71 protein-coding genes, 1 tRNA gene and 2 rRNA genes (1 of these 74 running past the window's edge) are annotated in these 88419 nt (G+C 60.3%); 32 read left to right on the top strand and 42 right to left on the bottom strand.

Annotated features, from left to right (window positions below; translation table 11 throughout):
* The 3 genes from ACP90_RS00005 (at position 1) to ACP90_RS27290 (ending at position 2934) form a co-directional block, all read left to right on the top strand.
* Positions 1–2291, top strand: a 23S ribosomal RNA gene (locus ACP90_RS00005).
* A 201-nt stretch (positions 2292–2492) separates the two neighbouring features.
* Positions 2493–2607 (top strand): 5S ribosomal RNA (gene rrf / locus ACP90_RS27295).
* 250 nt (positions 2608–2857) lie between these two features.
* Positions 2858–2934 (top strand) — tRNA-Met (locus ACP90_RS27290).
* Positions 2935–3142: 208 nt separating this feature from the next.
* Here ACP90_RS27290 and ACP90_RS27285 read toward each other — a convergent pair.
* Positions 3143–4483: an aspartate aminotransferase family protein gene (locus ACP90_RS27285; RefSeq protein WP_062491200.1), complete on the bottom strand. Its 1341-nt coding sequence runs from the start codon at positions 4481–4483 to the stop codon at positions 3143–3145.
* Positions 4484–4599: 116 nt separating this feature from the next.
* Between ACP90_RS27285 and ACP90_RS27280 the strand changes: the two genes are divergently transcribed.
* Complete coding sequence (locus ACP90_RS27280; RefSeq protein ID WP_022999333.1) at positions 4600–5175, top strand: cupin domain-containing protein; 576 nt, start codon at positions 4600–4602, stop codon at positions 5173–5175.
* Between the two features lie 7 nt (positions 5176–5182).
* Here the strand turns inward: ACP90_RS27280 and ACP90_RS27275 are convergent, their stop codons facing one another.
* Positions 5183–6052, bottom strand: coding sequence for a MurR/RpiR family transcriptional regulator (locus ACP90_RS27275; RefSeq protein WP_062491198.1), 870 nt, complete (start codon positions 6050–6052; stop codon positions 5183–5185).
* 115 nt (positions 6053–6167) lie between these two features.
* Here ACP90_RS27275 and ACP90_RS27270 point away from each other — a divergent pair, with 115 nt between their 5' ends.
* The 5 genes from ACP90_RS27270 (at position 6168) to ACP90_RS27250 (ending at position 11280) form a co-directional block, all read left to right on the top strand.
* Positions 6168–7214 (top strand): spermidine/putrescine ABC transporter substrate-binding protein, encoded by a 1047-nt coding sequence (locus tag ACP90_RS27270; RefSeq protein WP_031268765.1) that lies wholly within the window; start codon positions 6168–6170, stop codon positions 7212–7214.
* Between the two features lie 78 nt (positions 7215–7292).
* A complete protein-coding gene (gene potA, locus ACP90_RS27265; RefSeq protein ID WP_208993414.1) occupies positions 7293–8372 on the top strand; it encodes a polyamine ABC transporter ATP-binding protein in 1080 nt (359 codons plus the stop codon).
* A 36-nt stretch (positions 8373–8408) separates the two neighbouring features.
* The gene (locus ACP90_RS27260; protein ID WP_062491196.1) at positions 8409–9344 is read left to right on the top strand and encodes an ABC transporter permease; all 936 of its coding nucleotides are present in this window, start codon (positions 8409–8411) and stop codon (positions 9342–9344) included.
* Positions 9341–10171 carry an ABC transporter permease gene (locus ACP90_RS27255; RefSeq protein ID WP_062491194.1) on the top strand — a complete coding sequence of 277 codons (831 nt, stop codon included), beginning with the start codon at positions 9341–9343 and terminating at the stop codon, positions 10169–10171. Before ACP90_RS27260 ends, ACP90_RS27255 begins: the two co-directional genes overlap by 4 nt.
* Positions 10168–11280 (top strand): P1 family peptidase, encoded by a 1113-nt coding sequence (locus tag ACP90_RS27250; RefSeq protein WP_062491192.1) that lies wholly within the window; start codon positions 10168–10170, stop codon positions 11278–11280. The genes ACP90_RS27255 and ACP90_RS27250 overlap by 4 nt, the downstream gene beginning before the upstream one ends.
* A gap of 52 nt (positions 11281–11332) precedes the next feature.
* On the opposite strand, the gene ACP90_RS27245 is transcribed toward ACP90_RS27250, so the two are convergent.
* The 7 genes from ACP90_RS27245 to ACP90_RS27215 are packed head-to-tail and all read right to left on the bottom strand — an operon-like array spanning position 11333 to position 19364.
* Positions 11333–13120, bottom strand: a complete 1788-nt coding sequence (locus ACP90_RS27245; protein WP_062491190.1) for a gamma-glutamyltransferase family protein — start codon at positions 13118–13120, stop codon at positions 11333–11335.
* Positions 13121–13149: 29 nt separating this feature from the next.
* Positions 13150–14019, bottom strand: a complete 870-nt coding sequence (locus tag ACP90_RS27240; RefSeq protein ID WP_062492053.1) for an ABC transporter permease — start codon at positions 14017–14019, stop codon at positions 13150–13152.
* Between the two features lie 5 nt (positions 14020–14024).
* Positions 14025–14972 carry an ABC transporter permease gene (locus ACP90_RS27235; protein WP_062491188.1) on the bottom strand — a complete coding sequence of 316 codons (948 nt, stop codon included), beginning with the start codon at positions 14970–14972 and terminating at the stop codon, positions 14025–14027.
* A 59-nt stretch (positions 14973–15031) separates the two neighbouring features.
* On the bottom strand, positions 15032–16537 hold the full coding sequence (locus tag ACP90_RS27230) for an ABC transporter substrate-binding protein (RefSeq protein ID WP_022999323.1): 1506 nt from the start codon (positions 16535–16537) through the stop codon (positions 15032–15034).
* 28 nt (positions 16538–16565) lie between these two features.
* Positions 16566–17666, bottom strand: a complete 1101-nt coding sequence (locus tag ACP90_RS27225; RefSeq protein WP_062491186.1) for a dipeptide ABC transporter ATP-binding protein — start codon at positions 17664–17666, stop codon at positions 16566–16568.
* Positions 17663–18658, bottom strand: coding sequence for an ABC transporter ATP-binding protein (locus tag ACP90_RS27220; RefSeq protein WP_062491184.1), 996 nt, complete (start codon positions 18656–18658; stop codon positions 17663–17665). The genes ACP90_RS27225 and ACP90_RS27220 overlap by 4 nt, the downstream gene beginning before the upstream one ends.
* On the bottom strand, positions 18648–19364 hold the full coding sequence (locus ACP90_RS27215) for an FCD domain-containing protein (RefSeq protein WP_022999320.1): 717 nt from the start codon (positions 19362–19364) through the stop codon (positions 18648–18650). The genes ACP90_RS27220 and ACP90_RS27215 overlap by 11 nt, the downstream gene beginning before the upstream one ends.
* Before the next feature lie 682 nt (positions 19365–20046).
* On the opposite strand from ACP90_RS27215, the gene ACP90_RS27210 reads away from it, so the two are divergent.
* From ACP90_RS27210 to ACP90_RS27180, 7 genes are all read left to right on the top strand, one after another.
* Positions 20047–21261, top strand: a complete 1215-nt coding sequence (locus ACP90_RS27210) for a transporter substrate-binding domain-containing protein (RefSeq protein ID WP_062491182.1) — start codon at positions 20047–20049, stop codon at positions 21259–21261.
* Positions 21258–21860, top strand: a complete 603-nt coding sequence (locus ACP90_RS27205; RefSeq protein ID WP_022999317.1) for an ANTAR domain-containing protein — start codon at positions 21258–21260, stop codon at positions 21858–21860. The genes ACP90_RS27210 and ACP90_RS27205 overlap by 4 nt, the downstream gene beginning before the upstream one ends.
* A 4-nt stretch (positions 21861–21864) precedes the next feature.
* A complete protein-coding gene (locus ACP90_RS27200) occupies positions 21865–22752 on the top strand; it encodes an ABC transporter permease (RefSeq protein WP_088665254.1) in 888 nt (295 codons plus the stop codon).
* A gap of 2 nt (positions 22753–22754) precedes the next feature.
* Positions 22755–23675, top strand: a complete 921-nt coding sequence (locus tag ACP90_RS27195) for an ABC transporter permease (RefSeq protein WP_062491177.1) — start codon at positions 22755–22757, stop codon at positions 23673–23675.
* 71 nt (positions 23676–23746) lie between these two features.
* Complete coding sequence (locus tag ACP90_RS27190; RefSeq protein ID WP_022999314.1) at positions 23747–25375, top strand: ABC transporter substrate-binding protein; 1629 nt, start codon at positions 23747–23749, stop codon at positions 25373–25375.
* On the top strand, positions 25365–26315 hold the full coding sequence (locus tag ACP90_RS27185; RefSeq protein WP_022999313.1) for an acetamidase/formamidase family protein: 951 nt from the start codon (positions 25365–25367) through the stop codon (positions 26313–26315). Before ACP90_RS27190 ends, ACP90_RS27185 begins: the two co-directional genes overlap by 11 nt.
* A 66-nt stretch (positions 26316–26381) precedes the next feature.
* Positions 26382–28163, top strand: coding sequence for an ABC transporter ATP-binding protein (locus ACP90_RS27180; RefSeq protein WP_062491175.1), 1782 nt, complete (start codon positions 26382–26384; stop codon positions 28161–28163).
* 72 nt (positions 28164–28235) lie between these two features.
* Here ACP90_RS27180 and ACP90_RS27175 read toward each other — a convergent pair whose 3' ends face one another.
* The gene (locus tag ACP90_RS27175; protein ID WP_158514227.1) at positions 28236–30455 is read right to left on the bottom strand and encodes an adenylate/guanylate cyclase domain-containing protein; all 2220 of its coding nucleotides are present in this window, start codon (positions 30453–30455) and stop codon (positions 28236–28238) included.
* Between the two features lie 201 nt (positions 30456–30656).
* On the opposite strand from ACP90_RS27175, the gene ACP90_RS27170 reads away from it, so the two are divergent.
* A complete protein-coding gene (locus ACP90_RS27170) occupies positions 30657–31733 on the top strand; it encodes a FecR domain-containing protein (protein ID WP_082809878.1) in 1077 nt (358 codons plus the stop codon).
* Positions 31734–31740: 7 nt separating this feature from the next.
* Here the strand turns inward: ACP90_RS27170 and maiA are convergent, their stop codons facing one another.
* The 6 genes from maiA to xdhA form a co-directional block, all read right to left on the bottom strand.
* Entirely contained in the window at positions 31741–32385 is a 645-nt protein-coding gene (gene maiA, locus ACP90_RS27165; RefSeq protein WP_062491169.1) for a maleylacetoacetate isomerase, read from the bottom strand.
* Between the two features lie 209 nt (positions 32386–32594).
* The gene (guaD, locus tag ACP90_RS27160; protein WP_062491168.1) at positions 32595–33974 is read right to left on the bottom strand and encodes a guanine deaminase; all 1380 of its coding nucleotides are present in this window, start codon (positions 33972–33974) and stop codon (positions 32595–32597) included.
* A gap of 66 nt (positions 33975–34040) precedes the next feature.
* A complete protein-coding gene (locus tag ACP90_RS27155) occupies positions 34041–35624 on the bottom strand; it encodes a hypothetical protein (protein ID WP_062491166.1) in 1584 nt (527 codons plus the stop codon).
* Positions 35625–35692: 68 nt separating this feature from the next.
* Positions 35693–36547, bottom strand: a complete 855-nt coding sequence (gene xdhC, locus ACP90_RS27150; protein ID WP_201030439.1) for a xanthine dehydrogenase accessory protein XdhC — start codon at positions 36545–36547, stop codon at positions 35693–35695.
* Positions 36548–36550: 3 nt separating this feature from the next.
* Complete coding sequence (gene xdhB / locus ACP90_RS27145; RefSeq protein WP_062491165.1) at positions 36551–38893, bottom strand: xanthine dehydrogenase molybdopterin binding subunit; 2343 nt, start codon at positions 38891–38893, stop codon at positions 36551–36553.
* A gap of 17 nt (positions 38894–38910) precedes the next feature.
* Positions 38911–40374, bottom strand: coding sequence for a xanthine dehydrogenase small subunit (gene xdhA / locus ACP90_RS27140; protein ID WP_062491164.1), 1464 nt, complete (start codon positions 40372–40374; stop codon positions 38911–38913).
* Between the two features lie 202 nt (positions 40375–40576).
* On the opposite strand from xdhA, the gene ACP90_RS27135 reads away from it, so the two are divergent.
* Entirely contained in the window at positions 40577–41476 is a 900-nt protein-coding gene (locus ACP90_RS27135) for a LysR family transcriptional regulator (RefSeq protein ID WP_022999303.1), read from the top strand.
* A gap of 13 nt (positions 41477–41489) precedes the next feature.
* On the opposite strand, the gene ACP90_RS27130 is transcribed toward ACP90_RS27135, so the two are convergent.
* The 7 genes from ACP90_RS27130 to pobA all read right to left on the bottom strand — a co-directional run bounded on the left by ACP90_RS27130 (position 41490) and on the right by pobA (position 47605).
* Complete coding sequence (locus ACP90_RS27130) at positions 41490–42803, bottom strand: lyase family protein (RefSeq protein WP_062491163.1); 1314 nt, start codon at positions 42801–42803, stop codon at positions 41490–41492.
* Positions 42804–42857: 54 nt separating this feature from the next.
* Complete coding sequence (locus ACP90_RS27125; protein ID WP_062491161.1) at positions 42858–43694, bottom strand: 3-keto-5-aminohexanoate cleavage protein; 837 nt, start codon at positions 43692–43694, stop codon at positions 42858–42860.
* A 188-nt stretch (positions 43695–43882) separates the two neighbouring features.
* Positions 43883–44503, bottom strand: coding sequence for a protocatechuate 3,4-dioxygenase subunit alpha (gene pcaG / locus ACP90_RS27120; protein ID WP_062491160.1), 621 nt, complete (start codon positions 44501–44503; stop codon positions 43883–43885).
* A gap of 2 nt (positions 44504–44505) precedes the next feature.
* Positions 44506–45234, bottom strand: coding sequence for a protocatechuate 3,4-dioxygenase subunit beta (gene pcaH, locus ACP90_RS27115; protein ID WP_055656871.1), 729 nt, complete (start codon positions 45232–45234; stop codon positions 44506–44508).
* Between the two features lie 13 nt (positions 45235–45247).
* Positions 45248–45652: a 4-carboxymuconolactone decarboxylase gene (gene pcaC, locus ACP90_RS27110; protein WP_022999298.1), complete on the bottom strand. Its 405-nt coding sequence runs from the start codon at positions 45650–45652 to the stop codon at positions 45248–45250.
* Positions 45645–46436 carry a 3-oxoadipate enol-lactonase gene (gene pcaD / locus ACP90_RS27105; protein ID WP_062491158.1) on the bottom strand — a complete coding sequence of 264 codons (792 nt, stop codon included), beginning with the start codon at positions 46434–46436 and terminating at the stop codon, positions 45645–45647. The genes pcaC and pcaD overlap by 8 nt, the downstream gene beginning before the upstream one ends.
* A complete protein-coding gene (gene pobA / locus ACP90_RS27100) occupies positions 46436–47605 on the bottom strand; it encodes a 4-hydroxybenzoate 3-monooxygenase (RefSeq protein ID WP_062491156.1) in 1170 nt (389 codons plus the stop codon). The genes pcaD and pobA overlap by 1 nt, the downstream gene beginning before the upstream one ends.
* Positions 47606–47697: 92 nt before the next feature.
* Between pobA and pcaQ the strand changes: the two genes are divergently transcribed.
* On the top strand, positions 47698–48618 hold the full coding sequence (gene pcaQ / locus ACP90_RS27095; RefSeq protein ID WP_055656875.1) for a pca operon transcription factor PcaQ: 921 nt from the start codon (positions 47698–47700) through the stop codon (positions 48616–48618).
* Between the two features lie 14 nt (positions 48619–48632).
* Here pcaQ and ACP90_RS27090 read toward each other — a convergent pair whose 3' ends face one another.
* Genes ACP90_RS27090 through ACP90_RS27070 form a run of 5 tightly spaced genes read right to left on the bottom strand, consistent with a single transcriptional unit; the run spans position 48633 to position 53730 of the window.
* The gene (locus tag ACP90_RS27090; protein ID WP_062491154.1) at positions 48633–49586 is read right to left on the bottom strand and encodes an ROK family protein; all 954 of its coding nucleotides are present in this window, start codon (positions 49584–49586) and stop codon (positions 48633–48635) included.
* A complete protein-coding gene (gene ugpC / locus ACP90_RS27085) occupies positions 49583–50725 on the bottom strand; it encodes a sn-glycerol-3-phosphate ABC transporter ATP-binding protein UgpC (protein ID WP_082809877.1) in 1143 nt (380 codons plus the stop codon). The genes ACP90_RS27090 and ugpC overlap by 4 nt, the downstream gene beginning before the upstream one ends.
* 23 nt (positions 50726–50748) lie before the next feature.
* Positions 50749–51588, bottom strand: coding sequence for a carbohydrate ABC transporter permease (locus tag ACP90_RS27080; RefSeq protein ID WP_062491152.1), 840 nt, complete (start codon positions 51586–51588; stop codon positions 50749–50751).
* Positions 51585–52478 carry a sugar ABC transporter permease gene (locus ACP90_RS27075; RefSeq protein ID WP_062491149.1) on the bottom strand — a complete coding sequence of 298 codons (894 nt, stop codon included), beginning with the start codon at positions 52476–52478 and terminating at the stop codon, positions 51585–51587. The genes ACP90_RS27080 and ACP90_RS27075 overlap by 4 nt, the downstream gene beginning before the upstream one ends.
* 25 nt (positions 52479–52503) lie before the next feature.
* Positions 52504–53730, bottom strand: a complete 1227-nt coding sequence (locus ACP90_RS27070) for an extracellular solute-binding protein (protein ID WP_228148121.1) — start codon at positions 53728–53730, stop codon at positions 52504–52506.
* Positions 53731–53844: 114 nt separating this feature from the next.
* On the opposite strand from ACP90_RS27070, the gene ACP90_RS27065 reads away from it, so the two are divergent.
* Positions 53845–55059, top strand: coding sequence for an ROK family transcriptional regulator (locus ACP90_RS27065; RefSeq protein ID WP_062491145.1), 1215 nt, complete (start codon positions 53845–53847; stop codon positions 55057–55059).
* A gap of 375 nt (positions 55060–55434) precedes the next feature.
* Here the strand turns inward: ACP90_RS27065 and ACP90_RS27060 are convergent, their stop codons facing one another.
* From ACP90_RS27060 to ACP90_RS27020, 9 genes are all read right to left on the bottom strand, one after another.
* The gene (locus tag ACP90_RS27060) at positions 55435–56493 is read right to left on the bottom strand and encodes a sugar phosphate isomerase/epimerase (RefSeq protein ID WP_062491144.1); all 1059 of its coding nucleotides are present in this window, start codon (positions 56491–56493) and stop codon (positions 55435–55437) included.
* Positions 56494–56516: 23 nt separating this feature from the next.
* Positions 56517–58115 (bottom strand): glycoside hydrolase family 43 protein, encoded by a 1599-nt coding sequence (locus tag ACP90_RS27055; protein WP_062491142.1) that lies wholly within the window; start codon positions 58113–58115, stop codon positions 56517–56519.
* Positions 58112–59158 carry an L-glyceraldehyde 3-phosphate reductase gene (gene mgrA / locus ACP90_RS27050; protein WP_022999286.1) on the bottom strand — a complete coding sequence of 349 codons (1047 nt, stop codon included), beginning with the start codon at positions 59156–59158 and terminating at the stop codon, positions 58112–58114. The genes ACP90_RS27055 and mgrA overlap by 4 nt, the downstream gene beginning before the upstream one ends.
* Before the next feature lie 11 nt (positions 59159–59169).
* The gene (locus ACP90_RS27045; RefSeq protein ID WP_062491140.1) at positions 59170–60291 is read right to left on the bottom strand and encodes a Gfo/Idh/MocA family oxidoreductase; all 1122 of its coding nucleotides are present in this window, start codon (positions 60289–60291) and stop codon (positions 59170–59172) included.
* Positions 60292–60300: 9 nt separating this feature from the next.
* A complete protein-coding gene (locus ACP90_RS27040; protein ID WP_062491138.1) occupies positions 60301–61047 on the bottom strand; it encodes a sugar phosphate isomerase/epimerase in 747 nt (248 codons plus the stop codon).
* A gap of 31 nt (positions 61048–61078) precedes the next feature.
* On the bottom strand, positions 61079–62170 hold the full coding sequence (locus ACP90_RS27035; protein WP_062491135.1) for an ABC transporter ATP-binding protein: 1092 nt from the start codon (positions 62168–62170) through the stop codon (positions 61079–61081).
* An 11-nt stretch (positions 62171–62181) separates the two neighbouring features.
* Positions 62182–63066, bottom strand: a complete 885-nt coding sequence (locus ACP90_RS27030; RefSeq protein WP_031268755.1) for a carbohydrate ABC transporter permease — start codon at positions 63064–63066, stop codon at positions 62182–62184.
* Between the two features lie 110 nt (positions 63067–63176).
* Positions 63177–64067, bottom strand: coding sequence for a sugar ABC transporter permease (locus ACP90_RS27025; protein WP_055656892.1), 891 nt, complete (start codon positions 64065–64067; stop codon positions 63177–63179).
* Between the two features lie 144 nt (positions 64068–64211).
* Positions 64212–65447, bottom strand: coding sequence for an ABC transporter substrate-binding protein (locus ACP90_RS27020; RefSeq protein WP_022999280.1), 1236 nt, complete (start codon positions 65445–65447; stop codon positions 64212–64214).
* Between the two features lie 228 nt (positions 65448–65675).
* Between ACP90_RS27020 and ACP90_RS27015 the strand changes: the two genes are divergently transcribed.
* The 3 genes from ACP90_RS27015 (at position 65676) to ACP90_RS27005 (ending at position 70864) form a co-directional block, all read left to right on the top strand.
* Positions 65676–66710, top strand: coding sequence for a LacI family DNA-binding transcriptional regulator (locus ACP90_RS27015; RefSeq protein ID WP_062492048.1), 1035 nt, complete (start codon positions 65676–65678; stop codon positions 66708–66710).
* Positions 66711–67163: 453 nt separating this feature from the next.
* Positions 67164–67958, top strand: a complete 795-nt coding sequence (locus ACP90_RS27010; protein WP_062491133.1) for a substrate-binding domain-containing protein — start codon at positions 67164–67166, stop codon at positions 67956–67958.
* Positions 67959–67972: 14 nt separating this feature from the next.
* Positions 67973–70864, top strand: coding sequence for an EAL domain-containing protein (locus ACP90_RS27005; RefSeq protein WP_062491130.1), 2892 nt, complete (start codon positions 67973–67975; stop codon positions 70862–70864).
* Positions 70865–70913: 49 nt separating this feature from the next.
* Here ACP90_RS27005 and ACP90_RS27000 read toward each other — a convergent pair whose 3' ends face one another.
* On the bottom strand, positions 70914–71930 hold the full coding sequence (locus ACP90_RS27000; RefSeq protein ID WP_062491128.1) for a 2Fe-2S iron-sulfur cluster-binding protein: 1017 nt from the start codon (positions 71928–71930) through the stop codon (positions 70914–70916).
* Between the two features lie 62 nt (positions 71931–71992).
* Positions 71993–73780: an ethylbenzene dehydrogenase-related protein gene (locus ACP90_RS26995; protein WP_228866274.1), complete on the bottom strand. Its 1788-nt coding sequence runs from the start codon at positions 73778–73780 to the stop codon at positions 71993–71995.
* A gap of 675 nt (positions 73781–74455) precedes the next feature.
* Between ACP90_RS26995 and ACP90_RS26985 the strand changes: the two genes are divergently transcribed.
* From ACP90_RS26985 to ACP90_RS26955, 7 genes are read left to right on the top strand one after another with little or no spacing between them, the layout of a single operon-like run.
* Complete coding sequence (locus ACP90_RS26985; protein ID WP_062491123.1) at positions 74456–75823, top strand: V-type ATP synthase subunit B; 1368 nt, start codon at positions 74456–74458, stop codon at positions 75821–75823.
* On the top strand, positions 75823–76446 hold the full coding sequence (locus tag ACP90_RS26980) for a V-type ATP synthase subunit D (RefSeq protein ID WP_062491121.1): 624 nt from the start codon (positions 75823–75825) through the stop codon (positions 76444–76446). Before ACP90_RS26985 ends, ACP90_RS26980 begins: the two co-directional genes overlap by 1 nt.
* Positions 76443–78236, top strand: coding sequence for an ATP synthase subunit I (locus tag ACP90_RS26975; RefSeq protein ID WP_062491119.1), 1794 nt, complete (start codon positions 76443–76445; stop codon positions 78234–78236). The genes ACP90_RS26980 and ACP90_RS26975 overlap by 4 nt, the downstream gene beginning before the upstream one ends.
* Complete coding sequence (locus tag ACP90_RS26970; RefSeq protein ID WP_006939055.1) at positions 78233–78682, top strand: ATP synthase subunit C; 450 nt, start codon at positions 78233–78235, stop codon at positions 78680–78682. The genes ACP90_RS26975 and ACP90_RS26970 overlap by 4 nt, the downstream gene beginning before the upstream one ends.
* Positions 78683–78706: 24 nt before the next feature.
* Positions 78707–79408 (top strand): hypothetical protein, encoded by a 702-nt coding sequence (locus ACP90_RS26965; RefSeq protein ID WP_062491117.1) that lies wholly within the window; start codon positions 78707–78709, stop codon positions 79406–79408.
* A 1-nt stretch (position 79409) separates the two neighbouring features.
* Positions 79410–80156, top strand: a complete 747-nt coding sequence (locus ACP90_RS26960; RefSeq protein ID WP_062491114.1) for a hypothetical protein — start codon at positions 79410–79412, stop codon at positions 80154–80156.
* Entirely contained in the window at positions 80153–81988 is a 1836-nt protein-coding gene (locus ACP90_RS26955; protein ID WP_062491112.1) for a V-type ATP synthase subunit A, read from the top strand. Before ACP90_RS26960 ends, ACP90_RS26955 begins: the two co-directional genes overlap by 4 nt.
* Before the next feature lie 84 nt (positions 81989–82072).
* On the opposite strand, the gene ACP90_RS26950 is transcribed toward ACP90_RS26955, so the two are convergent.
* Positions 82073–82774, bottom strand: a complete 702-nt coding sequence (locus ACP90_RS26950) for a nitroreductase family protein (RefSeq protein WP_062491110.1) — start codon at positions 82772–82774, stop codon at positions 82073–82075.
* 414 nt (positions 82775–83188) lie between these two features.
* Between ACP90_RS26950 and ACP90_RS26945 the strand changes: the two genes are divergently transcribed.
* Both ACP90_RS26945 and ACP90_RS26940 read left to right on the top strand, forming a co-directional pair.
* Positions 83189–84184: an ABC transporter substrate-binding protein gene (locus ACP90_RS26945; RefSeq protein WP_023014426.1), complete on the top strand. Its 996-nt coding sequence runs from the start codon at positions 83189–83191 to the stop codon at positions 84182–84184.
* Between the two features lie 127 nt (positions 84185–84311).
* Positions 84312–86603, top strand: coding sequence for an EAL domain-containing protein (locus tag ACP90_RS26940; RefSeq protein WP_062491108.1), 2292 nt, complete (start codon positions 84312–84314; stop codon positions 86601–86603).
* Between the two features lie 111 nt (positions 86604–86714).
* On the opposite strand, the gene preA is transcribed toward ACP90_RS26940, so the two are convergent.
* Entirely contained in the window at positions 86715–88028 is a 1314-nt protein-coding gene (gene preA / locus ACP90_RS26935; RefSeq protein ID WP_022999265.1) for an NAD-dependent dihydropyrimidine dehydrogenase subunit PreA, read from the bottom strand.
* A gap of 90 nt (positions 88029–88118) precedes the next feature.
* Positions 88119–88419: the 3' portion of an NAD(P)-dependent oxidoreductase gene (locus tag ACP90_RS26930; RefSeq protein ID WP_055659228.1), read on the bottom strand. The gene runs 1046 nt beyond the window's last position; the window shows 301 of its 1347 coding nt (coding positions 1047–1347); its start codon lies beyond the right edge, outside the window; its stop codon occupies positions 88119–88121.

The raw sequence follows: 88419 nt of genomic DNA, 5'->3' as shown, positions 1-88419 counted from the left end.
GAGGGAAAGGTGAAAAGTACCCCGACGAGGGGAGTGAAACAGTTCCTGAAACCGGATGCCTACAAACAGTTGGAGGGCGCAAGCCTGACAGCGTACCTTTTGTATAATGGGTCAGCGACTTAATTTAACGAGCAAGCTTAAGCCGGTAGGTGTAGGCGTAGCGAAAGCGAGTCTGAATAGGGCGCCCTAGTTCGTTGGATTAGACCCGAAACCGAGTGATCTAGCCATGGCCAGGTTGAAGGTGCGGTAACACGCACTGGAGGACCGAACCCACGCCTGTTGAAAAAGTCGGGGATGAGCTGTGGCTAGGGGTGAAAGGCCAATCAAACTCGGAAATAGCTGGTTCTCCGCGAAATCTATTTAGGTAGAGCGTCGGATGAATACTCTCGGGGGTAGAGCACTGGATGGGCTATGGGGGCTTACCGCCTTACTGATCCTAACCAAACTCCGAATACCGAGAAGTACTATCCGGCAGACACACAGTGGGTGCTAACGTCCATTGTGGAGAGGGAAACAACCCTGACCGCCAGTTAAGGTCCCTAAGTTATGGCTAAGTGGGAAAGGATGTAGAACTCCCAAAACAACCAGGATGTTGGCTTAGAAGCAGCCATCATTTAAAGAAAGCGTAACAGCTCACTGGTCTAAATAAGGGGTTCCGCGCCGAAAATGTACCGGGGCTCAAGCCATACACCGAAACTGCGGGTGCATCTTATGATGCGCGGTAGCGGAGCGTTCTGTAAGTCTGCGAAGGGGGACCCGTGAGGGCTCCTGGAGATATCAGAAGTGCGAATGCTGACATGAGTAACGATAAAGCGGGTGAGAGACCCGCTCGCCGAAAGTCCAAGGGTTCCTGCGCAACGCTAATCGGCGCAGGGTTAGCCGGCCCCTAAGGCGAGGCCGAAAGGCGTAGTCGATGGGAATGCAGTTAATATTCTGCAGCTTGGTGGTAGTGACGGATGCCGTGTGTTGTATCTCCTTATTGGATTGGGGGTGCAGCGAAGGTGTTCCAGGAAATAGCTCCACCGTATAAACCGTACCCGAAACCGACACAGGTGGACTGGTAGAGAATACCAAGGCGCTTGAGAGAACTATGCTGAAGGAACTCGGCAAAATGCTCCCGTAAGTTCGCGAGAAGGGAGACCTCACGACGGGCAACCGTTGTGGGGTGGCACAGACCAGGGGGTGGCGACTGTTTATCAAAAACACAGGGCTCTGCGAAGCCGTAAGGCGACGTATAGGGTCTGACGCCTGCCCGGTGCTGGAAGGTTAAGAGGAGGTGTGCAAGCACCGAATTGAAGCCCCAGTAAACGGCGGCCGTAACTATAACGGTCCTAAGGTAGCGAAATTCCTTGTCGGGTAAGTTCCGACCTGCACGAATGGCGTAACGACTTCCCCGCTGTCTCCAGCATAGACTCAGTGAAATTGAATTCCCCGTGAAGATGCGGGGTTCCTGCGGTCAGACGGAAAGACCCCGTGCACCTTTACTACAGCTTCACACTGGTATTCGTCACGACATGTGTAGGATAGGTGGTAGACGTTGAAGCAGGAGCGCCAGCTCTTGTGGAGTCACCCTTGAAATACCACCCTTGTCGTCATGGATATCTAACCGCGGTACAACAATATCCGGGACCGTGTGTGGCGGGTAGTTTGACTGGGGCGGTCGCCTCCCAAATGGTAACGGAGGCGCGCGAAGGTGGGCTCAGAGCGGTCGGAAATCGCTCGTTGAGTGCAATGGCATAAGCCTGCCTGACTGCGAGACTGACAAGTCGAGCAGAGTCGAAAGACGGCCATAGTGATCCGGTGGTCCCTCGTGGAAGGGCCATCGCTCAACGGATAAAAGGTACGCCGGGGATAACAGGCTGATGATGCCCAAGAGTCCATATCGACGGCATTGTTTGGCACCTCGATGTCGACTCATCACATCCTGGGGCTGGAGCAGGTCCCAAGGGTTTGGCTGTTCGCCAATTAAAGTGGTACGTGAGTTGGGTTCAGAACGTCGCGAGACAGTTCGGTCCCTATCTGCCGTGGGTGTAGGAGAATTGAGAGGATCTGTCCCTAGTACGAGAGGACCGGGATGGACGTACCTCTGGTGGACCTGTTGTGGCGCCAGCCGCATTGCAGGGTAGCTATGTACGGAAGGGATAACCGCTGAAAGCATCTAAGCGGGAAACCCACCTCAAAACCAGTTCTCCCTGAAGAGCCGTGGAAGACCACCACGTCGATAGGAAGCGTGTGGAAGTGCGGCAACGCATGAAGCTTAGCTTTACTAATAGCTCGTTCGGCTTGATCCTCTCATTAGTCAATGTTCATCTTTTGGATGCGCCCCTGGCGCATCAAAAAGATCATTTTAAGTGCGCTACCGCCCTTCGGGCTGCTTGAGCGCGTTTGAAATGATCCATACGGCCAACGTCCTGGAACCTTCGTCCCAGGCGAGGCCGACCAAAACATCAAAAAAATATATAGACCAGTTCACGCAAATTGCGCTTCGCCGGCCTGGTGGCCCTAGCGGGGAGCCCCCACCCGATCCCATCCCGAACTCGGCCGTGAAACTCCCCAGCGCCAATGGTACTGCATCTTAAGGTGTGGGAGAGTAGGTCGCCGCCAGGCCTGCAAATCGCAATTTGAAACCTCTTCAACTTGTTTGTCGCTCACGCGCGCACCGCCCTAAAGGGCTGCGCTCCGCGCGGGCGGCCTGACCGGCCGGCGGCCACTCGGCCTTGCCTCCGCTGCGCTCCGGATCTCTTATCCCATATCAGCGCAGTCTTCCGGTCAAACCGAAACATAAGGGTATCCCCAACAGGGACCAAACCCAGTTTGACCAAACGCCCAGCGCGCCAAGGACAAACAAAAAAAACAACGCGGGATGGAGCAGCCCGGTAGCTCGTCAGGCTCATAACCTGAAGGTCGCAGGTTCAAATCCTGCTCCCGCAACCAACAAATAACCCGGCCGCGCGCCGGGTTTTTTGTTGGTAACCGATACAGATTTTAAACTGACCAGCGCCCCCACAAAAAGCGCTATGCCCGACGCACCGGCACAAAAACGCTCAAAGCAAACTACCGCAACCAAATAAACAAAAGGCCGCCCAAAAAGGGCGGCCTTTTTTGTTGGATCACGGCGGGGGCTGGGCGGAAGAACGGAAACCTAGGCCGTTTCGGAGAGAACCTGTCCCAGCGTTTCCACCATCTCGTCAATCATGCCTTCTTCTACAATCAATGGAGGCGAAAGGGCGATGATGTCACCAGTCACGCGGATCAGCAAGCCCGCCTCGAAGCAATTGACGAAAACCTCGTAAGCACGTTTTCCGGGCGCGTCCTCGCGGGAGTTGAGTTCAATGCCGGCAATGACGCCAACAGTGCGGATGTCCTTGACGTGTTTGGCGCTCTTGAGCGTATGGATACGGTCTTCCCAGGCGTTTGAAATCTCCGAGCCACGGGTCAGAAGCTTATATTTTTCGTAGATATCGAGCGTCGCAAGGCCGGCGGCGCAGGCCACAGGGTGACCGGAATAAGTATAGCCGTGGAAGAGTTCGATTGTTTCGGCCGGACCGCCCATGAAGGCTTCATAGATCGCGTCTTGCGCGAAGACCGCTCCCATCGGAATGACGCCGTTGGTAAGACCCTTGGCAGTGGTAAAGAGATCCGGTTTCACGCCGAAGAAATCGGATGCGAAAGGGGCGCCAAGGCGTCCGAAACCGGTGATGACCTCATCGAATATCAACAGGATACCGTGACGGTCGCAGATCGCACGCAGTCGTTCCAGATATCCCTTGGGCGGGATCAGGACACCGGTGGAACCGGCGACCGGTTCGACGATAACGGCCGCGATTGTCTCTGCACCATGTAGCGCAACGATCCGTTCCAGGTCGTCGGCAAGATGTCCGCCCCACTCCGGCTGCCCCTTGCTGAAGCTGTTGTGTTCGGGAGCATGAGTGTGCGGCAAGTGATCGACACCGGTCAGGAGCGACCCGAAATGGCGGCGGTTGTTGACGATGCCGCCAACGGAAATACCGCCGAAGCCGACACCGTGATAACCGCGTTCGCGACCGATCAACCGGGTTCGGGAAGCGTCCCCCCTGGCGCGGTGATAGGCGAGCGCCATCTTCAGGGCCGTGTCGACGGATTCAGACCCGGAACCGGTAAAGAAGACGTGGTTGAAGCCCTCCGGCGCAATCTGTTTCAGACGCTCGGCAAATTCGAACGCGATCGGATGGCCCATCTGGAAGGAGGGCGCGTAGTCCAGTTCTGAAAGCTGCCGGGCGACCGCATTGGTGATCTCTTCGTAACCGTGTCCGGCATTGCAGCACCAGAGGCCCGCAGTGCCGTCGAGAATGCTGCGGCCGTCGTCGCTGCGGTAATGCATGCCCTTGGCCGAGACCAGCATGCGTGGAGACTGCTTGAACTGCCGGTTCGCGGTAAACGGCATCCAGTAGGCGTCAAGCGGCTGGTTGGATCGAATATCTGTGTTGTTGTTGACGATGTTCATGTGCGCCTCCTCGGTCGGTCGCACTAGAAAGCACTGATTTTGACATGCCGAATAGTCTGTTTCTTGCGGACATCAAGGCATTGAAAAGACTCATTTTGAATGGGAAACTGTTTAGGATGATAAACACACTAAACACCGATGACTTCTCACGCGATGTCGGATTGCGCCTGCGGGCGATCCGGGAAGCGCATGGCTATTCACAGCGGGAATTGGCCAAACGGGCCGGTGTCACCAACGGTTTCATCTCTCAGCTGGAAGCGGCCAAGATCAACACCTCCCTTAGCGCGCTGAAACGCGTTCTGGACGGTATACCGATCGGTCTTTCGGAGTTTTTCGCCTATGAGCCGGAGCGGCAGGAGCAAGTGTTTTTCGGCGTCGATGAGCTGACCGAAATCGGCAAGGGCAACATTTCCTACAGGCAAGTCGGCAACAGCCTCTTCGGACACGAGCTGCAGATGCTTTACGAAGTTTATGAAGCGGGTGCGGATACAGGGCGGGTCATGCTCAGCCACGAGGGCGAGGAAGCCGGTATCGTCATCGAGGGACGGCTTGAAGTTACCGTCGGCGAGCAGAGAAAGGTCCTCGGACCTGGAGATGCCTACCTCTTCAAGAGTTCGATCCCGCACAGGTTCAAGGCACTGCGAAACGGCCGCTGTGTCGTTGTAAGCGCCTGTACGCCGCCGACGTTCTGACCCTACGCTAGAACAGTCCGAGCTTCTTCGAATTCGCCTTCCATTGTACCAGGCGGTGGCTCGAGGTCGTCTCGTTGGCCCTGGCTGCAATGTCGACCATCAGGCTGAGCGCGGCAACGATCCCGATTGTCGATTCCAGGAAGAGGCCCGTTCTGGAAGGCGCATAGACGGCGGCATCGGCGATCTCCCTACTCCAGTGGCAATATTCGTCCGAAACCACAATCACTGATCGGCCCTGGCTCTTTGCCAGCCGGGCGAGCTTCAACGATTCCGACGCATAGGGCACGACGTCCACCAGGATAAGGCACGTTGTGGCGGCCGTTTCCGGACCGTGATCAAGCCACTCGCCCAGCATGCCGTCATGGGCGGACAGGAAATGGACATTCTTTCGCGCGAGCGCCATCCTGCGGGCGAAATCCTCCACCGTTCCCCGGATGGACTGAAATCCCGTAGCGTAAATCGTCCCGGAAGTCGAAACCAGTCGGATGACCTCTTCCCAATTATCGCCTTGCGTCTGGTTGAAGACGTTGGTCAGTCCCTGGACCTCGGCTTCCAGCGTCTCGACGAACCGCAAAGGGATGTCCCCGTCGGTGACGAAGGAGGCCGTGGTGACCGAATAATGTTCGCGCAGCAGCTGCTTCAGCCCTTTCATGCCGTCGCATCCGAGCCGGCGCAGCAACCTTCCGACGGTGACCTCTGAAACCCCCGCCTTTTCCGCGAGAGATTTTCCGGTTTCCAGCCCGAGAGACGAAATATTCAGGCTGACAAACTGCGCAAGCCGGGCCTCCTGCTTGGGGAGTTTGGGTGTTTCATCCTGCAAGCGTTTGATGAATTCATCGAATTTCGCCTGAGGGAAGGAGGAGAAGCCGGATTCCATTTCAGCTCCCAAAATGACAGAAAAATAACATTTGACAGAAATGTCATAATTCAATCTCCTTTTGGACGCAAGCCCGTTCACCTCCCAGAAACGTGGCAGCAAACCAGAGGGTTCCATGACTAACAACACGCTGAAGAGAGTTGCCAAGGCAACACTTGGGGCAGCGGCACTGGTGGCTGTTGCCAGTGCTGCGCAGGCCGAGGAAGAACTGAATCTCTACAACTGGGGCGACTACATAAACCCGCAGGTTCTGACCAGGTTTACCGAGGAGACGGGGATCAAGGTCAACCTGGACACCTATGGCTCCAACGAGGAAATGCTTGCGAAGATCCAGGCCGGCGCCACCGGTTACGATATCGTGTTCCCGTCGGTGCATATGCACGACATCATGTTCCAGCTTGGTTTGCTGGAAAAGACCGGCATCGGCAGCGATCCGGCTTTCAAGAACATCGACCCGCAGTTCATCCGCGCGAAGACAGATCCGGACGCGGAATACTGTCTGCCGTATGCCTGGGGCACTGTCGGCATCGCCTACAACAAGCAGAAAGTGGCCGAAATGACCGGCTGGGAGGATTTCTTCGCCCTGGCTGACAAGGGCGAGAAGATCATCCTTCTCGACGATCTGCGCGAGACCATCGGCATCGGTCACATCATGAACGGCACGTCGGTCAATTCCACCGATGAAGCCGAGATCAAGGCCGCGGCAGATTACATTCTGGAGCGCAAGAAGAACGTCACCGCCTTTACCTACGACAGCATTCCGCTGGTCCAGTCCGGCGATGTGGCGGCTGCACACTGGTATGTCGGCGCGAACATTTTCGTGCAGCAGGCTCCGGATGTGCTCGCCTACGTCATCCCGGAGGAAGGCGCGACCATGTACCAGGAGGATATCTGCGTCCTTGCCAGCGCACCGAACAAGGACAACGCAAAGAAGTTCCTGCAATTCTATCTTCAGCCGGAAATTTCCGCGCTGAACGTACAGCAGCAGCTGAATGGCACTCCGAACCTGCCGGCCCGGGAGCTCCTGCCGCCGGAAATTGCCAACAACGAAAGCATCTACCCGCCTCAGGACGTGATGGAAAAGCTGCAGATCTTCGTGGACCTCGGCCGCGACCTTCAGCTTTACAACAGTGAATGGACGCGCATCAAAACGGCACAATGAGTGCGGATGCGGATGACCGTCACATTCAGACTGCGCGGCCACGGGCCGCGCATGTCGCCTGACGTTCCGAGGGGTAGAATGCAAGGAATTTTGAGGATCGAAAGCGCCTCCAAGAGCTTTCAGGCTCCGGAAGGTGGCGTCATCCGGGCACTGGACAACGTGTCCCTGACAGTGGCTCACAACGAGTTTCTGACGCTGCTTGGCCCGTCGGGCTGCGGCAAGACCACCTTGCTGAGGGCGGTCAGCGGGTTTGAGGATCTCGACGGTGGCGAGATCTACATAGACGGCCAACCGGTATCGGATCAGCCGGCACACAAACGACCGGTCAACACCGTCTTTCAAAGATATGCCCTGTTCCCGCACCTGTCGGTGCAACGGAACGTTGCCTACAGCCTCGAGGTTAGAGGCGTCGCGAAAGCGGAAATCAGACATCGTGTCGGCAGCATGCTCGAGCTTGTCGGCCTTGCCGGAATGGGCGCGCGCAAGATCGGCCAGCTTTCCGGTGGACAGCAACAGCGGGTGGCCCTTGCCCGTTCGCTTGTGGCGCGGCCAAAAATTCTTCTGCTGGATGAACCTCTGTCGGCACTCGACAAGAACCTGCGCCACAAGATGCAGCAGGAGCTGAAGACCCTGCAGCACGAACTTGGCATCTCGTTCATCTTCGTCACCCACGATCAGGAAGAAGCGCTGGTTATGTCGGACCGGATCGCGGTGCTGAACGGCGGCACCATCCAGCAACTGGATGCGCCTGAAGAGCTTTATCGCCGCCCCGGGAACGAGTTCGTCGCCCGCTTCATCGGTGAAAGCAATCTTCTGGATGCCACGGTGGTGTCTGTCGAAGGCGAAAGCTGCGACGTCGCACTGGCCGACAGCACCGTCATCCGCGATTGTCCGGTGAACGGCCTGAAGCGGGGCGATGCGGCAAAGGTGCTGATCCGGCCGGAAAACCTTTTAGCGGACCTGGGGCAAAGCGGTTCTGGCGAGCGGGCGGGACACGAAATCTCGGGCACCGTCAGCGAGAGCTTTTTTCGCCGGTACCGACTATCATCTTGTTCTGGTGTGCCAGGGGTTGCCGCCGGTCAGGGCATCGCTTCGGGCGGGACCTGGCACGTCGCATCACACCATCGGCGAACAGACCTCGCTGTTCGTGCCGCATGATGCCGTGCACCTCATTCCGGGAAATGGAGTTCCGGCATGAGCAGGGGGCACAACACACTGGAAAACAGGAGAAAGCTGACGCTGTTTGGCCTCTTGCTGCCACCGTCCATCTTTCTCGCGGTCTTCTTCCTCGGGCCGCTCACCATCATGATCGTCTATTCCTGGCTCACACCGGGTCTTTATGGCGGCGTTGAATGGAAATTCTTTCACCTGAACTACGGCCGCATCCTGGGCTGGGCCGACACCAAGTACGAGCGCTTCGATCCGGTCTATATCGAGATCTTTCTGCGGTCGGTGAAACTGGCGGCAACCACTGTTTTGCTCAGCCTCATCCTCTGTTACCCGGTCGCTTTCTGGGTGTCGCGGATGTCGGACAGGATGAAAAACCTGGTCATCTTCCTGATCACGCTGCCTTTCTTCATCAGCCTGATCGTGCGTCTGTTCGCATGGGTCCTGATCCTGAGGCCGACCGGTTTCTTCAACCAGGCGCTGATGGGCCTCGGACTGATCGATCAGCCGCTGGAAATCATCTTCACAGGCACGGCGGTGGTTATCGGCATGGTCTATGTGTTCGTGCCGTTCATGTTCCTGCCGCTCTATGCCAGCATCGAAAAGCTGGACCACAGCCTGATCGAAGCCTCGCAGGACCTGGGTGCCAACCGACTACAGACATTTTTTCGCGTGATCCTGCCAATGACCCTGCCGGGCATCGTCGGTGGCTCGATCATCGTCTTCATCCCGAGCCTCGGCAATTTCATTGTGCCGTCGCTTCTGGGCGGGGCAAAGGTAGTCATGATCGGCAATCTGATCGAGCAGCAATTCCTGTCGGCGCGCAACTGGCCCTTCGGAGCGGCGCTCGGAATGATGGTGATGGCCGCTGTCCTGGTCCTGCTTCTCTACTACATCCGCATTGTTACCCGTGAAGAGCGGCGCTCCGGCGGATCGAAGGTGGCAGAGGAGGTCGCGGCATGAGGCGCAAGATTTCCTGGCGAAACCTGTTCCTGTCGGTCTACGGATGGCTGTTTCTGGTCTTCATCTACGTGCCGATCCTGTTGATCACGGTGTTCTCGTTCAACTCCAACCCGGTCAACATGATGATCTGGCAGGGGTTTACCTTCGACTGGTACCGCACGATCTTCGGCTTCCCGACGGAGCTGAACGAGCTGACGCTTTATGTGGAATCAACCGATCAGCTCTATAACGCGGTCCTGAACAGCCTGACGGTAGCCCTTGTCACGACGACGGTGTCGACGGTGCTCGGAACGTCGGTTGCGCTGGCGGTTGCCCGCTTCAGGTTCCGCCTCAAGAATTTCTACCGGGCCCTTCTGTTCATGCCGATGATCATGCCCGACATCATCCTCGGCATCGCACTGTTGATCTTCTTCGTGTCCTTCGGCTTCGGTCTTGGCCTGCACACGATCATCATCGGTCACTGCACGTTCCTCAGCAGTTACGTGTTCATCGTGGTCAGCGCCCGCATCGCGGATATGGACGACAGCCTGGAAGAGGCATCGGCGGATCTGGGGGCCGATGGCTGGACGACATTCCGGCGGGTGACCCTGCCGTTGATCGCACCGGGCGTCATCGGCGGTGCGATGCTCGCCTTCATCATCTCGATGGATGATCTGGTGATCACCTATTTCATCTCCGGCGTCGATTCCACGACCCTGCCTGTTCACATCTACGGGATGCTGCGCAGGGGCATCAAACCGGAAATCAATGCAATTGCCACGGTCATGCTGGTGTTTTCGTTCATCATCGCATCCGTTGGCCTCTACATGCGGTCCCGCAAGAAATGACGCAGAAACATTACTCCAAACGTGCCCGCGACCTGGGACTTCCCATGCCGGGCACTCCGGGTCCGCAAAACGCGATTACCGATGTCGAAGGTGTGCTTGTTGGCTATGAAACGCTTTCCTCAAGGCTGACACCTGCGCTCGCGAGCAACGGCCTTCCCGTGCAGACCGGCGTCACGGCAGTTCTGCCCCGGGGGCGGACATCGACACCGCGTCCGGTGTGGGCGGGGCTGCATGCGCTCAACGGCAATGGTGAAATGACCGGCAGTCACTGGGTCAAGGACGCGGGTTATTTCACCGGCCCGATCCTGATCACCAATACGCACAGCGTAGGCGCTGCGCACGAGGCCGCTGTACGCTGGATGGTCGATACCTATCGCGATGCCTGGGAGAACAACCACCTTTGGGCGATGCCGGTTGTCGCGGAAACATATGACGGTGTCCTGAACGACATCAATGGCCTGCATGTGCGGCCGGAACACGCGGCAAAAGCCCTCGAAAACGCGACATCCAATCCACCTGCCGAAGGCAATGTCGGCGGTGGTGCGGGCATGATCTGTTACGAGTTCAAGGGAGGAACGGGCACCGCCTCACGGCGTATCGAAGCAGGTGGCAAGCCCCACACGGTCGGGGTTCTTGTGCAGGCGAACCACGGTCTTCGGCCATGGTTCAAGGTGCTGGGACAGTCCGTCGGGGAAAAGATGATGGAAGACCGGTTGCCTGGCTTCAAGGCGGAGCGTGGCTCGATCATCGTGATCATCGCAACGGATCTGCCGCTGCTGCCTTCCCAGCTCGACCGTCTGGCCCGCCGCGCGACCATCGGCATTGGCCGGGGCGGAACGCCGGGCGGCAACAGCTCCGGCGACATTTTCCTTGCTTTCAGCACGGCCAACGAAATGGATCTGCCGCAGCTCAGCGGGCCGTGGAAATCCATGGTGTCGCTGAACGACGATCTGCTCGATCCGGTCTACATGGCTGCGGTGGAGGCAATCGAGGAAGCTGTCCTCAACGCCATGCTGGCGGCCGAAGACACGCCAACCGCAAGGCCCGCAGGTGCGGTTTGCCGGGCGATCGACGCCGAAGCCCTCAGGGAGCTCTTCGCACGGGTTTGAAAGCCCCGCCGGCGCCGATAGGTGCAAGAGATCGGCGGGGCTGTGGTGCCGTCTATCGACCGATCGCGTAGGCCTGCATCAGGCGCGGGGTCGCCGCTGCTTTCAGGACGCCGTCAGCGCTGCGCTTGGCGGCGGTCAGCCGGCCGATGGTCCAGTTGCCGGAAACTTCCACCGAATGCCCGCGGGCTCGCAGCAGATTGATTGTCTCGGGGCTGAAATTGCCTTCCGCCATCACGTGCCCCGGCTGGCGTTGGCGCGGGTGGAACGACGTCGGGAAATGGGTCGTGTGGAACAGCGGCAGGTCGATGGCTTCCTGCAGGTTGAGGCCGTGATGCACCAGCCGCAGGAACAGGGAAAGCTGCCACTGGTCCTGCTGGTCGCCGCCTGGTGTGCCGAACACCATCGCCGGCCGCCCTTCATGGAAGGCAAGGCTCGGGGTCAGCGTGGTGCGCGGGCGTTTGCCGGGCGCCAGGCTGGTCGGCAGGCCGTCTTCCAGCCAGAACATTTGCGCGCGGGAATTCAGGCAGAAGCCGAGCGCGGGAATGATCGGAGAGGATTGCAGCCAGCCGCCGGACGGGGTCGCGGCAACCATGTTGCCCCAGCGGTCGATGATGTCTAGATGAACCGTGTCGCCCCGCCGCTCGGAAAGATGCGCCATCGTCGGCTCGTAAAGACCCGTGTTGGCAATGCCTGCGCGCTCGATCACGGCCATGTTGGCAGCGACCTGATCCTCAAAGCCGGGCAGAACGCCGGGGCGCAGGTCGAAGGACGCGGTGTCGGAAATCAGTTTGCGCCGCGCATCGTTGTAGTCGTCCGACAGCAGCGTGCTCATCGGAACGTCAACAAAAGCGGGATCGCCGTAATAGACCTCGCGGTCCGCATAGGCGAGCTTCATGGCTTCGGTCACATGGTGGACGAAGTCGGCACCAGCCGGGTCCATAGCGCCGATATCGAAGCCTTTCAGAAGCGCCAGCGCCTGCAGGAGCACAGGCCCCTGTCCCCATGGGCCGGTCTTGGCGACGGTCCAGTCGTGATAGTCGCTCAGGAGCGGATCTTCGTAAGTCGCGCTCCAGGTCGCCAGATCGTCGGCGGTCAGCACACCCTTGTGCTTGGTGCCCGAGCCGTCCATCACCTCGGCGGTTTCCAGGAAGGCCGCTATCTCCTCGGCAATGAAGCCGCGGTAGAAACAGTCCCGTGCCGCGTCGATCTGATTCTCGCGGCCGGATTGGCTTTCCGCTTCGCTCAAGAGCCGGGTCCAGGTCTGGGCCAGAACCGGGTTTTTGAACATCTCGCCGGCTTCCGGAACGTTTCCGCCAGGTACCCAGGTCTCGAAGGACGTCGGCCATTCTGTCTGGAAGAAGTCCTTCAGCCCGCCGATGGTTGCCGCTGCACCCGGCAACATGGGCTGGCCGTTTTCAGCGTAATAGATCGCAGGCTCCAGCACATCGCGCAGGCTCAACGTGCCGTGGTCGCGCAGCATCAGCATCCAGCCGTCGAAGGCACCCGGAATGACAGTCGACAGCAGGCCGTTGCCCGGAATGAGATCCAGCCCTTCCGCCTTGTAATGGTCGATGGTGGCTCCCGCCGGGGCAGGTCCCTGGCCGCAAACGACCTTGGTTTCGCCGGTTCCGGCCTTGTGGAAGATCACCGGCAAATCGCCGGCAGGGCCGTTCAGATGCGGCTCCAGAACCTGCAGCACAAGCCCGGTCGCAACGGCGGCGTCAAAGGCATTGCCGCCTTTTTCCAGGATGCTCATGCCGATGGCGCTTGCGATCCAGTGGGTGGAAGTGACGACACCGAAGGTGCCGGTGATTTCGGGGCGGGTGGTAAAAGTCGGCATGAGTTACTCTTTGGGTTTTAAAAAACGGGTCAGCTTTCGCGCGGGTCGAGAGCGTCGCGCAGGCCATCGCCAAGCAGGTTGAAACCGAGAACGACCAGGAAGATCGCCGCGCCCGGCCACCAGGCCATCCAGGGCGCCTGGGTCATGAAGTTCTTGGCAACGTTCAGCATGGAACCCCAGCTCGGTGCAGGAGGTTGCTGGCCGAGGCCGAGGAAGGAAAGACTCGCTTCGGCAATGATCGCGGTGGCGACTGTCAGGGTCGCCTGAACCAGAACCGGAGCAAACACGTTGGGCAGGATGTAGCGGGACATGATGGCGAAATGGCTGAGCCCGATGGCCCGTGCCCCTTCGACATAGTCTTCCGTCTTGACCGACAGCACCTGGCCGCGCGTCAGACGCACGAAGATCGGCATGGCCGACAGGCCGATGGCGATCATGGCGTTGCTGAGGCTCGGTCCCAGGAATGCGGCAAGCGCAATTGCCAGAATGAGAAAGGGCGTTGCCAGAAGCGCATCGGTGACCCGTGAGATCGCCTGGTCGATCCAGCCGCCGAAATAGCCTGACAGAAGACCAAAGGGCACGCCTATCAGCACGGCGATCAGCACGGACACAACGCCCGCCATCAGCGAGGCCTGCGCGCCCCAGATCATGCGCGAGAGAATGTCCCGGCCGATCTCGTCGGTGCCGAGCCAGTGGGCGGCGGAAGGCGCCTTGCGCACGGCGCTCCAGCTGGTTGCGGCCGGGTCCGCAATGGGCAGCAGCGGCGCGGCAACCGCTATGCCGATGAAAAAGGCGACGATGACGAAACCGAACAGCGCGCTCTTGTTCGCCTTCAGCTTTTTCCAGGCGCGGCTTTCGAGGCGGATGGTTTCCTCGGCCGGATCTGTGGCGGTGGTCACGGCGCTCACAGGCTGCTCCTCATGCGCGGGTTGAGAAGGAAGTAGAGAACATCGGCGATCAGGTTCATCAGTATGAAGCCGGCAGCCGTGCACATGACGATCCCCTGGACGACGGCATAATCGCGAGTGAAGACCGCATCGACGATCAACTTGCCGAAGCCCGGAATGGTGAAGATCTGTTCCGTAAGCACCGCGCCTGCCAGCAATTCGCCGAAGAGCAGGGCACTCAGGGTGACGATGGGCAGAAGCGCGTTGCGGAACGCGTGTTTCAGGATGACCACATTCTCTCGAAGACCCTTGGCACGGGCGGTGCGGACATAGTCGGCCTTCAGGACACCCAGCATGGCCGAGCGGGTGTGCCGCATCAACGTTGCCGCCAGTGCCGTGCCCAGCACGAAGGCTGGCATGATCATGGTCTGGAGTGATTTCAGCGGATCGACGAAGGGCGATTCATAGCCGGAGGCCGGCAGCCAGCCCAGGTGAACGGAGACCAGCATGATCAGCATGATGCCGAGCCAGAAATTCGGGATGGAAAGGCCGGACAGCGCCACGAAATTGGCGATGTAGTCCACGGCGGTTCCCTTGCGCACCGCGGACAGGATGCCGGCCGGAATGCCTATGGCGAAGGCGATGACCATCGCCATCACCGCGAGCTGGATCGTGACCGGCAGCTTGTCGGCGATAAGCTGCGTCACCGGCTGATTGGTCCGCAGCGAAATGCCGAGATCGCCCTGCAGCATGGCCTTCATCCAGGATAAATACTGGTAGAGGATCGGGTCGTTGAGCCGGTATTTCTCGCGGATGAACGCCAGCACTTCAGGATCGCGTTCTTCGCCGGCAAGCACGAGCGCCGGGTCGCCGGGCAGCAGTTTCTGCAGCACGAACACGAAGACCGAGACCAGAATGAGCGTCGGGATGGCGATGAGCAGCCGGCGTACGATGTAGGACAGCATTCAGGCAAAATCCGTTTGGAACGGGACCCGGCAAGAGCCGGGTCCCTTCATGCGTCTGGTTATTTGAACTTGACGTTCTCGAGGCGGATCATGCCGTCAGGATAGGCGGTGAAGCCTTCCAGCTTGCCAGACAGGGCCCAGATCCAGGTCGGGTGGTAGAGATAGACGATCGGCAATTCGTTGATCAGGATATCCCGTGCCGCGTCATACTTGGCCTTGCGCGTGGCGGTGTCATTGCTCTGCCGAGCCTCGTCCAGCAGCTTGTCGACTTCCGGAATGCAGACCTTGGAATCGTTGATCCCGCCCTTGCAGGTCATGAACTGGTGGATGTTGCCATCCGGATCGACACGACCCGACCAGCCCACCTGGCTTGCCTGGTAGTTGCCCGCGGACTGGTCCGCCAGCAGGCTGGCGAATTCCATCGACTTCAGTTTGACGTTGAAACCGGCTTCCGCCGCCATCGACTGCACAACCTGCATCATCTGCGTCTGCACGGGGTTGTTGGCCACCTGCACTTCGACGTCGAGGCTGTCATAACCGGCTTCCTTCAGTAGGGCCTTTGCCTTTTCGACATCCCGTGCCGGAACCGGATAGTCCTTGTCGTACCAGGGGCTGGTCGGCGGGAACGGCTGGTTGCCGGGTGCAAAGGCGCCTTCGAAGACAACCTGGTTGATCGCGTCACGGTCGAGCGAAAGGCTGAAGGCCTGGCGGATCTTCGGGTCGTTGCCGAACGGGTTGTCACCCTTCTCGCCGTTGTTGAGGTTCACCGTGATACCCTGGTAGCCAAGGCTGACGGCTTCCGCGAAGCCGAGGTTGGCATCGCCCTTAACCGAGGCGACGTCAGTTGCAGCAAGGCGTTCCAGCATGTCGATATCGCCGGAGCGCAGGTTGGCGAGACGTACGGTTGTATCGGGGATCGGCAGGAAAGTGACGGTGTCGAAGTTGATGGCATCCTTGTTCCAGTAGCCGTCGAACTTGGACAGAACGATGCGATCCTGCTGGACGCGTTCAACGAACTTGAACGGGCCGGAACAGACCGGGTTATTGCCGAAGTCGGCCCCGGCGGCTTCTGCGGCGGTCGGGGAAACCATCATGCCGGCGCGGTCGGCAAACTGGGCCAGCAGCGTTGCATCCGGCGAGGCGAGGCTGATCTTGACTTGCAGCGGGCCGGAAACTTCCACGCCTTCGATGGACTTGACTTCACTCTTGCGGCGGCTTTCCGGAAGGGTCTTCGAGCGCTCGATGTTGGCTTTCACCGCTTCCGCGTCAAAGGGCGTGCCGTCGTGGAAGGTCACGCCTTCGCGCAGGTCCATGGTCAGAACCTTGCCGTCGTCGGACCAGGTCCAGCCGGTGGCCAGCTGTGGGATGATTTCCAGATCCGGTGTGATGTCCACCAGCTTGTCGCACAGCGAGGTGTAGACGATACGGCCGACAAAGGTCCGGGACTGATCGGGATCCAGCACATCGGCATCGTCCTGCAGGCCGATGCGAAGATCGGCGGCTTGGGCGGCCGTGGCCAGGGTCGTTGCGCTGAGCAGCAGCGCGGCAAGGAAATCCTTACGCATGTTTGTACTCCTCTCGGAAGGGCTCGAATTATGGTCTTGCGGCCGTCGTCGGCTCTTTTTGTTGACTTCGGGTCCGGAACAGCGCGAAGCGCTTTTCCGCATTGGGGCTCCTTGGCGGTTCCTGAACCGGGGGTTGGGTATCGTCTGCAATCTTTTCCCAGTGGTGACAGGCGACGGTTCGATCACCCGCGACATTGGCTGGCACCGGTTTCTCCCGGCTGCAAAGGTCGGTCGCGTGCGGACAACGCGGATGGAAACGGCAGCCTGAAGGCGGGTCCAGCGGCGAGGGCACGTCGCCCAGGAGAGCGGCCTTCATCGACCGGCCATGGGGCGAGGCAATCGGGATCGCGCGCATCAGGGCCTGGGTGTAGGGATGCAAGGGCTTGTCGAAGAGCGCGTCGTTCGGCGCCAACTCGACGATTTCGCCCAGGTACATGACAGCCACCCGGTCGCTCATGTGGCGGATGACCGCCAGATCGTGGGCGATCAGGATCAGCGTCAGGTCGAACTCCGACTTCAGGTCTTCCAGAAGATTGATGACCTGGGCCTGCACCGAAACATCCAGTGCCGAAACGGGTTCATCACCGACGATCACCTTGGGACCGCTGGCGAGCGCCCGGGCAATGCCGATACGCTGGCGCTGACCGCCGGAAAATTCGTGCGGATAGCGGTTGGCAAAGGCTGGACGCAAACCGACCCTGTTCAGAAGCTCGGCGACCTTCTGCCGCCTTTCGGTACGGGTCAGCGCCGTGTGAACCTTCATCGGTTCCTCGATCAGCGCTCCGACGGTCATGCGTGGGTTAAGCGAGGAAAACGGGTCCTGGAACACGAACTGCAGGTCTTTCCGCAATCGGCGCATTTCCTGTTCGGACAGGGCGGAAATGTCGTTGCCGTCGTAAAGAACCGCACCGTCCGACGGTGTCAGCAGGCGGACGAGAAGACGTGCCAGCGTGGATTTCCCGCAGCCGCTTTCTCCAACGATGGAGAAGGTTTCTCCACGTTTGATGGTCAGCGATACACCGTTGACGGCACTGACCGAGGTTGCCGGTTTGAAAAGGCTCTTGCGGCCGCCGAAACGCTTGGTGACGGCGCGCGTCTCGATGATCTTGTCCCGGGTTGGCAGGCTCATCCGGCAGCCTCCGCAAATGCGCTTTCCAAGGGGGCGTAATGACAGGCGGCCCGGTGAGATGGGCCAAGTTCGACAAGTGCCGGCGTTGTTTCGCAGCCGGTTCCGGCAAAGGGGCAGCGCGGCGTGAACCGGCACCCTGACGGCATGTTGTCGATGGCAGGCACCATGCCACCAATGGTTGCCAGCCTGCCGGACCGGGGCCCGACCGACGGCACGGAGCTCATCAGGCCGATGGTGTAGGGGTGCTGCGGATCGTCGAAAATTGCGGCGACCGGGCCTTCCTCCACCGCGCGCCCCGCGTACATCACACAGACGCGGTCGGCGATTTCGGCGACGACGCCCAGATCATGCGTGATCATGATCAGCGCCGTTCCGCTCTCCTTCTGCAGGTCTTCGATCAGGTCGATGATCTGAGCCTGGATGGTTACGTCCAGCGCGGTGGTCGGCTCGTCGGCGATCAGCAGAACCGGGTCGTTGGCAAGTGCCATGGCAATCATGACGCGCTGACGCATACCGCCGGAAAGCTCATGCGGGTAATCGTCCAGCCGGCTGGACGCGGCCGGAATCTTGACCCGCTCCAGCATTTCCAGTGCCCTTGCGCGGGCCTGCAGACGGTTCACCGGGCGATGCCGCAGCACGATTTCCGATATCTGGTCGCCAATCCTGTAAGACGGATTGAGAGAGGTCATCGGCTCCTGGAAGATCATGGAAATACGGTCGCCGCGCAGGTCGGCGAGCGCGCGCTCTGGCAGGGCCAGGAGGTCCTGCCCCGCGAAAGTTGCCGTGCCGGACATGACCCTGGCAACACCTCGGGGCAGCAGGCCCATCAGCGACAAGGCGGTCACCGACTTGCCACAGCCGCTTTCTCCGACGATGCACAGGGTTTCGCCCGGACGGACGGCAAAGGACAGACCATCGACGATGTTTGCCGGGGCACCCTTGAAACGGAGCGAGAGGTCCTGAACCTCAAGAACGGGGGCCTCAGTCGGCATTTGCCGCCTCGCTTGCACTCTGGAAAAGGAGACGCTCCTGCAGCGCCAGCAGGTGGGCGCGCATGGTCTTTTCCGCGGCGATTGGGTCCCGGTTGGCAATGGCTGCGATGATGTCGACATGCTGTGCCCGGTACAGCGTCAGGGCATCGTCGGTTCTCAAGGCTTCGCGCACATGGCGCCAGGCGGTGTCCTGCCGGACCCGGTCCACAACGTCGAAAAGTGCCAGGAACAACGTGTTGCGTGCTGCCCGTGCAATGGCCCGGTGCAGGGCGCTGTCCCAGAGTTCGCGGCTGTCCATGTCCTCGGCCTTGCCGACGCGGTCCGCAAGGTCGCTCATGGCGGCAATATCGGAAGGCGCGGCGCGCAGCGCGGCCAGCCGGGCCAGCACCGGCTCGATCTGCAACCGGACCTCCATGACCTCGAGCATGTTGGAGTTTTCGTGCAGCGACAGGATCTGCTTTTCCGGCTGTGCAGGTTCGCTGCCGATGAAAGTTCCCGCTCCCTGCCTGCGCCAGATCTTGCCTTCGGTTTCAAGCACTTCCAGGGCCCGGCGTACGGCCCTGCGGCCGACACCGATGGTTTCGGACAATTCACGCTCGGTGGGAAGCTGTTCCTCGCCCTCAGCCGTGAGCTGGTCCACGATGATCCGAAGTCGTTCCAAGGCCATGCTGGAGTTGCGCTGCGAAGGTTTGTCGGTGCCGCTCATGCCATACCAATTCGAACCAATTTGAATTGGTCGCATTATTGGCGCGATATTTTTAGCTGTGCAAGTAGTGCATTTTGCCAAGATGTGCCCGATGCGGGTTTCGGACCAGGCTTGAGAGTTCAGGAATTTAAAGGCAAGGCTTCAGTCAAGAATTGTGTAAATAACTGTAAAATATAAAGAAAAACATCAATGAGGCCTGAAGGGGACACCTTTGGGAAAAGGCTTTGCGAAGTGCTTGCCTGAAATTTGTGCTGGGGAACAAATTTTAATCGGTTCCGCTATTTTCGTCAGGTTATCTCCTGAGGCGAAATTTTGTATTGCATCCCCTTCCTCATGGGGTTGATTGTTGCTTGGCTTTAGAGAAAATTTGTCATTCTTTTCAAGAAAAAGAGTGCTTTTTGATGCTCTGGCTCCCGGTTGGCGAAACTCCTGAAATTGGTTCATAGGAAGCCGTTTGTCGCCGTCGTCATTTGTGGCGAAATTTTATGCGTGGCTGATCTTTGAGCTTTGCGGCGATTGACAAGATTTTTTTCTTCGGCGATCCTGATATCGAAATAGCGGCAATCGTTCAGCCGCATGGCAATTGCGCCCCGATCTGTCGCAGGTGACCACCTGCGGGTCGGGGTTTTTTTATGTTCAGCCCCCGCGGTTTGCATCGTTCGGCTGAAGGGCAGGGTAATACATGGCCTTTGGTGAAATACCTGTTGGCGTTCTGTTTTCGAAATCCGGTTCCTATGCCGCGATCGGGCAGGAAGGCTATTGGGGTGCCCGGATCGCCATCGATGAAATCAACGCTTCCGGTCTGTTCGATTTCCGTTTCCTGCGCGTGGATGGTGACCCGAAGGGCTCTGCCGAAAACTACGCCGTGGAAGCGGACAGGATGATGCGGGAGGCCGGCTGCCGGCACATCATCGGCACCCAGACCTCCTCCTCCCGCAAGGAAGTCTTGCCGGTGATGGAGCGTGGCCGCGGGCTGCTCTGGTACACCACGCCCTATGAGGGCTTCGAAAGCCATGATCGTGTGGTCTACACAGGCGCTTGCCCGAACCAGGGCGTGGTTCCGCTTTTCCGCCACATCGTTCCGGAATCCGGCCGCCGGGCTTTCCTTCTCGGATCCAACTACATCTGGGGTTGGGAAACCAACCGCATTGCCCGCGAACTTCTGGCCGGGTGTGACGGCGAAGTTCTGGGCGAGCGTTATGTCGCCATCGGCGACGAGAACATCGACCATCTGATCGTTGAAATCCGCGAAAAACGGCCGGACTTCATCTTCAACAACCTGATAGGCGAAAGCAGCTACGCCTTCCTGCGCGCCATGAAGAGGCTTGCGAAGGAAGATCCCGCCTTTGCGCCGAACCGCTGCCCGATCCTCAGTTGCAATCTGACGGAAGCCGAGCTGCCGATCCTGGGGGCTGCCGCCGAGGGTCTTGTGTCCACCTCGACCTATTTCGAAACGCTGGACACCCCGGAAAACGAGGATTTCCTGAGCCGGCTGGAAGGCTTGCGCGGCCCGGATGCGTCGATTTCATCGATGTTCGTCGGACCCTATGAGGCCGTCTGGCTGCTCGCCCGCGCTATCGAGGCGTGTGGTTCGGATGCGCCGGATCATGTCCTTGCGGAATTGTGTCGCCGGCCGCACCGGACGCCGTTGCGAGACATCCGGATCGATCCGCAAACGCAGCACGCTTACCTGCAGCCGTTGATCGCGGTGGTGGAAACCACCGGGCCCGAGCGCATCCGCTCCCGGTTCCGCATCATCGAAAAGACGTCCGGCCCATTGGCGCCGGATCCCTATCTGGTCCACTATGACCCGCTGGAAAGCAACGCCGGTACATCTGGTGATACACCGGTACCGGACAACGGTAATACGCCGAGACTGAGGCTGGTGTCGTCATGAGCAGCCTGTTCCGCACCCCGAGTTTCCGCGGTTGGTCCGCGACTGTGCTGCACAAGCCGCATTCCGACAGGGATGCCGTCTGCCGCCAGCTCGACCGTCTCGGCATTGCGGTGTCGACCGCCTGGCCGGAACTTCCCGAGGAAGCAAGGCAAGCCGATCTGGTGATCTTCGACGCCGATGCCGGTCATGATGCCCAGTTCCCCTGGCCGGTTGAAGAACACCCAATGCCGATGATCGCGCTGATGGGCAGCGAGGCTCCCGGGCGGGTCGAATGGGCCATCCGGCGCGGTGCCATTGCCCATCTGAGCAAGCCCATCGCCTCCAGCGGTGTCTACGGCGCGCTCGTCGTTGCCACGCGAACCTTTGCCATGCGCCGCGCATCGGAGGAAAGGATCGCGAAACTGGAAGCCCGCCTTGCCTGTCGGCCTCAGGTGGCCGAAGCCATCCTGCTCCTGATGCAGCACCAGGGCAGCGACGCCGATACCGCTTACAAACTTCTTCAGGATATGGCGATGGCGAGCCGGCAAACCATGGAAGACGTTGCGCTTGATCTGCTGGCGCGTTCAGGAGGGCAGAATGCCGGCCGACGTGAAGCCTGAAGCGATGCCAGACACCGTGAAAACCGCCGCACCCGAGATACCGAAAGGCGTCTGGCGTCGCCTCCTGGAAAGGAAACTAGCCGTCTTTGCCCTGGCCCTGGTCGGTGTAATCGTCGGGGCCGCAGTCTTTGCTCCCTTTGTCGCGCCTTTCGACCCGGCGGAACAGTTCTTCGAAGGGCTGACCCTGGAGGGCGCGCCTTTGCCTCCGGGCGAAACCTTCTGGCTGGGCACGGATCTGCTCGGGCGCGATCTCCTGTCACGTCTGATCTACGGCGCGCAGACCTCGCTCATCATCGGGGTTGTCGCCAACGGGATCGCCGTTGCGGTCGGTGCCTTTGTCGGCATCCTCGCCGGTTTTTTCCGTGGCTGGGTGGAAACGGTGCTGATGCGCTTCACCGATCTGATGATGGCCTTCCCGGCGCTGCTGCTTGCCATCACGCTGGCAGCCCTGTTCAGACCATCACTCTGGATCGTTGCCATGGTGATCGCCATGGTCAACTGGGTGCAGATGGCGCGTGTCGTCTATACCGAAACCAGGTCGCTGTCGGAGCGCGAATTCATCCTGGCCGAACGGGCCATGGGCGCAGGCCTTTTCCGGATACTATTCCGCCACATCCTGCCGCATCTTCTGTCAACCATCGTCGTCTTCGGCACGCTGGGCATCTCGACGACAGTGCTGCTGGAGGCAACACTCAGCTATCTTGGCATCGGCGTACAGCCGCCGACCCCTTCCTGGGGCAACATCATCTACGAAAACCAGACCTATTTCACCTCGGCGCCCTGGCTGGTGTTCTTCCCGGGGATCGCCATCATCGCGCTGGCGCTGGGCTTCAATCTTCTGGGCGACGCCCTGCGTGAGGTGCTCGATCCGACACAGAAGGGGAGGCACTGATCATGGGTGGATATATTCTGCGCCGGGTGTTTCAGTCCGCGCTGATCCTCATCGGCATCACCTTCCTGACCTTCGTCCTGCTCTATCTGATCCCGGCCGATCCGGCCCGCCAGATCGCAGGCCGCAGCGCCACCGCGCAGACGGTCGAGAACATTCGCGAGCAGCTTGGTCTTAACCTGCCGTTCTACCAGCAGTACTTCCGCTATCTCACCGGACTGCTGCAGGGCGATCTCGGCCGCTCCTACCTGCAGAAGACGGAAGTGGGCGCGCTCATCTGGTCGCGTCTGCCGGCAACGCTCCTTCTCATGGTCGGCGCCATCGTCTGCGAACTGGCGATCGGACTTACCATGGGGCTCGTCGCAGCCCTGCGCCGGAACACGGCGACAGATACGAGCCTCATGGTCCTTTCCTTCGTCGGGGTTTCCTCGCCCCAGTTCGTGATCGGCATCCTGCTGCTCTACGTCTTTTCGGTGCAGCTCGGCTGGTTCCCCATCGGCGGTTACGGCACCTTCATGCACATGGTGCTGCCGTCGTTGACCCTCGGGTTCCTGGGCGCAGGCTGGTACTCGCGCATGATGCGCTCGTCCATGATCGACGTGCTGCGCCAGGACTTCATCCGCACGGCGCGCGCCAAAGGCCTGAAACGCTGGCAGGTCCTGTTCGGTCACGCCCTTCCCAACGCCTTGCTGCCGATCATCGCCATGATCGGGATCGATATCGGTCTTTTCATGAGCGGCATCGTGGTGGTTGAAAGCGTGTTCGGCTGGCCGGGCATCGGCCAGCTCGCCTGGCAGGCCATCCAGCGGGTCGACATTCCCATCATCATGGGCGTCACGCTCGTGTCCGCATTCGCGATCGTGCTGGGCAATTTCCTTGCCGACCTGATCGCTCCCCTGATTGATCCGAGGATCAAGCTGCGCTGACGCGCGGCAACCGCCGGAAAACCGCCTTCAGAGCGGCCCGGCACATCACCGTAAGAACCGGAGGTTGGACTATGAAGAAGACAGTATTGGCAGGGGCTGCCGCCCTTCTCGCCGCCACCGCCCTGACATCGGCATCCGCTCTGGCGGACGACATCAAGCAGGGCGGATCGATGATCGTCACCTACAAGGACGACGTCTCGACGCTTGATCCGGCAATTGGCTACGACTGGCAGAACTGGTCGATGATCAAGAGCCTGTTCGACGGCCTGATGGACTATGAACCCGGCACCACCAACCTGATGACGGATCTGGCCGAGGACTACACGATTTCCGATGACGGCACGGTCTTCACCTTCAAGCTGCGCGAAGGCGTGAAGTTCCATAACGGTCGCGAGATGACCGCGGAAGACGTCAAATATTCTCTCGACCGTGTCACCAATCCGGCTACCCAGAGCCCGGGTGCCGGTTTCTTCGGCTCCATCAAGGGCTTTGATGCCGTGGCTGCCGGCGATGCCACCAGCCTGGAAGGTGTCACCGTCGTCGATCCCTATACGGTCAAGATCGAGTTGTCCCGTCCGGATGCGACCTTCTTGCACGTGATGGCCATCAACTTCTCGTCCATCGTGCCGAAAGAGGCCGTGGAAGAATTTGGCGCCGACTTCGGCAAGCATCCGGTCGGCACCGGTGCGTTCTCGCTGGAAGAATGGACGCTCGGCCAGCGCTTGGTGTTCAAGCGCAACGAGGACTACTGGCGCGCTGGCGTTCCCAAGCTTGACGAAATCACCTTTGAAGTCGGCCAGGAGCCGGTGGTTGCGCTCCTGCGCCTGCAACGCGGCGAAGCCGATATTCCGGGCGATGGCATTCCCCCGGCGAAGTTCCTGGAAGTGACCAAGGACCCGCAATACAAGGATCTGATCATCGAAGGTGGCCAGCTGCACACCGGCTATGTCACCATGAACGTGAAGATGCCGCCCTTCGACAAGCTGGAGGTGCGCAAGGCCGTCAACATGGCGATCAACAAGGATCGCGTCGTGCGCATCATCAATGGCCGCGCAGTCCCGGCAAACCAGCCGCTGCCGCCCACCATGCCGGGTTATGACAACGAGTACACCGGATATGCCTATGACCCGGAAGCCGCAAAGGCGCTTCTGGCCGAGGCGGGTCTGGCTGACGGGTTCGAAACCGAACTCTATGTCTACAACACCGACCCGAACCCGCGCATTGCCCAGTCCATCCAGGCCGACCTTGCCGAAATCGGCATCAAGGCTGAAATCAAGGCACTGGCCCAGGCCAACGTGATCGCGGCCGGCGGCGAGCCCGACCAGGCGCCGATGATCTGGTCCGGCGGCATGGCCTGGATCGCCGACTTCCCGGATCCGTCCAACTTCTATGGCCCGATCCTGGGCTGTGCCGGCGCGGTCAAGGGCGGGTGGAACTGGTCCTGGTACTGCAACGAGGAGCTGGACAAGCAGGCCACTGCTGCCGACAGTATCACCGACCCGGCGAAGAAGGCCGAGCGTGAGGAAGCCTGGCGCAAGATCTTCATCTCGGTGATGGACGACGCGGCCTGGGCGCCGGTGTTCCACGAGCAGCGTTTCACGATGCGGTCCGAGCGGCTGGGTGGCCCCGATGCCATCTTCGTCGATCCGGTCCACATTCCTGTCAACTACGACTACGTTTGGGCGAAAGATGTGCAGTAACTGCAAGGCCGCTTACACGATCCACGCGGCACAGCACCACTTCGGTTGGGACAACTCCAATGCCCCGGCCGAAACGGTAGCACCGGGCACGGTGCTGGAATTCGAATGTCTCGACAGTTCGGCCGGGCAGCTCACGCCCGAAAGCACTGTCGCGGATGTTTCGACGCTGGATTTCGGCAAGATCAATCCGGTCAATGGCCCCATCTATGTGGATGGGGCCGAGCCGGGCGATGCGCTGGTGGTCAAGATCCACGAGTTCAAACCCTCCGGCTTCGGCTGGACCGCCAACATTCCGGGTTTCGGTTTGCTGGCGGACCAGTTCAAGGATCCGGCCCTGCATATCTGGTCCTATGACAAGGACAAGCTGGGAACCTCGGCGTTTGCCCCGTTTGGCAAGGTGCCGTTGAAGCCGTTTGCCGGTACCATCGGCGTCGCTCCGGCGGAAGCAGGTCTTCATTCCATCGTTCCGCCCCGGCGGGTCGGTGGCAATCTTGATATCCGCGACCTTGCCGCCGGAACAACGCTCTACCTGCCGGTGGAAGTTGCCGGAGCCCTGTTCTCCATCGGCGACACCCACGCGGCGCAGGGCGATGGCGAGGTCTGCGGAACCGCTATCGAAAGCCCGATGAACACGGTGGTCGAGCTGGACCTGATCAAGGGTGCCAATCTCAAGATGCCACGGTTCGAAACCCCGGGCCCGGTGACCCGCCATCTCGACGAGATGGGCTACGAGGTCACTACCGGTATCGGCAGCGATCTCTTCGAAGGCGCCCAGGCAGCCGTTTCCAACATGATCGACCTCCTGTGTGCCCGTCACGGCTACAGCGCGGTCGATGCCTACATGCTGTGTTCGGTCTGCGGCGATCTCCGGATTTCGGAAATCGTGGACATGCCCAACTGGGTGGTCTCGTTCTACTTCCCGAAAGTCGTGCTTCAGTAACGCAGCCGGGCGGCGGTCACCGCCGTCGCCCGTTTTCCAGAGTTCAAGAAAGACCAGGGCGTCCGGATGTCCAGCCAGTCAGACCATGTAGCCGTTGCCGAAGACGTCGTTCTTTCCGTAAGAGATCTGCGCACGGACGTCGCGACGCCTTCCGGCCGCAAGACCGTGGTCAAGGGCCTGTCGTTTGACCTGAAGCGCGGTGAAACCCTTTGTATCGCGGGCGAATCCGGATCCGGAAAGTCGATCACGGCTCTTTCCATCATGGGACTTCTGCCGGAGCCGATGGCCCGGGTCTCCGGTGGTGAGGTGCTGTTTCAGGGCAAGGACCTGATCAAGCTTCCCGAGGACGCCATGCGCCGCATTCGCGGCGGTGACATTGCCATGATATTCCAGGAGCCGATGACCTCGCTCAATCCCGTGCTGACGGTTGGTCGCCAGTTGCGTGAGGCGATCCTGGCGCATCAGGATGTCTCGGGTAGTGAAGCCAACAAGCGCGCACTGGCAATGCTGGAATCGGTGCGTCTGTCGGAGCCGGCACGGCGGCTGAAACAATATCCGCACGAGCTTTCCGGCGGCATGCGCCAGCGGGTGATGATCGCCATGGCGCTGGCCTGCAATCCGAAGGTGCTGATTGCCGATGAGCCGACGACGGCGCTCGACGTGACGATCCAGGCACAGATCCTGCAGCTGATCCGCGATTTGCAGCGCGATTTCGGCACGGCGGTGATCATGATCACCCACGACATGGGCGTCGTTGCCGAAATGGCCGACCGGGTGATCGTCATGAACCACGGCAACATCGTGGAAAGCGGCACGGCGTCAGACGTGTTCGAACGTCCGGCGGACAGTTACACACGGCACCTTCTGGAGGCCGTACCCAAGCTTGGCGCCATGACCGGTGTTGACAGTGCGGCCCGGAAAAAGGACCAGCCCGAAGCACCGGTCCTCGAGGTGGAAGACCTTGTCGTCCGCTTCGACCTGCATGGCGGCCTGCTCAATCGGGTGACATCCCGTGTTCATGCGGTCGAAGGCGTTTCTTTCACGCTGGCACCCGGCGAAACCCTGGGCCTCGTCGGAGAAAGCGGCTGCGGCAAGTCCACCATCGGCAAGGCGCTCATGAACCTGGTGCCCTGGGAAGGGAGCATCCGGGTCGCCGGCCAGCATGTCGGCATCGGCAGCGCACAGGAACAGCAGCGCCGCAGGCGCGACATGCAGATGATCTTTCAGGATCCCTATGCCTCCCTCGACCCACGCATGACCGTCGGCGAAATCGTCGGCGAACCGCTGGTGATCCACGGTCTGGCGCGGGGCAAGGACCTGAAGGACAAGGTGGCATCGCTGTTCGACCGGGTCGGCCTTCCGGCCGATGTGATCACCCGGCATCCCCACGAATTCTCCGGTGGACAGCGCCAGCGCATCTGTATTGCCCGCGCACTGGCGCTTTCGCCCAAGGTCATTGTCGCGGATGAAAGCGTCTCGGCGCTCGATGTTTCGGTGCAGGCCCGTGTTCTGGATCTTCTGCAGGAACTGCAGGAGGATCTCGGCCTCTCGTACCTGTTCATTTCCCACGACATGGCGGTCGTCGAGCAGGTCTCGCATCGGATCGCGGTGATGTATCTCGGCCAGATCGTGGAGATGGGAACACGCCGTCAGGTGTTCGAAAACCCGCAGCACGACTATACCAAGCGACTGTTGAAGGCCGTGCCGATCCCTGATCCCAAGCGCCGGCGCACCGTTTTCGATGTGCCGACGGGCGAAATCCCATCACCGGTACTGCCGCTTGGGCAATCGGTCGAGCGGGTGCGTTACCATGATGTCGGCGACCGGCATCTGGTGGCTGTCGCCTGAAGCCGTAGGAACCGAGCGTGGGGCTGGCGGCGCTTTACCTCGCATGCATCCTGCGAGAATGCACTGCAGGCATTACTCCCCGGCAAGTTCCTCGATGATGGGCGACGGCATGAAACTGTCGTAGAAGGCGCTCAAGTCGACCGGAGCCACCGCGAGGCAGGCGTTCACAAGGCGTTCGATTTCTGCGCGACTGGCGACGCGCGTGCGTTCTTCGATAAGTTCCTTGTGCAGCCTTTCCAATGCCTGCCACTCTTTCGTTCGGGCAAGTGTCTCGTCGCCGACAAGCGCGTAGAGAGTTGCCGGCTGAGCCTTGCCCTTGAGTGTAATCGACCCTGCTTCCAGAAGTGCCATGTCCTTGCACGCGGTGGCAGTTGTCTGCGTCAGCAAAATAGGCCAGCCGACCTGCTTGCAGGCTGTCTCGACTCTGGAAGCAACGTTGACGGCGTCACCGATGACCGAGTAGTTGAACCGCGAACTCGAGCCCATGTTGCCAACGCAACCAGGTCCGCTGTTCAGGCCGATGCCAATGCGGATGTCGCCCAATTTATGGGGTCCGGACTTGAAGCCAAAGGCATCCCGGTCGTTGAGTTCCTTGACGATTTTTATCATGTCCAGCGCAGCATGGGCAGCCTTGACCGGATGATCGGCAACGTCAAGCGGCGCGTTCCAGAACGCCATGATTGAATCGCCAATATATTTGTCGATTGCGCCTTCCCGTCTCTGGATGCATTCCGATAGTGGAGACAGCAGACGGTTCAGGAATGCGACCACCTCTTCGGGAGGCAGTTTCTCGGAAATCGGCGTAAACCCCCTCACGTCCATGAACATCATCGTCATGTCGCGGATTTCGCCTCCGAGACGCAGCGTGTGAGGCTGTTCCTCCAGCTTTCTGAGCAAGTCCGGTGCGAGATAGCGCTGGAACGCCCTTCGGACAAACCGCTTTTCCCGCTCCGCGAAGGCAAACATCAAGATTGTGGTCAGGAGAAAAATAAGCCCGGAAACCAGCATGGGGAAGACCGGATCCAGAAGGAGGCCATAGCTGGAAAAGGCAAACCAGCTTCCGCCGCTAACTGCCGCGCTCAGGACGGCGCCAACGGCAGCTGATGGGATCGCGCCTGTTGACGGCAATATGGCACCGATGATGAGCGTCACGATGAACAACGCCGCGATTTCGGCTCCTGTCGCCCAGTCGGGACGGTTGAGAAACGTATTCGACAGGATCTGATCAATGATCTGATGATGCATGAAAACACCCGGAACGCTCTCGCCGAGAGCCGTGAGCCTGATGTCTCGCAATCCGGCGGCCGACGATCCGAATAGGATGATGTGGCCCTCGATCAGGGGGACCAGCTCCTCGTCGGACAGGTTCAGAAGATCCCGCGCAGAAAGATAGAGAGACGGGTCATTGCGCGAATAATAGATCAGCAGATGGCCATTTGCCGTGACCGGAACCTGGAACTCTCCAACCTTGAATTCTGTCATGGCGAGTGTTCCTGCACTGAACTCGCCGCTCGCTTCCGAAGTTTTGAGAACAAAGGTTTTGTCGCCAAGTGCGACACGAAGCGTCTCAAGTGCCAGGGCCGGATATATTTCACCGTTCGTGCCGGCGATGAACATTGGAACCTGGCGCACCACCCCGTCGGAATCCGCCTGCCCAAGGGAAATCGTACCACTTCCCTCCGCGACAGCCTGATAGGGCGGCAGGCTCATCACGCTGCCTCTGATCGGGTCGAGGAGCGGTGTCGGATCTTCCCCGAGGACGACGTAGGCAGCCTTGGCATCGGGCAGTCCCATTGCCGATCTCGGTTCGTTGAAAAACCCGAGGATCGTTGGCAGCCCGACCATTGACTGAACGAAAACGGCATCATTGTCGGGTATTCCCGAGAGCAGTGGCTTGATCTCGTCGCGTCCGGGCCAACCGCGTTCTTCCAGCTCCCGCAAGAACCCCGCCGGTCCCGTCCGGTCGGGCTCGGAAAACACCATGTCAAAGGCGGCGCAGGCGGCTCCCAGGTTCTGGATACGCTCCAGAAGTTTGGCAATCTGCGTACGCGGCCACGGCCATTGGCCTAGCTGCGCTATCGACTTCTCGTCGATGTCGATGATCCGGATCGGTTGCCCCAAAGCCTCCCTCGGTTTGAAACGCTGATAGGTGTCGAAGGTGATCCAGCGCAGGGACGCTATGAACGGGGGATCGGACAGGCGTAATTCACGGGCGCCGAAAAGGAGGATCAGCGTCAGACCCAGGACGAAAACGTGCCTGTTGCGTAGCAAGTTGAAAAGCGTCTTTCCCACCGGCATGCCCCTGACCGACAGAGCTGTTCGGGAGCCGCGACACCGTTCCCATGTCTGGTGTCCACTCTACGTTAGAATACGCGTTTCTGAGAAAAATAGACCTTGACAAAAAGGACAATGTTTGAGCCGAGAAATCGGAAACGATTCGTCTATTGGTTAAGGATGTGGTAAGATCTCATCGGTCGGGCCGGAGTGGGAGCTATGAGGTTTGCCCCGGTTTTAATAGTTTTATCGTTATCCATCTTTTATTCGTCGGTGTCCTTGGCCGACAAGGTTGGCATAACTGTTGATGCAAGAAAGACCGTCAAAGCGACGGGGGGAGGTGATCCCCGCATCTTGGCATCAAACACATCCATTTTCAGGGACGACCGGTTGCGTGCCAATTCCAGCGGAAACGCACAGATCCGGCTGATCGACGGCACCAAGATTGTTGTCGGTCCCAATGCGGATGTGAAGATCGATGACTTCGTGATCACGGGTCAGACTGTTAGCAAGCTTACTGTTAGTGCAACGCGCGGCGCCTTCCGCTTCATCAGCGGGCGCAGCAAGTCTTCCGCCTACAGCATCCGGACGCCGAATGGCACGATCGGCGTGCGGGGCACGGCTTTCGATGTGACAATCACGCCTCAGGGAACCAATGTCGCCCTGTTGCGCGGTGCGATCAACGCATGCGACAGGAGTGGGCGCTGCCAGTTGGTCAGAAACCGGTGCGACTATGTCCTTATCGGTCGGCGCGGGGTGAAACAGGATCGGCTGAATTCGGATGCACTCAGAAATCGGTCGAAGTCACTCTTTCCGCTACTCGTAAATGAGTCGAACCTGAACAGACAGTTCAGGCAGCGCGGATCTGGATGCACCGTGAAAAATGCGAGGCTGGCACCCGATCGGGTTCCCGAGCAGCAACCCAGGAACATTTTCCGCGCCCTCTTCAGTCCGCGACAACCAACCGAGAACCTGAACAGCCCCGAGCGGAGGAGCCCGGAGCCGAACAGCCCCGAGCCGAACAGCCCAGGTTCGAATAGCTCAGAGCCGAGCAATTCCGTTTCCAGTTCGCCAGAACCGGCGACACAATCTGGCGGTGCGCCTGCGAGCGCCGGCGTTCCCAACAATCCGGGCAACGGCAATGCTGTCGGCAATGCGGGAGAAAGATTCTCCGGCGGCTCTCGCGGAAACAGTGCAAACGCACCCGGCCAGAGCAGCGATTCACCGGGCAGGAGCGGCAGCACACCGGGAGAAAACAGACAGGCTCGCAACCAGGCGGAACGCCGCAACAATTAGCCTTTTATCAGGCGGGCGGCGCGCCGATGGCATCCGGATGGGCGTCCTTGAACGCGTCGAGGGCTTCGGCGGCAGCAGCAGCACGCAGAATTTTCGGAAATCCGGAAACATCCACACCCCAGCGATTGGCGTTGTAGAGCTGAGGCATCAGGCAGCAGTCGGCCATGCTCGGCGTTTTGCCGTGGCAGAACGGACCGTTGTCATCCAGAAGGTTCTCGAAGGCGGCAAGGCCCTTGCCGATAAAGCGCTGCATCCAGGCTTTCTTGGCATCATCGCCACCGCCGGTCAGCTCCGCCACATGACCAACAATGCCGAGATTGCAGACCGGGTGGATTTCCATGGCAATAGCATAGGAGAGCTGACGCACCCGGTACTGGCCGTCGACATCGTCCGGCATCAAGGTCGAACCGGGTGTGGTCGCATGCAGATATTCGATGATGGCCAACGACTGGGTCAGCGTCTTGCGGTCAACGATCAGCGCAGGCAACAGGCCCTGAGGGTTGAGAGCGAGATAGTCATCTTCCAGATGGGCGCGGGTCAGAAGGTTCACCGGCCGGTAGTCAACATCGAGCTTCAGCAGATTGAGCGCAATGCGCACGCGATAGCTCGCCGAGGACCGCCAGTAGTCATATAAAACAATATCTTTCGCCACGAATCCCTCCCAGCAACACGGTGTGCATTGATACACTTATTTGGCCATGAATTGGCAAGTCCGTGTGCGCGGAACGGCATCAAAAGCCGATTTTTTGCTGAGCCGGTGAAGAAGCCCTTGCCGTTCTCTTTTCTCTTCTTCTGGAGGTCATCCCGGGACTCGCGATGCTCGCCCGGGGTGACTTCGAAGTTTGCGTCCAGGTTCGCAGGTCAGGACAGGACAAGGTCCTTTTCTCGGGCAGCAGGCGTTTTGCGTGTCCTTGCTGGCGCGGGCTGCGGTACCGCCGGTGCCTTGCCCTTCTGCGGTTTGCCGGCGACATAGACCTCGTCGATGGCCCGGTCGTCGCCCAGCATCTGCAGAACGAAAAGCTCTTCCGCAAGGGTCGACGCCCGCTCCATGCGCAGGGCCATCGCCTCGGTCGCACGGCTGTCCAGCACCACGATGTCCGCTTCCGTACCTTCGTCCAGGGTGCCGATCCTGTCTTCCAGGCCGAGCGCGACGGCATTGCCGCGGGTGATCCAGTGGAAGGCGCGGAAGGGATGCAGTTTCTGGTCCTGCAGCTGCAGGATCTTGTAACCCTCGTTCAGTGTCTGCAGCATGGAATAGCTGGTGCCGGCGCCGATGTCGGTGGCAATCGCGTTGACGATGCCCTTCGAGCGCAAGCCTGCATCATCGAAAAGACCGCTGCCGAGGAAGAGGTTCGACGTCGGGCAGAACACCGGCCGGGCGCCGGTTTCGGCCAGCGCATCAATCTCGCGCTGTTCCAGGTGGATCGAGTGGCCGAGCAGCATCTTGTCCGACAGGAGGCCGTAGCGCTGGTAGACATCGAGATAGTCGCGGGCTTCCGGGTAAAGCTCCAGCGTGTAGGCGATCTCGTTTTTGTTTTCCGACAGATGGGTCTGGACGTAGCAGTCCGAATGCTCGGCAACCAGCGCGCCGGCCATCTCCATCTGTTCCGGAGTTGAGGTGATCGCGAAGCGCGGCGTAATGGCGTAGCTTGCACGCCCTCGTCCATGCCATTTGGCGATCAGGTCCTTCGTGTCGTCATAGCCGGATTGCGGCGTGTCGCGCAGACCGTCCGGGGCGTTGCGGTCCATCAGCACCTTGCCGCCGATCATCCGCATGTTGCGCTGCTCGGCTTCCTCGAAATAGGCCTCCGCAGAGGCCTTGTGAACCGAACAATAGGCAACGGCCGTCGTGGTGCCATGGTCGGTCAGCAGGTCGAAAAAGCGGCAGGCCATGGCGGCAGCATGGCCTTCATCCGCAAAGCGGGTTTCTTCGGGGAACGTGTAGGTGTTCAGCCAGTCGAGAAGCTGTGCCCCCCAGGAGGCGACGATCTGCACCTGCGGAAAATGAATATGGCTGTCGATGAAGCCTGCCATCAGCAGTTTCGGCCGGTGATCGATGATTTCCGCATCACCCGCCCCGGCAACCACTTCGCAATAGCTGCCACGTCGCAGGATGAAGCCGTTTTCGATCAGAAGCGCACCATCCTCGATGTAATCGAAGGCGGAGGTGTCGTCCGGGGATTGTGGCTCGGCTGAAAAAGTCAGCAGGCGGCCACGAAGCAAGAGACGGTCGGAAGGCATCGAGAAAGGTCCCGTTTGTCGGAGTTCGGGGCGGAAGATCCGCCCCGAAGTGGTTTTAGGTCTGGTTCATTCGCCCGGGCTGACCTGGGCAGTGGCAATCGGTTCGGCTTCCGGCTCTGCCGCGTCTTCACGATGGAAGATCGGGTAGATGAACAGGAAGGCAGCGGCGATCAGGTAGCCGAGGCTGACGGTGGTAAATTCCGGCCAGTGCAGCGTTGCGGAATGGATGATCCCGACCGAGGCCATGGCAAAGGCGGCAAAGGCGAAGCCGCCGGCATTGCGGAACTTGCCGTCAATGACACTGGCAACGATGGCGCCCCAGATCAGACCCGTCAGGATGGCACCCTGGCTGAGGGCGAGGTGACCTTCGTAATGGGCGCCCTGCTGAAGCAGCGCTGCGGTCAGTTTCGGATCGCCAAGGGCCAGCATGCCTGTGGCCCCGGTCGCGCCGAGCGCGCCGATCAGCGAGCCCCACTTGATGATGAGGAAGCTGGAGACGTGCGGCATCATCGCGATGGTGACGGCGGCCATATGGTCGGTGCGCACGGCATGGGCGGTGTTGGTGATCAGGCTGAGCGCGACGAACACCAGAACGGGGGCGGCAGCGGCCACCGGGATCAGGTTGTTCAGGAAGGCAAGCAATCCGAAAAAGGCCGCCAGCGGAATGACCGCGCCGACGCCGATCACGTATCCTGCATGAGCACCCATGCGCTTGTAGGCCGGATGGCCGATATAGGCGGTCGTCGGGAAGGGCGAACCGAACAGCGCGCCGATCATGGTGCCGACACCGTCGGTGATCTGGCAGGTTGCCACCGGATAGTGGTCGCCTGCGGCTTCCGCGCTCTCCACGTTGTTCATCGTTTCGATGAAATTGTAGATCTGCACCGGCACCAGCACCAGGAACAGCTCCGGATGGTTGAAGAGATGCTGGATCCCGGCCATCAGGTCGCCAAGGTAGGGAACAGGCGGATAGAAGCCGACGCCCTCGAAGCTGATCGTCGATTGACCGGTGGCCAGCGCGACCCCGGTGCCGACCATCAGGGCCAACAGGCCGGCCGGAATGTTGAACGGCAGGCGGAACCGGCCGACGAGACCCCACAGGATGATGATCATCGAGGCGAAGCCGATGAACGGGTTCTCGAACACCGTTGCCAGCGGTACGGTGCCGATGAACACCAGGGCGATGCCGCACAAGGTGCCGAGCATGCCCGCACGCGGGGTCACCTTTTTCAGCCAGGGGCCGACAAGCGCACCAAAGGCTGCGACGATGCCGCCCATGAAGCCCGCGCCGATGCCGACCTGCCAGGCAAGAACCGGATCATTGGTCGCCCAGTAGATCGGCCCGATGACGCCGAAGAGATAGACGAACATCACCGGTGTCGAAATGCCGTAAGGCAGCGCGGTCACGTCCCGGCCATGCTGTGCAGCTGCGCGTTTGGCCAGCAGGACATAGGCGGCGACACCGGCCAGGATCGCGATGGCGGCACCCGGCACGATCTTGCCGTAGACAATGTCCGCCGGCATCTGGAATACGAACTGGCAGATGCCTGCCAGAACCATGAGGTTCACGAGGTTGTCGGTGAACAGGGCCCAGAAGGCGCTGAAATCCCCCCTCGAAAACAAAGTGTAGTCGTTCCTCCCAACCCGCATGTCGGGTCTCCTTTCAGGGTAAGACAGCCGTCCTGTTCCATCTCCCAAAGGACAGGTCAGCCGTTGTTTCACTGCGCGGCCTCCAGCAGCGCAGCCTCCTCCGTCTCGCCGGCAGCTCTTGCGCCCGAGGTCAGGGCGGTCAGGACTTCTGCGGCGACAAAAGCGGCAATGATCTCGGGGCGCTTGTCCCGGCTGGCGGTTGCGCCGATCGGGCAGGTCAGCTGGTCGATGGAAAGGCCATTGCAATGGCTGTTGCACCAGGAGCGCAGCTTGGCGCGTTTTGTGGCCGACCCGATCATGCCGACGTAGGACGCATGGCCGATCTCCAGGGCGGCCGACGTCAGCAGGAAGTCCAGGCCGTGGTCATGGGTCAGCACGATAAAGGCGCTGCCCGCAGGCGCATTGTAGATTTCGACTTCCGGAATGGCCCGCAGGCGCATGTCGACACGCGCCTGGCATTGCGCCAGCTCTTCCTTGCGCATGTCGACCAGTACGCAGTGCACCGGCGCATGCTGCAGCAGGTTGGCAATCGCCCGGCCGACATGGCCTGCGCCCATCACATAGACATGCGGCAGCGCATCGTCCTCGTTCCGCAGGCGGCTGATGACTGCCTGCCGTTCGGCTTTGCGCATGCGTGCAAGTGATACTTCCACCCGTCCGCCGCAGCATTGGCCGATTTCCGGGCCGAGCGGCAAGTCGAGCCTGGAGGAAAGCGTGCCTTCGGCCAGCATCGAACGGGCCTGGGTAATGACGATGTGCTCCAGTTGGCCGCCGCCGATGGTGCCGAAGAGGCTGTTCGGGGCAACGAACATCTCCGTGCCGGTTTCCCGGGGGGACGATCCTTGAACCCGCGTCAGCACGACACGGACGATCGGGTGGGCTGAGCCGAAGAAGCTTTCGGTCTGGCTGGAGCGCATTGTCATGATTTACTCCCGGGTTTTCAGCCGCTCGATGGCCATCAGCACCCGCTCCGGCGTTGCCGGGGCATCAAGGCGCGGGCATTCGCGGTAATCGGCGACACTGGCAACGGCCATGGAAAGCGCCTCGAAGACGGACACACCCAGCATGAAGGGCGGTTCGCCCACGGCCTTGGAGCGCTTGATGGTGCGTTCCTTGTTTTCCGACCATTCGGCAAGCTTCACGGTGAACTGGCGTGGCCGGTCGGAGGCGAGAGGGATCTTGTAGGTCGACGGCGCGTGGGTCCTGAGGCGTCCGGCCTGGTCCCACCACAGTTCTTCCGTCGTCAGCCAGCCCATGCCCTGAATGAAGGCGCCTTCCACCTGACCCTTGTCGAGGATCGGGTTCAGCGACTTGCCGACGTCATGCAGGATATCGGTCCGCTCCACCCGGTATTCACCTGTGAGCGTGTCGACGGAAACTTCCGAGCAGGATGCGCCATAGGCGAAATAGTAGAACGGGCGGCCTTTTCCGGCGGCGCGGTCCCAGTGGATCTTCGGCGTCTTGTAGAAGCCGGCGGCCGACAGGTGCACACGGGCCATGTAGGCCTGGCGGACAAGATCATTGAAGGACACCAGTTCGGACCCGATCTCGACCATATTGTTATGGAAGCGGATGGTTTCCGGTTCGGTGTTCCAGCGCTCGGCAGCAAAGGCGACCAGCCGTTCCTTCAGCTGTTCGGCTGCGTTCAAGGCAGCCATGCCGTTGAGGTCGGAGCCCGATGAGGCGGCGGTCGCCGATGTGTTCGGCACCTTTTCGGTCGTCGTCTTGGTGATCTTGATGCGCTCGAAATCCACCTGGAAGGCATCTGCCACGACCTGGGCCACCTTGGTGTTCAAGCCCTGGCCCATTTCAGTGCCGCCATGGTTCAGGTGGATCGATCCGTCATTGTAGATGTGGATCAGCGCACCGGCCTGATTGTACCAGGTGGCTGTAAAAGAAATGCCGAACTTGACCGGTGTCAGCGCAATACCCCGTTTTAATATGGAGGAACGGGCATTGTGCTGCAGGATCGCCTCACGGCGGGCCTGGTAGTCAGAGGAGCTTTCGAGTTCTCCGATCAAGCGCGGCAAGATGTTGTCCTCGACCTCCTGATGATAGGGGGTGAGGAGACGGCCGTCGTTGCGGTCGCCATAGAAATTGGCCTTGCGGATCTCCAGCGGGTCCTTGCCGAGTGCATAGGCGATCTCCTCGATCATGCGCTCGGCAGCGACCACGCCTTGCGGCCCGCCGAACCCGCGAAAGGCGGTGTTCGAGACCGTGTTGGTTTTCATCGGCCGGCTGGTGAGCCGGACATTCGGATAGAAATAGGCATTGTCCGCGTGGAACAGCGCGCGGTCGGTCACCGGCCCGGAAAGGTCGGAGGAATAACCGCAACGTGCCGCGAAGGTGCCGTCGACAGCCTCGATCCGGCCGCTGTCGTCGAAGGCAACGTCGTAGTCGACCACAAAGTCGTGCCGCTTGCCGGTGGCGGTCATGTCCTGGTCGCGGTCCGGGCGGATTTTTACCGGGCAGTTCCACTTCTTCGCGGCGATGGCAGCCACCGCGCAGAAGAGGTTCATCTGGCTTTCCTTGCCGCCGAAGCCACCGCCCATGCGGCGGACGTTGACCGTGACCGCGTTCGACGGCACGCCGAGCACATGGGCAACCATGTGCTGTGCCTCGCTCGGGTGCTGGGTCGAGCAGTGGACAGCGACGTCGTCGTCCTCACCCGGAATGGCAAAGGCGATCTGGCCTTCCAGGTACATGTGGTCCTGGCCGCCGATCGTCATCCGGCCCTGGATGCGATTCTTCGCGCTGTCGAAGGCAGGGGCGATGTCGCCGCGTTCCAGCTTCAGCGGTGCGGTGACATGCGGATAGCCGGCATCCATCGCACTGACGGGATCAAGCGCATGCGGCAGGACCTCATAGTCGATCTTTGCCAGTTCGGTGGCCCGCCGGGCAGCGTCGCGGCTTGTTGCGATGACGGCAAACAGCGGCTGACCATGGAATTCCGTCTTGTCGACCGGAAACACCGGTTCGTCGTTCTGGCCCGTGGGGCTGATGTCGTTGCAGCCCGGAACGTCCGCCGCAGTCAGCACTCCGATGACACCGGGAGCTGCCAGAACCGCCTCCAGATCCATTGACTTGATCAGGCCGTGGGCAACCGTGGACGTGCCGAGATAGGCATGAAGGGTGCCCTGCGGTTCGGCAATGTCGTCGCAATATTCTGCCCGGCCGGTGACGTGTTTTTCCGCGCTGTCGTGGCGGCGGTCGGTATGGACAGCGCCGCTGATCGACTTCTTGGCGTCCGTGATGATGTCGTGTTTCATGTGGTTCGCCTCAAAACTCAAGCAGACAGCAGATCGACCGCTTCCGAGGTCGTTTCGTCATGGGTCAGGAAGAAGCGCTGCAGCAGGTTGCGCGCGGCAGTCGCCCGGTACTCGGCCGAGGCGCGCCAGTCGGAAAGCGGTGTGAAATCGGCTTCCAGCGCCTTGCCGGCAGCCACGAACGCAGCTTCCCCCCAGGGCTGGCCGCGCAGCGCGGCTTCTGCTTTGGCGGCCCGCTTCGGCGTGCCGGCCATGCCGCCAAATGCCAGGCGGCAATCGGTGATCCGACCTTCGGAAACGGTCACGCAGAAACCGGCGGCGACAGACGAGATATCCTCGTCCCGGCGCTTGGAAATCTTGTAGGCAGCGTGAAACTGGCCGGAACGGGGCCGCGGGATCAGGATGCTCTCGACGAATTCGGTGGGCGCCCGGTCCTGTTTGCCGTATTCGATGAAGAACTGCTCCAGTGGCAGGCTGCGCTGCGTGGCTCCATTGCGCAGAACGATTTGCGCTCCGAGCGCGATCAGCACGGGCGGCGTATCGCCGATCGGCGATCCATTGGCGATGTTGCCGCCGATGGTGCCCATGTTGCGCACCTGTTGGCCGGCGATCCGGTCCCAGTAGCTTTTCAGATGCGGAAAAATCTCGCAGATGGTCGCCTGTGCTTCCGAGTAGGTGACGCCTGCACCGATCTCCAGCGCTGTGTCGCTCAAGGTGACCGATTTCAGCTCTTGAAGGTGGCTGATGAAGACGGCCGGGCCGATGGGGCGCATGAACTTGGTGACCCAGAGACCGACATCGGTGGAACCCGCAACAATGGTCGCCTGCGGAAAGTCTTCCAGAACGGCTGCGAAGTCGGCGACATCCGCCGGAAGGATCGCCTTGTTGTCGTCAGGGCCGGTGACGACACGGCGGCCGTCGGAAAGCGCTGCCAGCCGTTCGGTGATGGTTGCCCGTTCTGTTTCCAGGAAATCCTGTGCCGGCGAGCCGTAGCGGTTGGCGGCCATGGCGGCGGCAATGATGGGCTGGTAGCCGGTGCAGCGGCAGAGATTGCCCTGGATCGCGCTTTCGACTTCCGTATCTGTCGGTTCCGGATTGCCCATCCACAGCGCGTAAAGCGACATGACGAAGCCGGGGGTGCAGAAGCCGCACTGGCTGCCGTGGAAATCGACCATCGCCTGCTGGATCGGATGCAGACCACCGTTTTCTCCCCGCAGATGCTCGATGGTGACCACGTGGCATCCATCAAGCGACGCGAGAAACCGGATGCAGGCATTGACGGTCTCATATTTCAGAACGCCGCCGGCCAGCCGGCCGACCAACACCGTGCAGGCCCCGCAGTCGCCTTCCGCACAGCCTTCCTTGGAGCCCGTCAGCCGGCGTTCCAGGCGCAGGTAGTCGAGCAGGGTCTTGTCGGCAGGCGCATCCGTGACAATCACGTCGGCGCTGTTCAGCAGAAACCGGATTTCTGTGCGGTGGGTCATCGCGTCCTCGGGCAAAGTCTTCTCTCAGCCGAGGACGGTACGCTTCAGGACACTTGCAAAAAATCCGGTGATTCCGGAAATTCTTTCAACAGATCATTGAAAATGGCCGTGCGATACTGTGGCTCAGGAAATGCGACCAAAGTCGATCATGAGAACCAGCGCCCTGTAATCGCACGAGAATTCAAATCCGAGGCAAGAGGCCATGTCCTATCTGGAATCCCTGCGCGTCTTCACCCGCGTGGTCGAACTGGGCAGCATCACATCCGGCGGACGCGACTTGCGCCTGACACCGGCGGTTGCCAGCAAGCGCATAAAGGAGCTGGAAAAGCATCTCGGCGTGCGGCTCTTCAACCGCACCACAAGATCGCTCACGCCGACCGAGGTCGGCAAGGTGTTCTACGATTATGCGGTGAAGGCGCTGGAATCCATCGAAGACGCGGAAGCCGCGGTCGCCAGCTTTTCCGATACGCCGCGCGGGGTCATCCGGGTCACGGCACCGCTTGGTGCCGGCCGGCGCATCATCGCCCCGCTGGTGCCGCGTTTCGTTGAAAAATTCCCGGCAACGGAAGTGCATATGCGCCTGTCCGACCGCAAGGTCGACATCCTGTCCGACGGGCTGGACGTCGCTTTTTTCATTGGCACTCCGCAGGACTCCAATCTGAAGCTGCGCAAGATATCCGATTGCCCCCGGGTGCTCTGCGCGGCTCCGGAGTATCTAGAAAAGCACGGTACGCCCCGAACCCCGGATGATCTCCTGAGCGACGAGCACAATTGCCTGCTGCTGCGCTACCCGCGCTCGCCGGAATATTACTGGGTTCTGCAGACACCGGCCGGGCCGCGCAAGCTTCAGGTTTCCGGCAAGATGGATGCCGACCATGGCGACGTTCTCACCGACTGGGCCTTGTCAGGATACGGCATCGTCAACAAGCCGAGGTTCGACGTAGCCCAGCATCTGGAAAGCGGCCGTCTGGTGGAGATCCTGAAGGATACGCCGCCTCCCCCCACCATCTTCGGCTGCCTCTATCCGCACAGGCGCCTTCAGGACCCGAAGATCCGCCACTTCGTGGATTTCGTGATCAGCAACGCGGATGTGGCCGGGTAGGGCCCGACCCTGTTCAGCCTCTGCGGCGGGTCTGAAAGATCCGCGCCGACATCTCCCTTGCCGGTGCGACGACCTGTTGCGGATCCAGTTCCTTCTGCCAGTCAAGACTGACCGGCGAAATCCTTGCTAGGGCTTCGGCAAAGGGGGCCGGGTCCTTTGCAGCTGCCGCGACAAGATCCTTTGCCTCAGCGCGGGAAACGCCGTTCCGGGCGAGAACGAAACTGGCGGTTTCGGCCATGATTTCCGGGTTTGACGCCAGCGTTGCGGCCAGATTGGCCTCATGCGCCTGCAGGCTGGTGGCAAGCTCTTCTGCGTGCACCAGCGCAGCGCCCGCGGCCAGCAGCATTTGCGGCAGGAAATGCCATTCCAGCGGCCACGCTGTTCCGTCGCGTTCCTCCAGCGGGCTGGCGGCAGCGGCAAGCCCGGCCTGGGCGGCAATCGCAATACTGTTGAGCACCTGAATGGTCTCGGCCTGCACCGGGTTGGCCTTTTGCGGCATGGTCGAGGATCCGCCGCCGGTCCCGCTGGAAAGCTCCGCAATGTCCGTGCGCCCGGAAAGCGCCAGGTCTCCAGCCATCTTCGCAAGGGCGGAGGTGACCTGTTGCAGCCAGCCCGCAAGCGTCAGAATGGGCGTCCGGTTGACGTGCCACGACGGGCTGTCTTCAAGGCCGAGTTCCAGTGCGAGCGCCGCCGAGACTGCGGTTCCGTCCGGAGCGATTGCGCTGTTGATGCCTGAGGCGCCGCCAAACTGGACGCGCAGCACGGCGGACCTGAGCGCGGACAGGGCATTTTCCGCATCTATCAGCGGATGCGCCCATTGCGCGATCCGGTAGCCGAGGGTGATCGGTGTCGACACTTGGCTGCGCGTACGCCCCGCCATGAGCTGATCCGCATGGCGCTCGCTCTGCCGTTCCAGCGTATCGACCAGTTTTTCCAGTTGCGCACCGAGAATCTCGAGCGCCACTTTCGCCTGAAGGACCAGCGCCGTGTCGATGACGTCCTGACTGGTTGCGCCCCAGTGCAGCCAGGCCCCGGCGTCGGCGCTGAGCTGCTTGCGCAGTTCCGCCACAAGCGCTGGAACGGGCACACCGGCGGATCTTGTTCCGGCCGCAAGGTTTGCGGGCTCGATGTGAACGTCGGCGAGCTTCTCTGATATCTCCCGCGCGGCCTGCGCCGGAATGATCTCCAGGCGCCCCTGTACGATGGCAAGGGCGCGCTCGAAAGCGATCATATGCGCGACATCGCTGCCATCAGCGAGAAGCTTGGTCAGGTCACCGTCAGCAAAGAGGGAGGAATGGATCTGGCTGGAAAATAGCGAAAGAGGCATGGCTCGGCAGGGTCTCTGGGTGGGCCCTTATTGAGAGCCAAGTGGAAAGGCGGGTCAAGCCGCCTTCAGCGGCAGACCCAGGATCTCGCGCGCCTGCTGCCAGGTCGCGACGGGACGCTCATATTTCTCGCAAAGATCCGCCGCCCGTTTTACAAGCGCCGCATTGGAAGGGGCAAGCGTGTCCCGGTCGAGGCGGATGTTGTCTTCCAGGCCGGTGCGGGTATGCCCGCCTGAGGAAATGCACCACTCGTTGAGGGTGAACTGGTGTTGGCCGATCCCGGCGGCACACCATTCGGCGTCCGGTACCAGCCGTTCAACGGTCTTTATGTAATAGTCGAAGACATCCCGGTCGACCGGCATGGCATTCTTCACGCCCATGACGAACTGCACATAAAGCTTGCCGGGAATACGCCCGTCGCGGTTCATGGCAGCCGCCTGATGAATGTGGCTCAGGTCGAATGCCTCGATCTCCGGTTTCACATGATGGGTCCGCATCTCGCTGGCAAGCCAGTCGACCAGATCCGGCGGATTCTCATAGACCCGGGTCGGGAAATTGTTGGAGCCGACGGACAGCGACGCCATGTCGGGCTGAAGGGCAATCATGCCGCCGCGTTCCTTCCCGGCACCAGAACGGCCTCCGGTCGAAAACTGGATGATCATGCCCGGGCAGTGTTTTTCCAGCCCTTCCTTGAGCCGCGCGAACTTCTCCGGATCCGAGGATGGCGTCTCATCGTCGTTGCGCACATGGGCGTGGACGATGCTCGCACCGGCCTCGAAGGCAGCCTGCGTGCTTTCCACCTGCTCCGTAACGGTGATCGGCACCGCCGGATTGTTTTCCTTCTTCGGCAGCGATCCGGTAATCGCGACGCAGATGATGCAGGGCTTGGACATGTCCGTCTCTCAATATCTCGTTCTGCACCCAAAACGGGTACACCACCAGTCGCCACTTCTTCCGCCTCATCCTGAGGAAGCGCTTGAGCGCTGTCTCGAAGGATGGGCCACTTGTTCCGAGTTTGCAGCCCATCCTTCGAGACGGACCTTGCGGTCCTCCTCAGGATGAGGGGCGATCTAGGCGCGCATCAAATATCGAAGAACACCGTTTCGTCCGGGCCTTGCAGCTTGACCTCGAAACGATAGACCGTCTTGCCGTCGCGCTCGGTCTTCCGGGCGATCAGGGTCTGGCGGCGCTTTTCCCATTCGATCAGGTTGATCACCGGGTCGGCCGCGTTGGCCTCAGCCTCGTCCTCGAAGTAAAGGCGGGTCTGAAGCCCGACATTGATGCCGCGTGCGACGATCCAGAGGCTGATATGGGGCGCGGAAACCTTGCCGTCCGGAAGCTTGACCGGGCCTGGCTTGACCGTGTCGAACCCCCATTCGCCGGTGTCGAAATCGGTGATGACACGGCCCCAGCCGCGAAACCCGTCTTCCACGTCGCCGGCATGTTCAGGATGGGCGTAAATGCCATCGCTGTTGGCCTGCCAGGTTTCCAGCATCACGTCCTTGATCGGCGAGCCCATGCCATCGATGACGACACCTTCCACACGAATGCGCTCACCCTTGGCATTGGGGCCTGCGATGTCCCAGCCCAATTCCTGCCGATAGATGTCGAAACCGGCGGCGCCTGGCGCGAGGCCGATATGAACGTAAGGTCCGGCCGTCTGGGAAGGCGTTTCCTTCAGATAGTCGAGTTGCTGCGTCATGATCAGTTCCCCTCCGGCCGATTTTCAAACAGGGTCGAGCGGCGCCCGCGCAGGACGATGTCGAACTTGTAGGCGATCGTGTCGAGCGGGATGGTGGCATTGAGGTCGAGCTTGGCGACCAGTTGCTCAATGGCCGCCGGATCGGGAATGGTGTTCACGATCGGGCATTTCGGAATGAGCGGATCGCCCTCGAAGTAGCATTGGGTGATCAGGCGCTGACAGAAGGCAGTGCCGAAGATCGACATGTGGATATGGGCCGGCCGCCAGTTGTTCACCCAGTTGCGCCAGGGGTAGGCGCCCGGTTTGATCGTGCGGAAATAGTAGTAGCCGTTCTCGTCGGTCAGGGTGCGGCCGCAGCCGCCGAAATTCGGGTCGATGGGCGCAAGATAGGTGTCCTTCTTGTGCCGGTAGCGTCCGCCCGCATTGGCCTGCCAGATCTCCACCAGTGTGTTCGGGATCGGCTTCGCGTTTTCGTCCAGCACCCGGCCATGCAGGATGATCCGCTCGCCGATCGCGCTTTCACCCGCCTTCGCGTAGTTGTAGATCAGGTCCTTGTCGAGCGGGTCGATATCGTTATGGCCGAAGGTCGGCCCGGTGATCTCGCTGACGTTGTTTTCCAGGCTGATCATCGAATATTGCGGCGAGCGCGACACGCTGGTCTTGTAGTCCGGTGTATGTGCCGGCGGATGCCACTCGCGGTCCCGCTGATAGAAAGGTCCGGGTTTCAACATCGATTTTCCTCCGTTAACCGCCTGTCGCGGTCAGCTTCTGGCCGCTGCGTTCCATTTCGGCGTAAGTTTCCTTGGCGATCTTGAGCGCCTGGTTGGCACGTGGCACGCCCGCATAGACCGCCACATGCTGAAACGCCTCGAGCACGTCCTGCTTGCTGGCGCCGGTGCGGGCGGTTGCCCGGATATGCATGGCAATCTCCTCGAAATTGCCGAGTGCCGCCAGAAGGGCGAGCGTCAGCATCGAACGCTCCCGCGGACTGATGCCGTCCGATGCCCAAACCGTGCCCCAGGCACCCTCGGTGATCAGGGTCTGGAATGGTTCGTCAAGTGGCGTCTTGGCGGCTTCCGCCCGGTCGACATGTTCATCGCCAAGCACGGATCGCCTGACCTTCATGCCGGTTTCAAAACGCTCAGACATGGAGGTCCTCCTTCAGGAAAGTCATGAGATGGCCGGCAAAGACATCCGGCTTTTCGACGCAGGGCAGATGGCCCGCACCGGAAATTTCAACGTAACGACTGCCGGCGATGAGCTCAGCCGTGCCGCGCACCATGGCGGGTGGGCTGGCGAGGTCCTCGCTGCCGCCGATACCCAGCACCGGCAGGCGAAGCCCGGACGTGCTGTCCGTCAGATCCGCACCGGCTATTGCTTCGCAGCAGCCGATGTAACCCTCCGTCGGGGTGCGAACCAGCATGTGGCGCCAGGCCAGGCATTCGGCCGTCTGGCGGAAATCTTCCGAAAACCAGCGCTCCAGAATGGCGTCGGCAAGGCTCTCGATACCGCCTGCACGGATCCGGGCAATCCGGTCTTGCCACATGGCGGCTTCGCCCATTTTCGCCCCGGTGTTGGACAGCACCAGACCCTTGATGCGTTCCGGCTGCCGGTGCGACAGGTGCTGACCGATCATGCCGCCGATGGAAAGCCCGACAAAAACACAGGAGCCGATCTGAAGGTGATCGAGCAGCTGTTGCGTGTCGCTGGCGAGATCGTCCATGGAGTAGGGGCTCTCAGGGCAGGAGGACAGCCCGTGGCCGCGCTTGTCGAAGCGGATCAGCCGGAGGCCTGTTTCCGGCAGAAGGTCGATGACCTTGTCCCAGAGCCGCAATTCCGTGCCGAGCGAATTGGCGAAGACAACAGGCGTGCCGTCCGGGTCGCCATCTTCGCGCCAGTGAATGTCGGCAGAAGGCAGACGCGCGATATTCATCAGTAGGGCAGTCCCACATAGTTCTGCGCAAACCACTTCTGCGCGGTTTCATTGTGATGCAGAGACTCGATTTCCGCCCGCTGCATCTTCAGGTCGAAATCCGACTGGTCCGGGAACCGGTGCAGCATGTTGGTGGTCGCCCAGCTGAAACGCTCCGCTTTCCAGATCCGTGCCAGGGCTTTCTCCGAATAGGTATCGATGCCGTGGCTGTCCTTGTCCTGATAGTAATGCACCAGACCCTTGTAGAGGTAATGCACGTCGGAGGCAGCGGTGTTGAGGCCCTTGGCGCCGGTGGGCGGCACGATATGGGCGGCATCGCCGCACAGGAACAGACGGCCCCAGCGCATCGGCTCGCACACGAAGGATCGCAGCGGAGCGATGGACTTCTCGATAGAGGGTCCGGTCACCAGCTTGTCGGCAACCGCTTCCGGTAGCCGGCGTCTCAGTTCGTCCCAGAACCTCTCGTCGGTCCATTCGAAAATGTCGTCGCTGACATTGCACTGGACGTAGTAGCGCGACAGGTTTTCGTTGCGCATGGAACAAAGCGCGAAGCCGCGTGCCGAATTGGCATAGATGAGTTCTTCATGCACCGGCGGCGTCTCGGACAGAACGCCCAGCCAGCCGAATGGGAACACCTTCTCGTAGTCCTTGCGCACGGTGTCGGGAATGGTCTTGCGGCTGACGCCGTGGAACCCGTCGCAGCCCGCCACGAAATCGCAGTCGATGCGCCGCGCGCTGCCGTCCACGGTAAAGGTGACATAGGGCGCGTCCGTGTCCGCATCGCGGATCTCGACCCCCTCGACCTCGAAAATTGTCTGACCGCCAACTGCATCGCGGGCGTCATAAAGATCACGCGTGACTTCCGTCTGGCCGTAGACGACGACATTCTGGCCGATCAGCTTCTGGAAGTTGATGTCGAACATCTCGTTTTCGTACGAGATGCAGGTGCCGTCATGGACGAAGCATTCCTTGTCCATCCGCTCGGCCACGCCTGCCTCGCGCATCATGTTGACGAGACCCGTTTCCAGAATGCCGGCCCTGATGCGGCCAAGCACATATTCACGCGTCTTGCGCTCCAGAATGATGGTCTCGATGCCCTTCAGATGAAGAAGCTGCCCGAGCAGCAGGCCGGACGGTCCACCGCCGACAATGACAACCTGAGTTCGCATCCGATCCTCCCTTGTTGAATTGATATTGAATGATCAAAATTGGGAAGTAAAATGAGATATTCGGCTTCTTTCTTTCCAAAATGAGAAATTAAATGATCGACCGACGCATCAAGTTCCGGCACATCCAGTGTTTCGTGGAGATTGCGCAGGAACGCAGCCTGAAACTGGCTGCCGACAAGTTGAATCTCACCCAGCCGGCGATCTCCAAAACGCTCAAGGAACTGGAAGATATCATCGGCGCCAGTCTGATGACACGAAACCGGGCCGGCATCGCGCTGACCAAACAGGGCAAGGTGTTTCTGCATTTCGCGCAGATCTCGCTGGCGAGCCTGCAGCAAGGCCTGGATGGGGTCGAGAAGGAAGGCGAACACGCCCGCGCGACCTTGAAGGTGGGCGTTCTGCCGAGTGTCGCGGCCAGCTTCATGCCCCCGGTCATCAAGGAGTTTTCCGAACTGGCACCTCATGTCATGGTCCAGATCATGGACGGCCCGCACGGCTACCTGATCGAACGGCTGAAGATGGGTGAACTCGACCTGGTGATCGGCCGGCTCGGCAGGCCGGTGTCCATGGAAGGCGTTTCCTTCACCCAGCTTTATTCCGAGCGTGTCGATGTGATCGTCCGGGTCGGGCACCCGCTTCTGGAAAGGCCGGATATCAAGCGTATTGTCGAATGGCCTGTGCTCTATCCGCCGGAAGGCGCGGCGATCCGGCCTCTGGTCGAGCGCTTCATGATCGCCAATGGGGTCGGCGAGATCCCGAACAAGATCGAAACGGTCTCGGGTGCTTTCGGCAGGGTCTATACCCGCAGGACTGACGCGGTCTGGATCATTTCGTCCGGCGTGGTGCAGAACGAAACCGCCGACGGCCACCTGGTCCGCCTGCCGTTCGATACCGACATGACAAAGGGGCCGGTCGGGCTGATGACCCGTCCGGACACCCAGCCGGGAGCCGAGGAACAGGTCTTCCGGCTGGCGGTTCAGACCGTGATCGAGGAGCTGGGGCTGAGTTCCTGATCGTGTGGTGACGCTTACATCCGCGCGGCACACCCTGCCAGAGCTGCGAAATCGTCATCAAGCAGATGAACCGGAATGCCGGAAACCAGCTTTTGCTGGCGGCCCTTCGCGCAAAAGGCGTTGATGAATTCCGGTTCTGCCAGGAACCTCGCCAGGCTTCGGGTGACGCCGCCTGTCAGCACGATGCCGCCAAGGGACAGGAACACCAGCGAGAGGTCGCCAATGACCCGGCCGAGAAATGTCACCCATTGCCGGGCAGCGGAAACGCAAAGCGGATCGGACCCGGAATTGGCGCGCTCCGCAATGTCTGCAGGTGACAGGTCGCGGGGCGACAGGCCCTGCTCGAGACAGTACCACTCGTGAATTTCCTTGAGGCCGCTTCCCGACAGCGCCCGTTCGACGGAGGCGCGTCCACGGTTGAGAGCGAGGTAATTCCAGAGCCGAAGTTCGTCTTCGGTTTCGACCGGCAATGTCGAGTGGCCGCATTCACCGGTGCCGACATGAAATCCGGCAGGTGTCTGAAACAGCGCGGCGGCGTTGAAGCCGGTCCCCGCACCGACGACGAGGCGCGTGGCGTTGCTGCGCAGTTTCTGGCTCGGTTCATAGACGGGCTGAAGCCGCTCCGTTGGGACCTTGTCCAGCGAATAGGCGAGCGCCTCGAAATCGTTCAGGAAGGTAATGTTCGCTCCGCCCAGAACCTTGCCGATGCAGTCGGCACTGAAGGTCCAGGGATGGTTTGTCATGCGGATCGCGGGGCCATCGATGGGGGCTGCGATGGCGATGACGGCAGAAGCACAGGCCGGTCGCCCGGCTTCCGAAAGATAGGTGCCGATGGCCGCTTCCGGTGTTTCGAAATCCGCATTGCGGAACCGCGCGATGGTGTTTTCCAGAACGCGGCCGTTTTCGACCAGCGCCAGCCGGGTGTTGGTGCCGCCGATGTCGGCGGCAAGGCCTCGTTGAATGCTCATAGGCGATTACCCGATGCAATGTCGAAATAGGAAATCTTGGAAAGGTCGAAAGCGATCGGAACGCGCTGACCGGCAGTGACCGGCGCATCCGCCGACAACCGGGCAACGGCTTCCGTTCCGCCAAGTTGAATGACCGCATAGGTATCGGCGCCGGCCGGTTCGACCACGTCCAGAAGGCAGTCGGCGCTTTGCAGGCTGCGGCCGTCGATGCCACCGGACCGCAAGCCAAGATCCGTCATCGCCTCCGGGCGAAGGCCGATGGTGAGCTCTGCCGTACCGCCGGCGGACAGCGTTTCCGGCCCCGGACCATAGTCGAACAGTTCCAGCGGCGGTCCGTCCGGTGTCGGGATCTGCAGCCGGAGATGGTCGCCCTCGCGTGTAGCAGTGCCGGTCATCAGGTTCATGGACGGTGCGCCCATGAAGTCCGCGACAAAGGCATTCACCGGCTTGTTGTAGATCTCCTGCGGCGTGCCGATCTGCTGGACCACGCCGTCTTTCATCACAACGATCCGGCTGGCCAGCGTCATGGCTTCGATCTGGTCATGGGTGACGTAGACGATGGACGCGTTCGTTGTCTGATGGATGCGCTTGATTTCGGTGCGCATGGTCACGCGCAGCTTGGCATCGAGATTGGACAGCGGTTCGTCGAACAGGAACAGCTTCGGTTCGCGCACAAGGGCCCGGCCCATGGCGACACGCTGGCGCTGTCCGCCGGAAAGTTCCGCCGGGCGGCGGTGCAGCAGGTGTTCGATCTTCAGAAGATCCGCGACCTCGGCCACCTTCCGTTTCTTCTCGGCCTCTTCGACCTTTCGGACTTCAAGACCGAAGCCGATGTTGCGTTCCACGCTCATGTTGGGGAACAGGGCATAGGACTGGAACACCATGGCGATATCCCGGTCGGCTGGTTCGTCGTTGGTGCGGTCCTTGCCGGCAATGCGGATGGTGCCGGAGGATATGTCGGTCAGTCCGGAAATGCAGCTCAGCAGGGTCGACTTGCCGCAACCGGACGGTCCGACCAGGACAAGAAACTCGCCGGGCGCCATGGAGATATCGATGTCCTTGAGGACATTCACGTCCCCGTATCTCTTCTGCAGGCGGCTGATTTGGAGGATGGGGTCTTGCGGCATTGCGGCGTTCATTCCTTGTCGGTCTCCTGCTGTGGTCAGCCCTTGACGGATCCGGCGACCAGTCCGGAGACGATGAATTTCTGGAAGGCGATGGCGAGGATGGCTGGCGGCAATGTCGCCAGAACGCCAACCGAGGCGATGACGCCGTAGTCGGTAACGCGTCCGGCGGAGAAATCCGCGATCGCAACAGGCAGGGTCTTCGCGCTGAGATCGTTGGTGAAGATCAGGGCGTAGAAGAACTCGTCCCAGGCCACCAGGAAGGACAGCATGGCGGTGGCGGCAATGGCCGGAAGGGCCAGTGGCAGCACCACCTGCCGGATGGTGTAGGCGGTTCCGGCACCTTCCATGAAGGCAGCCTGCTCCACTTCCACCGGCAGCACGTCGATATTGGCCTTCATCAGCCAGGTGGCGAAAGGCAGCAGCATGGCCGTATAGACGATAATCAGCGTCACCGTGTGGTTCAGCATGCCGAAGCTGCTGAAGGTCGAATAGAGCGGCAGCACATAGGTGATCGGCGGCATCATGATCGTTGCGAGAAAGGCGAACAACAGGACCATCGACGCCTGTCTTCTGGAAAAGGCATAGGCAGCCGGAATGGCGAGCAGAAGCGCGATGACAGTCGCCCCGCCGGCTGTCAGGAGGGAATTCCGGAGTGCGCTCAAAAATCGCTCGCCGTTGCCGCCTTCAAGGCTGAGCAGGCTCGTGTAGCGGCTGAAGTCAAGTTCAGAGGGGATCCAGCGCAGCGGCACCTCGGTCAGGTCAGTCGGCGCGCTGATGCTCATGACGGCAAGCCAGAGCAGCGGACCTATTGTGAAGGCTGCCAGCAACAGGGCGCAGCCATAAAGCAGGATGGATTGAACGAGCGAGCGTTTCATGCCGCGCCTCCCGCCGTCTGCCGCTTGGTCGCGGAGTAATAGAACACGATCAGGACGGCACTGATGCCGGCGACCAGCACCGCATAGGAGGCCCCGCTGCCGCTTCTGAGGTAGTTGAAATATTCCTGGTAGACGTAAAAGCTCGCGGTCTTGGTGCTGTCCGCGGGGCCTCCGCCGGTCATCACGTAGATGATGTCGAAGACGCGGAAGGCCTCGATGGTTCGCAGCACCATGACGACCATTAATGGACCGGCGATCCAGGGCAGGGTGATCGAGCGGAACCGTTTCCAGGGCCCGGCGCCTTCGATGGCTGCCGCCTTGTTGAGGTCACCGGGCACTGTCTGCAGGGCGGCCAGTGCCACATAGGCAACCAGCGGAAAGTTCTTCCAGACATCTGCCAGGATGACCATGTTCATGGCGGTCGCCGGATCGCCGATCCAGCTCCGGTAATCGGAAATGAGGCCCAGCTGGAACAGCAGGGAGTTCAGCGCGCCATAATCAGGGTGATAGATCAAGCGCCAGGCAACGGCGTTGACGATGGTCGGCACCGCCCAGGGCAGGATGATCAGAGCCCGAAGCAGCGTCCGGCCGCGGAATTCCTGGTTGAGCAGTACGGCAACCGCGACACCGAGAATGCCTTCCAGACCCACCGAGACGATGGTGAAGTAAAGCGTCCTGAAGAGGGCGTCCTGAAAATCCGGGTCGGTAAGCGCGTAGACGTAGTTTTCCAGGCCGATGAAATGCACCGGCTCGGGAAGAGCGGAAATGCGCGTGTCGGTGAAGCTCAGCCACAGTGTGTTGGCAAGCGGTATCACCGTGACCAGCGCAAGCAAAGCCAGGGCCGGCGCCAGAAGGATCCATTTTTCACGTTTCTGGCGTCGGCCATGCATGGTCAGTCTCCCGTCAGTCGCAAACTTAGCGGATGCGCTTGACGCGGTCTGCGGCAGCTTCCAGCGCTTCATCCACGCTTGCCTGGCCGAGCAGGACCTGATGGATGTTCTTCTGGAGAATGTCGGAGACTTCGGTGTAGGACGGCACCAGCGGACGCGGATACATGACAGCAATGGATTCTTTTGCCGCCGCGATCAGGTCTTCCTGGCCTTCGATCACCTTCGGTTCGGAATAGGACGCCTTCCAGATCGGCAGGCTGAGCTTGGCATAGTTGTCCTGAACGTCCTTCTGGGTCAGGAAGGAGATATAGGCCCAGGCTTCATCCGCATGCGGGCTGTTGGCGGGAATGCCGAGACCCATGGAGCCGTTGACGCTGGACGCGGTTGACTTGCCTTCGACGCCTGGTGCCGGAGCTACCTTCACCTTGCCGGCGACCTTGCTTTCCTTCGGATCGTTGGCCAGGGCGTTCATGTAGGTCCAGTTGAGGGCGAACGCCGCTTCGCCGTTGGAGAACACTCGGCGGACGTCTTCTTCGAAATATTCGCGTGAAGACGGGTTGCTCAGGCCTTCGTCCAGCGTTGCCTTCATGAAGGAAACGGCATCCTTGGCACCGCCGGCGGTAAAGGCCGGCTGGCCTTCATCAAAGAAAGCGCCGTCATTGGCCGCCGTCAGCGTGGTGAAGTCGCAGATCATCGCCTCGGACTGGGACCAGCTCCAGACCAGCGGATATTCGACAATGCCCTTGTCCTTGATCTGCTTGGCCTGTTCCGCCAGCTCGGCCCAGGTCTTGGGTGGGGCGGAAATGCCAGCCTCTGCCAGCATGTCGGCATTGTAGAAGAGGTATTTCGTATCGAGGATCCAGGGCATGCCATAGCGCTTGCCGTCATATTCGACCGTCGTCCAGGCACCATCGAAAACCTTGTCGGTATAGTCGGCCGGAATGCGGTCCGTGACATCCTGCAGGAAGCCGCGCGTTGCGAATTCGGCCGGCCAGATCACGTCGAACAGGACAACGTCATACCCGTCATCGCCCGCACCTGCCGCTGCAATGATCTTGTCGTGCAGGGCTTCATAGGGAACGAATTCGAGTGCAACCGTGACGCCGGGATTTGCTTCCTCGAACTTGGCGGTCATCGACTTGATGTCGTCTTCGCTATAAGCCGCCTGGCTCATGAAAAGTGCATTCAGTGTGGTGTCGGCCAATGCCGTCGTGGTCATGGCCAGGGTCGCGAAGGCGGACCCCAAAATCATCTTTCCAAACGTGTTCATCTCGCCCTCCGGTTTTTGTGTAGGCAAAGCATCCTATGTTCGGTTTTTTTATTTTGTCAAATTGATAGAAAAAATAATTTCTGGTCTATTGGCGCCATGAACGACAGTGCTCCGATCCCCGCATCCTTCCGGACCAGCGGCACAAACCTGACCCGCGCCAAGACGCATAATCACCGTGTGGTGCTGGAAGTCATCCGCACGCGCGGTCCGATCGGTCGCACGGAAATATCTGAAATCACGTCGCTTTCCCGCCAGACGGTGCAGAACATCGTCGGCGAGCTGGAAAGCCGTGGCATTGTCGAGATGCATGCCCAGAAGGCCCGAGGCCGCGGCCATCCGGGCATGACGGTGCAGCTCAAACCCGATCATGCCTACAGTCTCGGGTTTCATGTCGATCGTCTGTCTGTGACGGCGATTGCCTGCGATCTTCTGGGCAGCATTGTCTGGCAGTCGGCCGCCCCCATGGCCGCTGCCACGCCCGAGGCAGCCAACAGCCGGATCCTGTCGATGGCAGAGGAATTCCGTGCTGCGCATCCCGGTATGGCCAAGTGTCTGTTCGGCGTCGGTCTTGCCGCTCCCGGCCCTTTCGAAACCGGATCGCAGACCTCCAGCGGCACCGATGCCACCACATTTTCGGATTTCGGCTCGCCGGAAAATCTCGCGCAGCTTCAGTCGGCGATCGGCTTGCCGGTGGTCCTTCAGAACGACGCGTCGGCCGCCGCGCTGGGCGAGCATGTTTACGGGATCGGCCGCAGCTTCAACAGCTTTGCCTTCATCCAGTTCGGCATGGGGCTTGGCGCCGGCTTTGTCCTGAACGGCGCACTCTATCCGGGTGCGACGAAAAACGCCGGTGAAATCGGGCACGTTGTGATCGACCCGACAGGCCCGGCCTGTTCCTGCGGCAACACCGGCTGCCTGGAGCGGTATCTGTCACTCAACGCGCTGTGCGAAAGGCTTGGCCTGGAGCCGACGGAACCAGGCTCCGTTGGACGGATCGAAGCCTTGTTCGCTGAAGGAGATCCGGCAGTCCTCGGCTGGATAGCCGATGTCGCGCCGCTCATGCGCCAGATGATCAACATGATCGAGATGATGCTCGACCCGGAAGCGCTGATCCTCGGCGGCATCATTCGTCCGGACTTCCTCCAGGCGCTGCTCGACAGTGCCTCCCCGCTACCCCGCCGTCTCGACGCTTCGCTTGAAGAAGACAGGATCCGCATCGGTACGTCCGGTGCAACAGCTGTCGCCCTCGGTGCGACGGCCGCCGCCGTCGATGCGCTCTACGCCCCTTCGGTTTCGCACCTGCTGCTGTGAGAGCAAGCCTCTATGGAAGCCCTCATGCTGAGAGGACCGTCAGGTCCGTCTCGAAGCATGGGCGGCATATCCCGAGCAAGCAGCCCATCCTTCGAGACAGCGCTTCGCGCTTCCTCAGGATGAGAGGAGGAAGAGGTGCCGCATTGAAGATTGTCACCCCGGACAAGCGCAGCGCAGATCCGGGGTCCACTCTCAGCGCCGCTTGTTAACGCCGTGGGGGTTTCGCAGACGCCTCAGCACCAAACCGAATCTCTGGCAACGAGTACGCCTCCGGTCTTCCTTCGGTCCTCCGGGCTGACAACCGAAATACCGGCAAAGCTGAGCCAGCCAGGACCGGTTACCTTGCCGGAATGAGGATGCGCGGTTGGTCCGCCCCTAACTCAGGCCCAGCATCTTCCGGATCTGCTGCTGGTCGGTCTCGCCGCCGGCGAAGTCGTCGAAGGCCTTGTCGGTGACTTCGATGATGTGGTGCTCGATGAAGGGTGCCCCTTCCGCAGCGCCTTGTTCTGGAGACTTCAGGCAGCATTCCCATTCCAGGACGGCCCAGCTGTCATAGCCATGTTGGGCGAGCTTGGAGAAGATGCCGGAAAAATCCACCTGGCCATCACCCAGGGACCGGAACCGGCCCGCGCGGTTGACCCAGCCCTGATAGCCGGAATAGACGCCCTGGCGGCCGTCCGGATTGAACTCGGCATCCTTCACGTGATAGGCGCAGATGCGCTCGTGATAGATGTCGATGAACGCCAGATAGTCGAGCTGCTGCAGCAGGAAGTGCGACGGATCGTAGTTGATCTGGCAGCGCGTGTGACCTCCGAGCGCCTCCAGGAACATCTCGAACGTTGCGCCGTCGAAGACGTCCTCGCCGGGATGGATTTCATAGCCGACATTGACACCGTTTTCGTCATAGACATCGAGGATCGGTTTCCAGCGCGCCGCCAGTTCCTTGAAGGCTTCCTCGATCAGCCCCGCAGGCCGTTGCGGCCAGGGGTAGAGATAGGGGAACGCCAGCGAACCGGTGAAGCTGACGGAAGCAGTGAGACCAAGCCGCTTGCTGGCAACCGCCGCCTTTTTCATCTGGTCGACCGCCCAGGCCTGCCGGGCCTTCGGATTGCCGTGCACTTGGGATGGTGCAAAGCCGTCAAAGGCCAGGTCATAGGCGGGGTGAACCGCCACGAGCTGTCCCTGCAGATGGGTCGAAAGCTCGGTAATCTCGACGCCGGCGTCCGCGCAGATGCCTTTGACCTCGTCGCAATAGGTTTCGCTTTCGGCGGCCTTGTCGAGGTCGAACAGGCGACTGTCGAAGGTCGGTATCTGAATGCCCTTGTAGCCGAGATCCGCAGCCCATTTGGCGATTGCGGGAAGTGAATTGAACGGAGCGTCGTCTCCGGCAAACTGGGCCAGGAAAATCGCGGGCCCCTTGATCAGTCCAGCCATGAATATCTCCTTAGAGTGTGAGCTCACGTGCCTTCAGGTGCGTATGAAAACCTGCTGAAATCGGCGGTCTTGCCTTGCCCGGTGATGTCGAAGGCCAGCATACCGACAAAGGCGCCGGTAAAGGAGCCGTGCTCACCGCGCCCGCCTTCATCCGAGATCACGCTGGCATCAAGATCCGGTCCGAAGGGCGTCCAGTCGCGGCCTTGCTGGCGCCAGAAGAATTGCTGGCGGGCACCATCAACCTCAACGGCAAGCTCGACCGGTCCGCCGCCAAGCGCGACCGGGTCTGCCGGAAACGACATGCGTCCATCCGGCCAGTCGCCGGGGCAGGAAAGCAGCGTCAGACAGCGGCCGAGCTGTTCCGTCCAGCTTACGGCCAGAAAATGGAACTTGTGACGGTTGTAATAGGTCGTCAGTCCGGCCGCCTGCTGGTAGGTCGTTGGCGCGAAATCGGTGAGCGTGGTTTCCACCCGGTAGCCGAGGTGCTCCTGGCGCCGGGCAACCAGCGACTGCTCGTACCAGCTGCCGATGCTTTCACGCCCGATGAGGCGCAGGGCCGTTCCCGTCAGGGTGAACAGCCGCTCCGGGTAAGGCGTGCGCAGCCACTGGAACTCCGGCGGCAGGATTTCCCCAGTGAAAACGCGCTCCACGCGTTGAGCGGGGCGAGGCTCTGTCGCCGTCAGACCCGACACCTCAACCTTCGGAACCATGCCGCCGTCTTCCAGGTAAAGCCAGCCGTCCTCCCGCCAGACGCATTTCTGGATCGCGGTCTCCCGTCCCAGAGGCGAGAACCGTCCGGGCAGGGGCCGGGAACACAGATGGGTGTGGTAGACGTCGCCATCCGGCGTTTCGACAATCTGGCCATGGCCTGCCCGTTGCAGCGGCGCGTCCGGATCGTCTTTGGCGGTGATGAGGTGGGTTTGCGGGTGAAGTTCGTACGGCCCGTCGATGGACCGTGACCGGGCCATGGTAACGGCGTGCCCGTAGCCGGTGCCGCCTTCGGCGACCGTCAGGTAGTACCAGCCGCCGCGCTTGTGAAGATGTGGACCTTCCGTCAGACCGTGCGGGCTTCCGGAAAAGATCTTGCGGATCTCGCCTTTCAGGCCTTCGGTTTCCGACCATTCCTGCAGGAGGATACCGTCGAAGGCCGGATGGCGCGGATGCCCGCCGACGGAATTTGAAATGTGGTTCCATTGCAGGACCAGGAACCATTTGCGGCCGTCGTCGTCGTGATACAGCGACGGATCGAACCCGTGTGAGCTGACGTAGATCGGGTCACTCCACGGCCCCTCGATGGAAGGGGCCGTGACGATGTAGTTATGCGCGTCCTTGAAATTCCCATCCAGCCGTTTGACGTCCGTATAGACCAGCCAGAACCGTCCGTCCGCGTAGGAAAGACACGGTGCCCAGATGCCTCCGCTGTCCGGATTGCCGCGCATGTCGAGCTGGCTTGCCCGGCTGAGGGGCCGGCAGGCCAGATCCCAGTTGACCAGGTCTTTCGACCGGTGAATCTGGACGCCCGGATACCATTCGAAGGTCGATGTGGCGATGAAATAGTCATCGCCCGCACGGCAGATCGAGGGATCCGGGTTGAACCCCGGCAGGATGGGATTTCGGATCATTTCCGGCTGGGTCCTTTCCGTTCAGCCGAGGCCGCCCACAGGTTGATATCCGCCTCGCGGGTGGTTTCCTCGATCAGCTTCAGCTCCTCGTCGGAAAACTGGAGATTGGCGACAGCTCCGACGCAGTCCTTTACCTGGCTGCCCCGGCTCGCACCGATCAGGGCCGTTGTGACCCGGCCTTTGCGCAGCACCCAGGCAAGGGCCATCTGCGCCAGCGTCTGGCCGCGCTTTTCGGCAATGTCGTTGAGCGCCCGGATGGTGGCGAGGTTGTCTTCGCTCAGGAACTGGGTCTTCAGCGATTTGCCCTGGTTCGCCCGGCTGTCTTCCGGAATGCCCTTCAGATATTTGCTGGTCAGCATGCCCTGGGCCAGCGGCGAGAAGGCAATGGAACCGATGCCAAGGTCATCGAGCGTGTCCAGAAGGCCGTCTTCCTCGACCCAGCGGTTGATCATGGAATAGCTCGGCTGATGGATCAGGCACGGTGTGCCCAGCTCCTTCAGGATGGCGGCGGCTTCCCGTGTCCGTTTGGAATTATAGGACGAGATGCCGACATAAAGCGCCCGTCCGGACCGCACGATGTGGTCGAGGGCCATCATGGTCTCTTCCAGCGGTGTGTCCGGGTCGAAGCGGTGCGAATAGAAGATATCGACATAGTCGAGCCCCATCCGCTTCAAGGACTGGTCGCAGGATGCGATCAGGTATTTGCGGCTGCCCCACTCGCCATAAGGCCCGGGCCACATCTCATAACCGGCCTTGGACGAAATGATCATCTCGTCCCGGTAAGGCGCAAAATCCGTCCGCAGCAGTTCACCGAAGGCGGTTTCCGCCGAACCCGGCTTGGGGCCGTAATTGTTGGCAAGATCGAAATGGGTGATGCCGAGATCGAAGGCGGTCCGGGCAATCTCCCGTTTCTTGTCGAGCGGCGTGTCGTCGCCGAAATTGTGCCAAAGGCCGAGCGAGATCACCGGCAGTTTCAGGCCGGATTTCCCGCATCGGCGGTATTCCATGGTGTCGTAGCGCGTTTCCGCTGCTGTCCAGGTCATAGGCTATCCCGTTATACTAAAAGGCCTTTTGCCGCCTGCGGGTCCAGGGGTTCCGGGCGCTCGCAGGTGGTTTTGATGTCAATGAAAGTCCCACTCTCGCCAGAAGCGAGAATCGACGTCATCACATCGACAACATGCAGAGCAAATTCCAAAGAGCAACGGTGCGGTCGATTTTCCAGGATGGCGAGGGCCATATCGGCCAGGCCTGCCGTGCGGTAATTGGCGTGGCCACGGTCGTTTGATTTGGAGAACGGATGGTTCCAGGCTTCCGACAGGGTCACAAAACTGCCCTTGTCCGTCATGCGCACTTCACCACCGAAGAAATTCGGATCCGGCACATGCAGCGTGCCGGAACGGCCGTAAAGCTCCATGTTGGAATGGCTGTGCTGCCACACGTCCCAGCTGGCGCAATAGGTGATCTGGGCTCCGGACTGGAACTGCATCACCGCGTGGATCGTCGTCGGTGTTTCCACCTTGATCTTTTCGCCGTTGCGCGGCTCGGAGGTGATGGTGCGATATTCAGATCCGGCGGAACTCATTGCGCAGACTCGCTTCACCGGTCCAAGTAGCTGCACCAGGTTGGAAACGTAGTAAGGCCCGAGATCGAGGATCGGGCCACCACCCGCCTGGAAGAAGAAGTCCGGGTTCGGGTGCCACATTTCCATGCCCGGGCTCTGTACGAAACAGGTGCCTGACGTCACCTTGCCGATGGCGTCACTATCGATCAGGTGCCGGGCAAGCTGGTGTGCTCCGCCCAGGAAGGTGTCGGGAGCCGACCCGACCCTGAGGCCTTTTTCCTTCGCAATCGCGGCAAGGGATTCGCCCTCTTCCAGGCTGAGCACGAACGGTTTTTCCGAATAGACATGCTTGCCGGCTTCCAGAACGCGTCTGGAGACTTCGTAGTGAACGGCCGGAACCGTCAGGTTGACGATGATGTCGATACCGCTTGCCCCCAGCAGGCCGTCGACGGTTTCAGCTCTCAGGCCGAATTCCTCGGCACGTGCTTTTGCGGCAGCTTCATTGATGTCTGCGCAGGCGCGCACCTCGATGCCCTTGAAGAGCGGAGAGAGGCGCATGTAGGCGGCCGAAATGTTTCCGCATCCGAGGATGCCGATGCCAAGTGTCTTGCTCATGGGGTTACCTCAGTAGGTGCGGAAGGCCGCAACGGAGCGGGTGGCGAAACGGTCGAAGTCGGAAGGCTTGTCGTGTTCCATGACGAAGAGATCGACCCCGACGCCGCGAAGCGCCGACATGATGCCCTTCCAGTCCATGGTGCCCTGGCCGACGTCCGCCCAGCCGTCCTCGTCGGCACATCCGCCCTCTGGCGCGATGTCCTTCACGTGGGCCGTGGTGATGCGGCTGGCGTATTTCTCGATCCAGTCGAGCGGGTCCTGATTGCCGCGCACGATCCAGGCAATATCGGCTTCCCATTCGATGGAAGGGGCGGCCTCCATCAGGATGTCCATCGGCAGGCGGCCATCGGCGCAGGCATTGAATTCGAAATCGTGGTTATGCCAACCGAACCGCAGGCCGGCATCGCGGATCTTTTGACCGATGGCTTCCAGCCGCTCGGCGATGGACTGCCACATGGCCGCATCCGGAATGCGTTGCTCGGGCGGCACGGCGGGAACGAAGATCCGTTCCATGCCAAGGGTCTGGGCAGTACTGATCACCTTGGCGAGGTCGTCTTCGAACTGCTCCATCGGAAAGAAATGGCCCGACGGCATCTTGAGGCCCTGGGCATCGAGCATGTCGCGAAAGGCCGCCGGGTTCTCGTAGTTTCCGCCGAACCCCTCGACCTGGGTATAGCCGAGGTCCGCAAGCCGCTTGAGAACGCCGTCCCATGGGGTGAATTCGCGGGCTGAATAGAGCTGGAAAGAAATATCCATCTTGATTGTCCTGAAGTGGTTAAGGACCGGCCTAGAGCCGGGATTCCGAGGTTTTGTCGAAAAGATTGGCGCGGGCGGGATCGAACCCGACCGTGATTGCGTCGCCGTGCCGGATGTTCGCCTGGCCGTCCATGCGCACCCACAGCGTCTGGTCGCCGGAGGTGAAGCGGACAAGCGTGTCCGAACCGAGCGGCTCCACCAGTTCCACCTGCCCGTCCAACCGAACGAGCGCGGTGTCTGCTTCCGCGCCGCTGACCATGTGTTCCGGACGGATGCCAAACCAGGCAGCGCCTGCTGCAGGTGGGCCGTTCTGGAAGGTGTATCCGTCAAGCGAGAAGGTCTTTCCGCCTGATGTGAACCGGTAGTTTCCGCCGGCTTCTTCCAGCTCTCCTTCAAAGAAATTCATCGTCGGCGAACCGATGAACTCGGCCACATACTTGTTGGCCGGCCGGTTGTAGATCTCGTTGGGCGAGGCTAGCTGCAGGATCTGGCCACCACGCATGATGGCAATCCGGTCGGCCAGCGTCATGGCCTCGATCTGGTCGTGGGTGACGTAGATCATGGTATTGGACAGCTTCTGGTGCAGCTGCTTGATCTCGACCCGCAGGTCCGCCCGCAGCTTGGCGTCCAGGTTCGACAGCGGTTCGTCGAACAGGAAAACGTCGGCATCGCGCACTAGAGCCCGGCCGATGGCGGCACGCTGACGCTGGCCACCGGAAAGGGCGGCCGGCTTGCGGTTGAGCAGCGGTTCGATCTGCAGGACCTTTGCGGCCCGGTTCACCCGCTCCTGGATTTCCGCCTTGGGCAGGCCCGCGTTCTTCAGGCCGAAGCTCAGATTCCCGGCAACGGTCATCTGCGGGTAGAGCGCATAGGACTGGAACACCATGCCGATCCCGCGCTGGGAAGGCTCCTCCCAGGTCACGTTGCGCCCGCCGATGAAGATCTGCCCGCCGGTCACGTCCAGCAGCCCGGCAATGCAGTTCAAAAGGGTTGATTTTCCGCAGCCCGAAGAGCCGAGCAGCACGAGAAATTCACCCTGGCCGACATCGAGGTTGAGATCCTTCAGAACATCCAGGCTTCCGAAACTCAGGGAAAGGTTATTGATGGAGATACTTGGTTCCATGGGTCGTCTCGTTAGCCTTTCACCGCACCGGCGGCGATGCCGCGCACGAAGAGTTTTCCGGAGATGAAGTAGATGGTGAGGGGAACGAGGCCGGTCAGAATGGTCGCGGCCATGTTGACGTTGTATTCCTTCACCCCTTGCGTGGAATTGACGATGTTGTTGAGCTGCACCGTCATCGGATAAAGGTCCGGCTTGGTGTAGATCACGCCGAACAGGAAGTCGTTCCAGATGCCGGTCACCTGCAGGATCATGGCGACAACGAAGATCGGCAGGCTCATCGGCACCATGATCTGGAAGTAGATCGCCCAGAACCCGGCCCCGTCCACGCGCGCCGCCTTGAACAGCTCCTGCGGCACGGAGGCGAAATAGTTGCGGAACAGCAGCGTCAGGATCGGCATGCCGAAGATTGTGTGCACGATCACCAGCCCGGTCAGGCTGCCGTAAAGGCCGATTTCCCGCAGCATTATCACGATCGGATAGATCATCACCTGGTAGGGAATGAAGGCCCCGACGATCAGGATCGTGAAGAAGGTTTCCGAGCCCTTGAAGCGCCAGTTGGCAAGCGCATATCCGTTTACCGAGGCAATCGCGATCGACAGGATTACGGACGGGATCAGGATCTTGACCGAATTGAAGAAGCCGCGTGACAGGCCGTCGCAGTTGAGGCCGGTGCAGGCTTCCGCCCAGGCCTTCACCCAGGGCTGGAAGGTGATCTCCACCGGCGGTGAGAAGATGTTGCCAAGCCGGATCTCCGGCATGCCTTTCAGCGAGGTGACGATCATCACGTAGAGCGGCAGCAGGTAATAGAGGCAGACGACGATCAGCGTGCCGTAAATCAGGATGTTCCTGCGGGACAGCGCCTTGCGCGGCTTGCGGCCAGCGGGGCCTTCGACCATCCGGCTGCCGGATGGCGTGCCGTCGCCGTGGCGGAGTGCCCGGTCGGGGCCGGCTTCGGCCGGGCCGGCATCGTATTTCATCGAGCCATTGAGGAGGTGGGGCGTCTTGGTCATTTGCGCTTGCCTCCGAATTCGAGATAGGCCCAGGGAACGACGATGATGACGACCGTCAGCAGCATCATGGTGGAGGCGGCAAAGCCCTGGCCGAGGTTCTGCGACAGGAACATGGCGTCATAGACGTATTTCGCCGGAACTTCGGAAGAGATGCCGGGCCCACCACCGGTCTGGGCAACGACCAGGTCGTAGACCTTGATGATGCCGGAGGCGATCAGCACGATTGCGGTGATGAAGATGCCGCGCATCATCGGAATGACGATGAACAGATAGGTCTTCCACATCGGGATGCCGTCGATCTTGGCGGCCTTCCAGATGTCCTCGTCGATCCCCCGAAGACCAGCCAGCATCAGGCACATGATCAGCCCGGTTCCCTGCCAAAGGCCGGCTATGAGGATGCCATAGATGACGATCTCGGGATTGTAGAGCGGGTCGAAATTGAAACTCTCCCAGCCGAGGCTGCGCACCACGTGCTGGATGCCGAAGTCGGGATTGAGAATCCACTGCCAGGCAAGACCCGTGACGATGAAGCTGAGCGCGAAGGGATAGAGCAGGATTGTTCTGAACGTGTCCTCGAACCGGATCTTCTGGTCGAGCAGGGCCGCCAGCATGAAGCCGATCAGCAGCGAGAAAATCAGCGAGAAAGCTCCGTAGATGGCCAGGTTCTCGATGGAGATCAGCCACTTGCTGCTGCTCCACAGCCGGTCGTACTGGGCAAGGCCGACGAATTTCTCACGCGGCAGGAGCTTGGAGTTGGTGAAGGAATAAAGAACCGTCCAGGCGGTTCCGCCGATGAAGACCACCACGGCGGTGATGATCATCGGAACCGCGGCCACCTTGGCGCTGATGTTCCGATGCCACCTCGCGGGGCGCGTAGCTGCGGCCATGCCGAAAACTTCCTTGTCGAGACGTCCAGGGTGATGTCGGGCGTTCCCTGCGCGCCGGCGCGCGCAGGGCTGGAGGACGCCGCCTGGCCGCTGTCCCGGTAAAGTTGGGACCGTGCGGCGCGGGCGGCGGGCCTTTTTCCGCTGTTAGTCGGCGTTGCCGACGATCGACGCGAACATCGACTGTGCGTCTTCAGCGGTCATGGACGGGTTGTTGAAGAACTCGACGAAGAGGTCGTTCACCTGGGTCAGGCTGTCGGCAGACATCAACTGGTCCGGAGACTGGATGACATTGCCTTTGGCCAGGATGTCGAGGCCCTTCTTCATGCAGTCGTTTGCAGCCGCCAGATCGACGTCGCCACGCACTGGCAGCGAGCCTTTCTTCAGGTTGAAGGCAACCTGGGCTTCCGGGGAAAGCATGACCTTTGCCAGTTCGCCCTGGGCTTCGGTGATGGCCGGGTCGTCCACTTTCGGGAAGTAGAACGCGTCGCCGCCGGTCATGATGACCTCGTTGACGCCAAGGCCGGGCAGGCAGGTGTAGTCCTCGCCGGCAACCTGGTTGGCGACCTGGAACTCACCCTGCGCCCAGTCACCCATGATCTGGCCTGCGGCCTTGCCGGTGATGACCATGGTGGTGGCATCGTTCCAGCCCTGGACGTTGGAGTCCTTGGACATGTCGCGAGCAGTCGCGGCGGCCTGGAAGACCTTTGCCATTTCCTCGCTGCCGGCAAGCTCTGCATCCTTCTCGCCGAAGATCTTCGTATAGGCTTCAGGTCCGGCGAGCGCGGTGAGAAGCACCTGGAACGCCAGTGTCGTCTGCCAGGGCTGCTGCCCCATGGCCAGCGGCACGATGCCCGCCTCCTGAAGCTTGGGTGCTGCGGCAGCGTATTCGTCCCAGTTGGTCGGAACCGCCAGGCCGTTGTCCTCGAACACCTTGTTGTTCAGCCAGAGCCACTGCTGCGAATGAATGTTGACCGGAACGCAATAGATGCGGCCATCCAGCGTGCAGCTGTCGAGCAGACTGGAGGGATGGATGACTTCTTTCCAGTTACCTTCCTCTGCAATGTCCGTGAGGTCGCGCATCAGTCCGGCTTCCACCAGTTCCTCTGCCTGGCGGCCATGGTTGAACTGTGTTGCGCCCATCGGATCGCCGCCGGTGATACGGCTGATCATGATCGGGCGGGCTGTGCCGCCGGAACCGGCAATCGCACCGTCAACCCACTTGTTGCCGGTCGCGTCAAATGCCTTTGCGAATTCGGCAACCGCAGCCGCTTCGCCGCCTGAAGTCCACCAGTGGGTAACTTCCAGGTCGGTCGCATTCGCGGCCGTTGCTGCACAAAGGGCGGTCGTTGCTGCAAAAACTGCACGTAGTGCTTTCATCATTTCCTCCCATCGAACGTGAATTGTCCGATTGTCCTCACCATGCGGCCTCCACCGCATTTTGTAATCGATTACATTTTATTGTATGCTATATGTAATCGATTACATTCATCATTCTCGGGAAACGGTCTTGTGTCAACCCGGAATGTCGGATCAGACAGTTCCGAGGACGAACCGGCCGTCGTGGCGGCAGGCGCCCAGGCTCAAAAAAGAGAAATACCGGAGAAGGCCTTGGCCCAGAAAATAGCACGAATTCAAGATGTTGCCAAAGAGGCGGGCGTATCGACCGCAACAGTCAGCCGGGCGCTGAGCAATCCTGAACTTTTGACAGAGGCAACCCGCGACATTGTCTTCGCGGCGATCCGCTCTACCGGTTACCGGGTCAACCGTGCTGCGCGTAACCTGCGCACCCAGCAGGCCGGAGCCATCCTGGTTCTGGTGCCAAACCTCGGCAATCCGTTCTTTTCCCAGATCCTGGCCGGGATAAGTGCCTCCTTCGGCAACCGTGACTATTCCGTCCTGATCGCCGATACCAAGGACCATGCCACGAGTGGTAAACACGTGGTCGACTACTTTCTGGACGCCCAGATCGACGGCATGATCTGTCTGGACGGAGCAATCTCCCACCAGGAATTGCAGCTGTTCGAAGACAACGGCGTCTCCGGCAAGATCGTCTTTGCGTGTGAATGGGCGCACGACGTCGCGTTGCCTTCCGTGCGCAGTGACAACGTTCGCGGGGCGCAACTGGCCGTCCGGCACCTGTATGACCTTGGCCATCGCAAGATTGCCCATATCACAGGTCCGCAGGAAAATGTTCTGACGCATGCCCGGCGCGAAGGCATGCTGGCCGAACGTGCAAGGCTGGAGCTGCCTGCCCGTGAGGAATGGATCATCCGGGGCGACTTTTCCCTGGAATCCGGCCGGATGGCCGGTGAGAGGATCCTGGAGATGAACGATCGGCCAACAGCGGTTTTCTGTGCGTCGGACCAGGTTGCCTTCGGGCTGATTTCGACCCTGACCGCAAACGGTGTCCGCGTTCCGGAAGATATTTCCGTCGTCGGGTTCGATGATATCGAGCTGTCGGAGTTTTATGTCCCGGCACTTACAACCATACGGCAGGACCGGCGCGCGCTTGGTGCCAGGGCAGTTTCCCTCCTGCTGGATTGTATTGACGTTGCGCACACCAAGGCAGACGTCGCGATGGAACCGGTGATGGTTGATGTAGAGCTGATAGTGAGGGCCAGCGCCGCGCCGCTGGTTTGTTGAATAGCGGCCCTGTTGCCCACCGCTGACAGGGTCGAAAATCCAATCGGCAAGTTTTGCGCAAGCATGAGGTTGTAAATTTTCTCGCTACCCGAATTCGATGTAAGCGTTGATCAGCAGTGAATCTACCCTGCAGCATAAATCATGCAACTTGATGTTTGTGCGAAAAGAAAATCTAAGGTTGTATCGAATACATCTTTCTTGGTGGTAGTCAGGTCATGTTTACCGGTCAATTTATTGGGTGAACAAATTTGCTAAGTCGGTAAATTATTCCTACTAGGAAAATATTGCCCAAATCAGATCGAATTTTAATTTCAGGATTATTTTGCTTTTATTTCATTACTTTAATTAGACTACACATTTATTGTAATTTATCGCGGGGGTTTAGCGTTTAATTAACTTGAATATGTCACTCTAGATAGTACCGTCAATTTTTGGGTGATAAAAATGCGTAGTTTGGCTTTTGCCTTGGCATTGTCCCTTTGCACTTTTTTCTTACACACTGAAGTTTCGTCGGCACAGGGCCCGCTAAAAGTAGTAGGCACGGGTGATGGCCTTGAAATGCTTCAGGAAATTGGTGCGGGCTTTGTCGAGAATCGTCCCGATATCAATCTTGAAATTCCACCGAGCATTGGCTCGGGTGGCGGTATAGCCGCCGTCAGCTCCGGCACGGAGCGCCTGGGCCGGGTCGCGCGTCCCCTGAAGGACAGTGAGGTGGAATTCGGCCTCGTTTATCTGCCGATTGCAAAAATACCCAGCGCAATCTTCACGCACCCGTCTACCGGTATCGATGCTTTGACCAGCGAAGAACTGGTCAAGCTGTATTCCGGTGAAATAGTCAATTGGTCCGAATTGGGCGGTGCCGATCTGCGTGTCCGCCTCGTCCGCCGCGAAGACGCGGACAGCACCTTGCAGGTTTTGAAATCGTCGATGCCGGGCTGGGCGGATATGGAGTTCTCGCCGCGCTCGAAAACGGCCCTTACCACCCAGGAAGCAATTTCCAGCGCGCGCGAAGTCGAAGGCGCGATTGCTTTCGGTCCTTATTCGAAGCCGCTTGAAGACGGACTGTCGGTCCTCAAGATCGATGGTCACCATCCGACTGATCCGGGCTACCCGAGTTCGGTAACCCTCGCCTTGATCTACAAGGAAGGCACGCTGGACGATGAGATGAAGGCCTTCATCGACTACGCCCAGTCGGGTCAGGCTCACACATTGATCAGTAACTACGGTGGCGTACCCGTCGGTAGATAACCCAATTGGTCCACATGATCCGTCACTCGTCCCTTCTCTGGCATTATACATACGGCGCCGTTTTCACGGCGGTGTGTGCATTTGCCGGTCTTATCGGACTGGTGGCTTTCCAGCTTGAAGACAGCATGCAGCGTCAGGAGGCCGAGCTTCTGGAGCTTTCCCGCGCGCGTCTTGTGGAAACCCTGTCCGCCGACGTGAAGCTTGCCGGGACCCGCATGGAGTTCCTGTTTCAGGACAGGCTTCGGCGCATAAATGCGTTGTCGGAGAGGGTGGATACCGCCAAGGCCGTTGAGTCACGCAATGTCGTGGCCATGTCGGAACTGCTCGGCCCGGCGGCGAAACTGGCGGATGTGGACGGCATCGTCGTTCTGGATGAGGAAGGCCATGTGATCGGCGCCTCCTCCTATTCTGCGGACCTCGTCGAACTGGGGTCCAAGATGCAGGGTCTGAGCTTCTTCAACGAGGTCGCCAAGTCGCTGAAGGACAGCTTTCCGGGAGAGAAGCTGACCTACTCCGGCGTTTTGCCGAAGTCCGAAACGGGTGTTTTTGTGCCGGGCGATCGGGACAATGAAGTGTCTCAGATCGCGTTTGTCCCGGTTTTTGATGATTTCGGCTATGTGATCGGCGGACTTGTCGCGCAACGTTGGCTGCGGCCGGAAGAGCCGCTCCTGGCGGATCTGGCAAAAATCAATTCCTTCGAAATGGCGATCGTTTTCGACGATCAGATCATTTCCACGGCGAATTTCACCGGAAACTATTCGGATCTCACCCGCTCGAAAGAAACGCCGAACATCACCCTGGACGGTGAGCATGTCATCGAATGCGGTGTTCCTGTCGTTCCCATGACTGTCTGTGCGCTGACCCCCATCGCGGCGCTGACCGAAATCCAGAACAAACTGATCCGTATCGGCACCGAAGAAGAAGCAAAGCTGCTCCGGCGGCTGTTCCTGTTCGGACTGATCGCGCTGGTGGCTTTCGCTGCTGTCGCCTTTCTCATGTCGCGGCAGATTACCCGGCCGCTGACCAAGATCACGCGCGTATTGACCGGCATTGCAGCGGGCGACTTCGAAAGCAAGGTGGTTGGAACCGAGCGGCTGGACGAAGTCGGTGACATCGCCAGATCGGTCGTTTCCTTGCAACGATCCGTCAAGGAGCGCGACGCCTTGCGCGAACGCGTGCACGAAAAGAACTCCATCCTGCGCTCTCAGGAAGCCCAGTTGCGCGAGCAGAACGTCCTCTTTGATGCTGCTCTCAACAACATGTCGCACGGTCTGTGCATGTTCGACGTCGATGGCAGGTTGATTGTTTCGAACCAGCGCTACGCCGAATTGTTCGAAGTCGAGCCGGGCAGGATAAAGTCGGGTATGACGGCTGCTCAGCTCGCAACGCTGCAGAAAGTTGATGCCGTTGAAACCGGTGACATGGCTCTGCACGATTCCCGGATCGGAGATCACAGGTATTCAGGTGGCTCGCAAAGCACCGAAATGGTGAAGATCCGCTCGGGCCGTATCGTCCTGACCACCCGCCAGCCGCTGGCGGAAGGTGGTTGGGTGGCGATATCCGAAGACATCACCGAGCGGCAGGAAGCCCGTGACCGGCTGGCGTTCCTGGCGCGTCACGACCTTCTGACACAGCTGCCAAACCGCATCGAATTCCGGGACCAGCTGGACATGCTGTTGAACCAGCAACTGGTCAAGGGGGGCGAGTTTGCCATTCTGTGCCTCGATCTGGACGAGTTCAAAACGGTCAACGACAGCCTTGGGCATCCGATTGGCGACGAGCTCTTGCGGCAGGTGGCGGAGCGTCTGCGCGCCCTCATCGGCCGAAAGGACGTTGTTGTCCGCCTTGGCGGCGACGAATTTGCGATCCTCACCGGTCTGCCGTGCAGGCTTGCTGATGTCGAGGAACTGGCGCAGTCGGTCATCTGGGAGATTTCCCAACCGTTCCAGATCACCGATCATGAACTCGTAATCGGCGTCAGCATCGGCATCACAATTGCCAGGGCCGACGGCACTGCAGGCGACGAACTGTTCAAGCAGGCAGACCTTGCGCTCTACCGGGCCAAGGAAGACGGTCGCAATACCTACCGCTTCTTTGAGCAGGACATGGGCACGGCCGTGAACGACCGGCGAGAGCTTATCACCGACCTCAGGACCGCGGTCGCCAATGGCGAACTGGAGCTTTATTTCCAGCCGCAATACACGCTCGTGGACGACCGGGTGTCCGGCTTCGAGGCGCTGGTGCGCTGGAACCATCCGACACGGGGCATGGTTTCTCCGGCTGATTTCATTCCGCTTGCCGAAGATACCGGCCTGATCATCCAGTTGGGCGAATGGGTATTGAAGGAAGCATGCCGGATCGCGTCCAATTGGCCGGACCACCTCAGGGTCGCGGTCAACCTGTCACCCCGGCAGCTGCGCGGCCACGCATTTGGTCCGGTGCTGATCGATGCCCTGACCCAAACGGGTCTCAAGGCCGACCGTCTCGAACTGGAAGTGACCGAAAGCGTGCTTCTGACCGATTCAGAAGATGTTCTGGATTCGCTGCGCCAGGCCAAGTCGCTGGGCGTGAAAGTGTCCATGGACGATTTCGGAACCGGCTATTCCTCGCTCAGCTACCTGCGCCGGTTCCCGTTCGACAAGATCAAGATCGACCAGTCCTTCGTCCGGTCGATGGCCTATTCGGACGATTCCATTTCCATCGTGAAAGCGGTCATCGAACTGGCCAACAATCTCAACATGACCACCACCGCCGAAGGTGTGGAGACCAAGCAGCTTCTCGACATGCTGACCGAAATCGGCTGCACGGAAGCGCAGGGCTACTATCTGGGCAGACCCATGCCTGTCGCCAGTACCGAAGAGCTGATCTATGCCGGCGAACGGTCTTTGACAACCGCCGCGCAATAGTCCGGCAAGACCGCTCGCTCTCAGGAGAGGCTGGTGTAGCGCCCTGGTGTCAGTCTGCGGAAGCCGAGGTAAACGGAGCGGATGCCTTTCGGATAAGGTTTCCAGCAAGGGCCAGCAGGCCGCTCTCTTCTTCCGCCACAAAAAACGGATCAGCGTAGAAGGTTGCCCCTGCGCCTAGCGCGATCTCCCGCATGGCGTCGACATGTGACGGCGCACCGGCCGAATAGACGACGTGATCGGGCGTAAGTTGTCCGACCAGTTCATGCGGGCGCGCCTTGCGCACCGTCTCGTCGTCGCCATCGCCTGCCGTCAGGGTGATCGGAATGCCCCGGCCTTGCAGCCAGCGAACCGCGTCGCGCATGTAGATCCCGTCCCGGGTTCTCGACCCGGCAATGATGCGGATTTCACGGCCGGTCTGGCCCAGGCTCGCTGCAACGGCAATCGACCAGATCGGTGCGAACCCGGTTCCGGTCGAGGTGAGCAGGATCGGGTTCTGCTGCCGTCGCAAAAACGCATTGCCGAACGGGCCACGCAGCTTGACGGCATGTCCCTTGGCAATTTCCTTGCCCAGCTTCGACGATACGATGCTGTCCGGGTAGACCTTGATGTGAAACACAAGGACATTCTCTTCCGCATCCAGGTTGAGCGGGGTTGTCGGGCTGTAGTCGCGCGGCGGATATCCTGCAAAGGTCGCGCGCAGATATTGCCCTGGCAGCCAGGGCACGGGCCGCGCCGTCTTGACCCGAACTTCCAGGTACCCGTCCTTGATCGGCCGAATGCTTTCCACCGTTCCCTTTGTGGTCTTCACCAGCGGCACCGGGTCATAGGCGATCTCGGCATCGCCTTCCAGAACGGAAAGGCATCCGAGCACGGTGTCCTTTTCCCGGGTGCCCATGTCGTCGATCTGCCCGCTCAAAACGCGTACCCGGCAGGTTTCGCATTGGCCGGAACAGCAGTCGTGCGGGATGACGAGGCGTCCGCCAAGCCCGGCGTCGATCAGCGTGTCGCCGACATTGGCCTTGATGGCCTTCCCGTTGATGGTGACCGTACAGGTGCTTTTCGACATGGGTGATTACATCCGTTGAAAGAAACGTCCGGAAAAGACAGGAAAGACGGGAAGGGCAGGCCTCAATTGAAGGTCAGCCGCACGGGACGGGAATGGCGGGTGTGGCGCGTCTGGTTGTGGTCAAACGCAGAGACCCACATGAAGAGACCATCCTTCATGGCAAGGTCCTGGCTCTGGCCGGTGTCCATGTTCCGGACGACTTCAAGTGTCCAGTGGCCGTCCTGCCATCTGGATCCACCCAGCAGATCTGCCCGGCTGCCGGAATATTCACCCTGGATGAGTACACCTGGAATGACCGTTCCGACCGGGATTTCCGCGTCCTTTTCCGGCGAGTACGGCACGCTTTCGTTTTCAAACATCCACCACTGCGACCCCTCGTCTTCGATCGCTTCGGTGGACAGATCGATGGTGCCCATCAACGACGTCATTTTCTTGTGGTCGATCGGAAGCCGGTGCACGCCGACCGTCCCATGATAATGGGTCACGGGATCGCCGATGTAGTTGTAGACGTAGAATGCCTTGCCTTCGTCGGGATTGTAGCCGGCGCTGTAGCGGCTCTTGCCGGCAGCCTGGGCTTCGTTCGGTTCCACGGGTGTTGCGAAGTGCATGTCGTCGACGCGCCCCAGCATGCCGCCGCGCGCCGCTTTCCATTGCCACACGTCCACCAGGCTGCCATCGGTCGTATAGTGCAGGCCGCGGTAATTGAAAGCGCCTGGTTTGTCACTCAGAGGCTTCGGGCCCATGTGGGTGGCACCGCCGCCACCAAAGGTGTCGGTGGTGGAAAAGGCAACCGAGAACTTGTCCTCGTAATAGGCGGTCTCGTCGGAAATGTCGGCCCGGTTGTTCAGCATGTGCCAGCCGTCTTCACGCTTGATCAGCGGATGCCGCTTCAACGACCGGTTCTTGTCTTCCCAGCGGAAGGCAAACGCGATCTTGTCCCCCACCTGAACGGCACGTACTTCGACGGTGGATTCTCCCGTTCCGTCCAGGTTCGAGCCTTGCTGTGTTCGGATGAAAACAGGGGTCGCGTCCTGCCAGACCGGATCGTCCAGCGTGCCGTCCAGCTCCGGCAGGGTGGTGCCCTTGGCCACGACAAGGCTGTCGCGTGTGCCGAAATCGAGGCTGACAGCGCCAACAAGCACGATTGCGCCCAGGGCAGTCGCCAGGGCCAGCGGGTGACGGCTCATCCCCGGGAAGCGGCGCAGCGCTTGCGGACGGAACAGCCGCAGCAACTGTGCAACGCCGCCATAACAATAATGCAGCACCACATGGGCAACGATATAGGTCAGCACCACGAGGGCGGCCGTGTAATGCACGGTCACCCAGATGCCACCATGACCGATATAAAGCAGGACGCCCGTCGCCGACAGGGTGAGCACGGCCCCGAACAGGATCCAGTAGGCGATGACGTTGACCGCGGCCAGGCGCAGCTTGGTGCTGGCGGGAAGCGTCAGAACAACGATCTTCTTGGAGGAAATGCGCCGTTTCAGTCGGCCAAGCGTCATATAGGCCGCATAGGCAAAGATAACCGCCAGAACGAATATCGCCGACACATAGTGCCAGGTCCAGATTTCACCCTGTGGCAGGATCGGTTCGAAAAGTTTGGAGAACCAGGCGTGTTCCGCATCCGCCGACAGGCGCATGCCGGTCAGCAGGCTGGTGACGATCGCGATAACCAGCGTCCAGTGCAGGAGGATCGTGCCGATGTCGCTGCGTACCGGAGGGCTGCGGTCCTCGGGTCTTTTCGCCGCGCTATCCGCGCCATTGGCGTGCCGGCCTGTTTGGGATTTCTTGGATGAATTGGACGATGAAGGCAGTTCCAGGGCGTGATCAGTCACTTGGTCCGTCAACTTTTCCTCCAAGGCCGCCAGCAATGCGACCGGGTTACCGGCATAGGTTGTGCAACCGGATGTCGGGAAATTTCAAAGCGCTTTGCCTAAAAAATATCACATTTTAACAAAAGTGAAGAAAAAATGGCGAATACAACTGGCCTTAAACCTATCCGGGTGGTTTTGCGCATGCTTAAAAATCTTCCTCTTGGGAAAAAATTCAGATGACTGAAGAACAATATTGGCGGGAAGGCGCGTGATCGTGAAAAAGAAAAGATCATGAAGAATGATTGGGAAAATGGAGAATTGATATTCCAATATATAGGTAGAATATCAGGTGGACCGTTTGAAAGTTGCTTTAAATTTGTGCAGCGCAACAGCACGTCTTCCTGAATGCTGCTTTCCCCTGGGCTTATGCCGGAATTAAGCGGAACAGCGAAGTCGACCCGCCGTTAACGCAAGTGAAATGGGGTTGCGGCAATGCGGGAGTAGGCCTGCTGCCTCTGGCATGAGCACTTTGATGCAAGTCATACGAACGCAATCATTTCTCTCTTAACTTCATTTTGGTTGAAGCAAGTTGGGTGCCGGGCAACAGTTCAGGTTGTGTGGGACCGAAAAACCCGCCTAAGATGGTTTGCGTTGCAGCAGAACGGGTTTGGCCCGATGTGAGTTAATTTCCTTCCCAAGGGGGCGTTAATGCTGGTCTCCCACACACGGATTGTCGATATCGTTGGCGATATCATTCGCATTCAGGTGTCTTCTACGAAGAGCGAGTCGGAGGGGCGCCCGTGCCTGGGTGATCTGGCACTGGTCGATTCAGGCGATGGTGCGACGTCTCTCGCACAGGTCATCAACATCGACCGGGACATGGTTTCGCTGCAGGTCAATTCCGGTACCAAGGGCCTCGCCAACAATTCGTCCGTACGCTTTCTGGGTGAGCCGGCCAAGGTCACCTATTCCGACAATATCCTGGGCCGTGTGTTCGACGGTGCGGGGCAGCCGATTGACCGGGGCCCGGATCTGTCCAGCGACCCTTCCGTCCCGATCGGCGGACCGTCCGCCAACCCGATGAAGCGCGTGCTTGCCTCGCGCATGATCCGCACAGATGTGCCGATGATCGATATCTTCAACTGCCTCGTGGAAAGTCAGAAGATCCCGATCTTCTCGGTTTCCGGCGAACCCTATAACCCGTTTCTGGCACGTATCGGCATCCAGGCAGATGCCGATATCGTGGTGTTCGGCGGCCTCGGGCTGATCTTCGATGACTATGCCTTTTTCCGGCAGCAGTTCGAGGATGCGGGCGTTTTCCCGCGCACGGTCATGTTCATCAACCAGGCGTCCGATCCGGTGGTCGAGCGTCTGCAGGTTCCGGACATGGCCCTTGCGGTTGCGGAAAAATTCGCCGTTGAGGAAGGCAAGCGCGTTCTGGTGCTGCTCACCGACATGACCGCCTTCGCAGATGCCATGAAGGAAGTCTCCATTGCGATGGAGCGGGTGCCCGCCAACCGGGGTTATCCGGGCGATCTTTATTCCCAGCTGGCTCGCCGTTATGAAAAGGCCTGCGATTTCAAGGGCTCAGGCTCTGTCACCATCCTTACGGTCACGACCATGCCGGGCAATGACGTCACCCATCCGGTGCCGGACAACACCGGTTACATCACCGAAGGCCAGTTCTATCTGCACAGCGGCGTTCTGGATCCCTTCGGCTCGCTGTCCCGTTTGAAACAGCATGTGATCGGCAAAGTGACGCGTGAGGATCACAACCAGATCATGAACACCATGATCCGCTTTTATTCCGGCGCACGCGATGCGGAGCAGAAGCAGTCCATGGCGTTCGAATTGTCGGAATACGACCACCAGCTTCTGAAGTTTGGCGGCCTTTTCCGGCGGCGTTTCATGGATATCAATGTCGCAATGCCCTTGGAGGAGGCGCTCGACCTGTGCTGGCAGACGCTTGCCGAATGCTTCCAGCCGGAACAGCTGCTGATGAAGCAGGGGCTGATCGACAAGTATTTCCCGAAAAGCAAACCTGCCGGCGGAGCGTCTGACGAGGAGGCTGCCTGATGGCAAGACTGGCCCTCAACAAGTCGTCTCTGGCCCGGGAAAGCGGACAGCTCTCGGAATACAAGCGCTTCCTGCCGTCTCTTGAGCTGAAGAGGCTCCAGATCATGGCCGAGCGCGCCAAGGCGAAGGAAGCAGCCGTCCGCCTCGAGGCGGAGTATGAGGAGCGCTTCAACGCTCTTGCGCGGTCCCTGCCAATGATGGCCAACAAGCATGTCCCGCTGGAAGGGCTGGTGGTGTTGAAGCAGGCCGTCGTCGGCGAGCAGAACCTCTCCGGCACCCGGTTGCCGGTCCTGGAAGATATCGAGGTCGAGACGAAAGCCTATTCCCGTCTGGCGCGCCCGCATTGGGTCGACCCTTATGTCACAGGCATGCAGGAACTGTTGCGGCTCAACAAGGAGCGGGAGATTGCCAAGGAGCGTATTGCCCGGCTGATCGAGGCCGAAGCGGTTATCTCTCGCCGGGTCAACCTGTTCGAAAAGGTGCTGATCCCGCAGGCGGAACGCAACATCAAGAAAATCCGCATGGCCCTGGCGGACGCGGAACGCGATGCCGTGGTCCGTGCCAAGATCTCCAAACGCAAGACGGCAGCGCGCGGCGCTGAAACCTCGGTGGCCGAACTATGACCATCGTCCCGCTCGTCAAGGTGAATCTGGTCGGCATCCTTGAGGACAAGGACAAGGTGCTGGAAGCCACGCAGGAATTCGGCGCCCTGCATCTGATTCCCCTGACATCGGCACAAAAGGAACTGGAAGCCGTTCCCGCAGGCCGGGGGCGCGAGGCGAGCGAAGCCCTGCGCTGGCTCATGGACAGCAAGGCGCAGCGTCGTCCTGTCACCCATCTTGACGACTTTGACCTGGAAAAGGTGGTCGAAAAGACGCTTGCCAACCGCAAGGCGCTCCGTGACTGCGAAGACCGGGTGGCGCGCCTTGATCAGCGCATTCAGGATGTGGAGCCCTGGGGTGAATTCAGCTTTTCCGACCTGGCCGAAATCGGCGAGCACCGGCTGTGGTTCTACGTGGTGCCCAACGCCAAGATCAAGCTGATCGAACCTTCCGACAAGATCCTGGAGATCGTCCACCGCGACAAGTACCGCAGCTACATCGTGTTGCTTTCTCCGGAAGAACCGGCGGCAAATGCCATGCCGGTGCCGCGCGTTCACGTGGGGGCCGAGGCGCTCTCGGTGCTTCGGCGTCAACATGAAGATGCGACCATTCAACTGGAAGAGCTGGAACTGCAGCGTCAGGCTCTCACCAAATGGCGGTTCGTGCTGGCGCAGAACCTTGCCGCCGCCCGCGACCATTCCGCCCGCCACAGGGCGTCGCTCGAAACAGCGGACACCGAACAGGTCTTCGTGCTTCAGGCCTGGGCGCGGCGGGACCAGGTTGCGGAGGTCCGCACGCTTTCGGACAGTCTCGGCATCGCCCTGCTGGTGACGGATGTCGAAGAGGCCGATGCGCCGCCCACGCTTCTCGACAACAGCCCGGCACTGGAAGCGGGGGAGGATCTGGTCGAATTCTATCAGACCCCCGGCTACAGGGGGTGGGACCCTTCGGCAATCGTCTATGTTTCCTTCGTGATCTTCTTCGGCATGATCATGACGGACGCGGGCTATGGCCTGCTTCTTCTTCTGCTGTTGTACCTGTTCCGGGCGCGCTTCAAAGGTTCGGCGTTGGGCCGGCGCATGTTCCGGATGTCCGTCTGGCTCATGATCTCGACGGCGGCCTTCGGCGTGGCAACGGGTAGCTACTTCGGTGTCGCGCCTCCCGAAGGAACGTTTCTCGCGCGCCTGAAGGTGCTGCATCTGAAAGACGTGGACACGATGATGAAGATCACGCTGACCATCGGCGTGACCCATATCGTCATTGCCAACCTGATGCGCGCCTGGCACGAAACGAGCCTGAGCGGTCGCCTGCAGCCTGTCGGCTGGTGTCTGGTGGCACTCGGTGGCCTGGCAACGTTTCTGGGGCAGGGCACTTCCGTTGCGGTTGCCGGCCCGGGCGCGGTGGTTGCTGGGCTTCTACTGGTCGGCATCTTCGGCAGCGACCGCAAGGTGACATCGCTCAAGACCGGCGGCCTCAGGGTTTTTGATGGCCTCGCCTCGCTGGCCCGTATCGTCAACATTTTCTCTGATGTTCTCAGCTACATGCGCTTGTTTGCGCTGGGGCTTGCGGCAGCGTCGCTTGCCGAAACCATCAATTCGCTCTCGGGCCAGCTCAACCACGCGGTTCCTGGCGTCGGTCTGCTGATCGCCATCGCGGTTCTTGTGCTCGGGCACGCCATCAATATCGGGCTGGGGCTGATCGCCGGCTGCGTGCATGGCCTGCGTCTGAATGTCATTGAATTTTTCAATTGGGGTTTGAAGGACGAGGGCACGCCTTTCCGTCCGTTCAAGAAAGAGGAGACACGCCTGTGAACGAATTCGTTGTGGCTCTCGGCTGGTTTGGGCTGTTCGCGCCGGTCGCCCTCGGCGCCATCGGCAGCGCCTGGGGCTGCGCCCTTGGCGGTAGCGCCGCGATCGGCGCCATGCTGGACAGCGACGGTGGTTACGGCCGCTTCATCGGTGTTTCGCTGATGCCGTCGTCCCAGGTGATCTACGGCATCGTGATCATGTTCTCGTTGCAGCAGCCCACCATTGATGCAGCCAATGGCGCCGCGCTTTTCGGCATCGGCCTCCTGTCCGGCGTCACCATGCTCTACACCGGCATTCGCCAGGGCGAGGTGCTCGCCTCGGCCATTCATGCCTCAAAGGCCAAGCCGGAAATCTTCGGCATTTCCCTCGCTCCGGCGGCGGTGCTGGAAGGCTTTTCGGTCTTTGCTCTCGTCTTCGCGCTGGTCCTGTCCGGCTCGATCCCCGCTTAGGGCCAGAAGGAACAGGAGGCGGCAATGTCCAAACATGACGCAGCAGACGACCTGGAGAACGCCGCTGGTGCCGGTGTCCAGGCGCTTATCGAAAGGCTGAAGTCCGAAGGCGTGGCCGCGGGCCAGTCGGAGGGGGATGCCATCCTGGCCAAGGCCAGGGAAAAGGCGGAAACGATCGTTGAGGAAGCAAGGCAGAAGGCGGACAGCCTGCTGGCTGATGCAAGAGCGGAAGCGGCCAGGGAAAAGGCGGCGACGGAAGACGGGCTGAAGGTTGCCGCGCGCGATCTAGTCCTCAGCCTGCGCAACGAGCTGGGCGACCGCATCCAGCAGGAAGCCGGCCGGCTGGTGGCAACCACACTTGCCGACCAGGAATTCCTGAAAAACCTCATTCTGGCGATGGCCGCCAACGCAAAGGACAATGCGTCGGTCAGCGACGCTGAGCCGATGGAGATCGTCCTGCCGGAGAAGGTCGTCACCTTCGAGGAGTTGAAGCAATCGCCCGAGGCGGTCGAGCCGGGAACCCTCACCCACTTCGTGATTGCACTTGCGGGCGAAGTGTTGCGGCAAGGGGTCACCTTCTCCACCGCACCGGGCTTTGACGGCATCAAGGTGAAGTTGACCGACAGGGACGTTTCCATCGATCTGACCGAAGAAGCGATCGCGACACTGTTGAAGCGGCACCTGCAACCGCGTCTCAGAGCGGTGATGGAAGGGGTACTGCGCTGACATGAGCCGGCCGCACCAATATATCGCGCTGGTGTCCAGCCTGCCCCATCTTGGCAAGCTGTTCTCGCGCAAGGACGTGCCGATCTCGGGGTTCCGGTTGAAGCAGCGGCTGTCAATGTTGGAGCCCGCGCATGCGAGCCTGCTGCGCGAGATGGTGGAGGTGACGGCCTGGGCCGGTGTTGCCGGTTATGATCGCGACATCGATGTGATCCGGCGGGCAAACAAGGTTCTTGCCGATCTGGCTGCCTATCCGGATCTGCAACATCTTGTCGGGGCACGCATGGAAACGCGGACGCTGATTGCAGCGCTGCGCCGCCGCCGGGACGGACAGGAAAGCGCCGGAGATATCGAAAACTGGGGCTTCGGCCGCTGGTGCGCACAGGTCAAGGCCAACTGGAGCGACCCGGCCTTCGGGCTCGGCCATTTCATGCCGTGGGTGGGCGAGGCTCACCAACTGATGCAGGTGGGCGATCACATCGCCATGGAACGCCTTGTCCTCACCCAGGTCTTCCGGCAGATGGGCCATTACGGCAACCTGCATGAATTCGATTTCGAAGCCGTTGCGATCTACGTGCTGCGCTGGGTGATCGTGGAACGCTGGTCGCGCTACAACGAGGCCGATGCACGTGCCCGGCTGGCCACGCTCGTGGCGTCAGCCCTTGGCGGCGAGACGGGCGACGGCAGTCAAGCCGGCCGGCCGGACCTTTTCTCAGACTTCACTTCTGCCCTTGAGGGAGCTCCTTCATGACGAGCCATGTTCAGTTGCCCGAACCGACCGCGGAAATCGTCGCCGTGCAGGACGATCTCGTCACACTGTCTCCGCTCGGCTCTGCCCCTCTGATCAAGAACGAGGTGGTCTATATTATCCCCCATGGTCCCGAACGTGATGGAAAGCCGCGGGAATACCTGAAGGCCGAAGTGCTGCGCGTGCGCGGAAAGTCCGCTGAAGCGCAGGTGTTCGAAAGCACTGCGGGCGTGCGCGTTGGTGACAAGGTGATCCAGAGCGGCGAGATGCTGTCGGTTGCTCTGGGCCCGGGCCTGCTCAGCACGGTTTTTGACGGCTTGCAGAACCCGCTGGCCGACATTGCGGCCGAGCACGGCTTCTTCCTGCCGCGCGGGGTGCTCACCAATGCTCTCGACCAGAACCGCAAATGGTCGTTTGAACCCAAGGTGAAGTCCGGTGACGTGGTCAAAGCCGGGGAAACGCTCGGCACGGTTCCGGAAGGCAGGTTCGAGCACCGGATCATGGTTCCCTTCGTTACGACGGGTTCCTGGACAGTGGACCGGATTCGCGAAGGAACGTTCACCATCAACGAGGTGGTGGCAACGCTCAAGAACGATCGCGGCGAAACCCGCGACCTGACCATGGTCCAGCATTGGCCGGTTCGCCGGGCGATCCCGGAAGGGCTGGTCAAGGCCGGTCAGAGCGAGCGGCTTTATCCAAGCGAGCCGCTGATCACCACCTTGCGCCTGATCGACACGTTCTTTCCCATCGCCCGTGGCGGTATGGGCTGCATTCCAGGTCCCTTCGGTGCGGGCAAGACGGTGCTGCAATCGCTGATTTCGCGTTTCTCGGCGGTCAATATCGTGATCGTGGTTGCCTGCGGCGAGCGTGCCGGCGAGGTGGTCGAAACGATCACCGAGTTCCCGCACCAGCCGGATCCTTCCGGAGACGGCACGCTCATGGATCGCACGGTCATCATCTGCAACACGTCTTCAATGCCTGTGGCGGCGCGCGAGGCCTCGATCTACACCGGCATTACCCTTGGCGAATATTACCGGCAGATGGGCTATGACGTGCTCTTGATCGCCGACAGTACCTCCCGCTGGGCCCAGGCCATGCGTGAGACCTCTGGCCGGTTGGAGGAAATTCCGGGAGAGGAAGCGTTTCCCGCCTATCTCGACAGCGCCATCAAGGGCATCTACGAACGCGCTGGCGTGTTGCGGACCGCCAGCGGCGAGACTGGCAGTCTCACCATGATCGGCACGGTGTCTCCGGCCGGCGGCAATTTTGAGGAACCGGTCACCCAGTCGACCCTCGGCACGGTCAAGACCTTCCTGGGCCTCTCGTCCGAACGGGCCTACAAGCGCTTCTATCCGGCGGTCGACCCGCTGCTGTCCTGGTCGCGGTATCACATTCAGCTCAACGACTGGTACCAGAACAATATCGGCCCGGACTGGGTTCCCCGCGTTTCGGAGATGATTGAACTCCTGCGCAAGGGTGACGAGATCACCCGCATGTTGCAGGTGACAGGTGAAGAGGGCGTCTCGACTGACGATTTCATTCTTCAGCAGAAGGCGCTGTTCCTCGACATGGTCTACCTGCAGCAGGATGCCTTTGACGATGTCGACGTGTCGGCGCCGCTCAAGCGCCAGCAGGAAACCTTCGAACTCGTCTACCGGATCGCCCGCACCGACTTTGCCTTTGACGACAAGGAAGCCGTCCGCAAGTTCTTCACCGAACAGACATCGCTCTTCAAGAACCTCAACTACGCTGCCGACGGCAGCCCGGACCGCAAGGAACTGCTGGAGAAGATAAAGGCCAATGTCAGCGCCGCCCCGACACATGTGACGGGGTGATCGCCGCGTATTGCGGGCGAATAAGCCCCGGGCTTCGCGCTGTCCGCCCGGGGTGACGCTCTGGAAACGCACTTGGTTCTGAAGCTATTCCTGGTCCTCGAACACGCTCAGGATCTCTTCCAGCGGCTTCTTGATCTTGGCGACAGCCGGTACCGTGGCGTCTTCCGCGGGATGGCCGACGGCCAGGATCATGACCGGCTTTTCCGCTTCCGGACGGTTCAGGATCCCGTTGAGGAATTTCATCGGGTTGGGCGTGTGCGTCAGGGTTGAAAGCCCCGCATGGTGAAGTGCGGTGATCAGGAGGCCGGTGGCGATGCCGACACTTTCGGGAACGTAGTAGTGCTTGTAGCGGGTGCCGTCGTTGAAGGTGCCCCAGCGCTGCGCGAAAATCACGATCAGCCAAGGGGCGATGTCCAGATGCGGCTTGTCCGCGTCGGTGCCGATGGGCTCCAGTGCCTTGATCCATTCGTCGCCCGCGCCGCCATCATAGAACTTGCGTTCCTCTTCCTCGGCAGCCAGGCGGATCTTGTGCTTCAGGTCGGCATTGGAAATCGCCACGAAATGCCATGGCTGATGATTGGCGCCGCTGGGGGCTGTTCCGGCAGCGCGGATGCAGGCTTCGATGATGGAACGGTCCACAGGACGGTCCGAGAAGTGGCGAACCGTATGGCGGGTGCGCACATCTTCATAAAAGTCCTGCGCACGGGCCAGCATTTCCTTGTCGTCGTAAATTCGCCGGTCCGGCAGCGGCAACGGTTGGTAATCCAGGGCTGATTTGGAAATCATGTTTTTTGTCCATTTGCATTGCCGACCGGCGGATTCGCAAGGAATCCGGGCCGCGCAATCTCCTCCCACTATGCACCGTTAAGTATGGATCGACTGACCGGGCGTCAGGCAACTAAAAATCCGATCCACCGGCTTCACAACTTGAACCAAGCCCGCCTATGCTCCTCTTTGAAACGCCAAATGGCCTTGATGAAAAAATAACCTTGACCAGTGACATGGCACCTTTCTAGATTTTCTTGACCAATTGGTCAGCACTGTTCGTTGAGAAGGCAAAATGCCCCGGCGTCCGGATGCGGCCAAACAGCCGGAAGAGGATCAGGCGGCCGGGAACCGCTCCGAGGTCCGCACCGGTTAGGGTTTGAAGTTCCAGAGAAGGGTGAGTCCGACAGCGGCTCGCCCATAACCAGTAGGGGAATGGCAATGAAGGCATTGAAAAGTCTGGCGCTCGCGTCTGTCCTGGGCGCAAGCCTGGTGTCAGGTGCGGCCAACGCCGCGGACGAGCTGACACTGCAGCTTAAGTGGGTCACACAGGGCCAGTTTGCCGGCTATTACGTGGCCAAGGACAAGGGCTTCTACGACGAAGAAGGCCTGGACGTAACGATCAAGCCGGGCGGTCCGGACATTGCGCCGCCGCAGGTTATCGCCGGTGGCGGTGCGGATGTGATCATCGACTGGATGCCGTCCGCCCTGGCATCGCGCGAAAAGGGTGTGCCGCTTGTCAACATCGCACAGCCGTTCAAGAAGTCCGGCATGATGCTGACCTGCCTGAAGGAAACCGGCATCACCTCGCCGGAAGACTTCAAGGGCCGGACACTCGGCGTCTGGTTCTTCGGTAACGAATATCCGTTCCTGTCCTGGATGAGCCAGCTCGGCATTCCGACCGACGGTGGCGACGAAGGCGTGACCGTCCTGAAGCAGGGCTTCAACGTCGATCCGCTGCTGCAGAAGCAGGCTGACTGCATCTCCACCATGACCTACAACGAATATTGGCAGGTCATCGATGCCGGCATTCCGGAAGAAGACCTGATCGTCTTCAAATACGAAGACCAGGGTGTCGCCACGCTGGAAGACGGTCTCTACGTTCTGGAATCCAGCCTGGACGACCCGGCAATGGTCGACAAGCTCGCCCGCTTCGTGAAGGCCTCCATGAAGGGCTGGGCCTATTCCGCCGAAAACCCGGAAGAAGCTGCTGAAATCGTTCTGGAAAACGACGCCACTGGCGCGCAGACAGAAAAGCATCAGATCCGCATGGTCGGCGAAATCAACAAGCTGGTTGATGGATCTGACGGCAAACTGGACATGTCTGCCTATGAGCGCACCGTGAAGTCCCTCCTGTCCGGCGGGTCCGACCCGGTCATCACCAAGGAGCCGGAAGGCGCCACCACAACGGTCGTCACCGACAAGATGTAACGTCAATCGGGCAGCCGGGGCGGAATTCGTTCCGGCTGCCTTTGCCTGATGCTTGCCAAGGCACTAAAAATTAAAGGTTTGAACCCAGACTGCTTCGCTGACAAAAGCTTGGGATTTTGAAAGCGAAATGCGCGATCTGTCTGGAAAAACAGACAAATTCGACCTGGTTCATTCCGCGGCGGAGACAGTGTCCGACGAACCGCGCCGGATGACCGCGGGCGTTTTCGGCATTTCTTCCAGCCTCGTCATCATTTTGATGTTCTGTGCCGTGATTTTTTCTTTCGGCGCCGTGCTGTTCAAGGTGCTGGTCGCGGAGCGCGAAGCTGCGATGCGGGAGACCAAATCGGTCGCGCGTGTCTTTCAGAACCACAAGCAGTTGCTGTTGCGTGAAATGGAGCGCTACGCCGCTTCCAACGCCGCCTATCAGAATATCGATACCAATCTGTCGCCCGACTGGATCGAGGCCAGGTTCGGCGTCGACATGGCCCTGGATTTTGCCCACGACTACACAGTGCTTTTCGGTCCGGACAGCAAGGTCCTCTTTTCTTCCAACTTCCACGGCAAGGAGAGAGCGGAAGACTTTTCCAAGAGCGTCCAGACGGGCATTACCGGCACGCTGGACAGCATACGCGGCAATTACGTCAAAGCCCTGGTCCGGTCAGAACCAGGCGAAGTCCGCTTCACCGGGACTTTGGCCGACATTTCGGCCATCGACATCGTCGAGATCAACGATCACCCCTTCATCGTCGCGGCCTTTGCGATCGTACCGGATCCCGGTGGGATCGAAATGTCCTTCGGGCCGCCGAACGTTCTCGTCAACGCGTTCGAGATCGATGCGGCGCATCTCAGCAATCTTCTGTCCAGCCTCGCTCTCGACAATCTGAAATTCGCTTCGGAAATTCCCGACGGCATGATCGGCACCCCGGTTCAGAACGGGTCCGGCACGGTGCTTGGTTATCTCGCCTGGTATCCAATGAGCCAGTCGTCGGGGATCATCCTGTCTTCGATACCGATTCTCCTGCTGTCACTCGGGGTCATTCTGACGGTGGCCCTGATTGCCCTCCGGCAGAATGCCAACGCCAGGGCACGGCTGGCAGCCCGTGAACAGGAAGCCCGTTACGCCGCCAATCACGATTCCCTGACAGGCTTTGTCACACGCGGATATTTCCACGCCACAGCCACGAAAAGGCTCGCCTTGCGCAAGGATCAGCAGCGTGGCGCCTGGATCATTTATCTCGACGTCGACAACCTCAAGCAGGTGAACGACATCTACGGGCACACCGTGGGCGACAGTTTGGTGGTCGCTCAGGCCGAACGCATCAGATCGGTGCTCGGCCCGTTCGACCTGGTCGCGCGCAGCGGTGGCGATGAATTCCTGATCCTGACGGAGCGTTGGGAAACGCCGGAGCAAGCCGTTGAGGAGGCGGGCAAGCTGTTTGAAAAGCTGCGGCAGCCGTTCGACTATGAAGGCAAGCGCATTGAAACGTCCGTAAGCGCGGGTATTGCCCGCTTCCCGGAGCACGGCCAGACACTGACAGGCCTTGTTCGCGCTGCCGATATCGCCCTGCAGCGCTGCAAGATGGAGCAGAAAAGCTCGTTCCGGATTTACGACGAGCGGATGGACGACCTTCTGCGCGAACGGCGCGAGATCCGTGTGGATCTTGATTCAGCCCTGCGTGAAGAGCAATTCGACCTGTTCTATCAGCCGATCGTCGACGCCCGGTCGGGCGAACTGGCCTTCTATGAAGCCCTGATCCGCTGGCGGCATCCAAGCCGCGGCCTGGTGCCGCCGGTGATGTTCCTGCCGGTTGCCCAGGATGCTGGACTGATGCCTGTGATCGGTGCCTGGGTGCTGGAGCGGGCGCTTCACGATGCCTGCAGCTGGATGCAGACCGGCGTGTCGGTCAATGTCTGCACAAGCCAGATCCAGGCCGCAGGTTTCGCGGACAAGGTCGAGGCACTGCTGCAGCAATACGACTTTCCTCCGGAAAGGCTTGTTCTCGAAATCACCGAGGACCTGATGCTGGAGGAAAGCGCGCAGACGCGGAACACCATTCTCAAGCTGCGCGATCTTGGCGTCGGGCTTGCCATTGACGACTTCGGCACCGGATTTTCCAGCCTGAACTACCTGCACAAGTATCGCTTCGACAAGATGAAGATCGACCGCAGTTTCGTGTCGCGTATCGGCGAGGACGAGGAAGCGGACATGGTCGTCCGCTCGATGCTGAGCCTTGCCCGGGTAATGGGCATGCAAAGTGTCGGCGAAGGGGTCGAGACGGAAGCACAGCGCGACTTCCTGGTGGAGGCGGGTTGCGAGTTCCTGCAGGGCTATCTCTTTGACAGGCCGCTACCGTTCAACGAGTTGATGCCGCCTGATCCTTTGTCGCAGATGGAAGGCATCCGTCGGGCCGGCGGTTGATCTGCCTGCTTGCGGCAATCCCTTTCAAGGTTCCCTAGACTGAAAAGCGAACAAAAAAACGCGGGCAAGGGAGGATCCTGCCCGCGTTGAAGGTGACCGCCGGAGCTTTGCCTATTCGGCTGCTTCCTTGACGGCCATCGGGTTGTTCGGGTGCGTCGTCCAGTTGGCGTAGTCCTTTTCGACAGGCTTCTTGGTGCGCGGATCGATGCTGCCGGCCTCCATGGGTTCCATGGTGATGCAGCCTTCGATCGGGCAGACATTGACGCACAGGTTGCAGCCGACGCATTCCTCGTCGATCACCTCGAACTTGCGAACGCCGTCCACCATGTTGGTGATTGCCTGGTGGGACGTGTCCTCACAGGCGATGTGGCAGCGGCCGCATTCGATGCAAAGATCCTGATCGATCTTGGCCTTGGCGATGTAGTTGAGGTTGAGGTACTGCCAGTCGGACACATTCGGTACCGCGCTGCCGACAAACTGGTCGACGGACGTATAGCCCTTGGTGTCCATCCAGTCGCTGAGGCCTTCGATCATGTCCTCGACAACCCGGAAGCCATAGGTCATTGCGGCCGTGCAGACCTGCACAGAGCCTGCGCCAAGCGCCATGAACTCGGCCGCGTCGCGCCAGGTGGTCACACCGCCGATGCCGGAAATCGGCAATCCGTGGGTCACCGGGTCGCGGGCGATTTCGGCGACCATGTTGAGTGCAATCGGCTTTACGGCCGGGCCGCAATAGCCGCCGTGCGCACCCTTGCCGTCGACAGAGGGAGACGGCGACATGATGTCGAGGTCGACACCCATGATCGAGTTGATGGTGTTGATCAGCGAGACAGCATCAGCACCACCCGCCTTGGCGGCCTGCGCCGGCTTGCGGACATCGGTGATGTTCGGTGTCAGCTTCACGATGCAGGGCATGCGCGAATGCTGCTTCACCCAGCGGGTGACCATTTCGATGTATTCCGGCACCTGGCCGACGGCGGAGCCCATGCCGCGTTCGCTCATACCGTGCGGGCAACCGAAGTTCAGTTCGACACCGTCGGCTTCGGTTTCTTCGACGCGGCGGAGGATGTCGATCCAGTTCTGCTCCTCGCAGGGCACCATCAGCGAGACGACGAGCGCCCGGTCCGGCCAGTCGCGCTTCACCTGCTTGATCTCGCGCAGGTTCACTTCCAGCGGACGGTCGGTGATCAGTTCGATGTTGTTGAGGCCGATCAGCTGCCGGTCCTTGCCATGGATCGCGCCGTAGCGCGGACCGTTGACGTTAACCACCGCCGGATCTTCCCCAAGCGTCTTCCACACGACGCCACCCCAGCCGGCCTTGAAGGCCCGGACGACGTTATATTCCTTGTCCGTCGGCGGCGCGGATGCCAGCCAGAACGGGTTCGGCGATTTGATGCCGATAAAATCAGTACGCAAGTCAGCCATGGTGGCTCTCCCTCAAATCGGTGGCGCCGAGCGCGTCAGCTGCTGCCGGGCGCTCAGGTCCCAGTCGCTCAGGTTTCAGGCGCGCAAGTCTCAGGCGGTCAGGGCAGCGTTAATGCTCTCGGCGGCAATCTTGCCATCCTCGACAGCGGCAACCGTGAGGTCTTCACCGCCCAGCACGCAGTCACCGCCCGCCCATACATCGGCAAGGCTGGTCTTGCGGTCCGCATCAACCACGATGCGACCCTTTTCAAGGGACAGCGCATCGCCGAGATCCGCTTGCACTAGGGTCTGGCCAACGGCCTTGAACACCATGTCCGCAGGCAGGGTGATGACTTCGCCGGTACCGGTCAGGGAACCATTCTGCTCCTGGGTCCGCTCCAGTTCAATCGCG

This window comes from Labrenzia sp. CP4, assembly GCF_001579905.1.
Lineage (GTDB): Bacteria > Pseudomonadota > Alphaproteobacteria > Rhizobiales > Stappiaceae > Roseibium > Roseibium algicola.
The sequence above is the reverse complement of the archived record's forward strand: the minus strand, read 5'-3'. Positions and strand labels throughout refer to the sequence as shown.

Coding starts and splice junctions, on each gene's coding strand:
- ACP90_RS27285 (WP_062491200.1), bottom strand. CDS start 4,483: ATGAACATCGTCAACAACAACACAGATATTCGATCCAACCAGCCGCTT.
- ACP90_RS27280 (WP_022999333.1), top strand. CDS start 4,600: ATGATAAACACACTAAACACCGATGACTTCTCACGCGATGTCGGATTG.
- ACP90_RS27275 (WP_062491198.1), bottom strand. CDS start 6,052: ATGGAATCCGGCTTCTCCTCCTTCCCTCAGGCGAAATTCGATGAATTC.
- ACP90_RS27270 (WP_031268765.1), top strand. CDS start 6,168: ATGACTAACAACACGCTGAAGAGAGTTGCCAAGGCAACACTTGGGGCA.
- potA (WP_208993414.1), top strand. CDS start 7,293: ATGCAAGGAATTTTGAGGATCGAAAGCGCCTCCAAGAGCTTTCAGGCT.
- ACP90_RS27260 (WP_062491196.1), top strand. CDS start 8,409: ATGAGCAGGGGGCACAACACACTGGAAAACAGGAGAAAGCTGACGCTG.
- ACP90_RS27255 (WP_062491194.1), top strand. CDS start 9,341: ATGAGGCGCAAGATTTCCTGGCGAAACCTGTTCCTGTCGGTCTACGGA.
- ACP90_RS27250 (WP_062491192.1), top strand. CDS start 10,168: ATGACGCAGAAACATTACTCCAAACGTGCCCGCGACCTGGGACTTCCC.
- ACP90_RS27245 (WP_062491190.1), bottom strand. CDS start 13,120: ATGCCGACTTTTACCACCCGCCCCGAAATCACCGGCACCTTCGGTGTC.
- ACP90_RS27235 (WP_062491188.1), bottom strand. CDS start 14,972: ATGCTGTCCTACATCGTACGCCGGCTGCTCATCGCCATCCCGACGCTC.
- ACP90_RS27230 (WP_022999323.1), bottom strand. CDS start 16,537: ATGCGTAAGGATTTCCTTGCCGCGCTGCTGCTCAGCGCAACGACCCTG.
- ACP90_RS27225 (WP_062491186.1), bottom strand. CDS start 17,666: ATGAGCCTGCCAACCCGGGACAAGATCATCGAGACGCGCGCCGTCACC.
- ACP90_RS27220 (WP_062491184.1), bottom strand. CDS start 18,658: ATGCCGACTGAGGCCCCCGTTCTTGAGGTTCAGGACCTCTCGCTCCGT.
- ACP90_RS27215 (WP_022999320.1), bottom strand. CDS start 19,364: ATGAGCGGCACCGACAAACCTTCGCAGCGCAACTCCAGCATGGCCTTG.
- ACP90_RS27210 (WP_062491182.1), top strand. CDS start 20,047: ATGGCCTTTGGTGAAATACCTGTTGGCGTTCTGTTTTCGAAATCCGGT.
- ACP90_RS27205 (WP_022999317.1), top strand. CDS start 21,258: ATGAGCAGCCTGTTCCGCACCCCGAGTTTCCGCGGTTGGTCCGCGACT.
- ACP90_RS27200 (WP_088665254.1), top strand. CDS start 21,865: ATGCCAGACACCGTGAAAACCGCCGCACCCGAGATACCGAAAGGCGTC.
- ACP90_RS27195 (WP_062491177.1), top strand. CDS start 22,755: ATGGGTGGATATATTCTGCGCCGGGTGTTTCAGTCCGCGCTGATCCTC.
- ACP90_RS27190 (WP_022999314.1), top strand. CDS start 23,747: ATGAAGAAGACAGTATTGGCAGGGGCTGCCGCCCTTCTCGCCGCCACC.
- ACP90_RS27185 (WP_022999313.1), top strand. CDS start 25,365: ATGTGCAGTAACTGCAAGGCCGCTTACACGATCCACGCGGCACAGCAC.
- ACP90_RS27180 (WP_062491175.1), top strand. CDS start 26,382: ATGTCCAGCCAGTCAGACCATGTAGCCGTTGCCGAAGACGTCGTTCTT.
- ACP90_RS27170 (WP_082809878.1), top strand. CDS start 30,657: ATGAGGTTTGCCCCGGTTTTAATAGTTTTATCGTTATCCATCTTTTAT.
- guaD (WP_062491168.1), bottom strand. CDS start 33,974: ATGCCTTCCGACCGTCTCTTGCTTCGTGGCCGCCTGCTGACTTTTTCA.
- ACP90_RS27155 (WP_062491166.1), bottom strand. CDS start 35,624: ATGCGGGTTGGGAGGAACGACTACACTTTGTTTTCGAGGGGGGATTTC.
- xdhC (WP_201030439.1), bottom strand. CDS start 36,547: ATGACAATGCGCTCCAGCCAGACCGAAAGCTTCTTCGGCTCAGCCCAC.
- xdhB (WP_062491165.1), bottom strand. CDS start 38,893: ATGAAACACGACATCATCACGGACGCCAAGAAGTCGATCAGCGGCGCT.
- xdhA (WP_062491164.1), bottom strand. CDS start 40,374: ATGACCCACCGCACAGAAATCCGGTTTCTGCTGAACAGCGCCGACGTG.
- ACP90_RS27135 (WP_022999303.1), top strand. CDS start 40,577: ATGTCCTATCTGGAATCCCTGCGCGTCTTCACCCGCGTGGTCGAACTG.
- ACP90_RS27130 (WP_062491163.1), bottom strand. CDS start 42,803: ATGCCTCTTTCGCTATTTTCCAGCCAGATCCATTCCTCCCTCTTTGCT.
- ACP90_RS27125 (WP_062491161.1), bottom strand. CDS start 43,694: ATGTCCAAGCCCTGCATCATCTGCGTCGCGATTACCGGATCGCTGCCG.
- pcaG (WP_062491160.1), bottom strand. CDS start 44,503: ATGACGCAGCAACTCGACTATCTGAAGGAAACGCCTTCCCAGACGGCC.
- pcaH (WP_055656871.1), bottom strand. CDS start 45,234: ATGTTGAAACCCGGACCTTTCTATCAGCGGGACCGCGAGTGGCATCCG.
- pcaC (WP_022999298.1), bottom strand. CDS start 45,652: ATGTCTGAGCGTTTTGAAACCGGCATGAAGGTCAGGCGATCCGTGCTT.
- pcaD (WP_062491158.1), bottom strand. CDS start 46,436: ATGAATATCGCGCGTCTGCCTTCTGCCGACATTCACTGGCGCGAAGAT.
- pobA (WP_062491156.1), bottom strand. CDS start 47,605: ATGCGAACTCAGGTTGTCATTGTCGGCGGTGGACCGTCCGGCCTGCTG.
- pcaQ (WP_055656875.1), top strand. CDS start 47,698: ATGATCGACCGACGCATCAAGTTCCGGCACATCCAGTGTTTCGTGGAG.
- ACP90_RS27090 (WP_062491154.1), bottom strand. CDS start 49,586: ATGAGCATTCAACGAGGCCTTGCCGCCGACATCGGCGGCACCAACACC.
- ugpC (WP_082809877.1), bottom strand. CDS start 50,725: ATGAACGCCGCAATGCCGCAAGACCCCATCCTCCAAATCAGCCGCCTG.
- ACP90_RS27080 (WP_062491152.1), bottom strand. CDS start 51,588: ATGAAACGCTCGCTCGTTCAATCCATCCTGCTTTATGGCTGCGCCCTG.
- ACP90_RS27075 (WP_062491149.1), bottom strand. CDS start 52,478: ATGCATGGCCGACGCCAGAAACGTGAAAAATGGATCCTTCTGGCGCCG.
- ACP90_RS27070 (WP_228148121.1), bottom strand. CDS start 53,730: ATGATTTTGGGGTCCGCCTTCGCGACCCTGGCCATGACCACGACGGCA.
- ACP90_RS27065 (WP_062491145.1), top strand. CDS start 53,845: ATGAACGACAGTGCTCCGATCCCCGCATCCTTCCGGACCAGCGGCACA.
- ACP90_RS27060 (WP_062491144.1), bottom strand. CDS start 56,493: ATGGCTGGACTGATCAAGGGGCCCGCGATTTTCCTGGCCCAGTTTGCC.
- ACP90_RS27055 (WP_062491142.1), bottom strand. CDS start 58,115: ATGATCCGAAATCCCATCCTGCCGGGGTTCAACCCGGATCCCTCGATC.
- mgrA (WP_022999286.1), bottom strand. CDS start 59,158: ATGACCTGGACAGCAGCGGAAACGCGCTACGACACCATGGAATACCGC.
- ACP90_RS27045 (WP_062491140.1), bottom strand. CDS start 60,291: ATGAGCAAGACACTTGGCATCGGCATCCTCGGATGCGGAAACATTTCG.
- ACP90_RS27040 (WP_062491138.1), bottom strand. CDS start 61,047: ATGGATATTTCTTTCCAGCTCTATTCAGCCCGCGAATTCACCCCATGG.
- ACP90_RS27035 (WP_062491135.1), bottom strand. CDS start 62,170: ATGGAACCAAGTATCTCCATCAATAACCTTTCCCTGAGTTTCGGAAGC.
- ACP90_RS27030 (WP_031268755.1), bottom strand. CDS start 63,066: ATGGTCGAAGGCCCCGCTGGCCGCAAGCCGCGCAAGGCGCTGTCCCGC.
- ACP90_RS27025 (WP_055656892.1), bottom strand. CDS start 64,067: ATGGCCGCAGCTACGCGCCCCGCGAGGTGGCATCGGAACATCAGCGCC.
- ACP90_RS27020 (WP_022999280.1), bottom strand. CDS start 65,447: ATGATGAAAGCACTACGTGCAGTTTTTGCAGCAACGACCGCCCTTTGT.
- ACP90_RS27005 (WP_062491130.1), top strand. CDS start 67,973: ATGATCCGTCACTCGTCCCTTCTCTGGCATTATACATACGGCGCCGTT.
- ACP90_RS27000 (WP_062491128.1), bottom strand. CDS start 71,930: ATGTCGAAAAGCACCTGTACGGTCACCATCAACGGGAAGGCCATCAAG.
- ACP90_RS26985 (WP_062491123.1), top strand. CDS start 74,456: ATGCTGGTCTCCCACACACGGATTGTCGATATCGTTGGCGATATCATT.
- ACP90_RS26980 (WP_062491121.1), top strand. CDS start 75,823: ATGGCAAGACTGGCCCTCAACAAGTCGTCTCTGGCCCGGGAAAGCGGA.
- ACP90_RS26975 (WP_062491119.1), top strand. CDS start 76,443: ATGACCATCGTCCCGCTCGTCAAGGTGAATCTGGTCGGCATCCTTGAG.
- ACP90_RS26965 (WP_062491117.1), top strand. CDS start 78,707: ATGTCCAAACATGACGCAGCAGACGACCTGGAGAACGCCGCTGGTGCC.
- ACP90_RS26960 (WP_062491114.1), top strand. CDS start 79,410: ATGAGCCGGCCGCACCAATATATCGCGCTGGTGTCCAGCCTGCCCCAT.
- ACP90_RS26955 (WP_062491112.1), top strand. CDS start 80,153: ATGACGAGCCATGTTCAGTTGCCCGAACCGACCGCGGAAATCGTCGCC.
- ACP90_RS26950 (WP_062491110.1), bottom strand. CDS start 82,774: ATGATTTCCAAATCAGCCCTGGATTACCAACCGTTGCCGCTGCCGGAC.
- ACP90_RS26945 (WP_023014426.1), top strand. CDS start 83,189: ATGGCAATGAAGGCATTGAAAAGTCTGGCGCTCGCGTCTGTCCTGGGC.
- ACP90_RS26940 (WP_062491108.1), top strand. CDS start 84,312: ATGCGCGATCTGTCTGGAAAAACAGACAAATTCGACCTGGTTCATTCC.
- preA (WP_022999265.1), bottom strand. CDS start 88,028: ATGGCTGACTTGCGTACTGATTTTATCGGCATCAAATCGCCGAACCCG.